91 protein-coding genes, 2 tRNA genes and 1 pseudogene are annotated in these 104,255 nt (G+C 65.7%); 46 read left to right on the forward strand and 48 right to left on the reverse strand.

Going from position 1 to position 104,255, the window contains the following annotated elements; genetic code table 11:
- The 8 genes and pseudogenes from N0B15_RS04740 to thsB form a co-directional block, all read right to left on the reverse strand.
- A partial coding sequence (locus tag N0B15_RS04740) for a DUF7958 family protein (RefSeq protein ID WP_484549508.1) occupies window positions 1-282 on the reverse strand: 282 nt, incomplete at its 3' end.
- Window positions 279-1,058 carry an eCIS core domain-containing protein gene (locus N0B15_RS18245; protein ID WP_317618589.1) on the reverse strand — a complete coding sequence of 260 codons (780 nt, stop codon included), beginning with the start codon at window positions 1,056-1,058 and terminating at the stop codon, window positions 279-281. The genes N0B15_RS18245 and N0B15_RS04740, both read right to left, overlap by 4 nt.
- A gap of 3 nt (window positions 1,059-1,061) precedes the next feature.
- Window positions 1,062-2,057, reverse strand: a complete 996-nt coding sequence (locus tag N0B15_RS04750; RefSeq protein WP_464503032.1) for a DUF7958 family protein — start codon at window positions 2,055-2,057, stop codon at window positions 1,062-1,064.
- Window position 2,058: 1 nt separating this feature from the next.
- Window positions 2,059-2,793 carry an eCIS core domain-containing protein gene (locus N0B15_RS18305; protein WP_425494210.1) on the reverse strand — a complete coding sequence of 245 codons (735 nt, stop codon included), beginning with the start codon at window positions 2,791-2,793 and terminating at the stop codon, window positions 2,059-2,061.
- Between the two features lie 8 nt (window positions 2,794-2,801).
- On the reverse strand, window positions 2,802-3,716 hold the full coding sequence (locus tag N0B15_RS04760; protein WP_263018341.1) for a DUF7958 family protein: 915 nt from the start codon (window positions 3,714-3,716) through the stop codon (window positions 2,802-2,804).
- A complete protein-coding gene (locus N0B15_RS04765) occupies window positions 3,713-4,831 on the reverse strand; it encodes an eCIS core domain-containing protein (protein ID WP_263018342.1) in 1,119 nt (372 codons plus the stop codon). The genes N0B15_RS04760 and N0B15_RS04765 overlap by 4 nt, the downstream gene beginning before the upstream one ends.
- A 195-nt stretch (window positions 4,832-5,026) precedes the next feature.
- Window positions 5,027-5,164 (reverse strand): annotated as a pseudogene (locus N0B15_RS04770) (IS5/IS1182 family transposase); the annotation flags it as partial.
- Window positions 5,165-5,416: 252 nt separating this feature from the next.
- Entirely contained in the window at window positions 5,417-7,081 is a 1,665-nt protein-coding gene (thsB, locus tag N0B15_RS04775; protein ID WP_263018343.1) for a thermosome subunit beta, read from the reverse strand.
- A gap of 401 nt (window positions 7,082-7,482) precedes the next feature.
- Between thsB and N0B15_RS04780 the strand changes: the two genes are divergently transcribed.
- Window positions 7,483-18,003: a CARDB domain-containing protein gene (locus N0B15_RS04780; protein WP_263018344.1), complete on the forward strand. Its 10,521-nt coding sequence runs from the start codon at window positions 7,483-7,485 to the stop codon at window positions 18,001-18,003.
- A 140-nt stretch (window positions 18,004-18,143) separates the two neighbouring features.
- On the forward strand, window positions 18,144-20,168 hold the full coding sequence (locus tag N0B15_RS04785; RefSeq protein WP_263018345.1) for a sensor histidine kinase: 2,025 nt from the start codon (window positions 18,144-18,146) through the stop codon (window positions 20,166-20,168).
- On the opposite strand, the gene N0B15_RS04790 is transcribed toward N0B15_RS04785, so the two are convergent.
- From N0B15_RS04790 to N0B15_RS04800, 3 genes are all read right to left on the reverse strand, one after another.
- Entirely contained in the window at window positions 20,169-20,900 is a 732-nt protein-coding gene (locus tag N0B15_RS04790) for an SOS response-associated peptidase (RefSeq protein ID WP_263018346.1), read from the reverse strand. It lies immediately after the preceding gene.
- Window positions 20,901-21,170: 270 nt separating this feature from the next.
- Window positions 21,171-22,148, reverse strand: coding sequence for a DUF7958 family protein (locus tag N0B15_RS04795; RefSeq protein WP_464503031.1), 978 nt, complete (start codon window positions 22,146-22,148; stop codon window positions 21,171-21,173).
- Window position 22,149: 1 nt separating this feature from the next.
- Window positions 22,150-23,490, reverse strand: coding sequence for an eCIS core domain-containing protein (locus N0B15_RS04800; protein ID WP_263018349.1), 1,341 nt, complete (start codon window positions 23,488-23,490; stop codon window positions 22,150-22,152).
- Window positions 23,491-24,067: 577 nt separating this feature from the next.
- Here N0B15_RS04800 and N0B15_RS04805 point away from each other — a divergent pair.
- Entirely contained in the window at window positions 24,068-24,232 is a 165-nt protein-coding gene (locus tag N0B15_RS04805; RefSeq protein ID WP_263018350.1) for a hypothetical protein, read from the forward strand.
- Window positions 24,233-24,569: 337 nt separating this feature from the next.
- Here N0B15_RS04805 and N0B15_RS04810 read toward each other — a convergent pair whose 3' ends face one another.
- The 4 genes from N0B15_RS04810 to N0B15_RS04825 all read right to left on the reverse strand — a co-directional run bounded on the left by N0B15_RS04810 (window position 24,570) and on the right by N0B15_RS04825 (window position 27,087).
- Window positions 24,570-25,709: an MFS transporter gene (locus N0B15_RS04810; protein WP_263018353.1), complete on the reverse strand. Its 1,140-nt coding sequence runs from the start codon at window positions 25,707-25,709 to the stop codon at window positions 24,570-24,572.
- A gap of 594 nt (window positions 25,710-26,303) precedes the next feature.
- Window positions 26,304-26,384 (reverse strand) — tRNA-Ser (locus N0B15_RS04815).
- 68 nt (window positions 26,385-26,452) lie between these two features.
- Window positions 26,453-26,686 (reverse strand): DUF7981 family protein, encoded by a 234-nt coding sequence (locus tag N0B15_RS04820; RefSeq protein WP_263018354.1) that lies wholly within the window; start codon window positions 26,684-26,686, stop codon window positions 26,453-26,455.
- A 20-nt stretch (window positions 26,687-26,706) separates the two neighbouring features.
- Entirely contained in the window at window positions 26,707-27,087 is a 381-nt protein-coding gene (locus N0B15_RS04825; RefSeq protein WP_263018355.1) for a Rid family detoxifying hydrolase, read from the reverse strand.
- An 85-nt stretch (window positions 27,088-27,172) separates the two neighbouring features.
- Between N0B15_RS04825 and N0B15_RS04830 the strand changes: the two genes are divergently transcribed.
- Complete coding sequence (locus tag N0B15_RS04830; RefSeq protein ID WP_263018356.1) at window positions 27,173-28,045, forward strand: hypothetical protein; 873 nt, start codon at window positions 27,173-27,175, stop codon at window positions 28,043-28,045.
- Between the two features lie 19 nt (window positions 28,046-28,064).
- Here N0B15_RS04830 and ilvA read toward each other — a convergent pair whose 3' ends face one another.
- Window positions 28,065-29,276 (reverse strand): threonine ammonia-lyase, encoded by a 1,212-nt coding sequence (ilvA, locus tag N0B15_RS04835; protein ID WP_263018358.1) that lies wholly within the window; start codon window positions 29,274-29,276, stop codon window positions 28,065-28,067.
- A gap of 255 nt (window positions 29,277-29,531) precedes the next feature.
- Window positions 29,532-30,098, reverse strand: a complete 567-nt coding sequence (locus N0B15_RS04840; protein WP_263018359.1) for a DUF8102 family protein — start codon at window positions 30,096-30,098, stop codon at window positions 29,532-29,534.
- Between the two features lie 168 nt (window positions 30,099-30,266).
- Here N0B15_RS04840 and N0B15_RS04845 point away from each other — a divergent pair, with 168 nt between their 5' ends.
- Window positions 30,267-30,944: a hypothetical protein gene (locus N0B15_RS04845; protein WP_263018360.1), complete on the forward strand. Its 678-nt coding sequence runs from the start codon at window positions 30,267-30,269 to the stop codon at window positions 30,942-30,944.
- 32 nt (window positions 30,945-30,976) lie between these two features.
- Here the strand turns inward: N0B15_RS04845 and citZ are convergent, their stop codons facing one another.
- Complete coding sequence (gene citZ / locus N0B15_RS04850; RefSeq protein WP_263018361.1) at window positions 30,977-32,113, reverse strand: citrate synthase; 1,137 nt, start codon at window positions 32,111-32,113, stop codon at window positions 30,977-30,979.
- A gap of 309 nt (window positions 32,114-32,422) precedes the next feature.
- Here citZ and N0B15_RS04855 point away from each other — a divergent pair, with 309 nt between their 5' ends.
- Window positions 32,423-33,628 carry a potassium channel family protein gene (locus N0B15_RS04855; protein ID WP_263018362.1) on the forward strand — a complete coding sequence of 402 codons (1,206 nt, stop codon included), beginning with the start codon at window positions 32,423-32,425 and terminating at the stop codon, window positions 33,626-33,628.
- A gap of 15 nt (window positions 33,629-33,643) precedes the next feature.
- Here N0B15_RS04855 and N0B15_RS04860 read toward each other — a convergent pair whose 3' ends face one another.
- Together N0B15_RS04860 and N0B15_RS04865 are read right to left on the reverse strand one after the other, a co-directional pair.
- The gene (locus N0B15_RS04860) at window positions 33,644-33,925 is read right to left on the reverse strand and encodes a DUF7536 family protein (RefSeq protein ID WP_263018363.1); all 282 of its coding nucleotides are present in this window, start codon (window positions 33,923-33,925) and stop codon (window positions 33,644-33,646) included.
- A 73-nt stretch (window positions 33,926-33,998) separates the two neighbouring features.
- Window positions 33,999-35,378, reverse strand: coding sequence for an MFS transporter (locus tag N0B15_RS04865; protein WP_263018365.1), 1,380 nt, complete (start codon window positions 35,376-35,378; stop codon window positions 33,999-34,001).
- Window positions 35,379-35,507: 129 nt separating this feature from the next.
- Between N0B15_RS04865 and N0B15_RS04870 the strand changes: the two genes are divergently transcribed.
- Together N0B15_RS04870 and N0B15_RS04875 are read left to right on the forward strand one after the other, a co-directional pair.
- Window positions 35,508-36,464, forward strand: a complete 957-nt coding sequence (locus tag N0B15_RS04870) for a succinylglutamate desuccinylase/aspartoacylase family protein (protein ID WP_263018367.1) — start codon at window positions 35,508-35,510, stop codon at window positions 36,462-36,464.
- Between the two features lie 65 nt (window positions 36,465-36,529).
- Complete coding sequence (locus N0B15_RS04875; protein WP_263018368.1) at window positions 36,530-37,636, forward strand: threonine synthase; 1,107 nt, start codon at window positions 36,530-36,532, stop codon at window positions 37,634-37,636.
- A gap of 265 nt (window positions 37,637-37,901) precedes the next feature.
- Here the strand turns inward: N0B15_RS04875 and N0B15_RS04880 are convergent, their stop codons facing one another.
- Entirely contained in the window at window positions 37,902-40,115 is a 2,214-nt protein-coding gene (locus tag N0B15_RS04880) for a glycoside hydrolase family 9 protein (protein ID WP_263018369.1), read from the reverse strand.
- Window positions 40,116-40,278: 163 nt separating this feature from the next.
- Here N0B15_RS04880 and argS point away from each other — a divergent pair, with 163 nt between their 5' ends.
- Window positions 40,279-42,048, forward strand: a complete 1,770-nt coding sequence (gene argS / locus N0B15_RS04885; protein ID WP_263018370.1) for an arginine--tRNA ligase — start codon at window positions 40,279-40,281, stop codon at window positions 42,046-42,048.
- Window positions 42,049-42,151: 103 nt separating this feature from the next.
- The gene (locus N0B15_RS04890; protein ID WP_263018371.1) at window positions 42,152-42,511 is read left to right on the forward strand and encodes a hypothetical protein; all 360 of its coding nucleotides are present in this window, start codon (window positions 42,152-42,154) and stop codon (window positions 42,509-42,511) included.
- A 34-nt stretch (window positions 42,512-42,545) separates the two neighbouring features.
- On the opposite strand, the gene minD is transcribed toward N0B15_RS04890, so the two are convergent.
- Window positions 42,546-43,409: a cell division ATPase MinD gene (minD, locus tag N0B15_RS04895; RefSeq protein ID WP_263018372.1), complete on the reverse strand. Its 864-nt coding sequence runs from the start codon at window positions 43,407-43,409 to the stop codon at window positions 42,546-42,548.
- Window positions 43,410-43,553: 144 nt separating this feature from the next.
- On the opposite strand from minD, the gene prf1 reads away from it, so the two are divergent.
- Together prf1 and N0B15_RS04905 are read left to right on the forward strand one after the other, a co-directional pair.
- Window positions 43,554-44,813, forward strand: a complete 1,260-nt coding sequence (gene prf1, locus N0B15_RS04900; protein ID WP_263018373.1) for a peptide chain release factor aRF-1 — start codon at window positions 43,554-43,556, stop codon at window positions 44,811-44,813.
- Window positions 44,814-44,881: 68 nt separating this feature from the next.
- A complete protein-coding gene (locus tag N0B15_RS04905; protein ID WP_263018374.1) occupies window positions 44,882-45,667 on the forward strand; it encodes a helix-turn-helix transcriptional regulator in 786 nt (261 codons plus the stop codon).
- Window positions 45,668-45,747: 80 nt separating this feature from the next.
- Here the strand turns inward: N0B15_RS04905 and N0B15_RS04910 are convergent, their stop codons facing one another.
- Window positions 45,748-46,152: a DUF6276 family protein gene (locus N0B15_RS04910; protein ID WP_263018375.1), complete on the reverse strand. Its 405-nt coding sequence runs from the start codon at window positions 46,150-46,152 to the stop codon at window positions 45,748-45,750.
- A 30-nt stretch (window positions 46,153-46,182) separates the two neighbouring features.
- The gene (locus tag N0B15_RS04915) at window positions 46,183-46,902 is read right to left on the reverse strand and encodes a V-type ATP synthase subunit D (protein ID WP_263018377.1); all 720 of its coding nucleotides are present in this window, start codon (window positions 46,900-46,902) and stop codon (window positions 46,183-46,185) included.
- A 138-nt stretch (window positions 46,903-47,040) separates the two neighbouring features.
- Here N0B15_RS04915 and N0B15_RS04920 point away from each other — a divergent pair, with 138 nt between their 5' ends.
- The 5 genes from N0B15_RS04920 to N0B15_RS04940 are packed head-to-tail and all read left to right on the forward strand — an operon-like array spanning window position 47,041 to window position 51,421.
- On the forward strand, window positions 47,041-47,979 hold the full coding sequence (locus N0B15_RS04920; protein ID WP_263018378.1) for a DUF4129 domain-containing protein: 939 nt from the start codon (window positions 47,041-47,043) through the stop codon (window positions 47,977-47,979).
- Complete coding sequence (locus tag N0B15_RS04925) at window positions 47,976-48,557, forward strand: DUF7269 family protein (protein WP_263018380.1); 582 nt, start codon at window positions 47,976-47,978, stop codon at window positions 48,555-48,557. Before N0B15_RS04920 ends, N0B15_RS04925 begins: the two co-directional genes overlap by 4 nt.
- Window positions 48,557-49,918: a DUF58 domain-containing protein gene (locus N0B15_RS04930; protein ID WP_263018382.1), complete on the forward strand. Its 1,362-nt coding sequence runs from the start codon at window positions 48,557-48,559 to the stop codon at window positions 49,916-49,918. Before N0B15_RS04925 ends, N0B15_RS04930 begins: the two co-directional genes overlap by 1 nt.
- Window positions 49,915-50,412, forward strand: a complete 498-nt coding sequence (locus tag N0B15_RS04935) for a DUF7519 family protein (protein ID WP_263018383.1) — start codon at window positions 49,915-49,917, stop codon at window positions 50,410-50,412. The genes N0B15_RS04930 and N0B15_RS04935 overlap by 4 nt, the downstream gene beginning before the upstream one ends.
- A gap of 49 nt (window positions 50,413-50,461) precedes the next feature.
- A complete protein-coding gene (locus N0B15_RS04940) occupies window positions 50,462-51,421 on the forward strand; it encodes a PH domain-containing protein (protein ID WP_263018384.1) in 960 nt (319 codons plus the stop codon).
- A 50-nt stretch (window positions 51,422-51,471) separates the two neighbouring features.
- Here N0B15_RS04940 and N0B15_RS04945 read toward each other — a convergent pair whose 3' ends face one another.
- The 8 genes from N0B15_RS04945 to ahaH all read right to left on the reverse strand — a co-directional run bounded on the left by N0B15_RS04945 (window position 51,472) and on the right by ahaH (window position 59,761).
- Window positions 51,472-52,890, reverse strand: a complete 1,419-nt coding sequence (locus N0B15_RS04945; RefSeq protein ID WP_263018385.1) for a V-type ATP synthase subunit B — start codon at window positions 52,888-52,890, stop codon at window positions 51,472-51,474.
- Between the two features lie 2 nt (window positions 52,891-52,892).
- Window positions 52,893-54,656: an ATP synthase subunit A gene (locus N0B15_RS04950; protein ID WP_263018386.1), complete on the reverse strand. Its 1,764-nt coding sequence runs from the start codon at window positions 54,654-54,656 to the stop codon at window positions 52,893-52,895.
- A gap of 3 nt (window positions 54,657-54,659) precedes the next feature.
- Window positions 54,660-55,013, reverse strand: coding sequence for a V-type ATP synthase subunit F (locus N0B15_RS04955; RefSeq protein ID WP_263018387.1), 354 nt, complete (start codon window positions 55,011-55,013; stop codon window positions 54,660-54,662).
- The gene (locus N0B15_RS04960) at window positions 55,010-56,062 is read right to left on the reverse strand and encodes a V-type ATP synthase subunit C (protein WP_263018388.1); all 1,053 of its coding nucleotides are present in this window, start codon (window positions 56,060-56,062) and stop codon (window positions 55,010-55,012) included. The genes N0B15_RS04955 and N0B15_RS04960 overlap by 4 nt, the downstream gene beginning before the upstream one ends.
- Window positions 56,059-56,640 carry a V-type ATP synthase subunit E gene (locus N0B15_RS04965; protein ID WP_263018389.1) on the reverse strand — a complete coding sequence of 194 codons (582 nt, stop codon included), beginning with the start codon at window positions 56,638-56,640 and terminating at the stop codon, window positions 56,059-56,061. Before N0B15_RS04965 ends, N0B15_RS04960 begins: the two co-directional genes overlap by 4 nt.
- 19 nt (window positions 56,641-56,659) lie before the next feature.
- Window positions 56,660-56,920: a hypothetical protein gene (locus tag N0B15_RS04970; RefSeq protein WP_263018390.1), complete on the reverse strand. Its 261-nt coding sequence runs from the start codon at window positions 56,918-56,920 to the stop codon at window positions 56,660-56,662.
- A 266-nt stretch (window positions 56,921-57,186) separates the two neighbouring features.
- Entirely contained in the window at window positions 57,187-59,442 is a 2,256-nt protein-coding gene (locus N0B15_RS04975; RefSeq protein ID WP_263018392.1) for a V-type ATP synthase subunit I, read from the reverse strand.
- A complete protein-coding gene (gene ahaH, locus N0B15_RS04980; RefSeq protein WP_263018394.1) occupies window positions 59,429-59,761 on the reverse strand; it encodes an ATP synthase archaeal subunit H in 333 nt (110 codons plus the stop codon). The genes N0B15_RS04975 and ahaH overlap by 14 nt, the downstream gene beginning before the upstream one ends.
- 179 nt (window positions 59,762-59,940) lie before the next feature.
- Between ahaH and N0B15_RS04985 the strand changes: the two genes are divergently transcribed.
- Window positions 59,941-60,567, forward strand: a complete 627-nt coding sequence (locus N0B15_RS04985; RefSeq protein ID WP_263018396.1) for a methyltransferase domain-containing protein — start codon at window positions 59,941-59,943, stop codon at window positions 60,565-60,567.
- A 113-nt stretch (window positions 60,568-60,680) separates the two neighbouring features.
- Here the strand turns inward: N0B15_RS04985 and N0B15_RS04990 are convergent, their stop codons facing one another.
- Together N0B15_RS04990 and N0B15_RS04995 are read right to left on the reverse strand one after the other, a co-directional pair.
- Entirely contained in the window at window positions 60,681-61,241 is a 561-nt protein-coding gene (locus tag N0B15_RS04990; protein ID WP_263018398.1) for a type IV pilin N-terminal domain-containing protein, read from the reverse strand.
- A gap of 112 nt (window positions 61,242-61,353) precedes the next feature.
- A complete protein-coding gene (locus tag N0B15_RS04995; protein ID WP_263018399.1) occupies window positions 61,354-62,589 on the reverse strand; it encodes a DUF7096 domain-containing protein in 1,236 nt (411 codons plus the stop codon).
- 147 nt (window positions 62,590-62,736) lie between these two features.
- Here N0B15_RS04995 and N0B15_RS05000 point away from each other — a divergent pair, with 147 nt between their 5' ends.
- Window positions 62,737-63,951 (forward strand): helix-turn-helix transcriptional regulator, encoded by a 1,215-nt coding sequence (locus tag N0B15_RS05000; RefSeq protein WP_263018400.1) that lies wholly within the window; start codon window positions 62,737-62,739, stop codon window positions 63,949-63,951.
- Window positions 63,952-64,375: 424 nt separating this feature from the next.
- On the opposite strand, the gene N0B15_RS05005 is transcribed toward N0B15_RS05000, so the two are convergent.
- Window positions 64,376-65,371, reverse strand: a complete 996-nt coding sequence (locus N0B15_RS05005) for a radical SAM protein (RefSeq protein ID WP_263018401.1) — start codon at window positions 65,369-65,371, stop codon at window positions 64,376-64,378.
- 309 nt (window positions 65,372-65,680) lie between these two features.
- Between N0B15_RS05005 and N0B15_RS05010 the strand changes: the two genes are divergently transcribed.
- Window positions 65,681-66,082 (forward strand): DUF7344 domain-containing protein, encoded by a 402-nt coding sequence (locus tag N0B15_RS05010; protein WP_263018402.1) that lies wholly within the window; start codon window positions 65,681-65,683, stop codon window positions 66,080-66,082.
- Here the strand turns inward: N0B15_RS05010 and N0B15_RS05015 are convergent.
- Window positions 66,079-66,660, reverse strand: coding sequence for a cysteine hydrolase family protein (locus N0B15_RS05015; protein ID WP_263018403.1), 582 nt, complete (start codon window positions 66,658-66,660; stop codon window positions 66,079-66,081). The two genes, N0B15_RS05010 and N0B15_RS05015, sit on opposite strands and share 4 nt — an antisense overlap.
- Before the next feature lie 226 nt (window positions 66,661-66,886).
- Here N0B15_RS05015 and N0B15_RS05020 point away from each other — a divergent pair, with 226 nt between their 5' ends.
- The gene (locus tag N0B15_RS05020) at window positions 66,887-67,987 is read left to right on the forward strand and encodes a DUF373 family protein (protein WP_263018404.1); all 1,101 of its coding nucleotides are present in this window, start codon (window positions 66,887-66,889) and stop codon (window positions 67,985-67,987) included.
- 1 nt (window position 67,988) lies between these two features.
- Here the strand turns inward: N0B15_RS05020 and N0B15_RS05025 are convergent, their stop codons facing one another.
- From N0B15_RS05025 to N0B15_RS05040, 4 genes are all read right to left on the reverse strand, one after another.
- A complete protein-coding gene (locus N0B15_RS05025) occupies window positions 67,989-68,831 on the reverse strand; it encodes a polyprenyl synthetase family protein (RefSeq protein WP_263018405.1) in 843 nt (280 codons plus the stop codon).
- Window positions 68,832-68,950: 119 nt separating this feature from the next.
- Window positions 68,951-69,097, reverse strand: a complete 147-nt coding sequence (locus N0B15_RS05030) for a hypothetical protein (protein ID WP_263018406.1) — start codon at window positions 69,095-69,097, stop codon at window positions 68,951-68,953.
- A gap of 153 nt (window positions 69,098-69,250) precedes the next feature.
- Entirely contained in the window at window positions 69,251-70,210 is a 960-nt protein-coding gene (locus N0B15_RS05035) for an electron transfer flavoprotein subunit alpha/FixB family protein (RefSeq protein ID WP_263018408.1), read from the reverse strand.
- Window positions 70,207-70,998: an electron transfer flavoprotein subunit beta/FixA family protein gene (locus N0B15_RS05040; protein WP_263018409.1), complete on the reverse strand. Its 792-nt coding sequence runs from the start codon at window positions 70,996-70,998 to the stop codon at window positions 70,207-70,209. Before N0B15_RS05040 ends, N0B15_RS05035 begins: the two co-directional genes overlap by 4 nt.
- A gap of 172 nt (window positions 70,999-71,170) precedes the next feature.
- Between N0B15_RS05040 and N0B15_RS05045 the strand changes: the two genes are divergently transcribed.
- The 5 genes from N0B15_RS05045 (at window position 71,171) to N0B15_RS05065 (ending at window position 77,228) form a co-directional block, all read left to right on the forward strand.
- On the forward strand, window positions 71,171-71,623 hold the full coding sequence (locus N0B15_RS05045; protein WP_263018410.1) for a TRAM domain-containing protein: 453 nt from the start codon (window positions 71,171-71,173) through the stop codon (window positions 71,621-71,623).
- A gap of 193 nt (window positions 71,624-71,816) precedes the next feature.
- Window positions 71,817-73,433 carry a putative sodium/potassium/calcium exchanger gene (locus N0B15_RS05050; RefSeq protein ID WP_263018412.1) on the forward strand — a complete coding sequence of 539 codons (1,617 nt, stop codon included), beginning with the start codon at window positions 71,817-71,819 and terminating at the stop codon, window positions 73,431-73,433.
- Window positions 73,430-74,167: a DUF7269 family protein gene (locus N0B15_RS05055; RefSeq protein ID WP_263018413.1), complete on the forward strand. Its 738-nt coding sequence runs from the start codon at window positions 73,430-73,432 to the stop codon at window positions 74,165-74,167. The genes N0B15_RS05050 and N0B15_RS05055 overlap by 4 nt, the downstream gene beginning before the upstream one ends.
- On the forward strand, window positions 74,164-75,564 hold the full coding sequence (locus N0B15_RS05060; protein WP_263018414.1) for a DUF58 domain-containing protein: 1,401 nt from the start codon (window positions 74,164-74,166) through the stop codon (window positions 75,562-75,564). Before N0B15_RS05055 ends, N0B15_RS05060 begins: the two co-directional genes overlap by 4 nt.
- The gene (locus N0B15_RS05065; RefSeq protein ID WP_263018415.1) at window positions 75,561-77,228 is read left to right on the forward strand and encodes a hypothetical protein; all 1,668 of its coding nucleotides are present in this window, start codon (window positions 75,561-75,563) and stop codon (window positions 77,226-77,228) included. The genes N0B15_RS05060 and N0B15_RS05065 overlap by 4 nt, the downstream gene beginning before the upstream one ends.
- Here N0B15_RS05065 and N0B15_RS05070 read toward each other — a convergent pair whose 3' ends face one another.
- Complete coding sequence (locus N0B15_RS05070) at window positions 77,229-78,179, reverse strand: AAA family ATPase (RefSeq protein WP_263018417.1); 951 nt, start codon at window positions 78,177-78,179, stop codon at window positions 77,229-77,231.
- A gap of 189 nt (window positions 78,180-78,368) precedes the next feature.
- On the opposite strand from N0B15_RS05070, the gene N0B15_RS05075 reads away from it, so the two are divergent.
- Window positions 78,369-78,857: a Tfx family DNA-binding protein gene (locus N0B15_RS05075; protein WP_263018418.1), complete on the forward strand. Its 489-nt coding sequence runs from the start codon at window positions 78,369-78,371 to the stop codon at window positions 78,855-78,857.
- Here the strand turns inward: N0B15_RS05075 and N0B15_RS05080 are convergent, their stop codons facing one another.
- Window positions 78,858-79,754 (reverse strand): NAD+ synthase, encoded by an 897-nt coding sequence (locus tag N0B15_RS05080; protein WP_263018419.1) that lies wholly within the window; start codon window positions 79,752-79,754, stop codon window positions 78,858-78,860.
- Between the two features lie 143 nt (window positions 79,755-79,897).
- Window positions 79,898-80,209, reverse strand: coding sequence for a DUF7091 family protein (locus N0B15_RS05085; protein ID WP_263018420.1), 312 nt, complete (start codon window positions 80,207-80,209; stop codon window positions 79,898-79,900).
- A 231-nt stretch (window positions 80,210-80,440) separates the two neighbouring features.
- On the opposite strand from N0B15_RS05085, the gene N0B15_RS05090 reads away from it, so the two are divergent.
- The 3 genes from N0B15_RS05090 (at window position 80,441) to N0B15_RS05100 (ending at window position 82,515) form a co-directional block, all read left to right on the forward strand.
- Window positions 80,441-81,370 (forward strand): replication factor A, encoded by a 930-nt coding sequence (locus N0B15_RS05090; RefSeq protein WP_263018421.1) that lies wholly within the window; start codon window positions 80,441-80,443, stop codon window positions 81,368-81,370.
- The gene (locus N0B15_RS05095) at window positions 81,371-81,997 is read left to right on the forward strand and encodes an RPA family protein (protein WP_263018423.1); all 627 of its coding nucleotides are present in this window, start codon (window positions 81,371-81,373) and stop codon (window positions 81,995-81,997) included.
- Between the two features lie 107 nt (window positions 81,998-82,104).
- On the forward strand, window positions 82,105-82,515 hold the full coding sequence (locus N0B15_RS05100; protein WP_263018425.1) for a DUF8146 domain-containing protein: 411 nt from the start codon (window positions 82,105-82,107) through the stop codon (window positions 82,513-82,515).
- On the opposite strand, the gene N0B15_RS05105 is transcribed toward N0B15_RS05100, so the two are convergent.
- Entirely contained in the window at window positions 82,516-82,971 is a 456-nt protein-coding gene (locus N0B15_RS05105) for a DUF5814 domain-containing protein (protein ID WP_263018427.1), read from the reverse strand.
- Between the two features lie 185 nt (window positions 82,972-83,156).
- Between N0B15_RS05105 and N0B15_RS05110 the strand changes: the two genes are divergently transcribed.
- The 5 genes from N0B15_RS05110 (at window position 83,157) to N0B15_RS05130 (ending at window position 90,582) form a co-directional block, all read left to right on the forward strand.
- Window positions 83,157-83,228: transfer RNA gene (locus N0B15_RS05110), tRNA-His, on the forward strand.
- Window positions 83,229-84,048: 820 nt separating this feature from the next.
- Window positions 84,049-85,611, forward strand: a complete 1,563-nt coding sequence (locus tag N0B15_RS05115) for a type I restriction-modification system subunit M (RefSeq protein WP_263018429.1) — start codon at window positions 84,049-84,051, stop codon at window positions 85,609-85,611.
- Complete coding sequence (locus N0B15_RS05120; protein WP_263018430.1) at window positions 85,608-86,879, forward strand: restriction endonuclease subunit S; 1,272 nt, start codon at window positions 85,608-85,610, stop codon at window positions 86,877-86,879. The genes N0B15_RS05115 and N0B15_RS05120 overlap by 4 nt, the downstream gene beginning before the upstream one ends.
- Before the next feature lie 2 nt (window positions 86,880-86,881).
- Window positions 86,882-89,842 (forward strand): type I restriction endonuclease subunit R, encoded by a 2,961-nt coding sequence (locus N0B15_RS05125; RefSeq protein ID WP_263018431.1) that lies wholly within the window; start codon window positions 86,882-86,884, stop codon window positions 89,840-89,842.
- Window positions 89,839-90,582 carry a M48 family metallopeptidase gene (locus N0B15_RS05130; protein ID WP_263018432.1) on the forward strand — a complete coding sequence of 248 codons (744 nt, stop codon included), beginning with the start codon at window positions 89,839-89,841 and terminating at the stop codon, window positions 90,580-90,582. The genes N0B15_RS05125 and N0B15_RS05130 overlap by 4 nt, the downstream gene beginning before the upstream one ends.
- Before the next feature lie 208 nt (window positions 90,583-90,790).
- On the opposite strand, the gene N0B15_RS05135 is transcribed toward N0B15_RS05130, so the two are convergent.
- The gene (locus tag N0B15_RS05135) at window positions 90,791-91,999 is read right to left on the reverse strand and encodes a site-2 protease family protein (RefSeq protein WP_263018433.1); all 1,209 of its coding nucleotides are present in this window, start codon (window positions 91,997-91,999) and stop codon (window positions 90,791-90,793) included.
- A gap of 403 nt (window positions 92,000-92,402) precedes the next feature.
- On the opposite strand from N0B15_RS05135, the gene N0B15_RS05140 reads away from it, so the two are divergent.
- The 3 genes from N0B15_RS05140 to N0B15_RS05150 all read left to right on the forward strand — a co-directional run bounded on the left by N0B15_RS05140 (window position 92,403) and on the right by N0B15_RS05150 (window position 94,394).
- The gene (locus tag N0B15_RS05140) at window positions 92,403-92,633 is read left to right on the forward strand and encodes a helix-turn-helix domain-containing protein (RefSeq protein WP_263018434.1); all 231 of its coding nucleotides are present in this window, start codon (window positions 92,403-92,405) and stop codon (window positions 92,631-92,633) included.
- Window positions 92,634-92,755: 122 nt separating this feature from the next.
- On the forward strand, window positions 92,756-93,286 hold the full coding sequence (locus N0B15_RS05145) for a 50S ribosomal protein L16 (RefSeq protein ID WP_263018435.1): 531 nt from the start codon (window positions 92,756-92,758) through the stop codon (window positions 93,284-93,286).
- A gap of 238 nt (window positions 93,287-93,524) precedes the next feature.
- Window positions 93,525-94,394 (forward strand): ATP-grasp domain-containing protein, encoded by an 870-nt coding sequence (locus N0B15_RS05150; RefSeq protein WP_263018437.1) that lies wholly within the window; start codon window positions 93,525-93,527, stop codon window positions 94,392-94,394.
- Between the two features lie 27 nt (window positions 94,395-94,421).
- On the opposite strand, the gene N0B15_RS05155 is transcribed toward N0B15_RS05150, so the two are convergent.
- Window positions 94,422-94,829 (reverse strand): Hsp20/alpha crystallin family protein, encoded by a 408-nt coding sequence (locus tag N0B15_RS05155; protein ID WP_263018438.1) that lies wholly within the window; start codon window positions 94,827-94,829, stop codon window positions 94,422-94,424.
- Between the two features lie 56 nt (window positions 94,830-94,885).
- A complete protein-coding gene (locus N0B15_RS05160; RefSeq protein WP_263018439.1) occupies window positions 94,886-95,953 on the reverse strand; it encodes a type II glyceraldehyde-3-phosphate dehydrogenase in 1,068 nt (355 codons plus the stop codon).
- 235 nt (window positions 95,954-96,188) lie between these two features.
- Between N0B15_RS05160 and gap the strand changes: the two genes are divergently transcribed.
- The 3 genes from gap to N0B15_RS05175 all read left to right on the forward strand — a co-directional run bounded on the left by gap (window position 96,189) and on the right by N0B15_RS05175 (window position 99,122).
- Window positions 96,189-97,247 (forward strand): type I glyceraldehyde-3-phosphate dehydrogenase, encoded by a 1,059-nt coding sequence (gene gap / locus N0B15_RS05165; RefSeq protein ID WP_263018441.1) that lies wholly within the window; start codon window positions 96,189-96,191, stop codon window positions 97,245-97,247.
- A 181-nt stretch (window positions 97,248-97,428) separates the two neighbouring features.
- Window positions 97,429-97,794, forward strand: a complete 366-nt coding sequence (locus N0B15_RS05170; protein WP_263018442.1) for a hypothetical protein — start codon at window positions 97,429-97,431, stop codon at window positions 97,792-97,794.
- A gap of 125 nt (window positions 97,795-97,919) precedes the next feature.
- Entirely contained in the window at window positions 97,920-99,122 is a 1,203-nt protein-coding gene (locus N0B15_RS05175) for a phosphoglycerate kinase (RefSeq protein ID WP_263018444.1), read from the forward strand.
- Here N0B15_RS05175 and N0B15_RS05180 read toward each other — a convergent pair.
- Complete coding sequence (locus N0B15_RS05180) at window positions 99,119-100,075, reverse strand: phosphatase PAP2 family protein (RefSeq protein WP_263018445.1); 957 nt, start codon at window positions 100,073-100,075, stop codon at window positions 99,119-99,121. The genes N0B15_RS05175 and N0B15_RS05180 overlap by 4 nt on opposite strands.
- Window positions 100,076-100,183: 108 nt before the next feature.
- Between N0B15_RS05180 and N0B15_RS05185 the strand changes: the two genes are divergently transcribed.
- The 5 genes from N0B15_RS05185 (at window position 100,184) to N0B15_RS05205 (ending at window position 104,191) form a co-directional block, all read left to right on the forward strand.
- On the forward strand, window positions 100,184-101,143 hold the full coding sequence (locus N0B15_RS05185) for an aminopeptidase (protein WP_263018446.1): 960 nt from the start codon (window positions 100,184-100,186) through the stop codon (window positions 101,141-101,143).
- 45 nt (window positions 101,144-101,188) lie between these two features.
- Entirely contained in the window at window positions 101,189-101,842 is a 654-nt protein-coding gene (locus tag N0B15_RS05190) for an HVO_0476 family zinc finger protein (RefSeq protein WP_263018447.1), read from the forward strand.
- A gap of 105 nt (window positions 101,843-101,947) precedes the next feature.
- Entirely contained in the window at window positions 101,948-102,322 is a 375-nt protein-coding gene (locus N0B15_RS05195; protein ID WP_263018449.1) for a hypothetical protein, read from the forward strand.
- Between the two features lie 411 nt (window positions 102,323-102,733).
- Complete coding sequence (locus tag N0B15_RS05200; protein ID WP_263018450.1) at window positions 102,734-103,375, forward strand: protein-L-isoaspartate(D-aspartate) O-methyltransferase; 642 nt, start codon at window positions 102,734-102,736, stop codon at window positions 103,373-103,375.
- Between the two features lie 81 nt (window positions 103,376-103,456).
- Window positions 103,457-104,191 (forward strand): protein-L-isoaspartate O-methyltransferase family protein, encoded by a 735-nt coding sequence (locus N0B15_RS05205; protein ID WP_263018451.1) that lies wholly within the window; start codon window positions 103,457-103,459, stop codon window positions 104,189-104,191.
- Window positions 104,192-104,255: the final 64 nt, after the last annotated feature.

Genomic DNA, 104,255 nt, shown 5'->3' on the forward strand with positions numbered 1-104,255 from the left:
CAGAGCGAGGAGGGTCGCCGCAATCCGGTCGGGATTTCTGTTCGCTGGAAGCGTCTGATAGCCACGCTCGCGATAGACGGTGTACTTCGCGAAGAGGCGAGCCTCTGCAACCAGTTCGTGTTCATCAGTCGATCGTTCATCAGGATTGGATGGATATTCATCCTGGGAGTGTCCTTGGATACTTCCGTTGTGGCCCACAGCAATTCGGTGCTCTACCTCATTGTTGTCGACTACACGGACACCTACCCACTTGGACTCCTCTTCGATTACGGTACCAATCATTTGTTCTCTCCCGGGTACTCTCCTGGTTCGTCTTCATCACTGCGCACATACTCAACTGCACCAGCCCACGCCTCAGCGAGCTGTTTGTATCCAACGTCGACCAGCAAGTCGTACACTTGACCTGCACTCGAGCTGCTGAGCGAGCGGATTGGTTCGGCTCCGACGCGCTTGATGACCGCCGCCGCCCCAACGTGTGCACCAGCGGCGACTTCCGTCTGACCCGTTGTTGCCCAAATTGGACCGCTCACACCGACGAGTGCCAACAGGTTTGCCGCTGCCCCGACGACCGTATCACTCTCCGCCCGGTCCTCGACCATGTCACGACCACTATCTCGAACCGCCTCTCGAGGGTCGAGGCGCTCGAGCAGTGCCCCGAGGGTACTGTCGTCGGCTGTCGTTCCGTCGAACTCCCCGTCTTCGAAGGCGTCGAGCGTCGACTGTTGTGGGCCGTCGTCACCGATCGACAAACGCTGCACGTGAACGTCCATCCCCAGGCGGTGGGCGACTACCGGTTCCTCCTCGAGTGCCTTCCTCGCCACCTCATCCGCTTCGCGCTCGAGTTCGGGATCGGGGTCGATCACCAGCGAACTCCCCTCCTGGGGCAGCATACTGATCTGACCGCCAGTCTGCTGTCGCACGTGAGCCAGCTCGTGCGCGAGCAGATATTTCCCTTCCGGACTCTCCGGATCGTACTCGCCACGGTTGAACACCACGTGATTCCCCGTCGTGAAGGCACGCGCCTCGAGCGACCGCCGTTGCTGTGAGATCGTGGACACTGGTCACGCACCGTTTGCAAAGGCAGGCAGGTCGTAGACGCCCTCGGGTGTGTGTTCTTCGTACCAGGTTCCGATGGTCGCGTTCGGATCGTGATAGCGGTCGTAGAAGTCGTAGTGTTCGTACCAGGTTGTGAACTCGTGGATACCGTGACCCTGCAGCCGAAACGCCATCGGTGGGGCGATGCCCATCCCGAGATAGCAATCACGAACCTGGCAGCACAGGACTCGAACCAACTGTGCACGAAACTCCTCGAGCGAGTCTGGATTGTAGGGTAAGAGATCGATTCGTGCATCTGGGTCACGCTCGAGCGAGGGCTGATCACCCCACTCGGTGTGGTAGACGCCCGCGAGGTCGTCCCAGTGGACGTGAACCCCGGAGACGGCTTCGATCCAGTCACTTGCAGGGCGCTCGAGAACGAGTTCGAGCGCTTCGTGTTCGCACACGCCACTGAGAATCGACTCCAGTGAGCGCTCGACCTCGCCACGCCGGGCTGCCTGTACGAACGCGGCAGCATCGGGATCGCTGACGGCGTTTGCGAGACTTGCCAGTGTCCCATCTGTGAATCCAAGATACACGTCCGTTCGGTAGGTGACGTGAGTCGGGCGTGCGCCGTCTGGGAGCGCAACGGGTGGTTCGGTGTCGCCGTAGTGGCTGGCGACCTGGAGGTAAAGATCTGTGAAGTGCTCTTCGATGGCGTCCTTCTCGAGTGCAGCGAGGACGAGCGCCACCGCAGCGATGCGGTGGGGGTTCTCGTTGAGCGAGAGGGTGTCGTAGCCACGTTCACGGTAGACCCAGTACTTCGCGAAGCGCCGGGCCTGATTGATCGGTTCGACTTCGTCGATCATCGAGCGCTTGGCAGGGTCATCCGGATAGCCATCCTGTTTGTGAGCCGTTATCTCCCCACTACGAGTTATATCCATCACGTGTTCTGAACCGTTATTATCTCGGAGATTGACTCCGATCAAATCGGGAGTCTCTCCAGTGATTACGGCTTTCATTTCACACTTGACCTCCCTGCCCGACTACTGGCTCAGTTCCTGTCTCGATGTTCCCGACCATCGAGGCGGCCCGCCTGGCAGTCTGTTCGACCCACTCTTCAGGTGGATCGATCTGTCGAAGCCTGGCTTGCAACTGCTGTGGTGCGAACTTCTGATCGACGTACTGATCCAGCATCGGACCAATGACGGGGAGGAGCGAAGTGAACCCCGCAGCGGCGACTTTGCTGTGATCGACATCGCCAAACTCGAGGTCGCCCGTGGCTTCCTCGACTTCCTCGAGGCCGACGTTGCCTTTGAGTACCTCGCGGCGACTCACTTCCGGCGTACGCTGGATCGAGACATCGAGCCCGAGACGGTGGGCGACGATCGGATCCTCTCCCTCGAGCGCCATCCTTGCTACTTCATCCGCCTCACGCTCGAGTTCGGGGTCGGGATCGATGACCAGTGAACTTCCCTCCTGGGGGAGCATACTAATGGCACCGCCAGTTTGCTGTCGCACGTGAGCCAACTCGTGCGCGAGCAGGTACTTCCCCTCCGCGCTCCCGGGGTCGTACTCCCCGCGGTTGAACACCACGTGGTTACCGGTGGTGAACGCACGCGCCTCGAGCGCGCTCGCCGCTTTCGCGGCCTCTGGCCCCGTGTGTAGCTGTACGTCCGAAAACGAGTCGCCCATGCGTGCTTCCATCTCCTCGCGGACGGGCCCCTCGAGCGGCGTTCCGTGCTGTCCTCCGATCACGGCTCTGGTCACTCGAGGGGGAAGTGCCCCTGAGGTGTGGTGGCTTCTTGCCAGTCGGTGATGGTGGCGTTGCGCTGGTGATACGGCTGGTACATCGAGTCGAGTTTCTGATAGCGGATGTAGTACTCGTACGTTCCGAAACCCTGGACGCGCATCTCTTCCGGTGGCGCAATACCCATCCCAATGTAACAGTCACGTGCCTGGCACGCCAGGTTGTGTACCAGCGCATCCCGGAACGAGTCGAGCGAGTCGGGAACGAACGGCCGAGACTCGAACCGGACCGTCGGATCGCGCTCGAGTGCTGGTTCGTCGTGCCTGGCGACGTGTTCGGTTGCACTCCAGTCGAGCCAGCGGATGTGGACGCCAGAGACGGCCACTACCGCCCGGTCGGCGACGCTCGCGGGGTCCACGTCGGTCACAGAGTCGGTAACTGGCTGGTAGACACCATCGCGCCACTCGAACTGCTCGAACTCTTCGAGTGCCGTTCCGAGGTAGAGATCCTTCTGATAGAAGAGGTAATCGCGTTCCTCGACTGCCGCTGGAATCTCGACCGCTGGCGCTGTGTGGCCACCGTGGCTGCGCAACTGCTGGTAGTAATCCCCGAAGTACGCCTCGATGCGCTCGAGCGAGAGTTGCCCGACGACCAGCGCCGCCGCCGTCAGGTTGTCGGGATGCTCGAGTGCTGGGAGTGTGTCGTAGCCGCGTTCGCGGTAGACGTGGTAGCGAGCGAACCGGCGGGCCTGCTCAACGTGTTCGTTTTCCTCGTCGGTACGCTCGGACGGATCGTCCGAGTAACCATTTTGTGAATGGCCTGTGATTCCACCCTCTTTTTTGACTGCAATTTTATGTTGAACATTGTTGTTGTCGATCACCCGAAGACCGACCCACTCGTCTGTTTCTTCAATAAACTCTGCCTTCATCATGCGTCACCGGGGTAATCCCCAGTCTCAGCTCCACCAAGCTCGAGTCGGTCGAGGACTGCTCCGGCGATGGCGTCGGTCCAGGAGGGTGGTGGTGGGTGTTCATCGAGGTCGTTGATCAGTTCCCTGGTACCGCCGAGTTGACTGTGTAACTCTTCAGACATGGCGTTTGCCTCGGCGATGCCGGGAATGCGTTGCTGTGCGAACTGCATGACACCTGCTTTCAGGACCGACGAGACGCTCACCTCGGGAATGTCCTCCTCGTCTGCATCGGTGATACCCCCACCAAACACGAACTCACGTCGGCCAATATCTGACGAGCGCTGGATGGCCACATCCATTCCCAGGCGGTGGGCGACGATCGGATCACCCTCGAGCGCCATCCTTGCTACTTCATCCGCCTCACGCTCGAGTTCGGGGTCGGGATCGATGACCAGTGAACTTCCCTCCTGGGGGAGCATACTAATGGCACCGCCAGTTTGCTGTCGCACGTGGGCCAACTCGTGCGCGAGCAGGTACTTCCCCTCCGCGCTCCCGGGGTCGTACTCCCCGCGGTTGAACACCACGTGGTTCCCGGTGGTGAACGCGCGTGCTTCGAGTGCACTCGCCGCCTTCGCGGCATCCGGCCCCGTGTGAAGCTGCACATCACTGAAGGAGTCGCCCATCCGCTGCTCCATTTCTTCACGAACGGATCCCTCGAGCGGCCGCCCCGGCTGGGAAATCACCCGCCGAACCACCTCTGGTGTGGCTGTCTCACCCGCGAGATCACTCTCCGCTTGCGCCTCGACCGACCGCATCGCGCTCTCGGTGTCGAGTTCGACACCCGCTTTCCAGGAGCTACGCACTCGAGCGACGCGGACCTGCTCGCCCGTCGGCGTGTTACACCCTTCGGGCAACTCACCGCGTTCGCCCCACCGTTGGACCTGCTCGAACCCGCGCGTCTGGATTAGCTGGTCGAGTTGGGCCGCCTGCTCGGGAGACGGTCGCAGTACGCTCGAGAGGTACTGGTGTGGGCGAGTTCCGCCCTGTGTCTGGACTTGCGCTCGAGCGCGCCGTGTTCGTTCGTTCTGCTCACTGTCGTCGTTCGACCGGCCACGCCGATCCCGGTCGAAACTCACACGTCACACCTCGTGTATCGTCGCATTGGTAATTATCGAAGCGTTACTGTTCGGTCCTCTTAGCTGTTGGTGTTCGGACACCACCGGTGGATACCTACCTCCTGATCCGGATCTCGTTGGCGGTAGGTCCGTCACCAACACGCATTTCCAGAAATTGGCCGTGGCGGCCGTGGTGAATCGTCACCCGGCGGTAATTCACTGTTCGATGGCATACGTGATGTTGTAGACGGCATACATCAGGACAATTTCACGGAACGCTCGATACCAAGAGTATGCCCGCACGGCCCTGTCGAGCGTGCGCTTGACCACCGAGAAGACGGTCTCAGACAGTGCTCACTAGCTGTAGAGCGCCTCACCGATGCTCGGTCAGTAGCTCACACTCTTCCCGGTGAAGCGGGGGGTTTTGGACGTGACCTATTCACCATTACCTGCTTCAACTCTCTCGTTCTGACGGTCCAACTCAACGCTATCTAGCGCTTCGCCAAAGCCGAAAACAGTGAAAACGAACGAATGGGGGCCGACAGGTGGTGGTTTCCGGTGCGGAGTGGGTCGGTGGTCGGCTGTGAGTGGTCTAGGTGACCGTCGTCACATCATGCCGCCCATGCCGCCGCCCATGCCGCCCATGCCGCCGGGACCGCCTGGGGGCATCTCCTCGTCCTCGCCGTCGGTCGAGAGGTCGCCCGCGGCGATGATGTCGTCGATCTTGAGCACGAGGTTCGCGGCCTCGGTGGCGGAGGTCACGGCCTGCTCTTTGGCGTGTGCGGGTTCGACGATGCCCGACTCGAAGGTGTCCTCGACGTCGCCGGTCCAGGCGTTGAGACCGGCGCGGATCTCGCCGTCGTCGTGGGCTGCACGGAGGTCGACGAGAATGTCGATGCTGTCGAGACCGGCGTTCTCGGCGAGCACGCGCGGGACGAGTTCGAGCGAGTCGGCGAACGCCTCGACGGCCAGCTGTTCGCGCCCGGAGACGGAGTCGGCGTAGTCGCGCAGGCGGCTGGCGAGTTCGACCTCGATCGCGCCGCCACCGGCGAGGACGCGGCCGTCGGCGACGGTCTGGGCGACGACGTCGAGGGCGTCGGTGACGCCGCGCTCGAGTTCGTCGACGACGTGTTCGGTCGAGCCACGGAGCAGGAGGGTGACGCCGTGGGAGTCGTCACCTTCGACGTAGAAGAGGTCGTCGTCGTCGTCGCGGGTGACCGAGCCCGAGCCGAGGTCGTCCTCGGTCGCGGCCTCGAGGTCGCCGACGACGGCGCCGTCGACGACTTCCGAGAGGAACTCGAGGTCGGACTTCTTGGTGCGGCGAACCGCGAGGATGCCCTCTTTGGCGAGGAAGTGCTGGGCGAGGTCGTCGATACCCTTCTGGCAGAAGACGACGTTCGCGCCGGTGTCGACGATGTGGTCGACCTTGTCACGGAGCTGTTTCTCCTCGCGGTCTAAGAACTGCTGGAGCTGATCGGGGTCGGTGATCGACACTTCGGTGTCGACGTCGGCCTCCTCGATCTCGATGGGGTCGTTGAGCAGGAGGATCGAGGCGTCCTCGACGTCGGTGGGCATGTTGTCGTGGACGGGGTCTTTGTCGACGATGCCGCCCTCGAGCAGTTCGGACTCGCCGACGGCGCGGCCGGACTGGGTCTCGATCTTGAGGAACTCGAGGTCGACGACGGAGTCGCCGTCGTCGGTTTCGACGGTGACCGCGCCGACGGCGTCGACGATGAGCTGGCTGAGGTGTTCTTTGTTCACTTCAGCGCCTTTGCCGGTCATCGAGGTCTCGGCGGTCTTTCGCAGGAGACCTTCGTCCTCGGTGTCGATCTCTTCGGCGATGTCGTCGATCTCTTCGCGAGCCTGCTCTGCGGCCATGTGGAAGCCCTTGATGATGGCCGTTGGGTGGATGTCCTGCTCGAGCAGTTCCTCGGCGTTCTTGAGGAGTTCACCCGTGACGGCGACGGCGGTCGTGGTGCCGTCTCCGGCCTCGTCTTCCTGGGTCTCGGCGACCTCGATGATCATCTCGGCCGTCGGGTTGTCGATGTCCATCTCTTTGAGGATGGTGACCCCGTCGTTGGTGATGGTGACCGACCCCATCGAGTCGACGAGCATCTTGTCCATCCCCTTGGGTCCGAGCGTGGAGCGAACGGCCTCCGCGACGGCGCGGGCGGCGCGGATGTTGTAGTCCTGCGCGTCGCGGTCTTTGACGCGCTGGGAGTCTTCGCTCATCACGATCATCGGCTGGCCCTGTTGCATTCGCTGGCTCATAGTCAGACGAATCTATGATTGTCCTTCTATATAAATCATACGAACCTCGTCCGTCTTCGGCCGGCTCCCGGAATCTACGCTCGCTCGCAAAACCATCGGACTGCACGCGGTTCCTCCTCGATTCGTGGGAACTACTGTCACTCTTGAGGGGGCCGTTACGGATGGGTCGATGCCAGCATATATATCACCCTGCCGAGAACGCAGCCAACGATGTCTGTCGTATAATTCTCCGATGGCTATTTCCATTAATATTGCCGACCGGCCGCAATCTTAATATCAAATCTTGATAGTTGTGAGGAGGGGGAGTGACGAGTCGTCTCGTGTGCATGAAGGCGTGTGATACTGGCCGGTGGCAGAAATGCGGCCGTCCCCGTCGGGAGTTTGCCGGTTCCGTTACAGACGTGTCTCTCGCTTTCGGCGCGGATTCCTCGCGCGCGAGCGGGCGTCCACAGGTACACACAATTATTCTCTTACTGATACTGCTCGTCGCCTTCTCGCTCCTCGGCGTCCCTGCGCTCGGTGAGAGCGGCGGCAACGAGACGGTCCTCACCGAGTGCCAGTTCATCAACGCCTCCGGGACGTACACGCTCGGAAACGACCTGCACGGCGGCGGTGCGGACTGTCTGGTCCTCAACGCCGACGACGTCGTCCTCGACGGACAGGGCTACGAGATCAGCGTCGACGACGCCTCGACGGCGATTTTACGCGAGGGCGACCGGACGAACGTCACCGCCCGAAACCTCTCGATCGACGGCGGCGACCGTTCGATCGATTTCGAACTCGTACAGGACGGACTGATCGACAACGTGACGATCACGAACGCGACCACCGGAATCAGGGTCCACGGCGACTCCGGTCGCTCGGCGACAGTCTCACTCGTCGACGTCGACGTTCGAGACGCAGACCGGGCGATCAGCATCAGCCAGTTCTCTGATGTTTCGGCGGACCGAGTCGCCGTTGGCGACCCGGCGGCCGGTGGTGCACTCCTCAGTTTCGACGCAACGCACGTCTCGCTCGAGGAGGTCGCCGACCCCGACGGTCCACCGACGGGTCTCGAACCGGTCGACAGCTACGTCGAGGTCATCCCGGAAGGGGACGGCTGGATCGACCTCGACGTCCACTACGACGAGTCGACCGCGGCGGAGTTCGACGAATCGACACTCTCCCTCTGGCAGGACGACGGCGGCGGATGGAGCGACCTCTCGGACTCGACGGTCGACACCGAGGAGCGGACCGTCTCGTCGTCCATCGATTCGATCGGCACCGTCGGCCTGTTCAGTGAGAAGTACACCATACTCGAGACGTGTCAGGCGATCACCGAATCGGGGGTGTACGTACTCGGCGACGACATCGACGCCGACGGCACGTGCATCTCGATTCAGGCCGACGACGTCGTCGTCGACGGGCAGGGCTACTCGATTCTGGACAGCACCGGGACTGGCATCGAAACGGAGTGGGGGCGAAGTAACGTGACGGTGAAACACGTCACCGTCGACGGTGGCGGTGACGGTCTCTTCTTCCCTGCCCTCGACGGCGGCGAGGTTCACGACGTGACGCTCACCGGGACTGCCAACCACGCGCTCCGCTTCCAGCAGACGTCGGACGTGACGGTCACCGACACCAGGCTGGTCGACAACGACGGGCGGGGAGTCGACAGCCAGCAATCAGTGGACAACACGTTCTCGAACGTCACGATCGAGGGCAACGGTGAATACGGCGTCCGGTCAGTGGATTCGACCGGCACCCGGTTCGAAAACGGGACGATCGCCGACAACGCCGACCGAGGCTACTTCAGCCAAAACAACGACCAGAGTACGCTCGTCGACACGGTCGTCCGTGACAACACCAACGGGGACGTCCACGTACAGGATGGAGCGTCCGTCACCGCCGAGCGAGTCTCCATCGGCGCGTCGACGAGTCCGGACACCACCCTCAGTTTCACCGGGGAGGAGTTCACGCTCACTGCCGTCGACGACCCCGCTCCTGCACCGACAGGTCTCGAATCGATCGGGAGATACTTCGACGTCACCGGCACCGGATTCCTCGAGGTCGACCTCCACTACGAGGCGGCGGATGCCGCGGACGTCAGCGAATCCACGCTCTCGCTGTGGAACTACGACGAGGGAGGCGGGGAGTGGACCGAGGTGTCGGGATCGTCCGTCGACGAAGCGAACCGGACAATCTCTGCCAGTCTCTCCTCGTTCAGCGACTTCGGTGCATTCGGGTCGGGCCCGGCTTACTTCGAGCTGTCGAGCCTCGAGACGGTCGCGCACGCCGACGACGGCGAGACGATCACCGTCGAGGCGACCGTCGAGAACACCGGCGGGGAGACGGCGACCCAGACCGTCGAGTACCGGTTCAACGGGACCGTCGAGAACACGACCTCGGTCGAACTCGACTCCGGCGACACCGAGACCGTCTCGTTCACCCACACACTCGACGCAGACCCCGGGACGTACACCCACGGCGTCCACAGCGACGACGACGAGGTGACCGCTTCGATCGACGTCTCGCCAATCCAGTACGACGACCAGTCGATCTCGCCACTCGCTCTCCCGTTCGGTGACACGATCAACGCGACGGCGACCGTCGAGAACGTCGGCGGGTCGGCCGTCCCCTACAACGCCTCGCTCGAGGTGAACGGAACGAGCGTCGCCTGGGCGAACGAGACGCTCGCGAGCGGGGAGACGACGACGGTCTCGTTCACGTACACCCTACGCAGCGTCGGCGACCACGCGGTCGCGATCGCCGACCTCGGGCCCGAAACGGTGACCGTCGAGAACGCCTGGAGCCAGACCGGCTACGACTTCGAACGGACGCGCCACGACCCGCTCGCGACGGTCCCCCAGGACCCGATCCGGGAGCGGTGGAATTTCACGACCGGCGACAACGCGCGCTCCTCACCGATGGTCGTCGACGGCGTCGTCTACGTCGGGAGTTACGACGGGAACGTCTACGCGATCGACGCCCACGACGGGGGCGAACTGTGGCGCTACGAGACGGACGACCGCGTCTACGGTGACCCGGCGGTCGCCGACGGTATCGTCTACGTCGGGAGCAGGGACAACTCGGTCTACGCCCTCGACGCCGACGACGGCAGCGAGGTGTGGAGCTACGAGACCGGCGACGACGTGCGCTCGTCGCCGCTGGTCGCCGACGGCGTCGTCTACGTCGGGAGCCAGGACGGACACCTCTACGCGCTCGCGGCCGACACCGGCGACGTGATCTGGGACCTCGAGACCGACGACGAAATCTACAGCGATCCGTCGCTCCACGACGACGTCCTCTACGTCGGGAGCAGGGATGGGACGCTGTACGCGCTCGAGGCGGCCACCGGCGAGGAGGTGTGGTCGGTCGACACCGGTGGCGACGTCCTCTCGGCACCAGTGGTCGCCGAGGGTCGCGTTCACGTCGTCAGTATGATCGAGGAGGAGGAAGAACACGTCCTCTCGGCTCACGACATCACCGACGGGACCGAGGCGTGGACGTTCGAGGTCTGGGAGTGGATGTGGGCCTCACCGGCGTACGCCGAGGGGCGACTCATCGTCTCCGTCGGCGAGGGCGGTGACCGGACGGTCGGGACCGTCGACGCCGAAACCGGCGAGCGAGACGAGGACTGGGAACTCGAGGCGGACGTGAACATGGAGACGCCAGCGGTCGCGGGCGACACACTCGTCTTCGGCGGTAACGACGGATACGTCCACGCCGTCGACGTCGAGACCGGCGACGAACGCTGGACCTACGAGATCGGCGACGGCTTCGACTCCTCGCCCACGGTCGCCGACGGCACCGTCTACATCGGCAGTCAGGACGGCCGCTACTACGCGCTCGAGGAGGGGACGACGTTCGCCGTCACCGTCACCGACACCCACGACCCCGTTTCCGAGGGCGAGGACCTCGACGTCGACGTCGAGGTCGAGAACCTCGGCAACGTCTCCGGCAGCGACACGATCACGCTCGCGGTCGACACGACGGGCGACGGGGTGGCCGACACGGACGTCGACGCCGTCTCCGTCACCGACCTCGAGGCGGACGCCACGGCTTCGGTCACGCTCACCTGGGCGACGGGACCGGGCGACGAGGGGACGGACATCGCACTCGAGGCTCGCTCGAGCGACGAGTTCGACACCACGACGGCGACCGTGACGCTGGCGTCGGGCTTGCGCTGGTCGAGCGCCGAGGAGTGGGCACTCGGAACGCACGAGCGGACCCTCAGCGACGATGTGGGAGACCGGGAGGCCGATACGGTCAGACTGGGCTACGACGCGCTGGCCGACGGACTCATCTCCTACTGGCCGTTCGACGAGGAGGGTGGCACCACGGCGTTCGATGCGGCCGGGAACAACGACGGCAGCCACGAGTACAGCCCGGCGCTCGGCGAGCCCGGGATTCTTGGAACGACGGCGTACGGGTTCGACGGCAACGCCTCGCACGTAGTCGTCGCCCACGACGACTCTCTCGAGATGAGCGCGGAGAACGCCGTTACCGTCTCGACGTGGGTCAAGCCGATCAACTTCAGCGACGAACCACGCCACCCGCTGGTCCAGAAGTCAGACGAATCGTACAACCTCCAGCTCCACGAAGACGACCGTCCGGCGTTCACGATCTACGATGGCGACACGTGGAGCAATGCAATCGCGGACGAGCCGCTCACCGAGGACACCTGGTATCTCATCACTGGGACGTACGACGGCTCGACGGCCCGAATCTACGTCGACGGTGTCGAGGAGGGATCGGTGAGCGTTTCGAACCTCGACCACAGCGGCGTCTCGGACCTCGGCATCGGGAAGAACCTCGAGCGGGACCACCGCCACTTCAACGCCAGCTTCGACGACGTTAGAATCTACGACCGACCGCTGAGCGGCACCGAGGTCGAATCCCTCTACCAGACAACCCGGAACGGCACCTACACCTCGGCGTGGCGAACCACCGACGACGGCAGTCCGCTCGATGTCTCACGCCTCGGCCTCGAGAACGTCTCGGCAGTCGTCGACGACTCGACGCACACCGTGACCGCGACCGTCGAATCCGACGTCACCGGCGACGGGCAGGTCGACGAGGTGAGCGACCCGGTCACCCTCGAGTCGGCGAGCGACTACGACCTCGAGGGACTCACCGAGAACAGCACCCGGTTCCGACTGCGCCTCGACCTCGAGACGACCGATCCGACGACGACGCCGGTCGTCTCACGCATCGACCTCACCGGCGACGCCTCCCAGGCGGCCTTCTTCGAGGTCTCCGAACTCGAGGCACCACCGTCGGTGGTCCAGAACGAGACGCTCTCGGTGAACGCGACCGTCGAGAACGTCGGCGACGAGACGGCCACCCAGACGATTTCCTACCAGTTCAACGAGACGACCGTCGACACCACCACGCTGACGCTCGATGGCAACGAGAGCCAGGTCGTCTCCTTTTCACATACAGCCGACGCCGAGACCGGCACCTACACGCACGGCATCTCCAGCCAGAACAGCAGTGCGAGCGCGCCGGTGCAGGTGCTCGAGCCAGCACACTTCGCGGTCGATATCGACGAGACGACCTCGCCAGTCGTCGAAAACGACACCCTGGTGGTGGACGCGACGGTCACCAACACCGGCGAGGTCGAAGACACACAGACGATTTCACTCGAGACGGACGGCCAACTCCGCGATTCGGAGTCACTCACGCTCGAGGATGGGGAGACGGAGACGGTCACACTCGAGTGGGAAACGGGCGAGAGTGACGCCGGAAATTACACAGCGCTCGTCTCGAGCGACGATGACAGCGACAGCGCACCAGTACAGGTGCTCGAGCCCGCGAATTTCGACATTTCGATAGCTGAGACGACCTCGCCAGTGGTCGCAAACGAGACGCTCCTCGTCAACGCGACGGTGACGAACACCGGCGAGGTCGAGGATACGCAGACGATTTCGCTCGAGACGGATGGCCAACCGCGCGATTCTGACTCGCTGACGCTCGCCGGTGGTGCGAGCGAGACCGTGACGCTCGCGTGGGCGACCGAGGAGGGCGAGGCCGGAAACTACACGGCGACCGTCTCGAGCGACGACGAGACTGACTCGACCGAGGTCCGGGTACTCGAGCCCGCGAATTTCGACGTTTCCATACTCGAGACGACCTCACCGGTGGTCGCAAACGAGACGCTCCTCGTCAACGCGACGGTCACGAACACCGGTGAGGTCGAAGACACACAGACGATTTCGCTCGAGACGGACGGGCAACTCCGCGATTCGGATTCACTCACGCTCGGGGAGGGGGAGACGGAGACGGTGACGCTCGAGTGGGCCACCGAAGCGGGTGACGCGGGCAACTACACAGCACTCGTCTCGAGTGCTGATGACGAGGACATGGCCGAGGTTCAGGTGCTCGAGCCCGCGAATTTCGACATTTCGATAGCCGAGACGACCTCGCCGGTGGTCGCGAACGAGACGCTGCTGGTGAACGCGACGGTGACGAACACTGGCGAAGTCGAGGATACGCAGACGGTTCTGCTCGAGACGGATGGCCAACCGCGCGATTCGGACTCGCTGACGCTCGCCGGTGGTGCGAGCGAGACCGTGACGCTCGCGTGGGCGACCGGCGAGGGCGACGCTGGCAACTACACCGCAGTCGTCTCGAGCGACGACGAGACTGACTCGGCCGCGGTGCAGGTGCTCGAGCCAGCACAGTTCGCGGTCTCCATCGACGAGACGAGTTCGCCGGTGGTCGCAAACGACACCCTGATCGTGAACGCGACGATCTCCAACACCGGTGAGGTTGAGGACACGCAGACGGTCGACCTCGATATTGGTGGGACCGACCGAGACTCGGAGTCGCTGACGCTCGCCGGTGGCGAGAACGAGACGATCACGCTCGAGTGGGAAACGGGCGAGGGCGACGCCGGAAATCACACAGCGCTCGTCTCGAGCGACGATGACACGGATTCGGCCGATATTCGGGTGCTCGAGCCAGCGTTCTTCGACGTCTCGCTCGATGAGACCAACTCGCCGGTGGTCGAGAACGAGACGCTGCTGGTGAACGCGACGATCACCAACACTGGCGAAGTCGAGGATACGCAGACGGTCGACCTCGATATTGGTGGAATCGATCGAGACTCGGAGCCACTCACGCTCGGTGGCGGGGAGAACGAGACGATCACGCTCGGGTGGACCACAGCGGAGAGCGACGTCGGCAATTACACGGCAACGGTCTCGAGTGCGGACGACGAAGACACTGCGAGTGTACAGGTACTCGAGCCAGCGTTCTTCGACATTTCCATAGCCGAGACGACCTCACCGGTGGTCGCAAACGAGACGCTCCTCGTCAACGCGACGGTCACCAACACCGGCGAGGTCGAGGATACGCAGACGGTTGTGCTCGAAATTGGTGGATCCGACCGAGACTCGGAGTCGCTGACGCTCGCCGGTGGCGAGAACGAGACGATCACGCTCGAGTGGGCCACGGAAGAGGGTGACGCCGGAAACTACACGGCGCTCGTCTCGAGCGACGATAACACGGGTTCGGCCGCAATTCAGGTACTCGAGCCAGCGTTCTTCGACATTTCGATAGTCGAGACGACCTCACCGGTGGTCGCAAACGAGACGCTGCTGGTGAACGCGACGGTGACGAACACCGGCGAGGTCGAGGATACGCAGACGATTACGCTCGAGACGGATGGCCAACTCCGCGATTCGGACTCGCTAACGCTCGCCGGTGGTGCGAGCGAGACGGTGACGCTCGAGTGGACGACCGAGGAAGGCGACGCCGGAAACTACACAGCGCTCGTCTCGAGCGACGACGAGACTGACTCGACCGAGGTCCGGGTACTCGAGCCAGCACAGTTCGTCGTCTCGATCGACGAGACCAACTCGCCGGTGGTCGAGAACGAGACGCTGCTGGTGAACGCGACGGTCACCAACACCGGCGAGGTCGAGGATACACAGCCGATCGAACTCGAGACGGACGGGCAGCCCCGCGATTCGGACTCGCTGACGCTCGCCGGTGGTGCGAGCGAGACGGTCACGCTCGCGTGGGCGACCGGCGAGGGTGACGCCGGCAACTACACCGCAGTCGTCTCGAGCGACGACGAGACAGACTCGGCCGCGGTGCAGGTGCTCGAGCCTGCGAACTTCACGGTCTCGCTCGCGGAGACCAACTCGCCGGTGACGGTCGGAGACACCCTGGTGGTGAACGCGACGGTCACGAACGAGGGCGAGGCTGAGGCGACCCGGAACGTCACGCTCGAGACGGACGGGACGGAGCGCGACTCGACGACCCTGACGCTCGCCGGTGGGGCGAACGAGACCGTCACGCTCGAGTGGGAGACGGTCGGCGGTGACGACGGCAACTACACGGCGACGGTCTCGAGCGGCGACGACAGCGACGACACGTCCGTCGAGGTACTCACTGCGCCGTACTTCGCGGTCTCGATCGACGGGACCGACGGTCCCGTCACCGAGGGGGATCCGCTCACGGTCGCGCTGACGGTCACCAACACCGGCGGTCTCGAGGACACGCAGAACCTGACGCTCGAGGTCGACGGCTCGGCCGTCGACGCGGAGACACGGACCCTCACAGCGGGCGGTTCGGCGGCGCTCAACCTGACGTGGAACACCTCGAGCGGCGACGCCGGAAACCACACCCTCATGGTCGCCAGCGCGAACGAGACGCAGTCGGCGAACGTGACGGTCGACGCCCCGCCCGCGTCGCCGCCGCCGTTCTCACCGCCGCCGCCGGAACCGACGCCGGAGACACCGGTTTCGGTCACGATCGACGAGGTGTCCGACCCCGTCACGGCCGGTTCGGACCTGACCGTGACGGCGGCCGTCGAGAACCTCCTCGAGACGGCCGAGACGGTCACGGTGACGTTCCTCGTCGACGGCTCGGCCGTCGACTCGCGCTCGCTCTCGCTCGAGCCGGGTGAGCGAGTGCGCTCGACGTTCACCGCCGCGACGACCGACGCCGACGTGGGAGAGCGGACCGTCACCGTCCGCGCCGGCGACGTCTCCGCCTCGCAGACGGTGACGGTCGAGACCGACGAACCCGCCCCCACACCGTCACCGACCCCGCCGTCCGACGACACGAACGAGACGGAGACCGACGATCCGCCCGAGGAACCGATCGAGGAGCCACCCGAAGAGCCGCCGACACCGATCGTCCCCCTCCTTCCCGAGTGGACCGGCGAGGCAATCGCGTACGAACCCTCGCCGCAGACCCAGCACGTCGGCGGGTTCGTCTGGCTCACGGCGCTCGTCTCCGCGCTCGGCTCCTGGGTCCTCGTCACCCGCGTCACGTTCGAGTCGAGAGTCCTCGCCGCGACGCTGTTTCTCACCGCCTTCCGGACCGCGACCGACGTCCTCCACGCGGCCGTCGACGGTCTCTGGGCGATCGACGCCCCGCTGGCTGGGTTCAACGTCGCCCTCGAACTGTACATCTCGTTGACGTTCCTCTGGTTCGCCGCGCTCTACGCGGACGAACACCGCCTGACCGACCAGCGTGCCAAGCGGGCGATGCTCGCCGTCGCTGCCATCGCGACGCTCGCCGTCGTGACCAACACCTACCACTCGCTGGTGTTCGTCGACTTCGTCCACGTCTCCTTCCCGTTCGCCCACGTCGGAGCCGAACTCGGACCCGTCGGCTGGCTCTTACTGGCGCTGAACGTCGGGCTCTTGCTCACCGGCGTCGCCCTCCTGTGCCGGACCTTCCTCGTCGGCGACCGGCGAACGCTTCGCCCCGTCGGCGTGATCGCCGTCGGCGTCACCCTCGCGCTCGTCCTCGTCGCCGCCAGCCTCCTCGAGCGTGGGCCGCTTCCCCAGTACGACTACACCGCCGCCGGTGTCGCTGCCTTCCTCGTGTTGACGACTGCGACCCTGCTCGGACACGGACTCCACCGGGTGAAAGACATCGCCCAGCGCTCGCTGCTCGAGGAACTCACCGACGCCATCGTCGTCCTCGACGACGCCCACGCCGTGATCGAGCACAACGCCGCTGCCGGCGAACTCCTCCCCGGAATCGAGACCGGTCGCCCGTTCGACGACCTCCTCGAGCAGTCGCTCTCCTGGCCGTCGATGGGTGAGACGACGACACTCGAGGTGACCGGCGCGGACCTCGACAGCGGCGCGGCGGCCGACGACCCGTTCGCACCCGACGGCGGCCAGTCGCCGCCGAGCGCCCAGCGTCACTACCTCGTGCAGGCGACTCCGGTCGGGACGGTCGATACGATCGGCTACACGGTGCGGTTCGCCGACGTCACCGACCTCAAACAGCAGGCGGCCGACCTCTCGCGACGAAACGAGCAACTCGACCGGTTCGCGAGTACGGTCACCCACGACCTGCGGAACCCGCTGACTGTCGCGACGGGCTACGTCGACCTCCTGATGGAGACGATGGGTCCCGACGCCGAGCGAGACACCGCCGACCGCGAGACGGTCGAAACGTCACTCGAGCACATCCAGTCCTCACTCGAGCGCATGCGACTGATCATCGACGACATCCTCGCGCTCGCGCGCAGCACCGAGTCGGTGACGGAACGCTACCCGCTGTCGTTCGCCGCCATCGTCCGCTCGGCCTGGGAGGGCGTCGACACCAACGGGGCGACGCTGACCGTCGAGGCGGAGGGGACGATCCAGGCCGACCGCGACCGCCTCCAGCGCCTCCTCGAGAACCTGTTCCGTAACGCCGTCGAACACGTCGGTCCCGACGTGTCGGTCGTCGTCGGACTCACCGAAGGGGGGTTCTACGTCGAAGACGACGGACCGGGCATTCCCGACGCCGAACGCGAAGCGATCTTCGAACACGGCTACTCCGGCCAGTCGAACGGAACCGGTCTCGGACTCGCCATCGTCGAACAGCTCGCGACCGCTCACGGGTGGACGGTCCGTCTCGACCCCGACGCCGACGGCTCCCGGTTCGTCTTCGTCGACTGTGAGACGACGCTCGAAGCGTAACCCTGGGCGTCGCCGGCTTCCAGTCCTCGTCTCGCCTCGGCCATCGAGACCGGCCGAGACCCGGAACCGGATTCATCCCGTACTATCGACGGGGATATTCACCTCATCCTTTATGAAACCTCCCTCCCTAGGTGGTGGGTGTGGATTTCACCGACGGACGGTTCGGCCTGTTCGCCGTCGCCATCTGCGCCGGTCTCGCCGCGTGGACGGCGTCTGCGGGGGGAAGAGCCGACGCCACGGCGACGGCTTCGCCTCTCTCCTCCGGACTCGTCGATCCGGTCGCCGGTGGTCTCTCGCTCGAGTACGCGTCCGTCCCGCTCTCGCGTCTGCCGGTAGCGGCGCTGGGCGTAATTCGCTTCGAGTACTCGCCCTCGCTGCAGACGCTCCACGTCGGCTTCTTCCTCACGATGACCGTTCTCACCGGCGTCCTCGGCTACTGGATTCTCACGACACGGCGGACGCGCGGGGCGAACCTCTTCGCTGCGACGTTGCTCCTGGCGTCGCTGCGATCCGCGTCCGACGTCGTCCACAGCGTGCTCGGCGCGCTCTGGACGATCCAGGCCTCACTCGTCGCCCTCAACCTCGTCCTCGAGGTCGCGCTGTTCGCTACCTTCTGTGTGTTCGCCGCCCGGTACGCTGGCGACACTCGTCTCGCGGGCCAGCGCGCGATTCGCGTACTGGCCGCACTCGTCGGGTTCGTCATCGTCGCCACCGCGACCAACCCGTTTCACTACCTCGTCTTCGCCGAGTTCGTCCAGGTCTCGAGTCCGTTTACGCACGTGGGCGTCGAACCGGGCGTCCTCTGGTGGGGGATTCTCGCCGTTCAGATCGCGCTCCTCCTCGTCGGTTCCGGCTTGCTCGCCCGGTCGTTCACCGTCACCGACCGACCATCGTGGTGGGCTGCAGCGACGCTCGCGGTGGCGATCTCTGTGGTCCTGGTCGCGCTCGGAGTGAGCATCCTCGGGGACGGGCCGCTCGCTCACTTCGAGTACACCGCCGCCGGCATCGGTGCCTTCCTGTTGCTCACCACGGTCATCCTCTTGAGCCACGGCCTGCGTCGCATCGAGATTACGGCCAGAGAGTCGGTACTCTCCGAGATGCACGACGCCATCGTCATCCTCGACGACACGCGGGCGGTCGTCGACTACAACGCGGCCGCCCACTCGCTGCTCACCGGTCTCTCGATGGGGAGTCACTTCGAGACCTTCTTCGAAGACCCGCCAGCGCTTCCGGACGACGCCGAACCGCAGACCACGGAGGTCAGCAGCGACGACCTCCGCGGCCGGTCCCCCGCGCCCGACGCCACCGAGGAGCCGGCGGATGGCCCGACTCAGCTCCGGTATCGCGAAGCCGAAGCGCTCACTCAGCACCACTACCTCGTCCGAGTGACGCCGGTCACGACGGAGACGAACGACGCCATCGGCTACACGGTCCGGTTCGTGGACGTGACCGATCTCAGACACCGGACGGCCGAACTCGCCCGGAAGAACGAGCAACTCGACCGGTTCGCGAGTACGGTCACCCACGACCTGCGGAACCCGCTGACGGTCGCGACGGGCTACGTCGACCTCCTCATCGACCTCGTTCAGGCCGGTGCCCAGGGCAAACCGCTCAACCGCGAGACGGTCACGACCTACCTCGAGCACGTCGACGCCTCGCTCGACCGCATGCGCGTGATCATCGACGACATCCTGACGCTCGCACGCGGTGACGAGTCGGTGACGGAGACGCAGGCACTCTCCTATCACGCCGTCGCCAACGCCGCCTGGCAGAACGTCGACTCCGCCGGCGCGACGATCAGCGTCGACTCGAGCGGCGTCATCGAAGCCGACGGCGACCGCCTCCAGCGCCTCCTCGAGAACCTGTTTCGCAACGCCGTCGACCACGTCGGTCCCGACGTCGCGATCCGAACCGGCGTCACCGATTCCGGATTCTACGTCGAAGACGACGGCCCGGGCATCCCCGCGGACGTTCGCGACCGGATCTTCGAGCACGGCTACACCGGCGACGCGGGCGGCACCGGTCTCGGTCTCTCGATCGTCGACCAGCTGGCGCGCGCACACGACTGGGAGGTCTCCGTCACCGACGGGGACACCGGGGGCGCTCGCTTCGTGGTCACCGGCTGTCCCGTCCAGCGAACGCTCGAGGGGCGCCGACTCGAGTGATCACTCGAGCGCCTCGACCAGCGACGGCCCGTCGTTCGTCGGGTCGTTGACCGCCGTCGACACCGGGTAGGCGCGCAACTCCGCCGGCGCGTACGGCCCGAGTGCGTCGCTCGTCACCCCGCCCTCGAGCCAGCCAGACTCGTCGGCCGGCTCGAGCATGGCCGCCATGCGGTGGTGGAGGTCGGCGACCAGCGCGTTCGGTGCCGTCGTCACGACCGTGAACGTCTCGAGCGTCCCGTCGCCTCCCTCGTCACTGCCGACTCCGCCGCCGAAGGCGTCCAGGCCCGTCTGTGTCGTCGCCGGCAGCCAGCGTTCCCAGAGACCCGCCATCGCGAACGGCCGGCCGTCCTCGAAGGCCACCCGGTAGGGCTGTTTTCCGTCCCCGCCGGTGTCGACCCACTCGTAGAAGCCGTCGGCGAGCACCAGACACCGCCCCGCAGTCGGCTCCTCGCCGTCTGCCCACCCTTCGTACGCCCGCCGGAAACTCGGCTTCTCGGCCAGCGTCTCCGCCCGCGCGTTGATCAACCCACCCGTCGAGTCGTCGGCCCACGCGGGAACCAGCCCCCACTCGAGCGTCCGAATCGTCTCCGGTTCGGCGTCCGTGATCACCGGCAACCGCTGGCCTGGCGCGGCGTTGTATCGCGGCCGGGCCGCCGCCGGCGAGACGAACCGCGCATCGAAGCGCTCCTCGAGTTCCGCACGGTCGACGAATAGCGTGTAGCGCCCGCACATACCGTCCATTCGCGCCCCGAGGGCAAAACGCTGTTAGGTTTACCGTACTAAACTCCTCAGGGATGCTGACGCGGTTTTCGACCGCGTCCTCTCGGGGCGGCGGCGAGCCAATGTTGGGGTTCTCGAGGGAAATCGCTCGCCGACGACCCACGTCAGCACTACTGTCGTGGATATGCTACATGTGAACGCGCACTCCGAACTGGTGGGCAACTATCGGCGCATCTCCTTCGAGCGCTGCCTTCACCACTTTGTCGGTCTCGTAGACTGAAATCACAAGGAGAAGTCGTCAGGTGTGTACTCTTCGAGCCAGGTAGTGATGGATGCTCGCGGGTCGTTGTACGGTTCGTAGAAACCGAGGTGTTCGTACCAGCTGACGTTTTCGTAGAAGCCGGGACCCTGGACTCGGACCGCGGGCGGGGGCGCGATTCCAATGCGGATGTAACAGTCGCGGATCTGGCACCGGAGGTGGTGAACGAGCGCTTGCTGAAAGCTCGCCCCATCAGTGCACTCGTAGAGGTCAGTGAACACCTGTAGGCGTGCGTCGGCGTGCTCGGTCAGCGACGTCCCCGTCCCCTCGAGCGTTCGACTCGTGGTCTGGCCGTTCTGTCGCCAGTTGACGACTAGCGGGCCGGTACCTGCGAGGAGCGTCTCACCGATTTCCTCAGCTAGGGTTTCGGTGTCGAGACCGTGGCCCTCGAGTGCGCGTCGAATCTCCGTCTCCAGACGGTCATCTCCAGCAGATGTTTCCTCGAGTGCGTCGAGAACGCCGTGAGTCGTGAGAACCGCCGTGAGTTGCGCTGTTGTGTCGGCGTCGAGAGTGACAGCCACGTCCTGAGTGAGCCAGACGAGCGCACTGGCAGCGATCTCTGGCGTCTCAGCCACTGGCTCACTCCCACGCTGATAGGCGGTCAACTGCTGGTAGTACTCACCCAGATACTCGAGGAGCGTCTCGGGTGAGAGACTCCCCAGTGCGAGTGCCACTGCGGCGATCCGGTCCGGATTGCGCCGTGGCTCGAGCGTGTCGTACCCACGGGTGCGGTAGACGTAGAAACGGGCAAACCGACGGGCCTGGTTGACGTGTTCGTTCTCCACGTCAGTGCGCTTGGCAGCGATGTCGGGATACCCGTTTTGTAGATGCCCACTAATCTCGCCGTCGTAGTAAACTCCAATCTTGTGTTCTACATTATTGTTGTCCACAACTAGAAGGCCAAATCCATTGTCAGTTTCTTTTTTGATTGTTGCATCCATACTAGAAATCTACCTCCACTGACGGAGCACCAGTGTCACGACCCACACGGATCTTTTCAACTTTCTCAGCGATTTTCTCGAGTTGCTGGTCACTGAGCGGGACGTCATCGCTAGAACTGACAGTATCTGCAACAGTGCCAGCGAGCGCAGGTCCCATCGTACCTGCGGCAACGCTTGCTGCGGCCACAGCAGGAAGGACAGTTCCTCCACTCAGCACAGTTGCCAAGCTGATCCCACCTGCGAGCACCCCACCAACGGTTCCTTGGGCAACATTTCGCTTTCCACCCTCCGAGCCGAAGTTCGATGCCGCTGCCTGCTTCATCCGTCCCCATAGAGACGGCCCCTCAGCTTCGGTGTCGGCCTCGGTACGCTCTCCGCCTGTGAGCCCCATCTCGTCTCGAGTGTTGATCAACCCCTGCTGGTTCTGGCTGATGTGCTCAGTATTGGTCTCGGTCGCTTCTTCGACCCGCTCGAGTCGCGTACGAATCTCTTCGACCGACCCAGCAAGCGACTCGAGGCTCACCGAGTCGGTTTCGGCCATCCGCTGCACGTGAACATCCATGCCCAGACGGTGAGCTACCACTGGCTCCTCACCCTCGAGTGCCTCCCTCGCCACCTCGTCGGCCTCACGCTCGAGTTCGGGGTCGGGGTCGATGACCAGCGAACTCCCCTCCTGCGGAAGCATACTGACCCGACCGCCAGTCTGCTGTCGCACGTGAGCCAGCTCGTGTGCGAGCAGATATTTCCCTTCAGGACTCTCCGGCTTGTACTCGCCGCGGTTGAACACCACGTGGTTGCCGGTCGTGAAGGCGCGTGCCTCGAGCGCACTCGCGGCTTTCGCGGCCTCCGGCCCAGTGTGCAACTGTACATCGCTGAACGAGTCGCCCATCCGCTGCTCCATTTCTTCACGAACGGAGCCCTCGAGCGGCCGCCCCGGCTGGGAAATCACCCGCCGAACCACCTCTGGTGTGGCTGTCTCACCCGCGAGATCACTCTCCGCTTGCGCCTCGACCGACCGCATCGCGCTCTCGGTGTCGAGTTCGACACCCGCTTTCCAGGAGCTACGCACCCGAGCGATACGGACCTGTTCGCCTATCGGGGTGTTACAGCCTTCGGGGAGTTCACCGCGTTCGCCCAACTCCTGGACGTTCTCGAGGCCGCGCCTCAGGATCATCTGATCGAGGATGGCCGCCTGATCGCGCGAGGGCTGGCCCACTCGGTTTAGGTACTGGTACGGCCGCGCCCCGCGCGGGGTCTGGGCCTGCGCTCGAGTGCGCCGTGCTCGTTCGTTTCGCTCACCGTCGTCGTTCGACCGGTCGCGCCGGTCCCGGTCGAAACTCACGTGTACCACCTCGAGTGTGGAGACATTGGTAATTATCTCCCCGTTACGAGCCGGTTGTATTAACTGTTGGTGATCGAACACTCGAGCGGACACGCGCTCTCACTCGAGTCTATGAACCCTCGATCACCGACACCCATTTCCAGAAATTATATGTATCTGTTCGTGAAACTCCCTGCTGGAAGCCGCGCCCGCCGCACGCCGGTTGGGGTACGCTCAGAGAAAGTGCCCCGGGTGGAACAAGCACCCGCGGCGTGGCTTCCAACCCAGCGAGGGGTTATACAGCCATGACTACCTACCGACCACGCGACCTTAAAAGGCTCGCAAACGCACTGTACAGCCCGCGAAACGCCGGTTCTCGGAGTTACAACTCGGTCACACGGAGTTACAACTCGGTCACACGGAGTTACAACTCGGTCACACGGAGTTACAACTCGGTCACACGGAGTTACAACCCGGCCACACGGAGTCACAACACCGCGCCACAGCGTCAGCCCCCGGCCACTCGAGTGTACACCTCACCGCGCACTCGAGCGCCGCGGGTGCTCACCCGGCCATCTCGTACATGCGGAGGATGCCGATGAGCGAAGACGTCGGCCGCTGGGGCGGCGAGAACTGGAACCCGCCGCGGTGTCCCCATTGCGACAGCGTCGTCGTCGGCGTGACCGCCACGGGGCCGTTCACCATCCAGGCCTCCTGTGGCTGTTACGTCACCCAGGACGAGGCGCGGGCGTTTCGCGACTAGCGCTCGAGGACCGCCTTCGGAACGGCCTCCTTCTACCGGCTCACCTGGTTCGTAAACGGCCGCCTACCGCCCGCTCGAGCGCTGGTAGGCGGGGACTTACCATATCCGAGTCGCGGCTACTCGAGATCGGGGTCAGGTGTGACCAACAGCTCCAACCTCGAACTCGTGGTGTGTGATCGCGGTCGGCTCGAGTTGCGCGACTGCGACGATCATACCCGCTTCATTTCGACGGATGCCCCGGCAGAACTCCTGCCATAGCACAGCCAGCCGCGTTCCGCTCCCCCGCGGCGCTCGAGAACTCCCCCCCAATCCAGTCGACCTTCCCCTTCCTGTCATTTTATCGCTCTCGAGCGTACAGTACGGCGATGACGACGACCAGTGCGACGGTGAGGAACACGGGAATCCACATCGCGTAGGCGATGTCGGTCGCCTCGGCGACGACCCCCATCACCATCGGGACGAGCGCGATGCCGACGTAGGTCGAAGCGGAGGTCAGCGCACTCACCGGCCCGCTGTAGGCTGGGGCGCGCTCGACGCTGTAGGCCGACAGCATCGGAAACAGCGACGAGACCAACATCCCGGTGAGGAAGACGGCGAGTACCATCGCCACGCCGCTCGAGAAGACGAGCGCGACGGCGACCGTCGGCACCGCGAGCGCCGTCGTCACCAGCGCGATCTGGAGGTACGCCCCCGTTCCGACCAGTCGCGCGTAGAGGTACCGCCCCGGGACGTACGCCAGCAGGTAGATCGAGAGCGCCGCGTTCGCGAGCGTCCGGTCGAGGAACGTCCCCGCGTAGTAGGGCAGCCAGGTGAAGATTGCCCCCTCGATGCCGCCGACGAGCACCATCGCGAGCACCGCGCCACGGATCTCCTGCCGGCCGAGCAACCCCGCCAGCGCCTCCCGGTCGAGTTCGGTCTCGCCCCACCCGCTCGGGAACTCGAGTCGCGAGACCAGGAGGACCACCGGCACGAACCAGAGCGCGAGCAGCAGGTAGGTCACCCGCCAGTCGGTCAGCCAGAGGACGCCGCTGACGAGCAGCGGTCCCGTCACCGCGCCGACGGCCCACGCGAGCGAGTAGAGGACGAAGATCCGCCCCACGCGCTGGGGGTAGACGTGGCTCAACACGGGGCGGTCGAGCGCCCGGAACACCCCCGCGCCAGCGCCCTGGGCGAACAGCGCCAGCAGGAACAGCGCGTAGACCGGTGCGAGCGCCGTGGCGACCAGCGCGCCGATCACCACGAGGGTACCGAGCGCCATCGCGAGTTTGACGCGCAGGCGACCGGCGAGCAGGCCGACGATCAGGATCGCGAGGACGAACCCGACCGTCCCCGCGGGGGCGACCAGCCCCAACAGGCTCTCCGAGACCCCGAACGTCTCCTCGAAACTCGAGAGCAACGCCCCGCGACTCTGCATCGCCATCGCGTCGCCGGCGACGAAGAAGAAGGCCGCACCCAGCCAGAGCGTTCGTCGCCTCACGAGTACGTCTGCCCGCTCCGCTCACGTATAGCTCTCGCTTCCGGAACCTTTCGTCGACACCTGCGCTGGACAGTCCGACACTCGAGTGAGTCGCCCCGTCGGCCGTGGTCCGCTCGTCGCCTCCGCTCTTCGCTCGTTGTACGGCCGAAGAAACGCCAGGACTGGGATTTGAACTACCTCCAGACGGTCGCTCACTTCGTTCGCGCTGCGACCGGCGTCATTCAAATCCCCGCGACGGGCGATCTGTGGCGTCGAGTAGCTCGCGTCGCTACGCGCCGCTCGCAGGGTGTGACGCCACAGAACGCCAGGACTGGGATTTGAACCACGGTCGGACGTGCTCACGGTGTTGCGCGCGACCTCTCTGATTCAAATCCCCTCGGCTGCGTTTCTTCGTCCGTGGTCCGCTCGTCGCCTCCGCTCTTCGCTCGGTGGTCGGCCGAAGAAACGCCAGGACTGGGATTTGAACCACCTCCAGACGGTCGCTCACTTCGTTCGCGCTGCGACTGGCGTCATTCAAATCCCAGCGACGGGCGATCTGTGGCGTCGAGTAGCTCGCGTCGCTACGCGCCGCTCGCAGGGTGTGACGCCACAGAACGCCAGGACTGGGATTTGAACCCAGAATCCTTAACGGAACACGCTTTCCAGGCGTGCGCCTTACCGTTCGGCCATCCTGGCTCACCCGATGATAGCCGTGTGGGTCGTTTAACTCTTGCGAGACTCGAGCGCCGCGCCTGCTGGCGGTCTCACTCCGTGGCCCGTCGCGCCGCCCAGGCGGCGACGCGGTACTCGAGCGCGTAGGCACACCCCCCGGCGGCGACGCCGACGAGGAGACCGATGGCGGCCCCCTGCGGGAGCGAGAGCAGCGGTCCCTCGAGCAGGGCGTAGGCCTGGAGCGAGACGAGAAAGCTCATGAAGCCGACGGCTCCCCAGAGGATCGCCGACTTCACGCGCGGGTCGATGGTCTTCACCGTCTCCATGGTACTCACACCCCGACTTCTCACTCGAGGGTCGCAACCGCTTCGATTTCGACCGCCGCCCCCTTCGGGAGCGCACCGACCTCGAGGGCGCTGCGCGCCGGTGGGTCGCCCTCGAAGAATCCGGCGTAGGTCTCGTTCATCTCCTCGAAGTCGTCGATATCGGCGAGGAAGACGGTCACTTTGAGGACGTCCTCGGCGCTCGCACCCGCTTCCTCCAGAATCGCGAGGACGTTCTCGAGCGCCTGCTCGGTCTGGGCGGCGACCGACGCCTCGGCCCGGAGGTCGCCGTCTGGGGTGAGCGCGATCTGTCCGGCGGTGAAGACGAGTGAGTCGGTCGCCGTCGCCTGGCTGTACGCACCGACGGCGTCGGGAGCGTCGTCGGTGTGGATGATGCGTTTCACACACTGGTCGTCTCCGCGCGAGCGATTAAACGCTGTGGAGACCCGCGACCGCCGGAGCCAAGCCGACGCGGGTCCGACCTCCCGTATGGGCCGACTCCGGCGACCGCACGCATCGCTCGCGGCCGTCACACTCGCGTTTCTCGTCGTTCTCGCGCGCTCGCTTCGCCGCCGCCTCGAGTCCCGTCGCGTCGACGACGTCCCGTTCTGTCCGGTCGTCGGCCGCTGGCGCATCGGAGCCGACTGGGCACTCCGAGCGGGCGTCGCGGGCGACCCCGTGCCGGGCGAACTCGAGTCGTTCGCGAGCTACGACCGGCCGGGGTTCGATACCGACCTCATCGACTCCGAGGTCCGCCGGTTCTACGAGCGGACGACGGCGTACGCGCTGGCCTACGAGACCCGCTGGCACCGGGGCTTTCGCGCCGGGGCGTGGCTCGCCACGACACTGACGCGCCGTCTCGAGCAGCTCGCCTTGCCCGGGCGAAGCGGCAGGGTGGGCTGGCTCGAGAGCGACCTGGCTGCGGTCACACCGGCCGTCGACCCGCGTGGCTCGCGCGTCTGGACGCGGACGGATCCGGCGACCGGGCGGGCGGTGTTCGTCGCGCTCTACACCACCCACGAGCGCGAGGGGGTGACCTACGCGAACGTCGCCGTCCCGCTGCCGTGGTCGAACCTCTCGACCGTCCTCCGACCGGAGGCACTCGGCTCCCGAGGGAATACGGCCGACGCCGGTGTCCGGTTCACCACTCGAGGCGGCGGCGACGGCGGTCTCTACCTCGTGACACCGCTCGGAGCGTTCCGCCTCCCGATGCACCAGCGCTTTCGGGTCTGGCCCGTCGACGCCCCGGGCGCACCGCGGGCCCCCGTTCCGGAGGCGACGCTCGTCGCGACCCACGAGATGTGGCTGTTCGGCCGCCAGTTTCTGACGATCACCTACGGCATCGTTCCCGCCGAGACCTGACGGCTCGGCACCGCCCTCGTCAGACCAGCACGTCGACCTCGTAGCCGCGGCCTTCGATCGCCGCGAGTAACTCCGTGACGTGGTCGTTGCCGCGCGTCTCGAGGTCGATCTCGACTTCGGTGTCGCTCATGCCGATGTCCCGCGAGGTCCGGTCGTGCTGGATCGCGAAGATGTTCGCGCGGTAGGCGGTGAAGATCGCCAGCAGGTCCTCGAGCGCGCCGGGGCGGTCTTTGAGAACGGTTCGGATCTTCAGGTAGCGACCCGTCTCGACGAGACCGCGGACGATGACGGTCGTCAGCGTGTTGAGGTCGATGTTCCCCCCGGAGATGACGGGGACGACGGTCTCCCCTGGCTCGAGATCGATGTGGTCGAACAGCAGCGCCGCGAGCGGGACCGCGCCGGCCCCCTCGACGAGCGTCTTCGCGCGCTCTAAGAGGTGGACGACGGCCATCGCGATCTCGGGATCGGAGACGGTGACGACCTCGTCGACCCGCGAGTCGATCACCTCGAAGGTCCGTTCGCCGACCGTCCGCGTCGCGATGCCATCGGCCATCGTGTCGACACCAGAGAGGGTGACGCGCTCGCCTTTCGCGAGCGAGGGGGCGACGCTCGAGGCACCCTCGGCCTGGACGCCGACGATGCGGGTCTCCGGCCGTGCGCCCTCGATCGCCGTCGCGATGCCGCTGATGAGACCGCCGCCGCCGATGGGGACGACGACGGTGTCGACCTCGGGACAGTCCTCGAGGATCTCGAGACCGATCGTTCCCTGTCCGGCCATCACGTCCTCGTCGTCGAAGGCGTGGAGGTAGGTGCGTCCCTCCTCGCGTTCGATCTCGTGGGCGCGGTCGGCCGCCGCGTCGTAGTCGACGCCGGAGAGGACGACCTCTGCGCCGTAGTTCTCGGTGGCTCTGACCTTCGAGATGGGGGCGTTCTCGGGCATGACGATGGTCGAGTCGACGCCCGCGCGTGTGGCCGCGAGCGCGACGCCCTGTGCGTGGTTGCCCGCGCTCGCGGTGACGACACCCGCCTCGCGTTCGGCTGCCGAGAGCGTCGCGATCCGGTTGGTCGCCCCGCGGATCTTGAACGCGCCCGTCCGCTGGGCGTTCTCCAGTTTCAGGTGAACCGCCGCGTCCGTCATCGCCGAGAAGGTGTGTGAGTACGACAGCGGGGTGTGTCGGGACGTTTCCCGTACCCGTTCGTGCGCCGCCACCACGTCCGCATACTCGAGCATATTCGCCACTCTTGGGATGGTGTCGGTAAAGGTGTGCTGCCCGGGTGTGAGCGGGCAGCACGACAGGGAATACAGGATTGCACGGCGTGTGACGTGCGAGTAGAGAGGGGCAGGGAGTGTATATAAATCTCCTGCACGCAGAGTGAAAGTGTAATCGATAGCGGGGAGCGACCTGAAACTGGTGTCTGACGCTGAGACGACGCGCGTCATATCACTCGCCAGCCAGCCGTCTGCCTCCGTCGCTCCGCCGGTGGTCTAGACGGTCGGTTCACCCTCGTACGACGCCGCGAACTCGTAGAGGTCCTCGAGCGTGGTGACGCCGAACTCCTCGAGCGCGAGCGCGCCTGCCAGCGGCACCTCATCGAGTCGGTCGACCCGCTCCGGAACGTCCTCGAGTCGCACGCTCCGTTCGGGGAGTACGCGCGTCTCGTGGGTGAGTTCGACGTCGACGAGCACGCCGCGGTAGACGAGGTGGTAGACGCCCACCGAGCGCAGCGTCGCCAGTCGCACCATCCGTCCGAACGAGAGACCCTGCATCGTCGTCCCCCGCATCATCGTCTCGATGGCGTCGACGATTCCCTCGTACAACTCGCGGTCAGCCACCCCGCCGTCTTCGTCGACCAGCCCCGAAAACACCAGTTCGAGGTCCCGCCACTCGAGGTGGACGAGCAACGAGAAGTCTACGAGGGCGTTCCTGATCCGACGACGAATTCGCTCGCGTTTCTTGCGCTCGGCCGCGTCGGTCGCTGGCGTCGTCTCTCCGAGCAGGTACGCCCGGTCTGCGTACGTCAACAGTCCCTGTGGTCGCTCTCTCGAGTGCATGATTCGATCGCTGTGACGGTAGCTGTATACGCAATCTAAAAAATCTGTCTATCGAAGACTGATATCTGCCTTTGGCGTCCGAAGACGGTCGATTGTAGGGCCATAGAACCGCTCGACAGTCTATCACTAACACAAACACTCATAATGGGATGATGCGCACCTCGACGTATGCTCGAGTCGATACTGCTGGGAACGCTGCTCGTTCACGTCGCCGCTGGCGTCGTCGCACTGCTGTCGGGACTCGTTGCGTTACTCACTCGCAAGGGTGGACAGCGCCACGCGACCGGCGGTACGTACTACGTGTACGCAATGGCGGTCGTCGTCGTCACTGCGCTCCCGCTCGCGCTCGTCGATGCGAACCTGTTTCTGTTCACGATTGCAATCTTCTCTGGCTACCTGGTGTTTACCGGCTATCGCGTGCTCTCGCGAAAACGGCCCGAACCCGGCGTCGCCGCCTACAGAGACTGGGCCGGTCACCTGCTCATGCTCGTCGCTGGCGTCGGCATGATCGGCTACGGTGGCTGGGGCTGGCTCTCGGGATCAGCCATCGCGCCCGCGCTCATCGTCTTCGGCATCATCGGCGTCACGATTTCGGTGACGAACGTCCGAGAAATCCTCGAGCCACCCGCCGACCGGATGACCTGGTTCTACCGTCACCTCGGACTCATGGGCGGGGGCTACATCGCGACGGTCACCGCCGCGATCACGGTCAACCTCACCGTGGTGCCGCCGCTGGCGCGCTGGCTCGCCCCAACGCTGATCGGCGTCCCGCTGATCGCCTACACCGTCCGGTCGTACGAACGGCAGTTCGAAGGTGGAACTCGGGACGCCGTCACTGGGAACTGACCGATACGAGACCCTTCGCACTCTGGACCCGACTACCGTTCGGCGAGCGACTCGAGCGTCCGGTCTTCGGGACCGACGTACCGCGCACGCGGGCGGATGAGGCGGTTGTCCTCGTACTGCTCTAAGACGTGGGCGATCCAGCCGCCGACGCGACTCATCGCGAAGATGGGCGTGTAGATGTCGATCGGAATCCCCATCTGGTAGTACGTCGACGCCGAGTAGAAGTCGACGTTCGGCGCGAGACCCTTCTCTTCGGCCAGGAACTCCTCGATGGTGACGCTCATCTCGAACCACTTCAGGTCGCCTGCGGCCTCGCCGAGCGCTTCGCTCTTCTCGCCGAGAATGTTCGCACGCGGGTCCTTGACGTTGTAGACGCGGTGGCCGAAGCCGGGCACGCGCCGCCCCTCGGCGAGCGCGTTCTGGACCCACTCGAGCGGGTCCATCTCGCTGTCGTCGACTTCCTTCAGCATCTCCATGACGTCCTGGTTCGCGCCGCCGTGGAGGCTGCCGCTCAGCGTGCCGATGGCGCTCGTGATCGCCGCGTGGAGGTCGGCGAGCGTACTCGAGGTGACCATCGCCGAGAAGGTCGAGGCGTTGAGACCGTGGTCGGCGTGGAGGACGAGCGCCTGGTCGAACGTCTCGGCGAGAACGTCGTCGGGTTCCTCGCCGTTGAGCATGTAGAGGAAGTTCGCCGCGTGATTCAGTTCCGGATTCGGTGCGACGATCGGCTCGCCGCGGCGGCTCCGCTCGAACGCCGCGAGTACGGTCGGAATCTTCGCCGTGATGCGTCTGCCCTTCCGTCCATTCGCCTCGACGTCGGTCGGGTCGGCGTCGGTGTCTGGATCGTACGCCGAGAGGTGTGAGACGATCGTTCGCAGCGCCGCCATCGGCTCCTCGTCGGCGCTGGCGAGTGCGCGCACCGTCTCGAGGACGCCATCGTCGACCGTTCGCTCGGCGGCCATCGCCTCGGTGAACGTGGCGAGTTCGCGCTCTGTCGGGAGGTGACCGTGCCAGAGCAAGTAGAGTACTTCTTCGTAACTGGCGTTACGCGCGAGGTCTTCGATGGTGTAGCCGCGGTAGATGAGGCGGCCCTCGTCACCGTCGATGGTGCTGAGCGCCGACTCCGCGACCAGCACACCCTCTAACCCTCTCTTGAGGTCGTCAGCCATACCTCCGATTTCGCACGCCTATGGAAAAGTATTGTCGTTTGCCGCGTGGAGCGCGTCAACACGAACGAAGCACTCACTTAATCCGCTCTCGGTAACGTGAACGTTGTACCCTCTCGCACGTGACCCATACGAATGTTGGAATTCGTGTCACCCGCTCGACCTGGGCGTCGAGACGCCCGTCTCGAGCCAGGAGTCGGTCTCGTGCTGGCGTTCTGGCGCTCGGGTACAATCGGACGAGGGCCGCGAAACGAGCCTGCTCGAGCACACAGTCGGTAACGCTTTTCTCACCGGCCACAGAAGGTCCTCGGTATGGACCCGCCCCGCGACGTCGAGTATCGGCCCGTCAGCGTCAAAGCGGTGCTCGCCGAGATGAAAGACACCGCCGAGTTGCTGATCGATCTCTCGTACTCGGCCGTCTTACTCGGCAGCGACGAAGTCGCAGAGGAGGTGCTCGCGCTCGAAGAGCGGATGGATCTCCTCCAGATGCAGGCGCGGATGAGCCTGTTGATGGCCGCTCGAAGTCCGGACGACGCAGAGCAACTCGCGCCGGTGCTGGGTGTCGTCGGCGCTGCCGAGAAGATTTCGGATGCCGCCGGAGACATCGCCAAGATCGTCTTAGAGGAGATCGGTCTCCCCGACGCGATGCGGACGGCACTGCCCGAAGCGGTCGAACCCGTCGTCCGTGCGAGCGTCGATTCCGGCTCTCGTTTCACCGGTCGGAGCCTCGGCGACATCGACTTCGAGACCGAAACCGGCGTGCGCGTCGTCGCCGTCCGCCGTGCGGGCGACTGGCTCTTAGATCCCGACAGCGAGACGGCGCTCGAGGGTGGCGACGTCGTGCTCTTGCGTGGCTTCGAAGAGAACCTCGCTCCCGTCTACGAGACGGTCTCGGGAACTCCCTACAGCGTCCCCGACCCGGCCGAACCGGGTATCGACGACTTAGAGCGCGCCGTCGACGCTATCGTCCTGATGAAGAACATGAGCGAACTCGCCGTCGACATCGCCTACGGCTCCGTGCTGTTCAACAGCACCGACCTCGCCGAGGAGGTCGCCGCCCTCGAGACCGAGGTCGACCAGCTCGAGTCGCGCTTCGAGGCGTGGACGCTCCAGGCGGCCGCGCGCGTCGAGGATCCGGTGAGTCTGCGCGGGCTGGTACATCTGGCGGGCAGTACCGAAGTGATCAGCGACGCCGCCCTCGAGATCAGCGAGGGCGTCTTACGCGGTCTCGGAACGCACCCGGTCGTCGCCGAGGCGGTCTTCGAGAGCGACGAGGTGATCGTCCGCCTGACCGTCGGCGACGGCTCGACGCTCGACGGCACCACCCTCGGCGAGCAGACGGTGCGTACGGCGACCGGGATGCGGATCATCGCCGTCCGCCGGCCGCGTGGCTCACCGAGTCCGATGGACGACGAGTGGGAGGTCCAGCCGGGTCCCGACACCGCGCTCAGTGCGGGTGACGTGATCCTCGCGAAGGGGACTCGAGCGGGCGCGGAGCGGCTCGAAGAGCTGGTCTGAGCCGCCGGCTGTTTCTCACGCCCCTTCGTCGACGGCGAGTTCTCGCGAGAGCTTCACCGCCGAGTAGATGGTCAACAGGACGGCGACCATCGCGCCGACGGTGACGGCGACGACGAACGCCAGGCCGACGTACAGCATCGGGTCCGCGCGCGTCACCGGGGCCGGGAGGACGAAGACGGCGAGTAGCGTCGCGGCGAAGAGCGTCCCGACGACGAGACCGATCAGCGCGTTTCGCTTGACCCTGAGTGCGGCCAGAAACTGCGCAGTTGGGGGGCGCTCGGGGCGGTTCTGTGACACACTCGAGGGGAGGAACTCGAGGGACAAAATCGCGTCGGATGGCTCCGCGAGCGCTCCGGGTGTCCCGGTGCGCTCAGGCGTAGGCCTCGAACTCCCGGCCGAAGACGAGGAAGTAGCCCGTGCCGACGAGACCGATCACCGTCGCGAGCGCGAACGCGAGTACGGGGTCGCCGGCGAGGAGCTGTTCGCCGGTCAGGGGGTTCCAGATGCCGCTCCAGAGCAGGCCGCCGAGGGCCGCACTCGGGATGACGAGGACGTTCCGGACGAGGTAGTAGGAGCCGGTCACCCGGCCGCCGGCGCCCATCTCGGCGGGACCGACGATCAGCGCCTTGTGCGCCGGGAGTCCCGCGAACCGCAGTCCGGAGAAGGCGAACAGCAGCGCCAGCACGCCCGCGCTCTCGGGGGCGCTGATGAGCAGGATCGGAAAGACCGCGTAGACGGCGAAGCCGACGGCGACGACTGGCTTCAGGCCGACGCGCTCGGCGAGTTTCGCTGCGGGGACCATCACCAGGAGGGCGACGAGCATCTCGAGACCGAGCAAGAGTCCGAAGTACGCCTGCGGCGAGAGGTCGACCGTGCCCACGGCGGGAAGCGAGAGCGAGAGACCGACGCCGAGTACCTGGGTGACGACGAGGACGAAGAAGACGTAGACCATGCCGTTGGCGAAGCGTACGAGCGTGTCGCCGACGAGCAGTGGCCGCAGCTCCGGGGGCAGGTTACGGAGGTCGCGTCGGATCTGTGAGACGCCCTGGAACTGTTTGCCGTAGCTGTCCTCGCTCGCGTCGTAGAGGACGTGCTGGGCGAGCGTACCGAGGACGCCGAAGACGATGGCGACGAGTAAGATCAGCTGGAAGGCGGTGACGATCTCGCCCTCGCCGGTGCCGAAGGGGAGAAAGAGTGCCGCCGCGATCAGCGGCCCGATCAGGAAGGCGGTCCGGCGGAAGCTCTCGGTGCTCGCGAAGCCAGCGGCCAGCTGTGAGGGTGGGACGGCCTGTTTGACGATGGCGTAGGTCGCCCCGAGACCGAATGATTTCCAGGCCTGGGCGAGGACGAGACCCGCGAAGATCGCCAGAATCGAGAGTTCGACGGAGCCAACTGAGAATCCGCTCAGCCAGGGGGCGAGCAGCCAGACGGTGAAGCCGAGCGTCGAGACGAACCCGAACGCCGTCAGCGCGTAGCGCGACCCGATCCGGTCCGAAATCGCCCCGCCGGGGTAGGGGTAGACGGCGGCGATCACGTTCCCGAACGTCCCGAACAGCCCGACGACGAACACCGTCGCCCCGAGCGCCACCATGTACTCGGCCATGTAGCGGCTGGTCATCTGAAAGCCGAGGCTGAACGCGAACATCGCGAGCGAGAGCACCAGCACGTCCCGCTCGAGCGCGAAGAACTGGCGGTAGGCGTCGAACGGATCCGGCCCCTCGTCCGCAGGAGCGTCCTCCTCGAGACTCATGGATCTCTCTGTTCGCTCGAGCGTCTTTGGCGTTCGGCTCGCGGCAGTGTCCGACCGCTCTCGGCGGACGCCTCCGCCGTCCGGCGGAAAGACCGAACAGTAAAGGCCGGGGCCACCTTCCTCGGTGGTATGACGACGCTCGGAACGGCGAGCGCGGCCCCCGGCGAACTCGCGACGGGCCGGCTCGAGGTCGGCGAGACTCGAGACGGCAGTCCGTTCGGTCTCCCCGTCGCCGTGGTGAACGGAGCGGAGCCCGGAGGGACGCTCTACGTGCAGGCGGTGAGTGACGGTGACGAGTTGAACGGCGTCGGGGTGATCCAGCGCGTCGTCGACGAACTCGATCCGGCGTCGCTCTCCGGGACGATACTGATCGTCGGCATCGTCAACTACCACGCCTTTCAGGTCGCCGAACACCGCAACCCCATCGACGACACGAAGATGAACCGGGCCTACCCCGGCAACGAACACGGGACCTCGAGCGAGCGCATCGCGCACGCGACGTTCGAGGCGGCCTCCCGTGCGGACCTCATCCTCGACTTACACCAGGGATCGACCAGCCGGATGATCGACGAGGTTCGCGTCCGCTGTGGGAAGCGCCACCGCCTCCACAGTGAGTGTCTCGAACTCGCGAAGGTCTTCGGCTGTGGCTACGTCCTCGACCAGAAGGGTCCCGACGGCCAACTCGCTCGTGTCGGACCCGACGAGGGCATTCCAACGATCGATCCGGAACTCGGCGGTGCCGTCGGCTGGGACGAGACGAGCATCCAGAAGGGCGTCGATGGCGTCTTCAACGTCCTCGCTCACTACGGCTTTCTCGAGGGGGAGTCGGACTACAGACCGCAGACGCGCGCCAGCGGTTTCGACCAGTACGGCGCACCCGCCGGCGGGTTCGTCCGCTTCCGGAAGGACCTCGGTGAGCGCGTTCGCGCCGGTGAGACTCTCTTCGAGGTGACGACCGCCTTCGGCGAGGTGAGAGCGGAGGTGACCGCGGACCACAACGGTATCTTCTGGCGAACCCGGCGACTCCCACAGGTCGCCACCGGCGAGTACGTCTGTTCGGTCGGCACCGACGTCGACAGTTACTGACCCGGACAGCCAAAACGCCAAGGTGTCTCGCTCACAAGTCGATACCCACCCGGACGGTATACACTATGCCAACATCTCTCACCTGTCCCGACTGCGGCACCGACTACGACGCCGGCCCGGACGAACCCTGGCGCTGTGAGTGTGGCCACGCCCTCGAGTTCGCCGAGTCGCCCCACCCGAAGGGGAACCCGCTCCCGATCAGCCAACTCGACACGAGCAACGGTCTCTGGACCTTCTTCGAGTTCTTGCCGATCGAGCGCCACGTCTCCCTCCACGAGGGGTTCACGCCGCTGGTCAACGCCCCCGAGTGGGGCGCGCAGTTCAAACTCGAGTACGTCTTTCCGACGGGGTCGTTCAAAGACCGCGGCGCGACGACGACGCTCTCGCGGGCGGTCGAACTCGGCGTCGAGAAGGTGATCGAAGACTCCTCGGGCAACGCCGGGGCGTCGATCGCGACCTACGCGGCGCGGGCGGGTCTCGAAGCCGACATCTACGTCCCCTCGACGGTCAAACAGTCGAAGCTGATGGCGATCCAGCGCGCGGGTGCCAGGCCGGTACGCGTCGACGGCACCCGCGAGGACGTGACGATGGCGTGTATCTCGGCGGTCGAGGCGGGCGAGGGGTGGTACGCCAGTCACGCCTGGAACCCGGCCTTCTACGCGGGCACGATGACGTTCGCGTTCGAACTCGCCGCCCAGCGCGGGTGGACCGCACCCGAGACACTCGTGTTGCCGATCGGTCACGGCACGCTCTTTCTGGGGGCCTACCGCGGCTTCTCGCTGCTGAACAGAGCCGGTATCGTCGACGGGATGCCCAGGCTGCTCGGCGCGCAGGTCGCCGGCTACGCCCCCATCGTCACCGCCCTCGGCGGTGAGACCGTCCCCGGCGACGGCGGCGACGATCCCGACATCGCCGACGGCATTCAGATCGCCGAACCCGCCCGTGGCACGCAGATCGTCGACGCGCTCACCGAGACCGGTGGCGAGGTCGTCGCCCTCGGCTCCGACCCGATCGAATCCGCGCTCGACCGTCTCCACCGCGGTGGCTTCTACGTCGAACCGACCTGTGCCGTCGCTCCCGCCGCTCTCCGACACTTCCGCGAGAGCGGCGTCGTCGACGAGGACGAAGACGTCGTCGTCCCGCTGACGGGCAGCGGTCTCAAGACGCTGTAGCGACTCGAGCGCCGTTCGGACGACTCATCCGTTCGTTCTCGAGCGGGTCGGGCGTCGTTCTCCGTCTCGGTCTCGCCCTCCTCGAGCGTCGGTCAGAAAAATCCGGTCACGGTCGCACAGGATGGTCGTTCTCACGGCGCGTCCCGACCGGAGGGACCCGCCGCGGCATCGGTACGCTCGTTGGTTCGGATGGACGTCTCAGCCGGTCGCTCGAGCGCCTCTCGGTGCGCTGAACGAGCGCTGAGCGGTCCCAGCGAGTCGCGTCTCAGAGCATCTCGAAGAGCGCGACGACGTCGTTGAAGCCGACGTTCCCGCTCCCGCTGAAGTCGAAGTACTCGACGTTGCTCTGGACGACGTCGCCGTTGTGTTCCTCGAAGAACGTCACGACGTCGTTGAAGCCGAGGTTACCGTCGCCGGTGACGTCCTCGTAGAGACCGTCGCCGGAGAGGTCCTGGGCGTCGTTGCCGTCGCCGTTGACGTCGAGTCCGGATGGCTCGTCACCGTTGCCCGGGCCGGGGTCGATCGGGTCGACCGTTTCGGGTTCGGGCGTCTCCGTGATCTCGCCGACGAGTTCGGCGAGCATGAAGAACAGCGGTGCAGTGTAGTTGATCGCCCACTCGTTGGTGGCGTACGAGCAGTGCTCGTCGATGTACGCCATGAGGTGTTCGGTGTCGGCGTCGATGTGGTCGAGGGTACAGTCACCCTCTCCGACGAGCGAGTCGCTGTTGTGTGGGCCGCCGACGAGCATACCGGGGATGGGGTCGTCCATCTCCTGGCTCTGGACGATGCGGTCGTGTGGCCGCATGGTGGACTTCTCGCCGTAGCCGGTCACGTAGGAGTAGCCCGTCGCGCTGCGTCCGAGCGCGTGGTGGAACGGCTCGTGGATGAGGGCGGCACCCTCTTCCTCGTGAATCCAGTGCTCCCAGTCCGCATCGTGGGTCTCGTCGAACATCTCGATCGACCAGATTCCCTGGATCGCTCGGGAGATGCCGGACTTGAGGTGACCCCAGTAGTAGTCGTAGACGCCGGTCATCCAGCGGTCTGCGTCGCTGTTGCTGTCCTCTCCGAGGTAGACTTCGGTGGCCCAGAAGGGGCCGTTGAGCCCTTCGGCTGCGGTCCCTTCGTCGTCGTGGGCTGTCCCCTTCAGGTCGCCGTCGGCCCAGAAGTAGGCGTAGTGGCCGAGACCGACCGGATTGTTCCAGTCGATCGGGACGGCGATGTCGCCGGGGAGGTCGTCGACGACGCCGCCGTCACCCGAGAAGCCGAGATCGGTGTTCTGAATCCACTGGTCGTAGGAGGAGTCGCCGGTCGTCCGCAGCAACTCGGCGGCCGCCCAGAACCGGTCCGGTTCGTCGAAGCCGGCGCGGCCGTAGCCACCGGAACCGTCGTCCTGTCCATCGGACATCTCCCAGACCAGATCCGGGTTGTCCTCGAGCCACGCCCAGGCGTCCTCGGCGCACTCGAGCATCTCGGCGGCGAAGGCGGGGTCGTGGTCCTCGTAGACACGCGCGGCCATCGCCATCGCTCCGCAGGCCATCGCCGTCCCGGCCGAGGAGGTGCCGAAGACGTAGCGATCGCGGTCGTCGTCCTCCGGCGCTTCCTCCATTCCCGGCCAGTCTTTAGCCGCGAGTTTGTAGAACAGCGAGCCGTTGGGTCGCTGCATCTGCTCGAGGAACTTCAGCGCCTCCTTACATTCGACTAAGACGTCGGGCATCGTGCCGAGTTCGGGATCGTCGACGGTGTCGTCGACGTAGAACTGACCCACGTGGAACGCCTCCGGGTTGCGTTCGTAGGCGAGCAGCATCTGGGCGACGGTGATGCCGGTCGGGTTGACGTACTTGCCGTAGTCACCCGCGTCGTACCAGCCGTTGGGGACGCTGATCGTGTCACCAGCCTCGTAGTCCTCGAGCCAGTCGCCGATCGGTTCGGCGACGATCGCTTCTTCGTCCTGGGTGTGGCCCGGGCCGATGTGCAGACCTGTGTAGGGGTCCTCGATTCGGGTGTTCGAGCGTTTGAGCGTGTAGAGACGGCCGACGTCGCGCAGCAGCGGCGCGTAGATCTCGCTCGCGTCGCCGATCTGGAACGGGTGCGACTCCTCGTCGCCGACGACGACCTTGTACTCGCCCGGCTGGTCGAAGTCCGAGAAGTCCGCCCACTTCAGCGTCTGGGTCGTCCCCGCCTCGTCCTGTAGCTCCGCCGAGAGGCTGCCCTGATCTACCGAGGCACCGGTGTCGGCGTCGACGATCTCGAACGAGGAGACGCTCGAGACGTCCATCGCCTGCGAGGTCGCGATCGCGATCTTCGTCCCCCCGGTCGGGTAGCCGACCTGGTTGACCCGCACGCCGCGGTAGTCGCCGTCGTCGTGGGCGGCGAGACCTGTCCCCGCCATCGGTCCGCCGAGAGCAGCCAGCGCGGCAGCCCCCCCGAGACCCTTCAAAACGCTTCGTCGTTGCACCATCGAATCGTTTGATCGATCCATACAAACATTTAGTTGAATTTTACATCGATAAAACTTTCCCTCTAAATACACTGAAAATTGATAGAGTGCCAAGGTGTCACACGTCGGTCGGTCGCGTGCGAGCCGACTGCGCACCGAGTGAAACCCGACATTCCTTTACTCTCGCCCTGAATACGACCACAGCATGTTCCTCTCGCTCCGGACGGAGGTCGAAGCCGCCTTGCGCGACGCACTCGAGGCGCGCTCGTTTCCGACCGACGACCTCGGCATCGAAGAACCGCCCGAAGACGTCGAGAGCGTCCTCGCCTCGAGCGTCGCGTTCCGACTGGCGGGTGTGGCCGGTGCGCCGCCGCCGCAGGTGGCGAGCCAGCTCGCAGCCGAACTCGACGCTGACGGCCTGACCTACGTCTCACGCGTCGAGACTCAGGGACCGTACCTGAACTTCCTCCCGAGCGAGACCTACTTCGCCGAGACGCTCGCCGCCGGAACTAACCCGACCTACGGCTCGCTCACCGACCGCGGCGAGTCCGTCGTCGTCGAACACACCAGTGCGAACCCCACGGGACCGGTCCACGTCGGCCGCGCGCGCAACCCCATCATCGGCGACGCCGTCGCGAACCTCCTCGAGTACGCGGGCTACGACGTCTCTAGACACTACTACGTCAACGACGCGGGCCGACAGATGGCGGTGTTCACCTGGGCCTACGAGACGTTCGACGCCGCGGATCTCGAAACCGACCCCGCACGCGAGCGCGTCGAATACGACCTCGTGCGTTACTACCGCAAGGGTAACGAGTTCCTCGAGAACGCCGACGAGGCGGCGGTCGCCGAGGCCGAAGCCGAGATCGACGCGATCATGCAGGGGCTCGAGGCGGGCGACGAGGAGACCTACGAGCGCGTCAGCGAGGTGGTCGACCAGGTCCTCGGCGGCATGAAAGACTGCCTCGCCCGCTTGCCCGCCGAGTTCGACGAGTTCGTCAAAGAGACCCGATTCATGTTCGATGGCTCGACCGCCGACCTCGTCGACCGGCTCGAGAACCTCGACGAAGCCGTCTACGAGGAGGACGCCTGGCAGCTCGACCTCTCCGCTCACGGCATCGAGAAGAACCTCGTCTTCCTGCGCTCTGACGGCACCTCGCTCTATCCGACGCGCGATCTCGCCCACCACGAGTGGAAACTCGACGAGTACGACCGCGCGGTCACCGTCCTCGGCGAGGACCACAACCTCCAGGCCGAACAGCTTCGAACCACGCTCGAACTGCTCGGCGCGGAGACCGACCGCCTCCGTCAGGTGCTCTACTCCTACGTCAACCTCCCGGAGGGGAAGATGTCCACCCGCCGCGGCACCGGCGTCGACTTAGACGACCTCCTCGACGAGGCCATCTCGCGTGCGCGCGACGAGGTCGAATCGAGACTCGACGGCCGCATCCGCGACGACGACCTAGGCGACGAGGACGTCGAGCGTATCGCCCACCAGGTCGGCATCGGTGCCGTCCGCTACGACATCGTCTCGAAACAGCCGACCAAAGCCATCACCTTCGAGTGGGACCACGCCCTCGACTTCGAGGCCCAGTCCGCCCCCTACGTCCAGTACGTCCACGCGCGTACGTGTGGGATTCTCGAGGAGTCCGGGATCGGTGTCGACGGCGACGTCGAGGCGGACGTCGACGCCTCGCTGCTCGAGACCGACGCCGAACGGGACCTCCTCGAGACTATCGCCCGCTTCCCCGCGGTCGTCGAGGAGGCCGCAGACGACCTCGAACCCCACCAAATTGCGACCTACACCCGCGAGTTCGCCGAGTCGTTCAACACCTTCTACCGCGAGTGTCCGGTGCTCGCAGACCGTGTCGACGCCGAGGTTCGCGAGGCCCGACTCGCGCTGGTGGCCGCCTCGAGACACACCGTCTCGAACGCGCTCTCGATCCTCGGGGTGGCTGCGCCGCGCTCGATGTAGCTCTTTAACGTACGCGTCGGATCCTCCCGAACACAATACCTATCTTTCATTTCAAACCGTGAATGGTATTTATGTATGAATGCATGGCATACTCGAGCGACCTATGACTGAATCTGAGAGACAGTCCCTGTCGCGGAGAGCGGTGCTACGAAAGACTACCATGGCGGGTGCAGTTGTTCTCGGTAGCGCGACCGCGGCGTCGGCGACCGTCACCGCATCGGAGATCGAGTTGTACGACACCGTCGAGGTCACTCCATCCTCGACGATGACGTTCCGACAATGCTGTACTGCTGACATCTCTTGTCAGAGCGACTGGAGACGAGGAGGTGAGCGCGGAACCGTCGTCGAGCAGTGCAGTCCCAACGGATCTGATACGTTTTTCGGGGTACTCTGGTTCGACTCCGACCCGTCGCAGGACCCGGTTTCTTACGTCGACGAAGCCAACATCGAACCCGTTTCCTGACCACCAGAGCGCATCCCGTTTTCACCGAACACCGTCACCGCGGATCCGATTCTGCCTCGGTGATCGCACTCGAGACGTCGTCGTGTGAGGCGGTATTCGATCCGTCGGCGTCACGTTCGCCTCCGGTGTCACTGCCGCCGTCGGTCGCCTCGTTTCCGTCGGTCGGGCGCTGTTTCGGTGCCGGAACGTCCAGGTCTCCGACCTCGACGGCCAGCCGTCGGAAGGCGATCGAGGCCGGACTGTGGGGCTTGTGGACGACGAGCGGCGTTCCCGCGTAGACGCTCTCTCTGACGGCCGGATCGTCCGGGATCGTCGTGATGAGCGGCACGTCGAGCTGCGAGGCGATCTCGTCGTAGGGGACGTCCCCTTCGGGCCGGGTGCGCGTGATGACGAGTCCCTCGACGGTCCCGCCCGCCCGGTCGGTGAGCTCGAGGGTTTTCTTCGCGTCGTGGACTGCCGCTGGTTCGGGCGTCGTCACCAGGAGGACGGCGTCTGCGAGACCGAGCGGGAGGACGGTCTCGTGGCTGACGCCCGCACCGACGTCGATGAAGACGAACTCGGCCTGCTCGCGCAGCCTCGAGACGACGTCACCGAGACCCTCCGGTGAGGTCTCGGCGTAGCCGTCGAGGCTGGTCCCGCTCGGGACGACGACGATATTCTCTGCGAGTCTGTGCGTCGCGTCCTCGACGGACGCGGTTCCTGCCAGTACGTCGTGAAGCGTCGCCGAGTCGCTGTCGAGGCTGAGGAACCCCGCGAGGTTCGCCATGCCGATGTCGGCATCGACGATGGCGACGCGCTTGCCTGCCTGCGCGAGCGCCGTCCCGAGGTTCACCGTCGTCGTCGTCTTCCCGACGCCGCCTTTTCCGCTCGCGATGGCGTACACCGTCTGTTCGGACATGTGGTCGTTAACCCCACCAAGTAGCGGAACCACCTTAAATCGTCTCGTCCACTCAGTCACCGATAGGGTTCGCAGCCGTCGCCAGTCTCGCCGCGGTCGTGCGTGTCAAAGGATACTTACCCGCGGCCCCGTTTTGTACGGTCGATGAGTCAGGAGGGCGAACAGGACCAGTCCGACCGGAAGAAGTACGAGTTCCGGAAGGTGATAGAGGACCTCAAGAACTTCGAGGGCTCGGGGACACAACTCGTCACGATCTACATCCCCGAGGACCGCCAGATCAGCGACGTCGTCGCCCACGTCACGCAGGAACACTCCGAGGCGGCGAACATCAAGTCGAAAGCGACGCGGACGAACGTTCAGGACGCCCTCACCAGCATCAAAGACCGGCTGCGCTACTACGACACCTACCCGCCCGACAACGGGATGGTGATCTTCTCCGGTGCCGTCGACTCCGGCGGCGGCCAGACCGACATGGTCACGAAGGTCTTAGAGGCCCCTCCACAGCCCGTCGAGTCCTTCCGCTACCACTGTGATTCGAACTTCCTGACCGGCCCGCTCGAGGACATGCTCACCGACAAGGGCCTCTACGGCCTGGTCGTCCTCGACCGCCGTGAGGCCAACGTCGGCTGGCTCAAGGGCAAACGGATCGAACCCGTCAAGTCCGCCTCGTCGCTCGTCCCCGGCAAGCAGCGCAAAGGTGGTCAGTCCGCCCAGCGATTCGCCCGCCTCCGACTCGAGGCCATCGACAACTTCTACCAGGAGGTCGCGGGGATGGCCAACGACCTGTTCGTCCCCAAGCGCCACGACCTGGAAGGTGTCCTCGTCGGCGGTCCCTCCCCGACGAAAGACGAGTTCCTGGATGGCGACTACCTCCACCACGAGATTCAGGACAAGGTCCTCGGCAAGTTCGACGTCGCCTACACCGACGAGTCCGGCCTGCGCAACCTCGTCGACAACGCCCAGGACGCCCTCGCCGACGCCGAAGTCGTCAAGGACAAACGCCAGATGGAGGAGTTCTTCAAACAGCTCCACGCCGGCGAGCGCGCCACCTACGGCTTCGACCAGACGCGAACCAACCTCGTCATGGGATCGGTCGACAGACTCCTGATCAGCGAGGACCTCCGGAAAGACGTCGTCACCTACGACTGTGCGGAGTGTGGCAACACCGACCGCGAACTGCTCGACCGGCGCAAGGCCACGCCCGAGCACACCTGCAGCGAGTGTGGCGCAACCGTCAGCGCTGGCGAGGACGACCGCGACGATGCCATCGACCACCTGATGGAGATCGCCGACCAGCGCGGCACCGAGACGAAGTTCATCTCGACGGACTTCGAGAAGGGCGAACAGCTCTACAACGCATTCGGCGGCGTCGCGGGCATCCTCCGCTACAGTACCGGCGTCTAGGGTCTCCTCGGTCTCGACACCGAGATATTTTTAGCGTTCCAATATATACAGTGTATTGACGAGTCGAGATGTCACCACAGTCCTCGGATCTCGGCGTCCTCGAGACGCTCTCCAGACGGTACCCCGTCCTCTCGCGTCTCGAGACCGGTCCCAAGCGAAAACGCGACCTCGTAGACGCCCTCTCGGTCTCCCGGTCGACGGTCGACCGGGCGATCCGCGAACTCGAGTACTTCGAGTTCGTCGACCGCTGTGACGGCGTCTACCGGCTGACGGCAGCGGGCCGCCTCGCCCTCGCCGAGCACCGCGAGCGTCTCGACGCGCTCGCGTCGATCACCGACGTCAGCGAACACCTGCGGTGGCTCTCCCGGGATGCACCGATGTCGGTCGACTTCCTCGCCGAGGCGACCGTCTTCGAGCCGAAATCACACGCGCCGAACGAACCGTTCGAAGTGATCGTCGACCGCACCGACGACGCCGAGTGCATCCGGGGACTCATGGCCGCCGAACGTGTCCCCCACTTTCGCACCCGTATCTGCGAACGGACGGCGACCGACGACCTCACGGCCGAACTCGTCTTCACGGCCGAACTCGCCGGCTTCTTCCTCGAGACCTGCGCCTCACAGCTTCGCGAGGCCGTCGCCTCCGGCCGGTGTTCCCTCTACGAGACGCGCTCGCTCCCGTACGGTCTCTGGATCGTCGAAACCGCCTCGCGCGAGGAAGCGTTCGTCGTCGTCCACGGCGACTCCGCCGACGTCCGCGCCGTCTTCCGGAACGACTCGCCGGACGCCCTCGAGTGGGCGAGCGGCGTCTACGAGCGGATTCGCGACCGGGCAGATCCGCTCGCTCTCGACTAGTACTCCGACGAGCGTCGGCCGATGAGTGAACCCGGACGCCCGAATTCGGTTTCACTCACCCGTTCAGGCTCGCCAGAGCACTAGTACACCGACTGCTCTAGCTGGTGGCGGCGACGCTCGAGGTCGATATCCGGATCGATCACGGGCTCGGCCAGCAGCCGATCGATCGTCAACAGCGGGTCGACGCCCGCGCGCTCGAGCGCCTCGAGCGCCCGTTCGATCTCCGCGCGGTTGAGCGCGAGCGACGAGCACAGCTCGAGCAACAGTGCGAACGGGACGGTCCCTTCGCCGTCCGGAAACGCCGAACTCACCCGCGAGAACTCGGATTCACCCTCGAGTGCCGTCTCGTCGCTCGCCGGATCGACCCGGAGACAGCGCGGACAGAGTCTCGCCGCGGCGGCGTCTCCCGGTGCTAACTCGCGGTAGGTGTCGGGGACGGCGAACGTCACCGGTTCGGTGTCGCTCGAACAGTGTGGACAGGTCATAGAGAAACACGCACGCGGTACTCGCGTCGTTCAGTCGCCGCCGGGGAGACCGCCCGCGGTGGCCTGCTCGAGTTCGTCGCCGCTTTCGGGTTCGTCGTCGGTGTCGGCTCGCTCGGCCTTCTCTTCCTGTTCTTTCTTCTCTTTGATCTTCTTCAGACGGAAGATCTCCTCGCGCTCCTGTTCTTCGAGTTTCTGCTCGATGTACTCCTGGCTGTCGTAGAGGTCGGGCAGGAGTTTGAACTCGAGAGCGTTGACGCGGCGTTTGGTGGTCTCGATCTCGCGAAGCATCTTCTTCATCGCGGTCTCGACCTCGGCGGCGAGAATAACGCTCTCTAAGAGGTCTTCGTAGGCCTCGGCGGCCTCGTCGATGCGCGCGGAGGTGCCCATGATCCCGTAGCCACGCTGGTCTACGCTCTTCGAGACGCGCGAGGACTCGATCTGTGGGACGACGACGCCCATGATGTTCTTCGCCTCGGTCGTGATCTCGGGGTGTTCCTGGAGTGCCGCGGCGGCCCCGCGGACGGCGACGTCGCCGTCCATCGCTCGCGCCATGTTGATCTTCTTCTGGGCCTCCTCGTAGTCGTCTGAGAGTCCCGAACGGACGTCCTGGGCCTTATCGAGGATGTCCATAAACTCCATGATCAACCCGTCCCGTTTCTTCTCGAGTGTGCCGTGGCCCCGCTCTGAGAGTTCGATGCGATCCTCGATCGCCATCAAGTTCTTGCGGGTCGGCTTGACGTCCTTGGCCATCTTGTGGGTCGATTGCGCCCGCAGTCGGATAACTGTTTACAGTTGCGTGCGCCGGCGCTGTCGGGGTTTGGTTCGTCGCCGACGGTGGATTCAGTAACGATCAAATACCTTGCTGTGCTATCACGACCCAGACAGTCGATGAATCGAGACCGCGTCCTCGCGGCGATCGCCGGAGCCGTCGGCATTCTCGCGGTTGCCGTCGCTGGCGGTGCCACCGATACCACGCGAACCGAGCAGTCGACGTCCGGTGACGGCGACGGATCGTCGACGGTCGTTCCGGAGGGGTGGACCCAGGGAGCCGTCCCCCACGAATCGATCTTCCCCGAGTGGCTGTTTCACTTCGTCTGGACGCTCCCGATTCTCACGTTCGTCGCGTTGCTCGTCGGCTCGAGTCTCTGGTACATCTACCGCCACGGTCTCCGTGCGTACCTCTCCGTCTTCACCGATCTCGTCACGATCGTCGTCGCCGCGTCCGCCGCGGCGATCATCGTCGGGGGTCCGCACCTCTATCTGCTCGTACGACAGGAGGGCGACGACCCAGTCCCCGTCGAGAGCGACCCCGACGGTGGGCTCGAGGGCAGCCCCGAACCCGGTGGCTCACCCGACCCGCTCGTCACCGACTCGCTCACTCAGCTTCCGCTCGAGGCGTTCGCCGTCGCGCTGATCGTCGTCTTCCTCGCGCTCTTCGCGCTGATCCAGTACCGGCGCGAGCCGTCGTCACGCACCCGTTCTTCCGGGTCGAACGCGGTCTCGGCCGACGAGCCAGGGGTCGGCAACGTACACAGCGAGAGCCGCCCGGCCGAGCCGTGGCACGTGGCCCACCAGGAGGCGACCAACGGCGTCTACCACGCCTGGCTCTCGCTCTGCCGGGCGACCGGCGGCCAGCGCCGTGTCACGGAGACCCCCGGCGAGGTCGCGACCGAGGCCGTCGACGCCGGTCTCGACGAACGCGGCGTTCGAGAGGTTACCTCGCTGTTCGAGGCGGTGCGATACGGCGGCCGGTCGCCGACGCCCGAACGAGAACGGCGCGCCAGAGACGCCGCTGCGTCGTTCACCGTGGAGGACGAACGCCCGTGAGCCGAACGACCGTCGGCTACGGCGTCGCACTCGGTCTCGCCGTCCTCGGCTTCGCCGTGGCGTTCGTTCCCGGAATCGACGCGAGCGTCACCCTCTCGAGTGCACTCCTGACCTGGCTCGGTCTGCTCGCGCTCGTCGTCGGTGCGTTCACCGCACGCGCGTGGCTTCGCACCGACGCGCGAACGGTCCGCCCGGAAGCGCGCGAACGCCGACGGCCGATGGCGACACCCGGCGACGAGTTCGACCGCCGACTCGCGGCGGTCCGTCCGGCGGCGGCGATACCGGCCCGGTACGAACGCGACCCCTTCCGTGAGCGCGTCCTCGCCGACCTCGAATCGACTGCACTCGACGTCCTCGAGCGCCACGATAGTCTCTCGCGCGACGAGGCCGAAGCACGCCTCCGCTCGGGGCAGTGGTGTGCGGACCCACTCGCCGCCTCGTGTTTCACCCCCGGTGACGACGCGACGGGACCGAGCGCGTGGGCTGCGGACACGGTCGGTGAGCGGACGGCGTTCGAACGACAGGTCGACCGCGTCGTCGACGAACTCGAGCGGCGCTCGATGGAGGCCGGCCGCTGATGTCCTACAGCGTCCCCAGTACGGCCCGCGTCCTCGAGCCATCCCGTTCACAACGCCGGGAGACGGAGACGACCATCGCCGTCGGCGACGTCAGGGAGCGTCGGACCAGGCGGTGGTACGGCGTCACCGCCGTCGCGTTCCTCGCACTCGGTCTCGGACTGGTGACCCGAGCGCCGACGCTCGTCCTCGCGAGCGTCTTCGGTCTCGGGTTCGCCGCCTACGCCAGACTCGCCCCCGCACCGCCGGTGACGGTCTCGCTCGAGCGGACGCTCAGCGACCCCACTCCCGCGCCCGGTGCCGTGGTACACGTCGACGTGACGATCCGAAACGAGTCCTCGCGCACTATCCCCGACTGTCGCGTCGTCGACGGTGTGCCGCCCGGTCTCGCCGTCGTCGAGGGAACGCCACGACACGCGGCCGTTCTCCGACCCGGCGACGAGACGACGTTCACCTACGCCGTCGAAGCCACGCGCGGGACCCACCGGTTCGATCCGCTGTTGTTCGCCTCCTACGACGTGAGCGGCGCGACCGAGCGGGCCACCGCCGTCGACGACGAGACCTCGCTGACCGCCGTCGAACCGTTGCCCGACCCGTCGGTCTCGCTGCCGCTGCGCTCGCAGCTGACCCGCCACACCGGGACGGTCCCCTCGAGTGCCGGCGGTGCGGGTATCGAGTTCGCCGCCGTCCGCGAGTACCGACGCGGCGACCCCTTCAACCGGATCGACTGGAACCGAACCGCCAGAACCGGGGAGCTGACCACCATCGAGTACCGCGTCGAGCGCACCGCCTCGGTCGTCGTTCTCGTCGACGCCAGGGCGGTCGCCTACGCCGCGCCGAGTGCGGACGCCGTCTCGGCCGTCGACCGGAGCCTCGAGACCGCTCGCGCGCTCACCGCCGCGGCGCTCGCCGACGGTCACCGCGTCGGTCTCGCGGCGCTCTCGCCCCACGAGTGCTGGCTCGCACCCGGCAGCGGCAACGACCACCGCGCACGGCTCACCACGATGCTCGCGACCCACGAGGCGTTCGCCTACGCGCCACCGACCGACCGGTTCGATCCACAGGTGGCGATCAACCGGCTCAAGAGCCACCTCTCCGGGGACACCCAGGTCGTCCTCTGTAGCCCGCTGTGTGACGACTTCGCCGTCGCGACCGCCGTCCGACTGGAAGCGGGCGCCCACCGCGTCACCGTGCTCAGCCCCGACCCGACGGCCGACGACACCCCCGGCCACCGCCTCGAGCGCCTCGAGCGTCGTGAACGCGTCTCCGATCTCAGACGGCGCGGGATTCCGGTCGTCGACTGGGATCCGTCGACGACACTCGAGCGGACGCTCGCTCGTGCCACCCGGGGGTGGTCGCCGTGAGCACCGTGACGTTCGACGCGTCGCCGTCGTCGGTGGCGCTCGCCGTCGCTACACTGGGCGGTCTCGTCGGTGCAGTCGCGGCCGCCGTCGACCCGCTCGTCGCGTCCATCGCCGTCTGTGCCGGGGCCGCGCTGCCTCTCGCCGTCTACTACCGCTCACACAGCGCACTCGCGTTCGCCGCTGGGACGCTGTTCGTCGCCGTCTTACTCGCCGGACTCGTCGGTGCCAGCCCTCCTCGCGTCCTCCTCGGTGTCGGCGCGGCCGTCGTCGCGTGGGACGCCGGATCGAACGGTCTCACCGTCGGCGCACAGCTCGGTGCCGACGCGACGACCCGGTCGGTCGAACTCGTCCACGTCGCCGGGACGGTCTGTGTCGCCCTCGTCGTCGCCGTCGCCTCCTTCCTGGTGTTCGACGCCGTCGGCACGCTCGCACCGACGGCGCTCGTCCTCCTGATCGTCGCCGCCGTGATACTCGCCTGGCTGCTCGAGCGCTGACCGGCGGGGGAGCTATTTTGACACTCGTTCCCGTACCCGCATCCAACCCGTGGCCCACCCAGACCGCCAGACACTCCCGGAGCCGCTCGAGCCACCCGACGTCGGCTTCGTCGCCGCCGTCGGCGTCTACACCGCCCTCGCCGTCGCCTCGCTCGCCGTCGCGCTCGCACTGGCGATCAGCCCCAGCGGTGCGTCGGTGGTCGGCAGCGTCACCACCGCTGCCACGGTCGGTCTCGTCGTCGGCTCACTCACCGCGAGCGGCCGCACCGGGCTCCCCGAACGCCTCGGCTCCCGGCGTCGCCCGCGCTCGCTGCTGTTCGTCGTCCCGGCTGCCTTTGCACTCGCCTCTCTCGTCGCTCTCACCACGCCAACGCTCCCCGACCGAGTCGCGTTCGCCACCGGCTTCGGCGCGCTCTCGACGACCGCCGCCGCGTTCGGCCTGCACTCGATGGGGCGGACGCGCTACGCCCGCGTGATGGCCGCAGACGACCCACTCGAGTCGACTCCCTACCTGAATCCGAGGCAGGTCTACCTCTCGGGTGCCGTCGGCGTCGGCTGCACCGCCGGCTCGCTCCTCTGGCTGTTCACGCTCGGCTCCGGTGGTCGCGTGCGCCTCTGGTGGGGCCTGCTCGTCGTCGGCCTCTTCTCGCTGCTGTTCGCCTACTCGACCCACCGCCTCGCCTCGCTCGAGGCCGGCGACGCGAAGCCAACCCACCGCCGTCGCGTCCTCGGCACCGAGTGGCTCGAGTACGGCTACGCCCACCCCGACTCGCTGCCGACGCTCGAGGTCCACCCGTCTGGCCTGGTCCTCAGACGCCCGTTCGACCGCCGCTTCGTCCCCTGGCACGACGTCACCGCGGTCCGCCTCACGGACACCACGCTCGTGATCGAACGCCGCGGCCGTCTCGACCTGCGGTGTGCTCGCTCTGTCCTCGACGACCCGGAACGGACGCTCGAGGTGATCGACCGCGCCCGCCAGCCAGCGCCAGCGTCGGCGACGCTCGCGTAGCTCACCCTCGGATACGCACCGCCCGAAAAATCTCGGCCGTGAACCCGCGTTCAGTCCGCCGTCGCTTCCGCGACTTCCGACTCGTCCTCGAGGTAGTACTCCTCGATCGCGTCCTCGTCGATACGGTTGAGTTCCTCCTTCGGGAACATCGAGAGCAGTTCCCAGCCGATCTCGAGCGTCTCGATGATCGTCCGGTCGGTGTCGTAGCCCTGCTGGACGAACTCCTCCTCGAAGCGGTCGGCGAAGTCGAGGTACTTGTTGTCACGCTCGCTGAGCGCCTCGCGGCCGACGATGTTCACGAGGTCACGGAGGTCTTTCCCCTCCGCGTAGGCGGCGTAGAGCTGTGCAGAGACGTCGGAGTGGTCGCCGCGGGTGAGCCCCTCGCCGATCCCGTCGTCCATCAGCCGCGAGAGGCTGTCGGAGACGTCGATCGGTGGCTTCGCTCCCTGGCTGTTGAGGCTGCGGTCGACGATGATCTGGCCCTCCGTGATGTAGCCCGTCAGGTCGGGAATCGGGTGGGTGATGTCGTCGGAGGGCATCGTCAGGATCGGAATCTGGGTCACCGATCCCTCGCGGCCTTCGATTCGACCCGCACGCTCGTAGAGCTGTGCGAGGTCTGTGTACATGTAACCGGGGTAGCCACGCCGACCCGGCACCTCCTCACGCGCGGCACCGATCTCGCGCAGCGCCTCACAGTAGTTGGTGATGTCCGTGAGGATGACGAGCACGTGGTAGTCCTTCTCGAAGGCGAGGTACTCTGCGGTCGTCAGCGCCAGTCGCGGCGTGACGGTTCGCTCGACTGCGGGGTCGTCCGCTAAGTTCATGAAGACGACCGAGCGCTCGAGTGCGCCCGTGCGCTCGAAGTCCTGCATGAACTCGTTTGCCTCTTCGGCGGTGATACCGATCGCGCCGAAGATGACCGCGAAGTCACTCGCTTCGTCGTCGCCGCCATCTTCTTCCTCCGGCACCGTCGCCTGGCGGGCGATCTGGAGTGCGAGGTCGTTGTGCGGAAGCCCGGATCCGGAGAAGATCGGGAGCTTCTGGCCACGCACCAGCGTGTTCATGCCGTCGATCGTACTCACACCCGTCTGGATGAACTCCTCGGGGTACTCACGCGAGTAGGGGTTGATCGCCGCGCCGACGATGTCGCGGCGCTCTTCGGGAACGATCTCCGGGCCGTCGTCGATCGGGTTCCCGGAGCCGTCGAGCACCCGCCCGAGGAGGTCCTCGGTGACGGGCATCTTCATCGTCTCTCCCAGGAAGCGCACGGAGGCGTTGCGGTCGATCCCGCCGGTCCCCTCGAACACCTGGATGGAGACGAGTCCCTCACTCGACTCTAGCACCTGTCCGCGCAAGGTGTCGCCATCCGGCGTCTCGATCTCGACGATCTCGTCGTAGCCGACGGGTTCGTCGACCTCGGCGAACACCAGCGGACCGCTGATCTCAGTGATTGTTTGATACTCTTTCATGATTAGTACAGCTCCCTGATCTGCGCCTCGAGGTTCGATTCGAGCTCGTCGATGAACTCGTCCCACTCTTCTGCGGTACCCATGCGGTTGAGCCGCGGGGCCGCGTCGACGCCCGTGATCTCACCGACCGGCACGCCAGCGTCGAGGGCGGCGAACGCCTCGTCGTTGAACGTCTTGATCGCCTGGAGCATCTGGTAGGTCTTCTCCGGCGGACAGAAGGTGTCGACGTCGTGGAACGCGTTCTGCTGGAGCCACGCCTCACGCAGGTAGCGGGCGACCTCGAGGGTGAGCTGCTGGTCCTCCGGTAAGGCGTCTTTGCCGACGAGCTGGACGATCTCCTGGAGTTCGTCCTCCTCGTCGAGCACGTCGACGGCCCACTGGCGGATCTCGGGGAAGTCCTCGGCGACGTTCTCTCGGTACCAGGGGTCGAGCTGCTGGGTGTACAGCGAGTACGAATCGTTCCAGTTGATCGATGGGAAGTGCCGACGGTTCGCGAGGTCGGCGTCGAGCGCCCAGAACGTCTTGACGATACGGAGCGTGTTCTGGGTGACCGGCTCGGAGAAGTCACCGCCCGGCGGCGAGACGGCACCGATCGCCGAGATCGATCCCTGGTCGCCGTTGAGCAGTTCGAACAGGCCCGCGCGCTCGTAGAACTCGGAGAGCGACGCCGCGAGGTAGGCCGGGTAGCCCTCCTCGCCGGGCATCTCCTCGAGTCGGCTCGAGATCTCACGCATGGCCTCCGCCCACCGCGAGGTGGAGTCGGCCATCAGCGCGACGTCGTAGCCCATGTCGCGGAAGTACTCCGCGATGGTGATTCCCGTGTAGATACAGGACTCACGGGCGGCGACCGGCATGTTCGAGGTGTTCGCGATGAGGCAGGTACGGCTCATCAGCGGCTTGCCCGTCTTCGGGTCCTCGAGTTCGGGGAAGTCTTCGATGACTTCCGTCATCTCGTTGCCGCGCTCGCCACAGCCGACGTAGACGACGATGTCCGCGTCGGACCACTTCGCGAGCTGGTGCTGGGTGACGGTCTTCCCGGAGCCGAACGGGCCCGGAATCGCCGCGGTCCCGCCTTTCGCGATGGGGAAGAGACCGTCCTGGATGCGCTGGCCACTGACGAGCGGAATCGTCGGCGACTGCTTCTCGAGTGCGGGACGGGCCTGTCGGACCGGCCACTCCTGGTGCATGGTGACCGCCTCGCCGGAGTCGAGTTCGACGACGGGTTCGTCGACCGTGAACTCGCCTTCTTCGGCTGCGGTCACGTCGCCGCCGTCGTAGTCCGGCGGCACCATCACCTTGTGGGTGATACTCTCGGTTTCGGGAACCTCCCCGACGATGTCGCCGGGTGCAACGGTGTCACCGACCGAGACGGTGGGGGTGAACTCCCACGTCTTCTCTAAGTCGATCCCGGGGGCGTCGACCCCGCGGTCGAGGAAGGCCGTCCCCATCTTCGACTCGAGGACGTCGAGCGGGCGCTGGACGCCGTCGTAGATGGAGTCGAGCATGCCGGGTCCGAGGTCGACCGACAGCGGTTCGCCCGTGTTCTCGACGGGTTCGCCGGGACCGACACCGGAAGTCTCCTCGTACACCTGAATCGTCGTCAGGTTCCCTTCGATTTCGATGACCTCGCCCATCAGCCCTTCGTCGCCGACGTAGACGACGTCGTTCATCCGGGCGTCGAGGTCCGCAGCGGTCACGACGGGACCGCTCACGCTTTCGATGATCCCGTCCTCTCGGACGGTCTCTGTGTCTTGTGCCTGACTCATAGCTTATGTCTGGTTGTCCGCGTTCGCTTCTTCGTCCATCAGGTCGATCCCGATCGCGCGCTTGATCTGCTCGCGCAGGCCGCCACCGCCGCTGCCGCTCGCGCCGATCGTGATCACGACGGGTTCGACGCTCGTCTCGACCTCCCCGCGCACCTCTCGAGAGAGATACTCGAGGTCGTCGTCGTGCATGACGACGATGCCGACGCCCTCGTCTGCGAGGACGTTCGTGACTGCTGCGTCTAAGTCCGTCGCTTTCTCACCGTCTGGAACGTTCTCGAACCGCCTGACGCCTGCCAGCCGGAAGCCCGTCGTGAACTCGGGGCTGCCGACGACGGCGATCTCTTGACTCTGGCTCATAGGATCACCAGTTCGTCTTCGATTTCCGCCTCCGTGAGACCGACCTCCCGACCGCGGGCGATCGCGCGGATGTTCTCGACCTCGCGCTCTTTCGCGAGGATGTACGAGAGCACCGCCGACACCGAGACCGGGTAGATACTCGAGAGCGTATCGGCGTACTCGAGCAGCGCCGCGTCCATCGCGTGTTCGAACTGGATGAGGCTGTCGGCCTCGCGCAGGCGGGCCAGCGCACCGCCGAGTCGGTCGCCGTAGCGGCCGCTGTCGGCGATGTGATCGACGAGTTCGTCGTAGTTGCCGACGAGGCGGCTGAGTTCCGCCTGCGTGAACAGGACGCCGCCCTCGATGTAGTAGGCTGCCGGATCGAGATCGGCCCCGCTGCGTGCGAGCCGGAGCGCGTTTCGCGCGTTCAGGAAGTCGATCTCGGCTTCTAAGAACTCGACGTAGAGCGCGTCGGGACCCTCCTGTGGGCGTCCGAGGTCGTCGAGTAAGTGTTCGTAAAACTCCCGGTCGAGTGCGTTCTCGAGGGAGACGAGTGCGCCGGTCTCCTCGAACTCCTGGTAGGCTTCCGAGAGGGGTTCGTAGAAGACGGTGCCACCGAGGATCTCGATGACGTCGTCGATCTCGTCGACCTCGAGCAGTCGGTCGAGCGTCGAGTCGGGGAGTTCACCGGCGCGGATGAGGTCGGTCGAGACCTCTTCGGTCGGCGTCTCGGTGTAGATCCCGCGAATAATCGTCTTGACGTTCCAGACGTCGAACTTCCGGAGGTACCGGCCGATCAGGTCGTAGAGTCGCCCCTCCGACCAGTCCAGTAAGTCGTCGAAGTGCTTCGCGAGGTTGCGGTTCAGTGCGTACTCGATCAGGTCGACGCCGGAAAAGCGCGTCCCGAGCGCGTTGATCTCGCGCTCGTACTCCGTCTCCTCCATGAACCGGGCGATCTCGCTCGGTCCCATCCGGATCAGCTTGCGGTAGTCCTCGTCTGCGAACAACACGGCTCTGCGCGAGCGGACGCGTGCGTTCACGTACTCCGGATTCGAGGCTCTTGCGCTCATTGCTCGAAGAGTCTGTTGCTGATCTCGCGGAGGTTCTCCTCCCAGACGCTCTCGAGTAGCGAGTCGAACGTGTTGTTGACGCGGACTCGCGAGTGGTCGCTCTCGACGACGACGCCGCCGAGGCAGTCGTACTCGCCAGCGTACTCGTAGCCGTCGTAGTCGGCTAAGATCGCCGTCAGCAGGTCGGCGTCGTCGTCGCGGCCGTAGACGCGAACCTCGTCACCGTCGTCGAACTCGACACTCGCCGCGTCGAGCAGCGTCCGGGTGAGTTCCTCTCGAGTGTCGCCGTCGAGGGCGGCCAGTTCGTCTTCGACCTGGTCGCGGACCTGGGTGAGGACGTCGCGGCGTGCCTCGAGGCGGTGTTGTTTCGCCTCCAGTTTCGCACTGGAGAGTCGCTGTTCGCGCAGCTGCTCGATCTCACGCTCGACCGTCCCCTCGGCGGACTCGAGGATCTCCTCGGCGTCAGCGTCGGCGGCGGCTTCGATCTCCTCAGCTCGCGCGTCGCCCTCGGCGCGAATCTCCTCTGCGCGCGCGTGGGCCTCTTCCCGAATGTCCTCAACGACAGTGTCCAAACTCATTGTGAGAGAAGGGGGTCGGCTAGACCAGGAAAATAACGACGATCGCGAAAATGACGAGTGTCTCGGGCAACACTGTCATGACGATCCCTGGGACGAACATGTCGCGGTCCTCGGCGATTGCGCCGACAGCCGCGGCACCGATACCACGTTCTGCGTACCCCGACGCCAGCGCTGCGAGGCCGACACCGAGTGCTGCAGCCGCTTCCGGCTCCAGGATCGGGCCGCCGTTTTCTGCCTGTAGTGCTACTGCGGTTGCCAAGAGGTCGCTAACTTCTAACATGGTGAATCGGTTACGGTTGGTCTGGGTCTCGAATGTACCCTAACGGTTCGTATCTGTCCGTGCTCCCCTCATAAAACTTCTGAAAGAAATCGACATACTGATGCTGGATCATCTGATTTCACGTTTCTGTGATAGCGTGTGGCAGTATTCCTAACTGTCTAATTTTGTATTCTTTGTCGACTCCCGCCATAGAACACCCGTCGATTTCTACGCGATACTTTCTAAAGAATGCCTATCGATCAAAAACGAAAACCGCGTTCCGAGCGTTAATCCGCGGTGTGCGTTCGTTCTTTGCCGAACGGCTCGTACTCCTCGCCGCCACCCTCGTAGAACTTCTGGAAGAACTCCACGTACTCGAGGCGGAGCATCTGGATGCCTGCGGCGGTGATGCCGAGCAGCAAGACGAGGATATGCCCGAAGACGAAGACGAAGATCGCCAGTGGAATTGTGATCCACAGCGGATCTGCGTGGACGAGACCGACGAACTCCTGTGTCTCGTACGCGCCAACGTCGTAGGTCGGGAGGTTGAACACCGTGTATCCTTCCTCGTTCGAGTACGCCCCGAAGACAAGTAGGTTGACCGCAAACGCCATCCCTCCTTTCGCGAGCAGAACCGCCACCATACGGAGGTACGAGAGGACGTGGCCGAACGCCCAGGCGGGCGTCTCGAACAGTCCGGCAACTCCCTCACCGATGCCGACGAGGACGACACCGATTCCGAGCGCCACGAGCCCGAGGATGCCGACAACTTCTGGTAGTCCCTCGAAGCCGAGGTTGTACGGCCCGGCGTAGAGGACGGTCTCGCTGCTCGTGCCCACGAGGAACTCCGGCTTGTACTCGATCATGTGGGTGCTGAAGATCCAGATGAACAGGCCGTTCATCGCGAGGATCCACGACCCTTTCTCGTAGATAGCCGCTTTCAGCCCGTGGCTGAGTTCGTTGACGAACCCGAGGATCAGGCCGATGTTGAGGTGGATCAGGCCGAACCCGATCGCCAGCACCATCCACAGGACGGCCCAGTCGGTGAGCTGGAGACCTTTGTTGAGTGACCCCGCGAGCGGCAGCCAGCCGAGACCGAGGTACTCCATGTGCATCCCGAAGAGGTCGTCGTACAGATAGCCGAACAGTACGGTGAATGCACCTGCCCAGATACCGATCGTCCCGATCGCTTTCCCGGCGTCGGAGTCGAAGATTTTCCAGCAACCCCAGCCCATCGCCATGTACAGGATTCCGTAGCCGATGTCTCCGATCATGAACCCGAAGGCGAACGGAAACGTCAGGAATACCAGCAGCGTCGGATCGAGTTCGCTGTACTTCGGCTGACTCACCATCTTCACCATCAGTTCGAACGGTCTCGCCGGATCGATGTTGTCGAGCACCGTCGGCGGCTCGTCGTCCATCGTGACCGCTCCGCCAGCGCCCGCACTAGCACCTGCGGCGTGTTTCCCGTTCGACCCGCCGGACGTCCCGCCGTCGGTCGCCGCCTTCTGCGCGTCGGCGTCGGCCTCGGCGTCTGCGTCCTCCTCGTCGGTATCGACGGCTGGCCCACCCTCGTGGGGAACGGGCGCGGCGTGTGTCGGCGCACCGTGGCGGTCGTAGTCCGCCCGCTCGAGTTCTTCGATCTCGACGCTCTCGCCGACGGCGTCGGTCAGCGCGGCGACGAGGTCGTCGTAGTGTTCGGAGGGGATCCATCCCTCGGCGACGAACGCGCGCTGGCTGGTCGCGAACTGCAGCGGCGCTTCGGCGCGCTGGACTTCGATCGTGAGCTCCTCCTCGAGTCGGAGTAAGAAGCCGCCCTCGTCGATGCGAACGCGGCCGAGTTTCGCGTCGATGTCGTCGATCTCCGCCTCGAGCTCGCGCCGTTTCTGTGCGAGTTCCTCGGCGTAGACGTCGGGACTGCGGTCGGTGTCGGGCAGTTCGTATCGCGAGAACTCGATGCCGACGAGTGCGTCGTCGATGACGCCCGTCGCGCCGTCAGCCGGTGCCGCGACGATGGCGACGACGTCGCCGCCGGTGAACGTCTCGTAGGCGCGGATCTCGTCGCTCTCGGAGAGCGCCTCTTCGGCCGTTGCGAGCGAACCGGAGCCGACGAGCACCTCGACGGTGTCGTAGCCGGTCAGCAAGTCGAGGTCGATTCCCAGTTCGGCGAACGGCTCGACGCGGTCGAGACGCTCGCTGACGAGTCGAAGCTGTTCGCGGACCTCGCCGCGCTGGTCGTCGAGTTCGTTGACCCGCGTGCGGATGCCCTCGAGTCGGGCCTCCCACTCGTCGTCGAGTCGGCCGCTCGGTTCGGCCTCCTCGGGGTCGAGTCCGAGCGTACTCTCGAGTGCGCGGACGGTGACGAGCTTCTCGGAGGCTTCCTCGGCACCCTCGATCGGGTTGCCGTTGTCGAAGTCGGCCCAGGAGCCGTCGTAGTCCGAGAGGTGGACCAAATTGAGTTCGTGGATCGTCTCGATGACCGAGGGCATGACGCCCTTCGAGCCGGTCACCGAGACCTTACTCATCTGGTCAGGTCTGAGCATGAACGTCCTCCTCGAACAGGGATACGACGTAGTCGGTCACGTCGCCGACCTGGCGTTTGGCGTCGTCTGCGAGCGCCTCACGCTCCTGTTCGCCCTCGCGAAGGACGCGCTCACACTCGTCGTCGATCTCCTCGCGCGCCTCTTCGAGGCGCTCCTCTCTGTGTTCCCGTGCCTGTTCCTCCGCGTTCGTGCGTATCTCCTCGGCGCGTTTCCGGGCCTCGGCTATACGCTCGTCGCGGTCTTTCTCTGCCAATGCGACGATCTCGTCGGCTTCCTCCTCCACCGACTTGATACGTTCGAGAACCTCTGGCCTCGGCATAGTCTAAGCAAGCGAACGTTTGCTATAGACCGTATAAGGTAGTTGCGAAACCGGATTGCTCCGCTTCGTGAGCGCGGCGCTCGCGAAAGACGGCCGATATTCGGGTGCTGTCGCGCCGTTCGCCTCCGACGCGCTCGAGAACAGCAGACATATTGCGTTCGGCTGGCAACCATCGCGCAATGGGTATCCTCGAGAACAAGGCTCGCGCTCGGCTGTTCTACAAGTACCTCTCGACGGTCTACGACCAGGTCAACCCCTTCATCTGGAACGAGGAGATGCGCACGGAGGCGCTCTCGTTGCTCGAGTTTCCGGCCGACGAGGAGCCGATGGTCCTCGACGTCGGCTGTGGGACCGGCTTCGGGACGGAGGGCCTGCTCGAGCACGTCGACACCGTCTACGCGCTCGATCAGAGCGAACACCAGCTCGAGAAGGCCTACGCGAAGCTGGGGAAACGCGGTCCCGTCCGCTTCCACCGCGGCGACGCCGAACGGCTGCCGTTCGCGACGAACACCTTCGACATCATCTGGTCGTCGGGCTCGATCGAGTACTGGCCCGACCCCGTCAGGGCGCTCCGGGAGTTCCGGCGCGTGCTCGTCCCCGGCGGGCAGGTACTCGTCGTCGGGCCGAACACACCCGAGAACCTCGTCGCGAAGACGCTCGCCGACGCGATGATGCTCTTCTACGACGAGTACGAGGCCGACCGGATGTTCAAGACCGCTGGCTTCGAGGAGGTCAAACACAAGTTCATGGGTCCCAACTACGACCCCGACATCGCGATCACGACCATCGCTCGCGCCCCTGAGTGACACATCCCGCTCTCGCCTTCCCGTCTCTCGCCACGCTTCTTCTTGCTCCCCGTCTCTCGCCACGCTTCTTCTCGCTCCCCGTCTCTTGCCGTGGTCCTTGCCTCTCACCCGCTCTATCCACCTCTCGCGGCCGTCTCGAGTCGCGCGATCGTCTGTCCCTCGAGCGTGAGCGTCACGACGATGGTGTCTCCGGCTCCGATCGTCGGATCGTTCGTCCCCGCGAGGCTGACGCTCGCGCGCTCGCCGACCGTCCAGTGTGGGTCCGCACGCTCGTTGAACGGTCCCTCTGGACCGCCGTCGAACCCGTCTTCGGAGAAAAAGGGCACTGGCGGCTGTTCGGCCAGTGGCTCGCCCTCGACCGTGACGAACACCGTGAGGTCCCTGACGTCGACCGCTTCACCAGCGCGGTGCTCGAGTTCGATCGTCCCCTCGTCGGTCGCGTCGACGGTGAGGTCGAACGCGACGGGTGGGTGTGGCGTCCGCTCGAGTGAGTCGGTACTGGCGACGCCGAGCATCGCGACGACGATTCCAGCCAGGCAGATGGTCAGGACGAGCAAGATGAGCGTGCCGACGACCGGGCTCACGCCGCGGCCGCCGTCGGCCCGAACCGTCACGACACCGGCTCTGTGACCCGTCGGCTTGCGGTCCCCGTCGACGCGGCGACTCGAGTCCACGCCGGCGTTGGTTCCGTCACCGTATGTAAACTCACGGGCGACTCGTGCCGTCGGCTCTGGGGCAGGACCTCGTCACGACGTCGCTCTCCGCTCGAGCGACCGATACCGCCGCTTATTCACCGAGAGTGGCGGTGACGGCCGAATCGCCCGCCTGTGCCGTGAGGTCGAACTCGCCGTGTGGGGGGAGTATCCAGAGCACCCCGTCGGCGTTCGTCTCGCCGACGACGGTCTCACCGACGAGAACCGTCGCCCTCACGGGGTCGCCGCTCTCGTCGGTGACGGTGACCTCGATCGGTCCGTTGGCGACCGTCCGGTTGATCGCGAGCTCGAGTGACTCGTTCGTCCAGGTCTCGGTCGGCGTCTCGACCGGGAGCTGATTCACCAGCAGTCGCTGTGACTCGTAGTACACAGCCCCGGTTCCACCGTCGAAGTAGACGTCGATCTCTCCGTGATCGTGCGGCACACTTCTGATGTAGAGCTGTCTGTCGATAAACTCGAGACCCTGGGACGATCTGCTCACGTCGTCGGTCCACGGATACTGCTCTTCGAACAGTGCCGACGCGTTCGAGTACCCCCCGATCTGGTCGGGCGCGCTGACGTTTCGATGGTCGTACCGTGTCGTCTCTCGGAGGTAGCGATCACGGTCGAGTATCCCGAGCGTGACCCCGGTCTCTGACGTCTGGATGGCGATAGCGATCTGTGCCTGCCTCGTCGACCCGTCTGCACTCGTCGTCATCACGAGATGTTCACGGACCGGCCCACGGTACACACCGAGTTCTTCCTTCTGGGACCTGACACCGATCGAATAGCCCGGCACGTCGTTGGCGTAGACGACCAACTGATCGAGCCAGTTGGTGAGCGCCACGGCGTCAGCGTTGCTCTGTGTAAACTCCTGGAGGAGCGCTCGATCCGACCGCTCACCCGCCGCGTGTTCGCGGACAGCCCGGTGTTCGCGCTCTCGGAGCGCTTCGATTTCCTCGTCGACGCGCTCGAGTTCGGAGTCGATCGCCTCTCGGCGCTCCGTCGGGGACAGCTCTTCGAACCGTGTTTCGAACACGAACGCGTCGTACTCGGTCCGGAGTGCACTGTCACCGATCGAGAGCGTCACTCCGAAGTCAGGATGTGAGCGGACGTACGTACTCGTAACGTCACCGGCGAGCGGGAGGCGGTTCGTCGTGTTGACTGCGTCGAGCGGATCGCTCGGTCCCTCGACGGCGAGCGCAGGCTGCGCGGGCGTGTCGCCACTTACAGTACCAGCGACGTCGTCGGGACCAGCAGCCACGACGGCCATCGCGGGAAGTGCGCCGACGAGGAGCAACGCGAGGAGGGCGGGGACCGCGCTGTTCATCCTCCCTGTCTTTCGCGTCCTCGTACAAAAAATGGTCGACTGTGACCCCGACTCGGAATCGATGGTACGACCCGGAGAAACGGCCGTTGAGGTGGTCTTTTTGGATGGAAAGGGTTTTTTCCCCTGGGGGACCACCATGGGTTACGCATGCGGTTACAGACCGCCCTCGCAGGTACCCTCATCATCACCCTCGTTGCCCTCCTCGTTGCCTTCCCACTGGGGGTGAGCGCGGCGTCGGTCTCGAACACCGACGCCCAGTCAGCCCCTCTCGGTCCCCAGCAGGTGATCACCGTCCAGTTGACGCCCGACGGTGACGCACTCTGGACCGTCGAGAGCTACTTCCTCCTCGAGGACGACGACGACGTCGAGTCGTTCGAGTCCTTCGCCGACGCCGTCACGAGCGGCGACCGCGAGCTGTCGTTCGACGACGAGACGTTCGATCGGTTCGTCACCGCGGCGAGTCGCTCGACGGACAGACACATGCAGATCGAACACGGCGGATGGGACGACCCACGAATCGAGAACGTTACCGACGACGACGTGTCTCTCGACGCGAGTCAGGACCCGTCGACACCTCACCGGGTCGGCGTTCTCTCTTACTCCGTGACGTGGACGAACCTCGCCGAGCGAGACGGGAGCCACATCTTCCTCGGTGACGCCTTCGGTACGGACGACCACACGTGGTTTCCCGCCCTCACCGAAGGCCAGCAACTGGTGATCGAACGCCCATCGAACTTCGGCTACGAACACCACGAACACTCCCTGACCGACGGCAACCTCGTCTGGACCGGTCCACACGAGTTCGACCCGAACGAGTTCTCCGTCACCTACCTCGAGGGTGCCGGCGTCGGATCGGAACCGCCGAACGGAACGCTCGTCCAGGCGGTGACCGGTCTCGCGCTGGTCGCGCTGCTGGCTGCCGCCGCTGGCTACGGCTACGTCCGCCACACTCGGCCACCCGCCGGCACGGAGGACGAACCGGCACCGGCCGCCACCGACACGCCCGACCGAGAGGCGTCCCCCGACGCCGGCGCTGCCCTCGAGTCGCCACCCCCTGCCGACCCGGATCCGGACCTCGAGACACCTCCCGCTGGCACCACCGCGACGTTCGACGAACGCGACGGTCTCGACGAGGAGGTCGACCTCGACCTGCTGAGCGACGAAGAGCGCGTCCACCGCCTCCTGCGCGGAAACCAGGGCCGGATGAAACAGGCCTCCATCGTCACGGAGACGGGCTGGTCGAACGCGAAGGTCTCGCAGTTACTCTCGAAGATGGACGACGACGGCGACATCGAGAAACTGCGTATCGGTCGCGAGAACCTCATTACGCTCCCGGAAGTCGACCCGACCGAACTCGACTGACGACCTTTTTCCGTTCGGGTTCGCACCGCGACCTTTTTCCGTTCGGGTTCGCGCTGCTCACCGCTCACGGAAAAATGTCGATCAAAAAGCCGCTCGCTCACTCCGTTCGCTCGCGGTACTACACCAACGGCGTCCGCTCTACGACTTGGCGCGCGCACCTTTTTCCCATCGGGTTCGCACCGCGACCTTTTTCCGCTCGGATTCGCGTTGCTCACCGCTCACGGAAAAATGTCGATCAAAAAGCCGCTCGCTCACTCCGTTCGCTCGCGGTACTACACCAGGGGCGTCCGCTCGACCACTTGGCGCGCGCACCTTTTTCGCGTCGGGTTCGCACCACGACCTTTTTCCGTTCGGGTTCGCGTCGCTCACCCTCCGGGAAAAATCTGCACCAAAAGCCGCTCACTCGCTCCGTTCGCTCGCGGTACTACACCAACGGCGTCCGCTCTACGACCTGGCCGTCGTAGGTCGGATACTGTTCGACGATTTCGCCGTCCTCGAGATCACCGTCTTCGATCATCTCCTCGAGGAGCCACCAGGCGACCTCGACGTGGTTCTGCTTGACGGTGTAGAACTCCTCGGGGACGCCGAGCGTCTCGAAGACGGCTGGGTCGGCGTGGGTCTTCCCGTAGACGAGCGTCCCGTCGTCGGTGATCTCGTCGAACCCACGGCGGACGCTGCGGGCCATGCGCTTGAGGCGGCGGCGGTGCTGGGCGGCGTCTTTGAACACCGAGGTGCAGAAGTAGACCTTCGGGTGGTCGCCCATCACTTCGAGAATCGCCTCGCGGTCGTTGTCGACGGCGCTCATGTGGCCCTCCTTGAGTTCGAAGCCCTGCTCTTGCATCCGGCGGAAGTTGCCGTGGCTCATCTCGAACTCGTTGATGTTACAGAACTCAGCCGCACCCTCGTCTAAGAAGTCGAGAAACTCCGTCTCGGGACGGATGCCCGGAATCTCGAAGGCCGGGGTGAGTCCCTCCTCGCGGGCGATGTAGAGGATGTCTTCCCACTCGGTGCCGTGGAGGTCGCCCCACTGCTCGAGCGGCGGGTGGAAGCGAATCTCGTCGAGACCGGCGTTTGCGAGCGCGCGCATGTTCTCGCGGCCGCCGGTGATGCCGGTGTAGAGGTGGGTGTGGTGCTCAGCGCCGAACTCGTCTTTGAGCAACGAGAGGTAGTGGCAGGTGCGCTCGAGTGCCTCCTGGGGTTCGCCGCCGGTGATCGACGAGCCGAGGGCGTCCATCCGGCGGGCCTCGATCAGGACGTCCTCGTCGGACTCGACGAGGCGCTCGTTGGCGTAGACGTCGGTGACGTTCTTGCGCGTCTCCCCGAGCGGACAGTAGAAGCAGTCGCGCTCGTCGCAGTAGCCGTAGACGAACAGCACGAGCTTGCCACCTTCGGCACACTGTTCACAGCCCCTCGAGATCATCTATGTCGACCTGAGCGCGCCCAGCCGAATAAGCGAACCGGGTTCGTCCCGGTACGCTGTGCCGTGGCTGACCGACGAGCCGCGTCCACGGGAGTCGAACGCTGATCGAGACGTGGCCGTCGTCGAACCTCCACCGGCCGGAATCGCCCACGCTCTATCGTACCAACTGCAACGGTTTACACACTGATCGCCGACCCGTCTGGCGATCCGGTGTGCACTGACTTGCAGTGGCTACTATAGTTGCCCTCCTGGTGACACCTACGCTGGTAGGCGTCATCGTTCTGGCCGCTTTCGACCAGTATTCGGACGATGACTGGAGATACGCGTGATTCGGTGGATGTTCGGTCACTCGTCTGTGAGCCGCGGCGGCGGCTGGTGTTGTCGTTGTTGCTCGAGCGCCAGCGGGTGACGCTCGACCTGGTGACGCTGTCGCTCGCCACCTCCGAACTCCTCGAGACGGACGCCGACCCCGAGCGACGGCCACCACGGGTGGCCGTCTCGCTGGTCCACAACCACCTCCCGCGGCTGGCTGACCACGACCTCCTCGAGTACGACGCGCGTAGCGGTGACATCGTCCGTACTCGACGCTTCGAGGCGTTCCGTTCGACCATCGAGTACTACGTCGCCGCTGCGTGTGAGCCGCAGTCGGGCGAGGCGTCCCCGAGTGCCCGAGCCGACGGGTCGGGGGCGTGTTGCTGTGACGAGCGCTAGCCAGAGCGGAGCGCCTCGAGCACGGTCTCGGTGTCGGCGACCGTCGCGAACTCCCCGCGGAGGTGTGCGAGCGCGACGCGGTGGCTCGTCTCGGCGTCGAAGCGTTCGCCGTCGTGGCCCTCGCGGCCGAAGGTCGCCGTCGCGTCGCTCACGACCACCACGTCGAAGCCGCGGTTCTCGGCCATCCGTACCGTCGTCGAGACGCAGTGGTCGGTCGTCAGGCCACAGCAGACCAGCGTGTCGACACCGCGCTCGCGCAGCCAGGACTCGAGGTCCGTCCCGACGAACGCCCCGTTGACCCGTTTCGAGACGACGCGCTCACCCTCGAGCGGCGCTCCCTCGGGTTTGAACGCGTTCCCCGGCTGGTCGGGGCGTAGCGGCGAGTCGGGTTCCGTCGAGTCGTGTTTCACGTGGACGAGCGGCCACCCGCGTTCGCGCCAGGCGGCGAGTAGGTCGGCGATACGCGTCTCGGCGTCCGGATTGTTCCGCTCGCCCCAGACGGGGTCGTCGAAGCCCACCTGGACGTCGATGGGGACGAGCGCAGCCGTCGCCGACAGCTCGAGTGCCTCCTCGCTCACCGGCCCACCTCCGGGTTCGCCGGTGGGTAGTCGTTCGGGGTCTTCCCTCCCCGCTGGCTCCGTGACATAGGCGAGTATTCACTCGCGTCCGGTTCAACCCATCGCTCCGGCGAGTGGGGAGGTGCGCGACGGCGCGGCGGTTCCCGTGAGTGGTCGATGGCGACTCGCGCCCGCACTACCTCGTGCCCCAGAAGAGGGAAATAGCGCGCACGCAAACGCTCTCTCAATGCTGTTGGTGCTGTGTGTCGACCTGGACGACGACCTCGGCCGCAAGACCGGCTTCTCGACGCCGGTCATCGGCCGTGAGGAGGCCGAGGCGGCCGCCGTCGCGCTCGCGGTCGCCGACCCCGAAGACAGCGACGTCAACGTCATCTTCCAGGGCATTCACATCTACGACGACCTCGACTCGAGAGACGAGAGCGTCGAGGTTGCGGTCGTCACCGGCAACGAGGAGGGCGACGTCAGCGCCAACCGCGAGGTGGGTGACGAGGTCGACACCGTCCTCGCGAGCCTCTCGACCGGCGAGGACGTGACTGCGCTCGTTATCACCGACGGTGCACAGGACGAGTCGGTGCTGCCGGTGATCCGTGCCCGCGTCCCCATCGACGGCGTCAGGCGGGTGGTCGTCCGCCAGGCACAGAACCTGGAGTCGATGTACTACACCATCAAGCAGGTGCTCGCCGACCCGGAGACGCGCGGGACCCTCCTGATCCCGATCGGTATCCTCCTGCTGATCTACCCGCTCGTACTGGTCGGCGCGGTGTTCAACCTGCCGGGACTGGTCCTCGGGACGACCTCCGCACTACTCGGTCTCTACCTCATCTCGCGCGGTCTCGCCCTCGGTGACCGTATCGACGAGATGGCCGAGCGTGCCCGGCGCTCGCTCTACGCCGGGAAGATGACGCTCATCGCCTACGTCGTCGCCGCCGCGTTGCTCGTCCTCGGCGGGGTCAGCGGAATCAACGCCCTCGAGCAGTTCCAGACGACCGAAACCGCGACGGCCGACGCCCCGTTCGTCCTCGCCGCGCTCGTCTACGGGGCGATCCAGTGGTTCGCCGCCGCGGGCGTCACGACCAGTCTCGGCCAGATCACCGACGAGTACATCGCCGGCACGCTCGAGTGGCGCTACCTCAACGCGCCCTTCTACGTGATCGCCATCGCGCTCGTCCTCCACGCGGTGAGCGCGTTCTTCCTCGATCTCGTCACCGTCTCCTACCTGGCGACGGCGCTCACGGCGGGGACGCTGCTCGGTATCGCCAGCACGCTCGCGTTCGCGATCGCCGAGTCACGCTCGAGTGCCTCGAGTGCGCGTGCCGAGGGCACCTAACTCACCGCTCGCGTTCGACGACGAACTCCGCGAGGTCGACCAAGTAGCCTCGAGCCTCGGTGTCTGCGACCTCGACGCGAGCGAGCGCCTCGAGCGCCCGGTCGGCCTCCGTCCGCGCGCGCCCGTTCGCCTCTTCGGGCGAGAGGTCGGTGATCTGGACGAGCGAGGGCCGGTCCATCTCGGCGTCGTGGCCGGTCGGCTTGCCGAGCGCGTCGGGATCCGAGACCGCGTCGAGGACGTCGTCGCGGATCTGGAAGGCGACGCCGACGCGTTCGGCGTACTCGCCGAGCGCTTCGACGGTGAAGCCGTTCGACCCGGCGGCGATCGCGCCGAGTTCGGCCGCCGCACGGAACAGCGCGCCGGTCTTCCGGCGTGCGAGCGTCATGTACTCCGCTTCGGTCGCTGGCTGTGCCGAGAGTTCGGTCGCCTCGCCGACGCCGAGTTCGACCATCGCCTCGGCGACGACCTGCGTCGCCTTCGGATCGGCGGAGAAGAGCGCGAACGCCTCCCCCAGCAAGCCGTCGCTCGTCACGATGGCGGGACCGTGGCCGAACTCCGCCCACGCGCTGGTCGTCCCCCGCCTGAGTTCCGAGCGGTCGATGATGTCGTCGATGACGAGCGAGGCGCTGTGGACGAGTTCGATGCCGACGCCGAAGTCGACTGCCTCTTCGGCCGTCCCGCCGACGGTCTCACACGCGAGCAGCGTCACCGTCGGCCGAACCCGCTTCCCCCCAGAGAGTGCGACGTGACGAACTTCCGCGGAGAGCGCCGCCGGTTCGATGCCGTCGACGACCTCGACGAGGCGCGTCTCGATCAACGCACGACGGCGCTCGAGAAGTTCCATTGCCAGCGTTTGGGATGGGCGGAAAAAGTACGTGTCGGATTCTCCGCAGGCCCGCCGCCAGTCCCCGCTCGAGCGGGCGTCTCCACACGACACCTCGCGGACGGCCGTCCATCGAGGCGTCACCGACCGAACCGGTAGGTGGCGATCTCACTCGAGCCACAGTTCTCACAGCGTTCGGCTCCCGGTTCTGCCTCCACGCCACAGTGGCGACACTCGAGGAGCGTCCGTGGCCTGTTGCCGATGAACCGCTTGACGGTGTCTATCATGGTGAGAGGGTACGGAACCGGGACCGCCCCGTGGGTCGTACTCACGTTGGCTGAGTCGACCCACCTTCAAATAGCTCACCCACGCGGACCGAAAGTGAAAACCGCCCGAGGGAGCGGCCATCGCTGGCTGCACACCGGCGTGGCCCGTCCCGATCACTCGAACTGTTCGATCAACGCGGGTACCACGTCGAAGAGGTCGTCGTGAATCGCGTAGTCGGCGATGTCCATGATCGGCGCGTTCGGATCGGTGTTGATCGCGACGATGGTCTTCGCCCCTTTCATGCCCGCGACGTGCTGGACGGCCCCCGAGATACCGATGGCGATGTAGACGTCGGGCGTGACGACCTTCCCCGACTGACCCACCTGGCGGTTCTTCGGGAGCCAGCCCGCGTCGACGACCGGGCGCGAGGCAGACACCGTCGCCCCAAGCGCCTCGGCGAGTTCCTCGATCAACTCGAGGTTCTCCTCGTCTTCGATGCCGCGGCCGACGCTCACGAGCACGTCCGCCTCGGCGATGTCGACGTCGCCGCCGGCGACTGCCTCGAAGCCGAGCACCCGCGAGCGGTTCGCCGACTCCTCGAGATCGAAGGCGACGTCCTCGACGCTCGCCGCTCCCTCGCCCGTCGCGGCGGGCCACTCCCCCGCTCGGATCGTGACCGCCACGCCGCCGTCGAGGGCGACCTCGAGCGTCGCCTCGACCTTGCCGCCGTAGTGTTCGCGCGTCGCCACCAGCGTCTCACCCTCGAGTTCGAGACCGACGGCGTCGGTGACCAGCGGCCAGTCGAGGCGGGTCGCGACGGCCGGCAGGTAGTCGATGCCGTTGACGCTGTTGGGCGCGAGGAGGATCCTCGGCTCGAGTGTCTCGACGAGGTGGACGGCCGCCCCGGCGTAGACGTCGTGGTCGAACTCTTCACCGGCGTCGACGGTGTAGATTGCGTCGACGCCCTCGCGGTCGACCTCGTCGGCGAACGCCGCCGTCGGGCCGTTGACGACGGCGACGAAGAGGTCGCCGCCGGTCGCGTCGGCGAGGTCTCGCCCCGCACTCAGTAGCTCGAAGCTCACGTCGCGAAGCGCTCCCTGGCGGTGGTCGACGACGGCGAGGACGTCGCTCATCGGCCCACCCCCTGCTCTCGCAGCACCGTCGCCAGTTCGGCCGCCGCCTCCTCGCTCGAGCCCTCGAGCACCCGCGCCTCGCTCTCACTCTCGGGTTCGGCCAACTCGCGCAGCCTGAGGCGGCTCTCGACGGCGCTCGCCTCGAGTCCCAGGTCCGCCAGCGAGCGCACCGCGAGTTCCTTACGCTGGGCCATCCGAATCCCACGCAGGCTGGCGTAGCGCGGCTCGTTGATCCCCGTCTGGATCGTCAGTACCGCCGGGAGGTCGACTTCGGTTCGCTCCTCGACGCCACCCTCGAGTTCCCGGCGGACGCGGGCGATCCGCTCGTCGGGGTCGACCTCGAGTGCGTTGACGACGGCCGCCCAGCCGTAGTCGACGGCGGCGGCCAGCGAGACGCCCGTCGCCATGAATCCCTCGTCGGCCGACTGGACGCCGGTCAACACCAGGTCCGGCTCTTCGGTCTCGACGACGGCTGCGAGCAGCGCCGTCTTCGCGCCGACGTCGAGCATTTCGCTGCGCTCGAGCGCGTCGTCCCAGACCCGAATCGCGCGGTCTGCACCTTTCGCGAGCACCTGGCGGATGGTCCCCTCGCAGTCTTCGGGACCGATCGTTACCGTGACCACCTCGTCGACGAGGTCGGCTTCGGCGAGCCTGACGGCGGTCTCGAGTGCGTACTCGTCCCACTCGTTGAGATCGGTGGTGAGCGAGCCGTCGTCGATGGCCAGCCCGTCGATCCGAAACTCGTCATCGACAGTCGCTCCCTCCGTGACCGTCACGAGAACGTTCATCACTAATCGTTGTCGGGGAACGCTCGTAAACGTTGCCACGAACGAGCGTCGACCGTCGCCCGAGCGTTCGCGGTCCTTACCTCGCTATCGGGTTTCTGGTCCCGAGACCACGCCTGACTGGTGCGCTCTCGGTTCCGCAAGCGGTTTAACGCTATGCTGGCTACTACTCCTTATGCCGGACTGTCCACTCGCCGACGACTGCCCGAGTTTCTCCGAACAGATCGCTGGAATGGGGTGTCAACACTACGGTGACCGAAGCGGCAAAGAGTGGTGCAACCACTACAGCCAGCCGATTCAGGACCTCAAGACCCAGCCGGTCAAAGCCGGCGAGGAGGTCGTCGTCGACGTCGTCGACATGCACGAGAGCGGCGCCGGCGTCGGCCGAACCGAGGACGGCTTCATCGTCATGGTCGACGGTGTCCTCCCCGAGGCGCGCTCGCTCGTCGAGATCACGCGCGTACACAACAACCACGCCCGCGCCGAGGAACTCGAGCGCCTCCCGCTCGAACCCGACGACGAGGACGAAGACCACGGAGAGGCTGCGACCGACGACGACGGTGGCCGCCGAAACCGCCGTGACCGCCCCGAACGTCTCGGAAGCCGCGAGAACTTCTGGGGTTCGTAGACGCACCCGCGACGTGGACAGTCGCACACCGAGCGCCCGCTTTTTCAGTCGTTTCCCGTCGAGCGCCCGCATCTCCCGCCCCGCCTCACCCCTCGAGCGCTCGGTCCCACACGTCACCGGCACTCGCGTCGCCCACACCCACACTCGCGGCGACAACACGTAAGTGTCGCCTGAGCGATTACGTACTCGATCAATGGTCGGCGCTACGGCAGGAGACGCTGGTCCCCGTCCACTCGTACTCTGTGCGATGCTCGTCGCGGTCTGTGGACTCGTCATCACCGCGAGCGCACTCGCCGGACTGACCGACGACGCACCCGCACGGAGCCTCCTCGAGACGCCCGACGGTCCCGACTCGGACGCCGCCGGCGAGACCACCTCACCACAGCCTCCCGGAGCCGACGCCACGCCCCCCGCCGACGGCCAGTTCGGCGACGGGACCGACGGCGGGCTACTCGAGGTCGCCGGCACGCTCGCGACCCTCGGCACCCCCTCCGTCGGTGACCTCGTCGGCATCGAGCCGACACCGCCGGACGGCGACTCGAGCGCACTCGAGGACGCCTCGTTCGAGGCGGGCGACTCGGTGGACTCCCCGCAGGCCGACCCGGGCAGCGCGGATGCACCGACGGGGTCGCCCCCGCTCGGTCTCCTCGGCGGCGCGTTCGGCGACGCACTCGTCGACTCGAGCGTGGCGGTCTCCGACCCGACCGCACCCGACGGCGCGGCCACCGTCGACGGATCGGACGGCGACACTGTCGAGGGCGACGGAATCGACTCCCTCGACGGCGACGCAGACGCCGGGGCCCACGGTGGCGACGCCGAGGTCCCCACCTCGAGCGACGCGGACTCCGTCGATCCGAGCGAGACGGACGCACTCGAGGGCGACGGCACAGCGGCGACTGACGACCGCTCGTCTCCGACGGACGGGACCTCGGCTCCCGGAGACGGCGGTGCCGAGCGTGACGGTGAGGGTGAAACGGAGAGCGGTGCCGGCGAGGGTGAAACGGAGGGCAGTGTCGGTGAGGGTGCAATGGAGAGCGGTGTCGGTGAGGGTGAAACGGAGGGCAGTGCCGGTGAGGGTGAGACGGACGGTGGTGACGATGCGGCCACCGACGCCGGTGAGGGTGAGACGGACGGTGGTGACGATGCGGCCACCGACGCCGGTGGGGGCGAGACGGGCGGCGACACCGGTCTCCCGTCGGCGCTCTCTCCCGCAGCGGTCGCTGGCGCTCTCGCGGCAGTGCTCGCGCTCGCACTCGCCTACCTGTTCCGTACGCGTCCGGATCTCCGCGAGCGCCTGCTCGCACTCCCTGCCTCGCTGTACGCGTTCGCACTCGAGGCGCTGGTCACGCTCTCGGCGACGCTCGAGCGCGCCCTCGAGACGGCGAGCGCGTGGCTGGCGACGCTCCCCGCTCGCATCCGTGCCTCGCTCGTGGGACTGCTCGCCTCGCTCCGGGGCGAGGCGTCCCGGTCGGATTCCGGCGGCGGCCGCGCGAGCGAGTCGGCGCACGCCCGGACACCGACATCTCCGTCGGTGACGCCGGCGGAAGCCGACGCCAGAGAGCGCATTCGCGAGGCGTTCGCCGCCGTCGCCACCCGCGCCTCGATGACACCGACGGGCCGCCGGGTGTCGACGCCGGCCGACGTCGCTCACAGTGCCATCGAGACGGGTGCGCCCGCCGCCCCGGTCGAGACCATCACCGCCGCGTTCCGTGACGTCGAGTACGGTGCTCGCGACCCGACCGCCCTCCTCGAGCGCGTTCGGGCCGCCCACGAGTCGCTCGACCGTCACGCGCCGGAGGGTGACCCGTGACCCGCCGTCCGTCCGCGGCGGCGCTCGCGCTCGCGACCGCCGTCGCCGCCGCGCTCGTCGTCCTCGCGGGGCTGTTCGTCCTCGAGTCGCGAGCGCTCGAGGTGGTCGGTCTCACGGCGGCGTTCGCGGCCCGGTCGCCGACGCGCGTCTTACTCGCGCTCGTCGTCTCGCTCGCGCTCCTGACGGGTGTACTCGCGCTCCTCGGCCGGGTTCACGCCGACCCGGTGGCTCCGCTCTCGGCCGCCACCGACGGGCCGGCCCTCCCGCCGGACGTCGCCGCTTTCCGGGAGCGTTCGCGCGCCGACCCGCCGACGTTCGGTGCGGACATCGAACGGGCACGGCGGTGGGCGAGCGACTACGACGGCACCGCCGCGGGCGACCGCGAACGCGCCCGCCGGGTGATCGTCGACGCGCTCCGGGCGCTCGCACGCGAGCGCTACGCGCGCTGTGTCTCCTGTTCCGACGAAGATGCGCGCGCCGCAGTGGCCGCCGGCCGCTGGACGGACGACGCTCGCGCTGGCGCCTTGCTCGCCGACGAGGACGGCCCGTCGCTCCCGCTTCGCTTCTGGCTGGTCGACCTCCTCACGAGAGCCGACCCGTTCGCCCACCACGTCGAGCGAACCGTCGCCGAACTCGAGGCGATGGAGACCGGTGGCCCGCCGTCCCGCCGGCCCGCCACCCAGCCCTCCGTCGGCGCTCGCGGGTCGACGCCGGAGGTGGGCGGAGGCGGATGACGGCGCTCAGCTACACCGCGCGCTGGCAGACCGGCCTGGTGGCTGCGCTCGCGCTGACCGTCCTCGCGCTCGCCGTCGGCCACACCACGCTGGTGGTGCTCGCGCTCGTTCCCCTCGGCTACGCCGCCGTCGGTCTCGCGAGCACGCCGCCGGAACCCGTCCTCGAACTCGAGCGCTCGATCACGCCCGAGCGTCCCCGGCCGGGTCAGGTGGTTCACGTGACGCTCTCGGTGTCCAACGCGGGTGACCGGAGCCTGCCGGACGTACGGGTGGTCGACGACCCGCCGTCGGGTGCGGCGGTGGTCGGCGGTACCACCGATCCGCCCGCGCTCGCGACGGCGCTCGCCCCGGGCGAGGCTGCGACGCTCGTCTACGGCCTCGCACCGCCCCGTGGCGACCACGCCTTCGGCACGCCGGCCGTCCGTTCGCGGAACGCGACCGCGACCGCGGCGGTCACCGACACACCCCGGCCTGCGGGCGTCGACTCGTTCACCTGCGAGACGCTCCTCGACGCGGTACCCGTCCACGACCGGACCGTCCAGTTCGTCGGAGCGACGCCGACCGACGACGGCGGGAGCGGCGTCGAGTTCTACGCGACCCGGGAGTACCGCCGCGGCGACCCGATCAACCGCATCGACTGGAACCGCTACGCCCGGACGGGCGCGCTCACCACCATCGAGTACCGCCAGGAACGCGCCGTCACGCTCGTCTTCGTCGTCGACGACCGCCTCGAGAGCAGGCGTGTGCCACCCGGCGGCGGGCCCGACTCGTTCGACCTCTCGCTGTACGCCGCCTCGGCGGGCGTCTCCGCCTCGCTCGAGGCGGGCAACCGGACCGGATTCGCCCTCCTCGCGGGTGACGGCTGGGTCGACCCGGCGCGCGCACCGTCGGTTCGCCGGCGCGTCGAGGACGCGGCCGCGGCGGCGCGAGAAGACCCACCGTCGCCCGTCGCAGGCCCGACCAGCGCCCGCTCGCACGCGAACTCGCGTACAGCCACATCTTCGTCTTCGGCCGCCTCGTCTCGCTGGGGCGACGACCCCGACCGGGCGGCGGTGCTCGCAGACGACCTCGAGCGACGGCTGCCGACCGCCGCTCAGGTGCTCTACTGCTCGCCGCTGACCGACGCGACCGCGCTCGACCTCGTCCGCCGACTTCGCGCACGCGGCCGCGCGGTGACGGTCGTCTCGCCGGACCTCTCGACGGACGTCGTCGACCCGGGCCGGCGAGCGGACGCAGGGCCGCCGTCGGTCGGTGTCAGAATCGCCCGCCTCGAGCGCCGGACCCGACTCGAGGCGTGTCGCGACGCGGGTGCGCTCGTCGTCGACTGGGACCTCTCGACGCCGCTCGCGGTCGACCTCACGCGCGCGCTTCGACGCGTCGGGCGGGGTGGACCGTGAGCGCCGGTCGCCCGGACTCGGGGTCGGCCGACCGGCCGAATCCGCGCTCGGACACCCGGATGGGTCCTCGGCGGCCGACCCGTCGCTTCCGACTGCGCGCGCTCGTGATGCCGACACTCGCGTCCTTCCGGGACGGGCCGTCGCGGCCGACGACGAGCCACCTCCTCGCGGCCGCGCTCACCGTGGCCGTCGCGCTGGTGGCCGGGGCGGTGCTGGTCGGTCCCGGTCTCGCCGCGCTCGCGCTCGCCGGCGGCGTCGTCGGTGCGCTCGCGACCGTCGTCTGCTCGAGTCGCACCCCGCTGGTTCGCGGTCTCGGCGGCATTCTCGCCGTCTCACTCTCGCTCCTCGTGGCGGTTCCGACGACTCTCGGTCTCGGTCTCGCCCTCGAGCGGGGTGGGCTGCTGGCTGCACTCGCGGTGTGGGCGCTCGTCTACGCCGGGTTCGCGGCCGCGCTCGTCTCCTGGACCGGAGTCGGCACGGGCGGCGTTAGGCGGGGTGGCACTGGAGCGGCGCTGGCGGCGATGGGTGTCGGTTCGGTCGTCGTCGCTGCCGCGCTGCCCAGCGGGACCGTCCGCGGGCGGGCGGTCGGGGCTGGCTCGTCGCTGCTCGGGTGGTTCGCCGGTCTCGTCGCCGGCGAGGGATCGTGGGCGCTCGTCACGCTCGTGATCTTCGTCCTCCTCGCGCTCGTCCTCGCCGAGCGCGCGCTCGCCGTCGTCCCGGCCGACCGCCTGCTCCCACCCGACCGCCACCGGCGTGCCGCCGAGGTCACGCACCGCCTCGAGCGTGCGCTCGCCCGCGCCCGGTGGCTCGCGCTCGCGTCTCTCGCGCTCGTGCTCGTCGCCCCGCTCGCGTTCGGTCCCGAAGACGCCGGCTCGCTGGTCTCACCGGCCTGGCTCGAGGCGACGCTCGGCTGGCCCGGTTTCGCACTCGCCACGCTCGCGAGCGCGACCGCGCTGCGAGTGCTCGTTTGCGCGTTCGCGCTCGTCGCCGCCGGCGTCCTGCTCGCCGACTGGAGCCGTCGAACCGCCCGGCGTGGTCTCGCGTCGGCGCTTTCGCTCCTCCTCGCTCCGGCCGTCGGCGGCGTCCTCGTCGGCACCGTCCTCTCGCGCTCGCTCGCCGATCCGGCCACCGCCGGGGCGCTCGAGTCGGCGCTCGTGGCGCTGTTTCCGGCGGCGTTTACGCCGTTGCTCACGGCGGTGCCGACGGTCGCGCTCGTGGCGGGTGCGCTCACGCTCGCGACGCTGTCGCTCTCGTCGGTGGCGCTCACAGTCACCTGGCTGCGCGTCCTTCGCCTCCTCCCCTCGCGGGCGATGGCGGGGGCGGTCGCTGCGGGCGCGCTGTTCGTCCTCGGGGTCGGCTTCGCGGCCGTCGGTCACGTCACGATGGCGGTTCTCACCGCGGCGGGGGCGGTCGTCGTCTGGGACCTCGGCGAGTACGCGGAGACGCTCCGGACGGAACTCGGCGTCGGCGCACCCACGCGGCGGGCAGCGCTGGTCCACGGCGGCGCAACGGCGCTCGCGGCTCTCCTCGTCGCCGCTGCAGCGCTCGTCCTCGCTTGTATCGCCGCCGTCGCGCCGAACGCGGGGGACGGAGCGCTCGCCGCCGCGGCCGTCGCCGCCGGGGTCGCCTGCGTGGTGGTCGTCGCCTGGGCGGTCCGCGGCTGATCAGCCCATCGACGGCACCGCGACGCTCGAGACGGCCGCCTCGACGATGTTGCGCTTCGAGACGCCGCGGACGGTTGATTCGGTCGTGAGGACGAGTCGGTGTGTCAGCACCGGGTAGACGACGGCCCGAACGTCCTCGGGGGCGACGTAGTCGCGTCCGGCGAGCACCGCACGGGCGCGGCTCGTCTCGAACAGTCGCTGGACGCCTCGCGGAGAGACGCCGACGGCGACCCGCTCGTCCGTCCGCGTCTGCCGGCAGAGGTCGACGAGGTAGGCGCGAACGTCCTCGTCGACGGCCACCGCCTCGGGCACCGCCTGCAGCGCGCGGACGGTCGCCGCGTCGACGACGCGCTCGGCGCTCGGTGTCTGCGTGCGTCGGCGCGCACGCCGGTCGAGCAACTCGAGTTCGCCCTCGCGGTCGGGGTAGCCGAGCGACGTCTCGACGGTGAACCGGTCGACCTGTGCCTCGGGGAGCGGGAAGGTCCCCTCCTGTTCGACCGGGTTCTGGGTCGCGATGACGACGAACGGGTCCGGAAGCTGTCGGGTCTCGCCGCCGGTCGAGACCTGCTTCTCGCCCATCGCCTCGAGTAAGGCGGCCTGGGTCTTCGGCGGCGCGCGGTTGATCTCGTCGGCGAGGACGACGTTGGCGAAGATCGGTCCCTCGGTGAACTCGAACGTCCGCGAGCGGTCGTCGTAGACGTGTGTGCCGGTGATGTCGGCGGGCAGTAAGTCGGGTGTAAACTGGATGCGTGAGAACTCGAGTCCGAGCGCCTCGGCGAGCGTCCGTGCGGTCAGCGTCTTTCCGGTCCCGGGGACGTCCTCTAAGAGGACGTGGCCACCGGCGACGACCGCGGCCAGGATCGTCTCGAACCGGTCGGCGTCGCCGACGACGACGGCCGAGAGCTCCTCGCGGACGGCACGACAGGCCGCCGCGGCCTCGGTGACGTTCATGCCCGGTGTCAGTCACGAACCGTGATATAGCGTTCGGCCAGCGTGTCGACGGGTCCGGCGTGGCGGGGTGTTCGACACCGAGGCGGTGACGGCGGCCGGACGGCGGTGCTCGAGACCATCGAAGCTTTGCCGTCCCCACGTGTATCGCTCGCGTATGGAGCGACGCGGCGACAGCGACGTGAGGTGTTGGTGGCGGAGAGTCGCGACGGACGGAGGTCGGTCACCGTGATCGAGGAGACCGACGAGCTGCTCGCGGAGATCGGCTTCGATCCCGACCGGAGCGTCCTCACCTACCGGCAGGCACAGGTGCTGGCGCTGCGCGAGCGCGAGCGCTCCCAGGCCGACATCGCCGCCGCCCTCGGAACCTCCCGAGCGAACGTCTCGTCGGTCGAGGCGAGCGCCCGCGAGAACGTGCGGAAAGCCCGCGAGACGGTCTCGTTCGCCGATGCACTCCAGGCCCCGGTACAGGTACGAATCGACCCGGGCGCGGATCTCTACGACGTTCCCGGGCGGATCTACGAGGCGTGCGACGAGGCGGGCGTGAAGGTCACCCACACCGCGCCGAACCTGATGAAGGTGATCAGCGACGCCGCGGGCGAGGCGGTCAGCGGCCGACAGATCGTCGACGGCTTCGTCGTCGGTGTCACGCCGGAGGGCGAGGTCCGCGTCCGGGCCTGATCACTCCTCGACCGTCGACGACCAGACCTCCGCGTGGCGCGCACCGATCCCCGGCGTCGGCGGCGTGAACCGCTTGTGGCGCGTCTCGACACACCGCGAGACGATCTCGCGAGCGGTCTTGGCGTCGATATCGAGGTCGGCGACGGCGTCCTCGAGCGGCTCTCCCCGATCGACCGTCCGCCTGAGCAGCGGGTCGAGCTGTTCGTAGGGTGCGCCGAGTTCGCTCGCGTCGGTCTGGCCCGTCCAGAAGCCCGCCGTCGGCTCTTTGCTCACGATGCGTTTCGGCAGCCCGAGGTGTCTCGCGAGCGCGCGAACCTCGGTCTTGTAGAGGTCGCCGATCGGGTTCAGGTCGACGCCGCCGTCGCCGTACTTCGTGAAGTAGCCGAGCAGCAACTCCGAGCGGTTCGCCGTCCCGAGCACCAGGTGCGACGAGCGGTTCGCCACGTAGTACGCACAGCACATGCGGAGCCGCGAGACGACGTTTCCGACGGCGAGGTGCGGAGGGTCGTCCTCGCCGTCCGACTCGGCCGGCTCGATCGCCGGCGCGAGCGCGTCCGTAAACTCCTCGAGCAGCGGCCGTACGTTCGCCTCGTGGTACTCGAGACCCATTCCCTCGGCGATGGTCCGGGCGTCGCTCACGTCGAGGGTTTCGCGTTTCGTCCGCGGCAGTCCCAGACCGATCACCCGGTCGCTCCCGAGCGCGTCGGCGGCGAGTGCTGCGGTGACCGTCGAGTCGATGCCGCCGCTCATCGCCACGACGACACCCTCTGCGTCGCTCTCTGCGACACTGCGCTCGATGAATCCGACGGTCGCCTCGTACACCGACTCGAGCGCTGGCTCGTCGGTGAGGAACGCGACCCGGTCCGGACGACCGGCGTCGCCCTGGTAGATCGACACCGATTCTGGGGTTTGGAACTCCGAATGTTTAGTTCCCACGATGGATTTGTGACTATCGCTTCACTAATAAGCGAATCCCTTAATGATCTACTAGTTCTGCCAGGGCTGGGGGAGACCCCGGCGGTTCGTCCCGTACGCGTCGCTCACCAGGTCTCGATGCGTCCCTCACGGAGGTCCTCGTGACAGCCCTCGCAGTCGGGGTGGCCCGCCTCGTAACACGCCGGACGGAACTCCTCGTCGAGGGCGGCCGCGCGCCGCTCGGCGAAACGCCGACAGACGACTTTCGCGCGCCCGGCGTCGTCGGTCGGGACGCCGCTGACGTGCTTGGCCGACTGGTACTCGCTGCGGGCGTCGACCAGCTGGCGCTCGCTCGAGCGGCGAAACTCCTCGTAGCGCTGACCCGCCGACTGCAGGCCCGTCCTGAACAATCGCTCGAGTTCCCGGCGGTCGACCATAGCTCTGCCTGACGTACTCGCCGCGCTCCCATAGTCTTCTCGCCCGCCAGCGCCGCGGCGTGGACCGGGTTCACGTTCGCTCGAGCCGCCGACCGCTGCGTTCGACGCGACGCTGTCGTGCGGTTTCCCCGACTCGAGGCTCCACTTCCGCCCCGCTACCCGCACGTTAAATACGATGGGGAACCAACCTCGACGTGCCTCCCATTGATACACAGGAGGAGGCGTGACACCATGAGCGACGTACGACAACACGCAGAAGACATACACGGCCAGTTCTCGGACCATCTCGACGTGACCGTAGACGACGTCGAGGGGAGACTCCACACCCTCGTCGACGAGTACAAGGTCCCGATGGACGAGGCCCGACGCAGCGTTACCAACCACTACCTCGAAGAGGCGGGTCTCGACCGGGAGGACATCTCGAGTGGCTCGAGCGAGGAGGTCTCGATCGAGACGATCGACGAACCCGAGCAGTGGGTCGACCTCACCGCGAAGGTGATCGAACTCTGGGAGCCACGCAGTGACTCCATCGACCAGGTCGGTCTCGTCGGTGACCCGACGGGGACGATCAAGTTCACCAAGTGGGCGAAATCCGAGCTTCCAGCGCTCGAGGAGGGGGGCGTCTACGCCCTCCGAAACGTCGTCACCGACGAGTACCAGGGGCGGTACTCGGTCAAACTCAACTCGACGACGGTGATCGAGGAACTCGACGAAGAACTCGAGGTCGGCGACGACACCAGCGAGGTGACCGGTGCGCTGGTCGACATGCAACGCGGCAGCGGTCTCATCAAGCGCTGTCCCGTCGAGGGCTGTACGCGCGTCCTCCAGAACGGCCGCTGTTCGGAACACGGGGAAGTAGAAGGGGAGTTCGACCTCCGCATCAAGGGCGTCCTCGACGACGGCATCGACGCCCACGAAGTGATCTTCGACGCCGAGGCGACCGAGTCGCTGACGGGGATCAGCCTCGAGGAAGCCAAGGAGATGGCGATGGACGCCCTCGACACGACGATCGTCGCCGACGAGATCGCAGACCGCGTCCTCGGTACCTACTACCGCATCGAGGGACCGACGTTCGGCCGCTACGTCCTCGCCGACGACGTCGGGGACCTCGACGGGCCGGTCGACGGAGAATCGCTGCTGATCAGAGCGAGGTCGATGTAAATGTCTCAGACACAACTCACCCGCGAAGTCGCCCGGCGCGTCTTCGCGACCGAATTCAACGACGCGACGTACACCTTCAAGGAGTCGGACGACGAGCGCGCCCCGAACTACGCGCTGTTGCCGACCGGCGACCGCGCCAACCGCGTCTTCATCGTCGGGACGCTCACCGAGACCGAAGACGTCGGCGACGAGAGCGAGTACTGGCGCGGCCGGGTCGTCGACCCGACGGGGACGTTCTTCGTCTACGCGGGCCAGTACCAGCCGGAGGCCGCCGCCGTCCTCCGGGACACGGAGCCGCCGGCGTACGTCTCCATCGTCGGCAAGCCCCGGACCTACGAGACCGACGACGGCACCGTCAACGTCTCCGTCCGGCCGGAGTCGATCGCGGTCGTCGACGACGCGACCCGTGACCGCTGGGTCGTCGAGACCGCCACCCGCACCCTCGACCGCATCGACGCCGTCTCCGAGTGGGAAGCCGAGCAGGAAGCGCCCGAGGGCGCGAGCACCGCTCCGGGCAACGAGTACGCCCACATGGCGCGCGAACGCTACGACTCGCCGGTCGAGAACTACCGCAACGCCGTGATTCAGGCCCTCGAGAGCCTCGAGGATCTCGAGGCGACCGCCTGAACCGGCGTCCGCTTCGATCGGTCCACCCGCACACCCATTTTTCACACCCGGTCTCGAGGTCCCGTCTGACGAACGATTAAGTAGCCGTGACGCCCAGTAGTGACGAGATGGGCAACAAGAACAAGACGATCTCGTTTCGCGTGAACGAAGACGCGTTCGAGGCGCTCCAGGACATCGCCGAGGAGCGAGACATCTCGTTGTCTGCGGTCTTTCGTGACTACGTCGACTTGCTCGTCGAACACGACGGCGCGGTCGCCGTCCTCCCCGAGGCGGACCTCGAGCGCGAGCGCGAGCGTGCGACCGACGACGAGCCTGCGTTCCCACCGATCGTCGAGGTGCCAAAGAGCTTCGTCAGAGAGCACGAACGCCTCGAACTCGAGACCGAGCACTTACGCGAGCAACTCGAGGAACACAAGGCGTACGTCACCGACCTACGGGACCGACTCGAGGACGAGCCGGACGAGGTGCTCTTACTCGACGATCTGGACGAAGAAGACGAACCGTACCAGCTGGGCTGATCACTTCGCGAGGTCGCGTTTGGCCGCGTCGATCTCTGCGGCCTTCTCTCTCGCGCCGTCGACGCGAGCCAGCCCTTCGGCCGCCTCGAGCGTTCTGACGCTGTTGTCGAGAAACGAGAGGATGTCCCCGGAGTAGGCGTAGACCAGGTAGTCGTCGCCCATCACGTCGACGATGGCGTCGGGACCGAGACCCTGGGCGCGCAACTCGAGGAGGTAGGCGACGAACTTCCGCTCGGGACAGCCACAGTAGGGGTTGGTGTCGCAGGCGCAGTCGAGGAAGTCACTCGCGAAGTCGAGGACGCGTTCGCGGGTGGCGTCGTCGAGTTTCTCGAGACCCTCACCCTGGAACAGCAGGTCGAGGGTCGCACCTTTGAACACCCCTTTCGGGATCGAGGTCTCGAGCTGGCTGGCGATCTGGCGGTGGTTCTTCAGGTAGATCTTGTCGGTGATAGCCACGCGTCTACCCGTTCTGTTGGGTTCGACGAGCAAAAGCGGTGTGGTGTGCCGTGGGGTCCTCGCTCGTCTGCAGTCGCTCGTCCCCGTCGGTAGGTCTCGTCCGGCCGGTGTGTGGCCGCTGGCTCGAGAATCGGGAGTCGTAACGTATTTCACGTGTTGCTCGCTTACCTCAGAGTGCACACGTGTCCGGGTTGGGGTAGTGGTTATCCTTCAGCCTTGTGGAGGCTGAGACGCGGGTTCGATTCTCGCACCCGGACTTTTTCACGACGACCAACGGGAGGAGTGGAAACGCCGGAAGGCGAGATCGAAGCCTGCCAGTCGCAGCGCTCGAACGGAGTGAGAGTGATCGTCTGGCTTCGGTTCGATTCTCGCACCCGGACTTTCTCCGAGCGTCTTTCGCGAGCAGTCGTACCGCCAGGGACGACTGGGAGCACTCGAGCGAGGAGACCGTCCGAAAGCGAAATCGAATCAGAGAGTGAAGCGAACGTCGTGAGCGAAACGACCGTGGTTCGATTCTCGCACCCGGACTTTCTGCGGCGAACATATTCGTGAGCCGCAGGGATCCACCGAGAATCGAATCCTGGAAGTCGCAGCACCGAACGGAGTGAGGTGACCGTCTTCCTTCGGTTCGATTCTCGCACCCGGACTTTCCGGTGGTGTTTAGTTTAGCTCGACCTGCCGGTTCGTTGGCCGCGAACGCCAAGAAAGCCCCCGAAGCTCTCGAGGGCTGCGACTCGCTGCGATCCTCGGACTCCGTCCTGCGGTTCTTGCATCGTGGTTGGAGAGACCGCAGGTCTCTCCTCATCACAAAACGGCGCAGCCGTTTTGAACGATCTCGCACCTCGAGAGCGCCGCCCCCTTTCAGTCCCGCCCAGTGGTGGTTGGTCGTCTGTTTTTCACTTCACTAAACACGGCAGACTTCCCGCAGCGAACATATTCGTGAGTCGTAGAACCGCTCCCTCTCGAGCGGCCGTTTCACTCGAGCCCGACACCTCACCCGCTGATTACCCGCGGTTTCACGGGCTCGAGTCTCACGATGACGGTGCTATTATTATATGCGGGCATAATGTTCGAGTCATGGCTGAACAGGACCAGGCAACGCTCCCTGGAACGGATGCGGATCTACTCACACTTTCTACACTCGAGAAACATCTGTGGGCGGCTGCGGACAAACTCCGGGGAAGCATCGACTCGGCGGACTACAAGAACTACATCTTCGGGCTGTTGTTCCTCAAGCGGGCCAACGACCGCTTCGAAGAGGAAACTGAGGAGGTCGCCGAAGAACTCGAGATTCCCGTTGAGACGGCCAGAGACAACCGCGACCTCCACGAGGAGTTCTGGATTCCCGAGCGCGCCCGGTGGGGCCACATCAAGGCCCAGGAGACCGACGTCGGCGCGGCGCTGAACAAAGCCCTCGCGGTGGTCGAAGACGAGAACAATCATATCGACGGCCGTGTGCTCACCTCCGTCGATTTCAACGATACGGACCGACTCCCGGACACCCTACTCTCGGATCTCGTCTCGCACTTCTCGAAGCACCGCTACCGGAACGCCGACCTCGCGGACCCCGACATCTTCGGGCGCGCCTACGAGTACCTCATCCGCGAGTTCGCCGACGACGCCGGGAAGAAAGGCGGCGAATTCTACACACCGCGCGAGGTCGTCCGCCTCATCGTCACGTGCGTGAACCCGGAGCCGGGCCACCGGGTCTACGACCCGTGTTGTGGCTCCGGGGGGATGCTCATCTACTCCGCCGAGCACATCCGCGAGTCGGGTGGCGAGATGGACGACATTTCACTCTACGGCCAGGAGAAGAACCTGAACACGTGGGCGATCGGCCAGATGAACGTCCTGCTGCACGAACTCTACGACGCGACGATCGAGAAGGGCGACACCATCACCAAGCCAAAGTGCATCACGAAACACGACGAACTCGAGGTGTTCGACCGGGTGATCGCGAACCCGATGTGGAACCAGAAGGAGTGGAACAAGGAGTGGGTCGAGAACAACGAACCGTACGGCCGCTTCCCGTACGGGCTGCCGCCGTCGAACCGTGGTGACTGGGCGTGGATTCAGCTGATGATCGCCTCGCTGAACGAGACCGGGAAGGCGGGCGTCGTGATGGACAATGGCGTGCTGTTTCGCTCGCGCTCGGAGAAGAAGATCCGCAAGCCGATACTCGAGGACGACCTGCTCGAGGCGGTGATCGCACTCCCCGAGAACCTGTTCTACAACACCTCCTCGCCGGGCTGTATCCTGATTTTGAACAAGGACAAGCCCGAGGAACGCGAAGGAAAAGTTCACTTCATCTACGCCGAGGAGCAGACGCTCCGGGAGTCGGACGTACAGATGTTCGAAGAGCTGTCGAACCAGAACCAACTGACTGACGAGGGAGTCGAGTACCTCGCTGAAACGTTCCAGACGGGCCGCGAGGAGGCCCACCACAGTCGCCTGGTCGATCTCGAGGAGATCGAGGAGAACGACTGGAACCTGAACGTGCCGCGCTACGTGGATACGACAGAACCCGAGGAGCCGATCGACGTGAGCGAGAAACTGCAGGAGTTGGATCAGTTGGCCGAGGAGCGACGGAAGACCGACGAGGAACTGCAGGCATACATGGAGGAGTTGGAGTACCGATGAGTGGTACTCTGGAACAGTCTGACTTACGTGAGGGTTACAAGATTGCAAAACTCGGTCCTCGAGAAATTCCGATTCCGGCTGAGTGGGAGGCTGTCCCGTTCGATGAGGCAATAGAACTCAACCCACGGTACGACAAGCCGGATAATGGGCCGTTCGACTACCTCCCGATGGATGCCGTCGACGAGGAAAAACAAACCATCGAATACTGGACCCAACGGGAGAAGGACGATTGCACGACGACGTGGTTTAAGAACGGAGATACCGTCTACGCCAAAATCACGCCGTGTACTGAAAACGGAAAAATTGCATTCGTCAATGACATGAGTACCGAGGTCGGTTCCGGCTCTACAGAGTTCCTCGTCTTCCACCCTCGCGAGGGTGTGACTGATGAGCGATTCGTCTACTACCTCTCCAACCTCCCCGAATTCCGGTCAGTCACTATCTCCATGATGGAAGGGTCGACTGGACGACAACGAGTTCCGAGTGACGTATTCAAAGGTAGCCTCAATATCCTGCTCCCTCCACTCCCCGAACAGCGCCGCATCGCCGATATCCTCTCGATGGTTGACGAGCAGATTCGACAGACAGACGAGATAATCGAAAAAACAGAAGAGTTACGGTTTGGACTCATGACTGAATTTTTTCACACGGGATATGATGAGCACTCGCTCGTTGAGAAACCTACTTTCGGTCAAGTCCCCAATGACTGGAAAATCTGTGAATTGTCAGACGTTGCCGACGTAGAGATGGGATCCTCACCTAAATCGGAGTTCTATAACGAAACTGGAGACGGCCTGCCGTTTTATCAAGCTAATAATGAATTTGGCTACCGACACCCAACACACGACCGTTGGTGTTCAAACCCAAACAAAACCGCAAAGAGCGGGGATACGCTCGTCACAATTCGTGGTACTTACGTAGGACAGGTCAACATCGCAAACGAACGTTGCTGTATCGGGAGAGGATTAGCAGCGGTCAGTGCTACTGAAGTTGATCGAGAATATCTCTATCACCACTTAGCCCATCGCGAGCGATATGTAAAGTCTATTGCTTCGGGTAGTACCTTCGACTCGATCAACAGTGCGGAATTAAACTCCCTCTCCGTCTTAGTACCGTCTCGTGATGAGCAGACAAGAATTGCATCCTGTTTGCGGAATTTACAGGAAAAATACATGGCTGAAAGAGCATACAAACGGTCGCTCCAAGAACTCAAACGCGGCCTCATGCAGGACCTCCTCACCGGAACAGTCCGCGTCACCACCGACTAACCATGCCAGACGAGTACGCCGAGTCAGAACGCCCCGCTCTCGAGGCCCTCGAGCGATTCGGCTGGGAAATCGTCGACCAGCAACGGGCCATCTGGATCGACCCCCGCGAGACGGAGACGTCGGCCGTCCTCGAGCCGCGCCTGCGCGATGCCGTTTCCCGCTTGAATCCGTGGCTCAACGAGAACAACCTGCACAAGGCCGTCCGCGAAATCCAGCAGGTCGCCGGGACGAGCACGATGGACGAGAACGAACAGATCCACGAGTTGCTCGTCCGCCACACCACGGTTGAGCAGGACCGCGGCCACGGCAAGCGACACCAGACGGTCGAGTACATCGACTACGAAAATCCCGAAAACAACGACTTCTTCGCGCTCAACCAGTTCCGCGTCGAGGGGCCCGTGGAGGTCATCAAACCCGACATCGTGCTGTTCGTCAACGGCATCCCCCTCGGCGTCATCGAGTGTAAGAGCCCGCAGATTCCAGAGCCGCGCTCGGAGGCACTCGAGCAGCTCACCCGGTATCAGAACCACCGCGGCGGCGAGTCGGAGGGGGCCGAGGAGCTATTCCGGTACACCCAGTTCTCGGTTGCGGCCTGGCGGGAGGGGGCGGTGATGGGCACCTACGGCACGCCGAAAGACCAGTACAAGCCGTGGAAGGACGCCTACCCACTCGAGGACGACGAACTGCTCGAGCTGTTCGGACTCGAGGACTACCTCCCGGAACAGTACCGGATGCTGTACGCGCTGTTCGAACCCGCGCGCCTGCTCGACCAGCTACGGCACTTCACGGTGTTCGAGAACCGACAGAGCGGCGCAATCAAGATGGTCGCCCGCTACCAGCAGTACCGGGCCGTTAGGCGAGCACTCGAGCGGATCGACAAGCGCGGGCGGCGCGAGGCACAGGGCGGCGTCGTCTGGCACACCCAGGGCTCTGGGAAGTCACTCACGATGCTCTTTCTCGCGCTGAAACTGCGCCGGCTCCAGGACGATCCGACGCTCCTGCTCGTGACGGACCGCCGGGCGCTCAACGACCAGATCCACGCCACGTTCGAACGCTGTGGCTTCCCCAATCCGAAACAGGCCGAGAGCATCGAGGACCTCCGCGAGCGACTCGGCTACGACGCGGGCGAGACGATCACCACGCTGATTCACAAGTTCCAGACCACGGACGACGAAGAGGAGTTCCCGGTACTCTCCCGTAACGAGAATATCTACGTGATGGCCGACGAGGCCCACCGGACACAGGACAAAGAACTCGCGAACAACATGCGGACGGCGCTCCCGAACGCCTTCTACGTTGGATTCACCGGGACGCCTATCGAGAGAGACGAGATCAACACCCGCCGGACATTTGGGAACTACATCGACACGTACACCATCGATCAGTCACTCGAGGACGGCGCGACCGTCGAAATTCTATATCAGGGTCGTCTCGCGGACATCCATCTCGAGGGCGAGACGCTCGACCGCCTGTTCGATCGCATCTTCTCGGAGAAGACGGACGAGGAGAAGGCGGAGATCCAGAAGCGATACGCTCGCACGCAGGACCTCGCCGAGGCTCAGCCTCGCATAGACCGGGTCGCATTGGACATCATCGAACACTTCGAGAACGAGGTGGCGCCGCCGTTCAAGGGGCTGGTCGTCACCACGAGCAAGGAGGCGGCGATCCGGTACAAGCAGACCCTCGACAGCCTGAACGGCCCGGAGTCGCGGGTGATCGTCTCCGAGGGCCACAACGACCCCGAACACATCAAGCGGTGGACCCCCAGCGGCTCCGAGAAGAGCCAGTACAAGGAGTCGTTCGTCGACCCGAACGGCGAGGTCGAGTTGCTCATCGTCTGTGATATGCTCCTGACGGGGTTCGACGCGCCGGTGGCCCAGGTGATGTACCTCGACAAACCGCTGCGAGAGCACAGCCTGTTGCAGGCGATCGCTCGCGTCAACCGGCCGTTCGAGGAGAAGACCCACGGCCTGATCATCGACTACTACGGCGTCTCGGACGAGCTGAAAGAGGCGCTCTCGATGTTCAGCTCGAGGGACGTCGAGCGGGCGATGGTGCCGGTCGAGGACAAACAGCCGGAACTCGAGGCGGCCCACAACAAGGCGGTCTCGTTCTTCGACGATCTCGATGACGTAGAGCGGTGCGTCCAGTCGCTCGAGCCGGACGACCGCCGGATCGAGTTCACGAACGCGTTCAAGCGGTTCTCACAGCTGATGGACGTCGTGCTTCCGAACCCGATGGCGAACCCGTATCGGGAGGATCTGGATCGGCTCAGCACGGTCTATGGGCAGTCGAAAGAACGCTACCGCGACGAGACGATGAATCTCGAGGGAGCCGGGGCGAAAGTTCGCAAGCTCATTCAGGATCACATCACCTCACGAGGGATCGAGGTGCTGAACGCAGAGCCGGTCTCGATCATGGAGGAGGTCGACTTTGATGCGAAACTTGAAGACCTAGAAAGCGACCAAGCCCGGGCGAGTGAGATGCAGAATGCCATCAAACACGAGATCACCGTCCGGTTCGACGAAGATCCGGTACACTACGGCTCGCTCGCCGACCGGCTCGAAGAACTCATCGAACAGTACCGAGAAGGGCGATATAACGAGCGCGAGACCATCGAGGAGCTTCGGGAACTGATGGACGAGATTCGCTCCCGCGACAAGCAGGCACGGAACAAGGGGCTCCGTGACGAGACCGATCTCTCGTTCTACCACGCGGTCGAAGACGTACTGGGTGAGTGCGATGCCGGCGGGGAGGCGCTCATCGAACTCACCGCCGATCTGGTTGGGACCGTCGAGGAGTTCGTGACGAAAGTCGAGTGGAAGGAGCGGACACATTTACAGAACCGGATGCGCAAGCAAGTGACGGGGAAGCTCTACCGGTCAGAGATCGACATCTCGGATGACCAGCGTCAGGAGTTAACCAACCGCGTCATCGAACTCGCGCGCAACCACTACCAATGAGCGACCCACTCCAGCGTCAGTATCACATCGGTCAGACGGTCGTTCCCTACACGATCGATTGGTCCGAGAAGCGGGAAACGATGGAGCTGTCGATCGACAAGTCTCTGGAACTGACCGTTACGGCCCCAATGACTGCGACGGTAGCAGATGTGGAAGAGGTACTCGAGTCCCGTCAGGAGTGGCTGCTGGGGAAACTCTACGGGCTAGAAGAGCAACAAGGGCCGCCGTATCCGAAGGAGTACATGAGTGGGGAGAAGCTCCAGTACCGAGGCCGGCAGTACCCACTGGAGGTCGTCGAGGCGGATGTCCCCGAACCAGTGTTAGGGTTTGACGAACAGACGTTCACCCTTCGCGTCCACCGTTTCGACCGAGACGGAGACGACGTGAGCGTTCGTCGAAAGCGTCAAGCGGTCGTCGACTGGTTCATCCGGCGCGCGGAGGACGAACTCCCGACTCGGGTGTCGCGGTTTGAACCGCGGCTGGGGCTCGACGACGTGCCGGTATGGGTCGGGGAGATTGACAACCGGTGGGGCGAGTACGACGCGGGAACCGTCCGCCTCAACTGGCGGCTGATCCTGGCACCCGTTCGGATCCAGGACTACGTTCTCGTTCACGAGTTGGCCCACTCAGTGCACGATGACCACTCCGATGCGTTCTGGAATACCGTTGGTGCTCTCGTTCCGGACTACGAGGATCGTCGCGAGTGGCTCAGGGTGAACGGGAACTCACTGGCGATCTGACCCGCTCACCCCGCTCTCGAGTTCGACGCCGCTTCGCATCCCCTGTCGCGCGCACAGTTCCCAATCGCTTCACCACTCCCTCTGAGCCATTCGCACCCGGTCGTGTCGCCAGCACCGCCGAGTCCGAGACCAACGGAACCCCACAACGGACTCCTGCAGTCCGGACAGTCGTTCACTGCAGAAACCGACCGGACCTCGAGCCAGCCCCTCAGTTCGTCGGGTGGCGCGGACTCGAGGGGTCGACGGCGCCGCTCTTCTGGATAATGTCGAGGGCGGTCATGAGGTCGCTCCTCGAGATGATGCCGACGAGGTCGCCCTCGTCGCTGCGGGCTTCTGCGCCCCAGGCGTCGTCGGCGTGTGCGGGGCGGTCGACGACGAGGAGGCGGCCGATGCGCTCGCGTTGCATGGTCTCGAGGGCGTCCATCGCGTCGGCGCTCGAGGGGATGGTGCGCAGGTCGGTCGACATGACTTCCTCGACGCGGTAGGCGTCGCGTTCGACGGGGGTGATCTCGCGGGCGTCAGAGAGGGTGACGAGACCGACGAGGTGGCCGTTCTCGAGGACGGGGTAGCCGGTGTGGCGTTCGGTGAACATCCGCTGGACGAGTTCGGCGACGCTGGTGGTCGCCTCGACGGTGTGGAGACCGCTGGCGGGCGTCATGATGTCGGCGACGGTGACGCCCTCGAAGGCGGCTTTCATCGTCACCTGCTGGGACTCGCTCGCTGCGCCGATGTAGACGAAGAGCGCGATGCCGATGAGGATGACGTTGAAGAAGGCCAGGCCGACGAGTCCCATCAGGATGGCGAAGAACTTGCCGACGCTCGCGGCTTGCTGGGTGGCCTGTGCGTAGGGCTGGGTTCTGGCGAGGAGTGCCCGGAGGACGCGCCCGCCGTCCATGGGGAACGCGGGGGCCATGTTGAAGACGGCGAGGGCGACGTTGAGGATCGCGAGGTAGCCGAGGATGAACCGGGCGCTGTAGAACGTCTCGGGAGTGAAGACGAACGCGACGTAGGAGACGATCCCGACGAGGACGGAGACGATGGGACCGGCGATGGCGATGGTGAACTCCTGACGCCAGTTCTCGGGCATCTCCGAGAGGGCGGCGATGCCGCCGAACAGCCAGAGGGTGATCGATTCGATCGGGTAGCCGTAGCGCTGGGCGGTCAGGGAGTGGCCGAGTTCGTGGCAGATGACGCCGACGAACAGGCCGATGGCGGCGATCAGGCCGACGATCCAGGGTGTGTAGCCGACGGTGAGCGCCCCCGCGTCGATTCCCGCGCCCCAGATGTCGTTGAGGATGCCGACCGCCTCTGTGATCTGGGCGCCGATGAGGTAGGCGAACACCGGCAGGATCAACAGAAAGGTCAGGTCGAGCTTGATCGGAATGCCGAACAACGACCCGATCCGGAAACTCTTCATGCCAGTCGGTACCGGTGGAGGTACCTTAAGCCCGCTGCCGACGCGTCGTCCTCCAGTGTCGTTTCCGGTCGGTAGCCGGCACGACGCTGTCGGATGACCGGCACCCCTCCCTCGAGCGGCCGGCGGGTGGGTCGCTCGAGCGGCGGTCTCTTGGCCTGTGGTAACACGTCACTGGCGGTTGATATATATGGTGGAACGTGGAACCTCCAGTACCCACCCGGTACTGCAACTGGTCGCCGCAGCCACGGTCACTCGCTCTCGAGACCCGCTCGCCGTCCGCGCTGATCGGACGACTTCTCCCACCGACGAGATCCATGTGTATATGGTCACATATTAACAGACTATCGAATATGTATTCGATGCGCCATAGATTTATATTCCTGTTTCGCATCTCGTAGAGACGATGATGGAACAGCACCTCGCCCCCGACCGCATCGCGCCACTTCCACCGACGCTGCGATCACCCCAGTCGAAGCTGGTGTATCTCTACCTCGAGGCGACAGGCGGTGCGACGGTCGACGACCTCAACGAGACGCTGTCGATGAAGAAGATCACGATTCTGAGCATTCTGAGTTCGCTCGGCCGCGAGGAACTGGTCGAGAAGAGCGGGGACCGGTACGTCGCCCTCTCCTGAGTCGGTCCCGACCACTGACGGTTTCGCAGTCGGTTCTTCACTACGAGTGGACGGTCCGTCGGCACCGACGGTTCGAAGGCTTTATCCGCGCCGTGGGCTTTCGTCTCCGTAAGTAACCACCCATGGCCGACAAACCCGCCTCCATGTACCGGGAGATCAGTAAACCGGCCTACACGCGCCGCGAGTACATTACTGGCATCCCGGGCTCGAAGATTGCACAGCACAAGATGGGCGACATCAAGGCAGAACCGGACGACTACCCCGTCCAGATCAGCCTCGTCGTCGACGAGGAGTGTCAGCTTCGCCACGGCTCGCTCGAGGCCTCGCGCCTCTCGGCGAACCGCCACATGCTCAAGAGCGCTGGCGAGGGCAACTACAAGATGATCCTCCGGAAGTTCCCCCACCAGGTCCTGCGCGAGAACAAGCAGGCGACCGGTGCGGGGGCAGACCGTGTTTCCGACGGTATGCGCCAGGCGTTCGGGAAGATCGTCGGCACCGCCGCGCGCGTCCAGCGCGGCGACCGCATCTTCACCATCTGGTGTGACGTCGAGGACGCGCCCGCCGCGAAGGACGCGCTCCGTCGCGCCTACAACAAGATCTCGCCGCCGTGTCGCGTCGACGTCGAGAAGGGCAACGAGAAACTCGTCGCGTAGACTGTCTCGTCCCACACGAGGCTGTTCCTCGAACTGAGAGCGATAGTAGCCACTGCAAGTCAGTGCACACCTGATCGCCAGACGGGGCGGCGATCAGTGTGTAACTCGTTGCGGTTGTTGCTATATCCGCGGCCGACTCGATCTCGTACACGAGCAGTAGCCTTCTCCGAGTGTGTCCTGCGCCCGACTGCCGGGCAGTACCCGCTCGTTTTTTCTCGTCAGGCTCACACCTTCGAGTATGCTCGACCTCGCGGTCGTCAACCGGGAAGAGACGTTTGAGCGGATGGCCGACCCGCTCGCTGCGCGCGGCGTTCGCGTCCACCACGTCCCCGTACGCGAGCGGACCGTCTCGCTGGCGGACCCGCCGTGGGATGAGGAGGCGTTCGACGCGGGTTTCGTCTACCCGGGACGGCTAATGGAAGGTGGCGTCGCCGACGCCCTTCTCGAGGTTCCCTGGCTCAACGGCCGTGACGCCGTAGTGACCTCGCGGAACAAGGCGGGTGTGCTCGCGCGTCTCTCGCGGGCGGGTGTCGACGTTCCGGACTCGGTGTACGTCTCGAGTCACGTCGGTGAGCGCGAGTTGCGCGCGGTTTTCGAGCGCTTCGAGCCGCCGGTGGTCGTCAAGCCGAACTCGACGACCCGCGGCGTCGGTGTGGCGAAGGCGCACGATCTGGACTCGTTTCTCGGTATCTGTGATTACCTCGCTGTGGTCCACGACTACCGCGCGACGGGCGATAAGTCGTTTCTCGTCCAGGAGTACCTCGCGGAGGCGGTCGACTACCGGGTGATGGTGCTCGAGGGCGAGTACGTCGGGGCCGTCGAGCGACGCCTCCCCGAGGACGCGCGGGCGACTGGCCAGTGGAAACACAACGTCCACCGGGGGGCGACGGCGACGGGTGTCGACCTCCTCGACTCGCTGCGCACGGTCGCCGAGCGGGTCGCCGAGTTGCTCGACATCTCGTTTCTGGGTGTGGATCTGCTCGTCACCGACGAGCGCGTCGTGGTCAACGAGACGAACGCCCGGCCGACGGTCGACGAAGCGACGAAGTACGAACCGGAATTTTACGACCGGCTGGCGGCGGCAATCGACCGGTGCGCCGCTGAGTGAGTGGGTGGCGGCCGAGAACGAGTGTCGCTACTCGAGGCTGATCCCGGAGGACTTCTCGGCGGATTCGAAGACCACTTCGAGGACGCCGTTGTTGTAGGTCGCGTTCGCCGTGTGTTCGTTCACTCGGCGTGGGAGGCTGATGCGCTCGTCGTACTCCCGGTGGTCGCTCTGGGCGGAGATCGTGAGCGCCTTCCCGTCGCACTCGAGTTCGATGTTCTTCTTCTCGACGCCGGGGAGGTCGGCGATGACACGGACCTCTTCGTCGGTGTCGTGGACGTCGACGTGGGTGTCCGCGCCGAAGCCTGCGGTGGCACCCGTGGCCGCGTTCGTCCGTGACTCGAAGTTCACGTCGGCACCGCTCATCATCTCGTTCATCATCCGTTCGATCTCCCTGAAGAAGTCGTCGAACGGCTCGTCGCGGTCATCTCGGCGCATGCTGAGGGGTACGAACGGACGGTGCAAAAAGCTGTTCCTCGCGGACCCGGCCCGGCTCAGTCGGCGGGCTGGCGGTCGAGCGGCTGGCCGGACCGGCCGCTGAACTGGCTCACGCCGATGCCGAGCGTCTCGTTGGTCAGCGCCTGGCTCTCTGAGCTACCGAGGTGGCCCGTCACCGCACGGATCGCGTCGACGTTCTCCGGGACGACGTCCGACTCCTGGTGGATCGCCTGGATGAAGTAGCAGTCACGCCCCGAGAGTGAGATCGACGCCTCCCAGATCGCGTTCTCCCAGACGTCGCCACGGGACCGCCCGGCGTCGAGTGCGAGGTCTTTGAGCTGTCCGGTGCCGTCGATACCGGCGTACTCCGGCACCAGCAGGAGCCGATCCTCGTCGGCGAACCGGTCGCGAACCGCCGCACTCGAGTCGGGGACGTCCTCGAGGGTGACGTTGACCGCGTGGACGTGCATCAGGGTCGTCGGGACGGTGAGACCGACCGTGTCGATCTCGAGATCGGGGAAGACGGTTCGGACGTCCGGGCCGTGGTGTGAGGGCAGCGAGACGGGACTCGGGACGATGTCGTTGATCGGCCCACGGGTCGTCTGGCTCGGATCGCCACCGCGGCGGACGAGCGTCGCTCTGACCTTCTCGATACCGAAGGTCTCCTCGAGCGGCGCGACGACGCGCGAGAGTCCGGTCGTGTTACAGGAGACGACTCTGACGTACTCCGCGTCGACCGCCTCCTCGTAGTTCGCCCGCGCGTTGAAGCTCACGTCGGCGACGGACGCGTCCTCGCCACCCTGGAAGAGCGCCGGCGTGTCGTAGCGTTCGTAGAGCCGTCGGTTCTCGGCACCGACACCCGCCGGCGTCGCGTCGACGACGACGTCGCTCGCCTCGACGAGGGCCGCGAGGTCGCCCGTGACCTCGAGACCGACCGCACGGAACGCTTCGGCGCCCGCCTCGTCGACGGCGTAGAGCGAATAGCCCGCCTCGAGGGCGCCGACGGCGGCGTAGTCGGGGCTCGCCTTCGCGACCCCACTGACCGTCATGTCAGGCTGGAGTGCGACGGCGTCCGCGACGCGTTTCCCGATGGTCCCGTATCCAGTAATACCGACCCGTATCATACGCTTCGGTGTCCACCATGGACGGGCATAACTGTTTCGCAGATAATTGATAGATCGTCACTCACAACTGAGTTACTTTCTGGAATACTGCCGCTCGAGCCGCAATTATTGCGGTATGGCTACCCATACCTCGCTGGACGGACGTATCGATTCGAGTACCGATCGTGTACGATTCGGGACCTTCTCCCGGCGTCGAAAGAATAAATTCTTTACTGCGGACCGCGAGTACTCATCTATGAGTGAACATTCATTCTCGAGCGTCGACCTCGACCAGCCGGTCCGCGTCGGCCTGAACGGCTTCGGACGAATCGGGCGGAACGTGCTCCGGGCGTCACTCGAGCACGACGACGTCGACATCGTCGCGATCAACGACATCATGGACAACGAGGACATGGCGTACCTGCTGCGTTACGACTCCGTCCACGGGCGCCTCGACGACGTCTCGCTCGAGGGTGACACGCTGACCGTCGCCGGCCAGGAGATCGAACTCTGTTCCGAGCGCGACCCCACCGACCTGCCGTGGGACGACCTCGACGTCGATGTCGCCTTCGAGGCGACCGGTCTGTTCCGCACCCACGACGACGCGGCGAAACACCTCGAGGCCGGTGCCGAGAAGGCGATCATCTCCGCACCGCCGAAAGGCGAGAAGGACGTCCTCACCATCGTCTACGGCGTCAACCACGACGAGTACGGCGGCGAGGACGTCGTCTCGAACGCCTCGTGTACGACCAACAGCGTCGCCCCCGTCGCGAAGGTCCTCGACGAGGAGTTCGGTCTCGAGTCCGGCCTGCTCACCACGGTCCACGCCTACACCGGTACCCAGGCGCTGATCGACGGCCCGCAGGCGAAGACCCGCCGCGGCCGCGCCGCCGCCGAGAACATTATCCCGACCTCGACCGGTGCCGCCATCGCCACCACCGAAGTCCTCCCCCAGCTCGAGGGCAAACTCGACGGCATGTCGATGCGCGTGCCCGTCCCCAACGGCTCGATCACCGACTTCACCGTCGACCTCGCCGAAGACGTCACCAAAGAAGAGGTCAACGACGCCTTCCGCGCCGCCGCCGACGGCGACCTCGCGGGCGTCCTCGGCTACACCGACGAGGAGATCGTCTCCCGGGACATCGTTGGTCTCCCCTTCTCCTCGCTCGTCGACCTCGAGTCGACGATGGTCCTCGAGGGCGGTCTCGTGAAGGTCCTCACCTGGTACGACAACGAGTACGGCTTCTCGAACCGGATGCTCGATCTGGCGACCTACCTGATCGCCGAAGCCGAAGCAGAAGCCGCGACGGCTTGAACATGTGACCGTTTCGCTAGGCTTGCCCCCTCGGCTACTATAGCTGACCGTGTGGGATGGCGCTATCTGCTCACGTTTATCTAGGGCCATCTACCATTACCATTACTTATTTCTGGGGGTATGGGCATACTCGACCTCTTAGAAAACCGGTAATAATCGAGGTATTGCATTGCCGGACGCAATGACAGGGAAACTGTCCAGACGGTCTACGCTGAAGAAGAGCGCGGTTGGTGCCCTCACTGGTGCAGGACTCCTCGCGATCTCGGGGACTGCCGCCGCGTCGACGCAGTACAAAGACTACAGGCTCTTCATCGACAACTGGGGCCACGAGGAAGGCGGTGCAGATTTCTTCATCGAGAAGGGTGGTACTCCGTCGTCGGTCCGTCACGTCGCAGGGGAGTACTTCGACTGGTCGAACGAGCCGGACGGGTTGCACTTCAACGACTGGATCGTCGCCGACGGGTTGGCCGTATACAACGTCGAGAACTACGCCGAACCGGACGTCAATCTCACGTCCGAAGGCGTCGACATCTGGATTAGGGAGTAACCGCTCCCCGAAACTCTCGTTTTCGTACTACTACCACTGCTCGAGACGACGGTCGCTTCGATATATTCACGAAACGCTCGCCTGAATTCGTCGCCTTTTATCCCCTGGCCCGTATCATCTCGACTATGTTCAACACCCTCGACGACCTCGAGCCAGGCCAGCGACTCCTCGTACGCCTCGACCTCAACGCTCCCGTCGAAGGCGGGACCGTCCAGGACAACCGCCGCTTCGCCCGCCACGCGGCCACGCTCGAGGAACTGCTCGACGCCGACCACGCCATCGCGGTCCTCGCCCACCAGGGCCGTCCCGGCGGCGACACCTTCGTCTCGCTCGAGCAACACGCCGACATCCTCGCCGACCACCTCGGCCAGGACGTCGCGTTCGTCCCCGACACCTACGGCGAGGAGGCGCTCGAGGCGATCACCGCGCTCGAGGCGGGCGACGTACTCGTCCTCGAGAACGTCCGCATGTGTGACGACGAGTTACCCGAAGCCGACCCCGAGGAGAAGGCCTCGACCGAGTTCGTCAGTACGCTCGCGCCCTCGTTCGACGCCTACGTCAACGACGCCTACTCGGCGGCCCACCGCGCTCACGCCTCGCTCGTCGGCTTCCCGCTGGTGATGGACGCCTACGCCGGGCGCGTGATGGAGACGGAGTACACCGCGAACTCGGCGATCCAGGAGCGCTCGTTCGACGGTCCCGTCACGATGGTCCTCGGCGGCACCAAAGCCGAAGACCTCATTCCGGTCATCGAGCGCGTCGACGACACCGTCGACCGCTTCTGTCTCGGCGGCATCGTCGGCGAACTCTTCTTGCGCGCGGCGGGCCACGACGTCGGCTACGACGTCGACGGAACGGCGTTCTTCGACCACCAGTGGGCCGACCACCAGGAGACCATCGAGTCGGTCCTCGCCGCCTACGGCGACCGCCTCCACCTCGCGGCCGACCTCGCCTACGCGGACGACGACGGCGAGCGGGCCGAACTCCCGGTCGAGGAGATCTCGAAGGAGACCTCGTTTCTCGACATCGGCACCGACAGTGCCGCCGCCTACGCCGACCTCGTCCGCGAGTCGGACGCCGTCTTCGTCAAGGGCGCACTCGGCGTCTTCGAGGACGAGCGCTTCGCCGACGGCACCGTCGACGTTCTCCGGGCGGTCGCCGAGACCGACTGTTTCTCCGTCGTCGGCGGCGGCGACACCTCTCGAGCGATTCCGATCTACGGTCTCGACGAAGCCGACTTCTCACACGTCTCGGTCGCTGGCGGGGCCTACGTCGCCGCGCTCACCGGGGACACCCTGGTCGCCATCGACGTCCTCTCCGAGAGCTAATCTCCCTCTCGCCCCCGTTTCGTCTCCGTGACACCGCTCGAGAACGCCTCGACGTCGACCGTCCGGCCGCTGAAGGGCAACCGACGCTGGAGCCACGCCACCTGTGGCCAGCCGTTGAGTCGCTCCGCGACGGCGGGGACGACCAGCACGGCCGCGGTCGCCGCCGCGTAGCCTGCGACCTCGAGCGGCCAGTAGCCACCGACGTGACCCGAGACGAGTCTGAGCGCGACGATCGCTGGCAGCGTCAGGAGCGCCAGAACGAGAATCGACGCGCCGTAGGGTCGGTACGACTCCCCTCGAACGACGTACCAGGCGGCCGTCGCCCCGAGAGCGGCCCCGATGGTCAGCGTCGTAAACTCCCGCGATCCGAGCGCGTACGCACCGATGGCGATCAGCCCCGAGAGGGCGAAGACGGCCGTCGGCTCGGTGTCGCCGCTCCGGAGTACGGCCCAGACGAACAGGAGACCGAGTGCGACGCCGACCACGACGTCACCGAGGTAGTGGACGCCGATGACCACTCTCGAGAGGGCGACGACGCCGATGACGACACCGGCGACCGCGTAGCGCTGGCGTCTGGTCCCCGTCTCCGCCACGGCCGCCATCGCCCCGTAGAAGGCCGCCGCACCGAGGGCGTGTGCGCTCGGGAAGCTGTAGCCGCCGTAGCCCGCGGGGGCGAACGCGAGGTGTTCGACCGGGCGCGGGTGCTGGAAGATGCCCTTCATCCCGGCGCTGATCGCGAGCGCACCGAGTCCGATGGCGATGACGAGCGCGCGTTTCTCGCGGCTCGACTCCGCGCCGAACCAGTACAGCAGCGTCGCGAAGACGATCAGCGTCGCTCCGTCACCCAGGTGTGTCGCCAGTTCGAACCCCGGAATCAGCGCTTCCGGAATGGTCTCGCGAACCCCGACGTTCGTCGATTCGTCGAAGAAGATTCCCTCGAGCGTCGTCCTCATCGTTCCCGCGGAGCCACGGACGCGACTCTCAAAACACTGTCGGCGACGGTCGGCCGCGGTGGAGCCAGAGAGGAACACCTATCCGCCCACCGCTCGAGACACTCGGATATGTCCACCGACGACCCGCTCCGTGAGCCAGCGGAGACCGCGATCACCCAGTGTATGGCGCTCGAGTCCGACGAGTCCTGTGTGATCGTCACCGACGACAAACGCGACCCGATCGGGCAGGCGCTCTACGCCGTCGCGAGCGAGATCACCGACGACGCGCTCCTCGTGCGCTATCCGCCGGGCGAGACCCACGGCGGCGAACCACCGGAGCCGGTCGCCGCCGCGATGGCCGCGAGCGACGTCTCGCTCGCACCGACGACCAAGAGCATCACCCACACCCGCGCTCGCGTCGAGGCCACGCGGGCGGGCGCTCGCGTCGCGACACTCCCCGGCATCACCGAGGAGGTGTTCCGCACGGGTCTCGACGCCGACTACGAGTCGATCGCCGCCCACTGCGAGGCGGTACTCGAGCAGGTCGCCGACGCGACCGAGGTTCGCGTCGAGACCGCCCGCGGGACGGACATCACCTTCGACCTCGGCGACCGGTCGTTCCTCTCGGATACGGGTATCGTCCACGAACCCGGTGCCTCCTCGAACCTCCCAGCGGGCGAGGTGTTCGTCAGCCCCGTCTCCGCCGACGGCCGGTTCGTCGTCGACGGGACGATGGCCCCGCACGGCCTCCTCGCCGAGGGCCAGGACCTCACCTTCGAGGTCGAAGACGGTCTCGTGACGCACATCTCCGACGAGACTATCCGCGAGACGGTCGAGACCGCCGCCGAGGAGGTCGGCGACGCCGCCTACAACCTCGCCGAACTCGGCATCGGCACCAACGTCGCGGTCACCGACCTGATCGGCAGCGTCCTCCTCGACGAGAAGGCCGCGGGGACGGTTCACATCGCCATCGGTGACGACTCGGGCATCGGCGGCGACGTCGAAGCCCCCATCCACTTAGATGGTATCGTCCGCGACCCGGCCGTCTTCGCCGACGGCGTCGAAGTCGACCTGCCGCGAGCGCCGTAGGCGCCCTTCAATCGGCTTTTACGCACGCGCCCGTTAGCCCCCTCCATGAGCGAGACACCGGATCGACTCCCGACCCCGTGCCCGTCGTGTTCACCCACGCTCGAGACGGTCCACGAGGTCCTCACCACCGGCGGCGGCCAGTACACCGTCCGCTGTAGCGAGTGCGGCCACGTCCAGAAGATCACGCCCGAACGCGAGCGCGAGGTCACCCTCGACGTCGTCGTCTCCCAGGGTGGCGACTCCTTCAGCGCGAACGTCACCACGCCCGAAGACGAGACGCTGGCCGTTGGCGACGAGTTCCTCTTAGAGACCGACGAGGTGCTCGCGACCGTCAGAGTCACCAGCCTCGAACTCTCGGGTGACCGTCGGGTCGACCACGCCCCCGCGACCGAGGTCGAGACCGTCTGGACCCGCGAGGTCGACAACGTCGGCGTCAACGTCACCATCCACCCGAACGACACCTCGAGAGACCAGAGTCGCTCGACTACCATCTACGTCCCTGGCGAGTACGAACTCGAGGTCGGTGCGAGCGAGACCTTCGGCGACGACGAGTTCGAAATCGACGCCATCGTCGTCCGCGGCGACGCCGAGGGCTACCGGCGCGACCGCTTCGAACACGAAGGCGACATGGTCTTCGCGAAGGACGCAAAGCGCGTCTACGCCTGGGACGAGTCGAGCACCGCCTGGTCCGCCTGGTGAGGCCCGTACTCGGCCACCGTACCCGGTCAGTTCGTGCAGACGGTGGTCTCTACTGGCCATAAGCAATATCTCTCTATCACTCAAACGACAACTCGATCTCACAACATGGCCACGTCCGATAAAATTCTGAAAGAAAAACCACCGGAATTCTACAATCTACTCGCAGAGTGTATCAACGTTGCAGAACACCGTGGGCTGATCCACTACGAGGATGCTGCCGAGATCGTTGGTGTGATTCCACTGAAGACGAATTCCTGGGCTGCTGCTATCAGCAAAGAAGTGACCCAGCATGGGCATCCGATGTTGAGTGCCCTCATCGTCAACAAAAATACCAAGGTACCGGGAGATGGCTTCTATACGCTCGCTCACAACCTCGATCCCGAACGGTTTAGCCAACACCCCGACGAACTGACCGACCGGGAAAAAATTCAGCTCTGGGAAGCGGAACTCGAACGAATCTACGACACGTTCGCGAACTAGTACCCCACCACGCGTCGACTGGTGAGTGAAACCGGGCGGCCGCACTCGGTTTCGCTCATCCGTTCGGGCTTGCCAAAGCACTAGCTGTCACGAACACCTCGAAAGCCCCTGGCGCGCTCGACTCCCGAGGCTCGTTGTGGTCCTCGGCCTCCGGCCTGCGGTCCTTACATCGCCTGGGTTCGTCGAGCGACGGAAGACGCAAAGCGTCTTCCGAGGATCGCGAACACTGCGTGTTCGCTCACCTGCCAGCCCCTTTCAGTCCCACCCGCGGCCGTTAGCCGGGCAAGTGAGGCGAGTGGATCGAAGGAACTGTCTTCGCACCTTCCGTTTGGGAGCTTCTGAGCGTACCATCGAACACTGCTGACTGCCCGGCCACCCACCGTTAACCGCTTCGCCGTCGTAGCCCCTCGAGTGAGCGACCCACGTGCGGAGTATCGCGACGCCCGCGAGCGCATGGCGGCGACCGTCGCCCGGGGCCGGGGTATCGACTCACGCGTGCGCGAGGCGCTCGCGGCCGTCCCGCGCCACGCCTTCGTCCCGTCGGAGCGGCGCGAACGCGCCTACGAGGACCTCCCACTGCCGATCGGCGACGGCCAGACGATCAGCGCCCCGCACATGGTCGCGGTGATGGCCGACTTACTCGCGCTCGAGCGCGGCGACGCGGTGCTCGAGGTCGGCACCGGCTGTGGCTACCACGCCGCGGTGACGGCCGAACTCGTCGGCGCGCCGGCGCTCTCGAGCGTCGAGTACAGTGCCGACCTCGCCGAACGAGCGCGGGCGACGCTCGAGCGTCTCGGCTACGGCGCGGTCTCGGTCCGCGTCGGCGACGGCCGCGAGGGGTGGCCCGACCGTGCCCCGTTCGACGCGATCTACCTCACCTGTGCGGTCCCCGACGTTCCCGACGCCCTCCTCGAGCAGCTCGGGCCGGGTGGCCGCCTGCTCGCCCCGGTCGGCACCGTCTCCCAGCGCCTCGTCTCGCTCACGCGGCGCGAGGACGGCACGCTCGAGCACGAGAGCCACGGCGGCGTCCGCTTCGTGACGATGCGTGGCTGAGTGACGCTCGAATCCACCGGCGGCCGGTGCGGAACTCCGCGCAAGCGCGCCATTGATTACCGTCGGCGGGATAGCCGCTACATGGAGTTCGCGGTACTGCGTGAAGACATGGTCGACAGTCTCGAACACGAGACGAAGGCCGTCCTCGAGGACCACCGCGTCGGCGTCGCCATGCGCGAGGTCCCCCGACACGAGTTCGTCCCCGACGAGCGAGTCGCCTACGCAGACCGCGACTACGACCACCTCGGCACGCGTATCCTCGCGCCGAGCACCGCTGCCAAACTCCTCCAGGCGCTCGAGCCGTCCCCCGGTGATTCGGTGCTCGTCGTCGGCGCCGGCGTCGGCTACACCGCCGCCGTGGCGGCCGAACTCGTCGGGGCAGCTCACGTCCACGCCGTCGACATCGCCCGGCCGGTCGTCTACGAAGCCAGGGAGAACCTCGCTCGAGCGGGCTACGGCGAGGTGCTCGTCGACTGTCGCGACGGCGCGCGCGGACTCCCCGAGTACGCGCCGTTCGATCGGATCCTCGTCGAGGCTGGCGCGATCGCCCCGCCCCGGACACTCCTCGAGCAACTCGCGCCGGACGGCCGGCTGGTCTACCCCCGGGGTGCGGGCGCACGCCAGCGACTCGAGTCGGTCGCCCGCGACGGGACCACCACCCACCACGGCGCACTTTCGTTCGACCCGCTGTTAGTCGAGGGCGAACAGTCCGGCGCGCTCGAACGCAACCGCACCGCTCGCGAGGACACGGAGTACGCCAGACGCCACGCCGAGACGCGCCGTGGCTGGGAACAGGGCTGGCTCGAGTGGGACTGATTTGGCTCACCGCCGTGACGCACTGCTACGGGAAGTGAGTCGAGAGGACTCCCATTTGGGGGGG

Origin of the sequence: Natronobiforma cellulositropha (assembly GCF_025629245.1) — an archaeon.
In the GTDB taxonomy this organism is placed as follows: domain Archaea; phylum Halobacteriota; class Halobacteria; order Halobacteriales; family Natrialbaceae; genus Natronobiforma; species Natronobiforma cellulositropha.

What these genes read in the sequence shown, in the direction of transcription:
- N0B15_RS04905 (WP_263018374.1), top strand. Translation starts at nt 44,882, where the DNA reads ATGTCACCACAGTCCTCGGATCTCGGCGTCCTCGAGACGCTCTCCAGA.
- N0B15_RS04870 (WP_263018367.1), top strand. Translation starts at nt 35,508, where the DNA reads ATGACGACGCTCGGAACGGCGAGCGCGGCCCCCGGCGAACTCGCGACG.
- N0B15_RS05040 (WP_263018409.1), bottom strand. Translation starts at nt 70,998, where the DNA reads ATGAACGTTCTCGTGACGGTCACGGAGGGAGCGACTGTCGATGACGAG.
- N0B15_RS04930 (WP_263018382.1), top strand. Translation starts at nt 48,557, where the DNA reads ATGTCCTACAGCGTCCCCAGTACGGCCCGCGTCCTCGAGCCATCCCGT.
- argS (WP_263018370.1), top strand. Translation starts at nt 40,279, where the DNA reads ATGTTCCTCTCGCTCCGGACGGAGGTCGAAGCCGCCTTGCGCGACGCA.
- N0B15_RS05175 (WP_263018444.1), top strand. Translation starts at nt 97,920, where the DNA reads ATGTTCAACACCCTCGACGACCTCGAGCCAGGCCAGCGACTCCTCGTA.
- N0B15_RS04855 (WP_263018362.1), top strand. Translation starts at nt 32,423, where the DNA reads ATGGACCCGCCCCGCGACGTCGAGTATCGGCCCGTCAGCGTCAAAGCG.
- N0B15_RS04820 (WP_263018354.1), bottom strand. Translation starts at nt 26,686, where the DNA reads ATGGAGACGGTGAAGACCATCGACCCGCGCGTGAAGTCGGCGATCCTC.
- gap (WP_263018441.1), top strand. Translation starts at nt 96,189, where the DNA reads ATGAGTGAACATTCATTCTCGAGCGTCGACCTCGACCAGCCGGTCCGC.
- N0B15_RS04975 (WP_263018392.1), bottom strand. Translation starts at nt 59,442, where the DNA reads ATGCTCAGACCTGACCAGATGAGTAAGGTCTCGGTGACCGGCTCGAAG.
- N0B15_RS05050 (WP_263018412.1), top strand. Translation starts at nt 71,817, where the DNA reads ATGGTCGGCGCTACGGCAGGAGACGCTGGTCCCCGTCCACTCGTACTC.
- N0B15_RS04790 (WP_263018346.1), bottom strand. Translation starts at nt 20,900, where the DNA reads ATGTGCGGGCGCTACACGCTATTCGTCGACCGTGCGGAACTCGAGGAG.
- N0B15_RS05085 (WP_263018420.1), bottom strand. Translation starts at nt 80,209, where the DNA reads ATGGTCGACCGCCGGGAACTCGAGCGATTGTTCAGGACGGGCCTGCAG.
- N0B15_RS04910 (WP_263018375.1), bottom strand. Translation starts at nt 46,152, where the DNA reads ATGACCTGTCCACACTGTTCGAGCGACACCGAACCGGTGACGTTCGCC.
- N0B15_RS04750 (WP_464503032.1), bottom strand. Translation starts at nt 2,057, where the DNA reads ATGAAAGCCGTAATCACTGGAGAGACTCCCGATTTGATCGGAGTCAAT.
- N0B15_RS05095 (WP_263018423.1), top strand. Translation starts at nt 81,371, where the DNA reads ATGTCTCAGACACAACTCACCCGCGAAGTCGCCCGGCGCGTCTTCGCG.
- N0B15_RS05185 (WP_263018446.1), top strand. Translation starts at nt 100,184, where the DNA reads ATGTCCACCGACGACCCGCTCCGTGAGCCAGCGGAGACCGCGATCACC.
- N0B15_RS04880 (WP_263018369.1), bottom strand. Translation starts at nt 40,115, where the DNA reads ATGGATCGATCAAACGATTCGATGGTGCAACGACGAAGCGTTTTGAAG.
- citZ (WP_263018361.1), bottom strand. Translation starts at nt 32,113, where the DNA reads ATGGCTGACGACCTCAAGAGAGGGTTAGAGGGTGTGCTGGTCGCGGAG.
- N0B15_RS05010 (WP_263018402.1), top strand. Translation starts at nt 65,681, where the DNA reads ATGACTGGAGATACGCGTGATTCGGTGGATGTTCGGTCACTCGTCTGT.
- N0B15_RS05145 (WP_263018435.1), top strand. Translation starts at nt 92,756, where the DNA reads ATGGCCGACAAACCCGCCTCCATGTACCGGGAGATCAGTAAACCGGCC.
- N0B15_RS04965 (WP_263018389.1), bottom strand. Translation starts at nt 56,640, where the DNA reads ATGAGTTTGGACACTGTCGTTGAGGACATTCGGGAAGAGGCCCACGCG.
- N0B15_RS05120 (WP_263018430.1), top strand. Translation starts at nt 85,608, where the DNA reads ATGAGTGGTACTCTGGAACAGTCTGACTTACGTGAGGGTTACAAGATT.
- N0B15_RS05150 (WP_263018437.1), top strand. Translation starts at nt 93,525, where the DNA reads ATGCTCGACCTCGCGGTCGTCAACCGGGAAGAGACGTTTGAGCGGATG.
- N0B15_RS05005 (WP_263018401.1), bottom strand. Translation starts at nt 65,371, where the DNA reads ATGATCTCGAGGGGCTGTGAACAGTGTGCCGAAGGTGGCAAGCTCGTG.
- N0B15_RS04950 (WP_263018386.1), bottom strand. Translation starts at nt 54,656, where the DNA reads ATGAGTCAGGCACAAGACACAGAGACCGTCCGAGAGGACGGGATCATC.
- N0B15_RS04985 (WP_263018396.1), top strand. Translation starts at nt 59,941, where the DNA reads ATGGGTATCCTCGAGAACAAGGCTCGCGCTCGGCTGTTCTACAAGTAC.
- N0B15_RS04795 (WP_464503031.1), bottom strand. Translation starts at nt 22,148, where the DNA reads ATGGATGCAACAATCAAAAAAGAAACTGACAATGGATTTGGCCTTCTA.
- N0B15_RS05100 (WP_263018425.1), top strand. Translation starts at nt 82,105, where the DNA reads ATGGGCAACAAGAACAAGACGATCTCGTTTCGCGTGAACGAAGACGCG.
- thsB (WP_263018343.1), bottom strand. Translation starts at nt 7,081, where the DNA reads ATGAGCCAGCGAATGCAACAGGGCCAGCCGATGATCGTGATGAGCGAA.
- N0B15_RS04915 (WP_263018377.1), bottom strand. Translation starts at nt 46,902, where the DNA reads ATGGCCAAGGACGTCAAGCCGACCCGCAAGAACTTGATGGCGATCGAG.
- N0B15_RS04865 (WP_263018365.1), bottom strand. Translation starts at nt 35,378, where the DNA reads ATGAGTCTCGAGGAGGACGCTCCTGCGGACGAGGGGCCGGATCCGTTC.
- N0B15_RS04805 (WP_263018350.1), top strand. Translation starts at nt 24,068, where the DNA reads ATGAGCGAAGACGTCGGCCGCTGGGGCGGCGAGAACTGGAACCCGCCG.
- N0B15_RS04875 (WP_263018368.1), top strand. Translation starts at nt 36,530, where the DNA reads ATGCCAACATCTCTCACCTGTCCCGACTGCGGCACCGACTACGACGCC.
- N0B15_RS05160 (WP_263018439.1), bottom strand. Translation starts at nt 95,953, where the DNA reads ATGATACGGGTCGGTATTACTGGATACGGGACCATCGGGAAACGCGTC.
- N0B15_RS05090 (WP_263018421.1), top strand. Translation starts at nt 80,441, where the DNA reads ATGAGCGACGTACGACAACACGCAGAAGACATACACGGCCAGTTCTCG.
- N0B15_RS05130 (WP_263018432.1), top strand. Translation starts at nt 89,839, where the DNA reads ATGAGCGACCCACTCCAGCGTCAGTATCACATCGGTCAGACGGTCGTT.
- N0B15_RS05135 (WP_263018433.1), bottom strand. Translation starts at nt 91,999, where the DNA reads ATGAAGAGTTTCCGGATCGGGTCGTTGTTCGGCATTCCGATCAAGCTC.
- N0B15_RS05125 (WP_263018431.1), top strand. Translation starts at nt 86,882, where the DNA reads ATGCCAGACGAGTACGCCGAGTCAGAACGCCCCGCTCTCGAGGCCCTC.
- N0B15_RS05190 (WP_263018447.1), top strand. Translation starts at nt 101,189, where the DNA reads ATGAGCGAGACACCGGATCGACTCCCGACCCCGTGCCCGTCGTGTTCA.
- minD (WP_263018372.1), bottom strand. Translation starts at nt 43,409, where the DNA reads ATGTCCGAACAGACGGTGTACGCCATCGCGAGCGGAAAAGGCGGCGTC.
- N0B15_RS04830 (WP_263018356.1), top strand. Translation starts at nt 27,173, where the DNA reads ATGGGCCGACTCCGGCGACCGCACGCATCGCTCGCGGCCGTCACACTC.
- N0B15_RS04760 (WP_263018341.1), bottom strand. Translation starts at nt 3,716, where the DNA reads ATGATGAAGGCAGAGTTTATTGAAGAAACAGACGAGTGGGTCGGTCTT.
- N0B15_RS05000 (WP_263018400.1), top strand. Translation starts at nt 62,737, where the DNA reads ATGCGGTTACAGACCGCCCTCGCAGGTACCCTCATCATCACCCTCGTT.
- N0B15_RS04970 (WP_263018390.1), bottom strand. Translation starts at nt 56,920, where the DNA reads ATGTTAGAAGTTAGCGACCTCTTGGCAACCGCAGTAGCACTACAGGCA.
- N0B15_RS05195 (WP_263018449.1), top strand. Translation starts at nt 101,948, where the DNA reads ATGGCCACGTCCGATAAAATTCTGAAAGAAAAACCACCGGAATTCTAC.
- N0B15_RS04945 (WP_263018385.1), bottom strand. Translation starts at nt 52,890, where the DNA reads ATGAAAGAGTATCAAACAATCACTGAGATCAGCGGTCCGCTGGTGTTC.
- N0B15_RS04960 (WP_263018388.1), bottom strand. Translation starts at nt 56,062, where the DNA reads ATGAGCGCAAGAGCCTCGAATCCGGAGTACGTGAACGCACGCGTCCGC.
- N0B15_RS05115 (WP_263018429.1), top strand. Translation starts at nt 84,049, where the DNA reads ATGGCTGAACAGGACCAGGCAACGCTCCCTGGAACGGATGCGGATCTA.
- N0B15_RS04840 (WP_263018359.1), bottom strand. Translation starts at nt 30,098, where the DNA reads ATGCACTCGAGAGAGCGACCACAGGGACTGTTGACGTACGCAGACCGG.
- N0B15_RS05070 (WP_263018417.1), bottom strand. Translation starts at nt 78,179, where the DNA reads ATGAACGTCACCGAGGCCGCGGCGGCCTGTCGTGCCGTCCGCGAGGAG.
- N0B15_RS04890 (WP_263018371.1), top strand. Translation starts at nt 42,152, where the DNA reads ATGACTGAATCTGAGAGACAGTCCCTGTCGCGGAGAGCGGTGCTACGA.
- ilvA (WP_263018358.1), bottom strand. Translation starts at nt 29,276, where the DNA reads ATGCTCGAGTATGCGGACGTGGTGGCGGCGCACGAACGGGTACGGGAA.
- N0B15_RS05045 (WP_263018410.1), top strand. Translation starts at nt 71,171, where the DNA reads ATGCCGGACTGTCCACTCGCCGACGACTGCCCGAGTTTCTCCGAACAG.
- N0B15_RS05060 (WP_263018414.1), top strand. Translation starts at nt 74,164, where the DNA reads ATGACGGCGCTCAGCTACACCGCGCGCTGGCAGACCGGCCTGGTGGCT.
- N0B15_RS04955 (WP_263018387.1), bottom strand. Translation starts at nt 55,013, where the DNA reads ATGAGCCAGAGTCAAGAGATCGCCGTCGTCGGCAGCCCCGAGTTCACG.
- N0B15_RS05020 (WP_263018404.1), top strand. Translation starts at nt 66,887, where the DNA reads ATGCTGTTGGTGCTGTGTGTCGACCTGGACGACGACCTCGGCCGCAAG.
- N0B15_RS05025 (WP_263018405.1), bottom strand. Translation starts at nt 68,831, where the DNA reads ATGGAACTTCTCGAGCGCCGTCGTGCGTTGATCGAGACGCGCCTCGTC.
- N0B15_RS05140 (WP_263018434.1), top strand. Translation starts at nt 92,403, where the DNA reads ATGATGGAACAGCACCTCGCCCCCGACCGCATCGCGCCACTTCCACCG.
- N0B15_RS05180 (WP_263018445.1), bottom strand. Translation starts at nt 100,075, where the DNA reads ATGAGGACGACGCTCGAGGGAATCTTCTTCGACGAATCGACGAACGTC.
- N0B15_RS05205 (WP_263018451.1), top strand. Translation starts at nt 103,457, where the DNA reads ATGGAGTTCGCGGTACTGCGTGAAGACATGGTCGACAGTCTCGAACAC.
- N0B15_RS04995 (WP_263018399.1), bottom strand. Translation starts at nt 62,589, where the DNA reads ATGAACAGCGCGGTCCCCGCCCTCCTCGCGTTGCTCCTCGTCGGCGCA.
- N0B15_RS05155 (WP_263018438.1), bottom strand. Translation starts at nt 94,829, where the DNA reads ATGCGCCGAGATGACCGCGACGAGCCGTTCGACGACTTCTTCAGGGAG.
- N0B15_RS05170 (WP_263018442.1), top strand. Translation starts at nt 97,429, where the DNA reads ATGACAGGGAAACTGTCCAGACGGTCTACGCTGAAGAAGAGCGCGGTT.
- prf1 (WP_263018373.1), top strand. Translation starts at nt 43,554, where the DNA reads ATGAGTCAGGAGGGCGAACAGGACCAGTCCGACCGGAAGAAGTACGAG.
- N0B15_RS05035 (WP_263018408.1), bottom strand. Translation starts at nt 70,210, where the DNA reads ATGAGCGACGTCCTCGCCGTCGTCGACCACCGCCAGGGAGCGCTTCGC.
- N0B15_RS05030 (WP_263018406.1), bottom strand. Translation starts at nt 69,097, where the DNA reads ATGATAGACACCGTCAAGCGGTTCATCGGCAACAGGCCACGGACGCTC.
- N0B15_RS04845 (WP_263018360.1), top strand. Translation starts at nt 30,267, where the DNA reads ATGCTCGAGTCGATACTGCTGGGAACGCTGCTCGTTCACGTCGCCGCT.
- ahaH (WP_263018394.1), bottom strand. Translation starts at nt 59,761, where the DNA reads ATGCCGAGGCCAGAGGTTCTCGAACGTATCAAGTCGGTGGAGGAGGAA.
- N0B15_RS04920 (WP_263018378.1), top strand. Translation starts at nt 47,041, where the DNA reads ATGAATCGAGACCGCGTCCTCGCGGCGATCGCCGGAGCCGTCGGCATT.